The following is a 115,343-nucleotide window of genomic DNA, read 5'->3' on the forward strand; positions in this document are numbered from 1 at the left end:
CGACGGCGTCGCCGTCTCCCCCGCGACGCGCGACACGCACCTGCGGTTCTTTACCGAGGAGGAGGATGACGAACTACTGCCGGATTGACGCAGTGATGAGCTCTGTAATTGCGATCGCTCCGAACGGGAACGCGCCTATTGGCACCCCCCATTCATGATGAGATTGCAGAAGGGACCTATGTCGGCCTCGGTGATTCTCAAATAATCGGTGTCACGCGCCAATCACTCACTTCTTGGCCGCGGCTGCCTCGGGCGAATCGCCGGGGCTGGTGGAAACCACGCGCTGAATGGCGGAGCGGCTGAAGGTGATCTTCGTGTTGCTGGACTCGTCCACCTTCAATGTGACTTCGTCGTCCTTGACGGCCAGCACGGTCCCGAGGATGCCGCCGATGGTAACGACGCGGTCGTTCTTCTTGACGGCGGCCAGCATCGCGGCGCGGGTCTTGCGCTCCTTGCTCTGCGGGCGGATCATCAGGAAGTAAATGACGATGCCCATGACGGCGAGCATCGGCAGCAGTGACTCAAGTCCCTGTGGGGCGGCGGGATTGGGTTGCGTCGTTTGTGCAATGAGCGAAATCAGCGGAATCATTCAGCGTCCTCGTTGTCAACCGTGGTCGTCAGGCCCGCCTCGAACGCGGCGAACGCGGCGAGCAACTCATGAAAAGTGCCGGCGGCGATCGTCTCCCGAATCCGCCGCATGAGGCGTTGATAGTAGGCGATATTGTGCAGTGATACCAGCATCGGGCCGAGCATCTCCCCCGCCAGGAACAGGTGCCGCAGATAGGCCCGGGAGAAATGGCTGCAGGCGTAGCAATCGCAATTCTCCACCAGCGGACGCGGGTCGGTCTTGTACCGGGAATTGCGGATGCGCACGAAACCGGCGTCGCAAAAGGCGAATGCATTACGGCCGTTGCGCGTCGGCAGAACGCAGTCGAACATGTCCACGCCGGTATTCACCGCGCGCAAAATGTCGATCGGCCGGCCGACACCCATCAGATAGCGAGGGCGGTCGTCGGGCATGCGATGGGTGAATTCGTTCAGAAAGGCGGCCATCTCCTCCGGCGCCTCTCCGACGGACAGGCCGCCGATCGCGTACCCGGGAAAGTCGAGCTTCACGATCTCGTCGAGACAGCGGCAGCGCAGGTCGAGATCGAGCCCGCCCTGGACAATGCCGAATAGCGCCTGGTCGTCGCGTCGCTTCGCATCGCGGCAGTCGCGCGCCCAGCGAATCGTCCGATCGACCGCCTGACGAAGCAGATCCGGCGAAGCGGGCAGCGGCGGACACTGATCGAAGGCCATGATGATGTCGGCGCCGAGCTTTTCCTGAATCTCGACGGCCTCCGACGGCGAAAGGCGCAGTACCGCGCCGTCGATGTGCGACTTGAATGTCACCCCGTCGTCATCAATGCTGTTGAGCGTGGCCAGGCTGAAGACCTGGAAGCCGCCGCTGTCGGTGAGGATCGGCCGGTCCCAGGACATGAATCGGTGCAGCCCGCCCATCTCGGCGACAATGTCGGCGCCGGGACGCAGGGCGAGGTGATAGGTGTTGGCGAGAATAATGCTCGCGCCGGCGGCGACGAGCTGGTCCGGCGTGACGCCTTTGACGCTGGCCTTCGTCCCGACCGGCATGAAGGCGGGCGTCTGAATCTCACCATGCGGGGTGTGGAGCACCGCGCATCGGGCGCGCCCTGCGACAGCCCGGATTTGAAAGGAGAATCGAGACATCGAGGTTTTTTCCGGTCGGGGACGGGGCCGCGGGATAGTGCCATAATGATGGCACTACCGCATGGAAATTCCGCCCCGGGCTTCGCTTCGGACATATCTTTGTGCAGCCGTCGCGGCTTGACAAGACCGCCCGGAAAGTCATATAGTAACCGGTCTCGGTTCGCACGCGCGAATAGTTATTTCGGGGGCCGATGCGCTGGTCCGGAAACTGAGCCGGAGCTCTAACTCAACAGGTGCAGGGATGCAACCGGGCACTGGAGGGAATGGCGTGGCGAAGGGTCGAGAAGATTCGAACGGTCACGATAGACCGTCGAAGAAAATAAACGGCGCGGATTCAAACGGCTCGCGGCAGCCCAAGGTGAATGGTCGAAGGGCGACGATCGCCCTCGGAGGCGCGATTCCCCGTAACGGGGACAACGCGAAGCCAACCACACCGATGCCGATGACTCATCTTTCGGATGCCGAGCTTGAGCACTTCCGCGGGCAGTTGGTCCAGAAGCGCGCCGAGTTGATCGGCTCGGTCAAGACCATGGAAAGCGAAGCTCTGCGCAAGACGCGCTCCGAAGGCAGCGGCGATCTGTCCATGATGCCGATCCACATGGCTGACATCGGCACCGACAACTACGAGCAGGAGTTCACCCTCGGCCTCGTCGCCAACGAGCGAGACATGCTCCGGGATATCGACGACGCATTGGCCAGAATCGAAAACAAGACCTTCGGCATCTGCGAAGCCACCCACAAGCCGATCGGCAAGGCTCGTCTCAAGATCAGGCCCTGGGCTCGATTCTGTCTGGAATACAAGCGTTCGCAGGAACAGCAGCGACGCAGGTAGGGCGGGACGAAAGAACCTACGGAACCTCATGATGACGGCCACGTCAGAACCCGCCCCCCCGACCATTGCTGCATCCGGTGCGACCATTCAGTGGGCCATCACCCACGCCCCCAGCCATCTGCGCCTCTGGACCGTCGCGGTCCTCGGCCTGACCGCCGACCTGTGGACCAAGGCCTGGGCCTTTCGCGAACTCGGCGCACACGAGTCGCGCGTGATCATCCCCAACCTCGCCAGTTACAAGCTCTCGCTCAATCCCGGTGCCCTCTTTGGCATCGGCGCCGGCCTGGCGCCGGTCTTCGTCGGCGCATCGGTCCTGGCCCTCATGTTTGTGCTCTACCTCTTCGCGAACTCATCCACCAAGCGATGGTCCATGCACATCGCCCTCGGGCTGGTGCTCGCCGGCGCCCTGGGCAACCTGTACGACCGGGCCACGCAGGCCGCCTATGTCGCCCACTATCCCGACGGGTCGAGGGTCATCGGCACGCTGGTCGATGAGGGCGAGAATACGATCCGCATCGGCGACTTCCCCAACGGCGTCAATGCCCGACAGTTCCCCAAACCGCCGCCCACCTCCAAGTCGGGCCTTCAACCGGTGGTCCGCGACTTCGTGAAGATCGAGGCTAAGATCGGAAAGCTGGAACTGTGGCCGTGGATCTTCAACATCGCCGACGCCCTGCTGGTCTTCGGCGTGGCGATCCTGCTGCTCAACTTCTGGTTCGACCGTGATCATCAGCCATCGCCGCCCGCGAATCCGACGCAGCCCGTCGGCGGATAGCGATCGCCGGTACACCTCAACCCACACGCGGGATCCGTCATGCATTCCGCCGATCGTCATTCAGCCGCCGCGGCATCGCCGGACCATCGCACACGAGAACCCGCGCTCGTCTGGTGCTGGCGAATCCCGCTCAAGCTGGCGATCTTCGCCGTCGTCACGTTCTTCGTTCTGTTTCCCAGTCCGTCGCAACTGGCGCGGCACATCTCCCACCTTCGAGACATGCAGCAAATGATCGCGCCGGACGCCCCTCAGCTCGCGGGCCTTGAAGCGTTGGTGCGCGAACGATTGACGATCACCGCCCCCGCCGATGCCGACTCGCCGCCGGTCGTTCAAAGGGCTGTTGAGCGCGTCGTGCTTGAGAAGGTCGAATACGCCTGGGACTGGGACCAGTGGGGCTCGGCCGACTACATGCCGACGGTCGCGGAAATGTTCGAGCTCGCCGCCGCCGACGACGGGCAGCTCCGCGAAGACTGCGACGGTCGGGCCGTCATGGCGGCCTCGCTGATGAAGCGGCTGGGCTACGAGCCGACCCTGGTGACAGACCTGCGGCACGTCTGGGTGACCACGCCGCAGGGCGCATGGATGGGGCCCGGCGGCGAGACAACGATGGCCTCCGGCGAAGAGGGCAACGAAATCGCCTGGGGCACGCTGCTCTCCAACATCCCCACGTCGCTCTCCTTCGGCGTGGCGGTGTTCCCATTCGTTCGCGAGTTCATCATCCTCGTGACGGCCTATCTGCTGCTCATCCACCGCCGAATGTCCCGCCCCGCCGCCGCGATCGGTCTCGTCCTGCTCCTGCAGGGCCTCCTCTTCATGCGCCTCGGCTTCTTCGCCCCGACAGCAGTCACGCGCGAGGCCTCGTCCTGGCCCGCCTGGGTGGGACTAATGCACATCCTCGCTGGCTTCGCGGTGCTCATTCGGGCTTCGCGTCGGGCTCGAATAGGGATTTCTACAGTGCCCGTCTCCGCATGCTGAATTGAACCGTAGCACATCAACTCGGTACAATTGAGTAGGGAGTAGCGGCGTGAATCAGAAAATGATTGCTATTGCCGTGCCGATCTGCACGATGATCTTGCCGACTTCGGCAGCGCTCGGCAGCTTTACGGTGGATCGATGGGATTTGGCCACACGGATTCACGATAGCAATGACACCGTTCAAGATGGCTCTGTCACGGTCTCGAACCCTTTTAGTCAGCAATATGACGTCGCGCTCGGCGCCTCGCAGGCCCATTCCTATTTCGATTTTTCATGGACGCCTGATACCGCCTCCTTTCTGATCACCGCGTCGCACATCGCATTCGACGGCAACGGCGGGACCCGATCGATTTCTTCCGGCAACATATACCTCACGCCATCCGTTGATCTGTTTCTGACCGCCACCGGCACCTACGATTACGACCTGCCCGCCTGGGCCATGCAGGTGGCACATGGTCTGGACATTTTCGTCGATTCAAGCCATCCCTATTCCTGGGGCGACTTCGAAAACACATTTCTACAAGGCCCGATCTCCGGGGCATTTCACTTGTCCGAACAGGGCATACTTCCCGCCGGCAGTTCAGTAACGATCAGTTACGCGATGCACGTCGACGGCTTCGGAAACTCGGGCCTGCTCGCCGAAGGCCACGGGAATATTCTCATCACGCTCCAGCCCGTGCCGGAACCGATGACGCTTACGATGCTCGCCCTCGGCGCGGTATCGCTATCCAGACGAGTTCGCCGTCATTCGTCGTCGGCCGTGTAGTTCATTCCAGCCGGGGTGGAAGAATGCTCAATTCCCCGCAAGTTTGCGCAGCGGTTGGCCCGTGATGCGAAAAACCGTCCACTCATCCATCGGCACCGCCCCCAGCTTGCGGTAGAAGCCGATGGCTGGTTCGTTCCAGTCCAGCACCGCCCATTCCAGTCGGCCGCAATGTCGCTCGACGGCGATCTGCGCCAGCCGGCTAAGCATGGCCCTGCCGAATCCCTTCCCGCGATGCTCGGGCTTGACGTAGAGGTCTTCGAGATAGAGGCCGTGGCGGCCGAGAAACGTCGAGAAGTTGTGGAAGAAGACGGCGAAGGTGACGGCCGCCCCATCCAGTTCTCCGATGAGCACCTCGGCCACGCGGCGATCGCCAAAGAGCGACGCCTTCAGTGACTCCTCCGAGGCGACGACCTCGTTCGACATCTTTTCGTAATCCGCCAGTTCACGAATCAGCCCCAAAATGACAGGCACGTCGTCTGCGTCGGCGGGGCGAATGGTCAGATTCGGTGCATCGCGGCGGTCGGTCATCGTTTCACCCGAAGTCGAATCGACTTCCAAAAAAAATGCGATCTACTCCGATTGCAGCCGGGGCCCGACGATCTGCCGGGCAGTTCGCCGCTCTTCGTATTGCCGGCGCAGGGTCGCGTCCTTAATGTCGATCCGGGCCTGCATCAAGAGACGCTCGCCAAGCGCCTCCATCTTCTGCGCGACCAGTCGCGCGTGCAGATGTCGCTCCAATAGCGGGCGCAATTCTTCAAACGACTGTTCATCCGGCGGAATACGGCGCACAAGCTGGAGGATGTGATAGCGCCCCTCCGCCTCGACCGGGTTCGACACCTCGCCCGGCTGAAGCTGCGACGCCAGCGTGGCGAACTCCGGCGGCACGGTCGGATCGTCCTTAACAGCAAACGGCGGAAGCAGGCCGCCCTTCTCGCGGGAGATCACGTTCTCGCTGAAGTCGCGCACCAGCTTCTCAAAGTCCTCCCCGGCATCGAGCCGCTTCTTGATGCGCGGCCAGATGCGCGGCGCGGCGATCTGAATGTGACGGACCTCGACGCGCTCGCCGTGCTTGATGCGAAACTCCTCCCGAAGCGCCTCCTCCGTGATGGTCACCTCCCGCTCGGCCAGCCGCCGCAGATGCGCCTGGCGCTCGATGGCGATCTCCAGTTCCCTTCGCGTGATGCCGCGCGAGGTGATCCACTCGTCGATAAGCTGCTCCCGGCGGGCCGGCGTGAGCTTGTCGGGGTCCCTGCCGTTGAAGCGATCGGCCTGAAGCGTGTGTTCGTATTCATTCTCGATGTCGGCATTGCTCACATCGAGCCCCTGCCGCCTGGTCTCCTGCCGGGCCACCTCCGCGAGGACCAGTTGCTGCAATTGAGAAAGCCCGCGCGTTTCGATGAGCAGATTGACGAGGTCCTGCCGCTCAATCGGCGAGCCGTTGACCAATGCAATGGGTCGGCTGCTGACAGTCTTGGGGGTGGCCGGCGCAGGTTCCGTTCGGGCCGGCGGCGGCTCGGCGGTCGCCTTCGTCGGCGGGTCCTTCGCCATGGAGAGTTGATCGCGCACGCTCGGCGCGGCATCGCCGCCACGCTCGCAACCGAAGGGTAGCGCGAGTCCAAGGCAGCTGATCGCAAGCATCCATTTCAAAACAGTCGGTGTCATGTGTTCCTTACGTCCGACGGATGCGGCATTTTGCGCCGTCATGCCGGGTTGAACGGGTCCCTGTCCTTTCGACTGATGACAATCGCCGCACCGGGCATTCGCTGCCGAAGCTTCTGCGAAAGAGGCATCAGAACCGGCCGCTCGCTGGCCCAGTGACCCAGCGCAATAGCCGCCGCGCCGCTTCGTGCGTAGGCCAGTGCATCGTGATGACGAATCTCGCCGGTGATGACCACGTCGCCCTTGCCGCAGGGACGGCCGGGAATCTCAAACGGCAACGACCCGGCCGAGCCGGCGCAGATGAGAGCATGGCGCAAAGACTCCGACGAACTTCCGATCACGACCACATTAGCGGCGCGGCACTTCCTCTTGAGTACCCGTGCAAGCGACCGCAGGGTCACAGGCTTCGCAAAGGCCCCGATCCTGCCCTGCCCGACGCACGGATTCGGCGGAGTCTCCAACGGATAAAGATCAAAGGCAGGCTCATCGTAGGGGTGAACCTCTCGCAGCGCGGCGACGACCTGCGACAGCCTCTCCGCGGGCAGCACTACTTCCAGACGAATTTCCTCGACGGTCTCAAGTCGACCCTTTTTCCCCTCGGTCGGCTTCGTGGACTCCGTGCCGAAAAACGTACCGCGACCGCTGAGTCGGTAGCTACACTTTTGATAATCGCCAATGACGCCTGCGCCGGCGGCAAAGAGTCCCTCGGCAACGCGGTCGACATGTCGCTCGGGAACAAACGTGACCAGCTTGAACTGTCGCGAGGGCGATCGCGCCGACTCAAAGGGCCTCACATCGCGCAGGTGGCAAAGCGACGCCAGCGTCTCATTCGTCCCGCCGGGGGCGCAGTCCAGCGCCGTGTGCGGTGAATAAACGGCAATGCGATGAGACAGCGCTTCAGCGGCAAGGCCGGGAGCCGTCCGACGATCGAGGAGCATCCTCGCGCTCGGCTTAAAAATCACCGGATGATACGCAACAACGACGTCGAACCTGCCGGCGATCGCCTCATCGAGCACGCCCGGCGTCAGGTCGATCGTGAGCAGCACCTTGCGCGCCGGCCAGTTCGGACTGCCGACGAGCAGGCCGACATTGTCCCAGTCGGCGGCGGCCCAGGTCGGGGCGATCGTCTCCATCGCCGCCGCGAGTCCGGCAACGGTCGGCTCTCCGCGAGCCGGCTTTGTTGATGTGCTTTTGCGCGTCTTCATCTCTTTCGCATCCGGGCACTTTGTTCTGCCGGATGCACAAACAGACTAACGGAATTCGGCCCAAACGCCACGGTCCGTCAACGACTAAAAGTGCGCATGTCGTTCAAGAGCTGAACCAGGTGGGTCCTGTTGAAGTCCTCAAAGCCCTTCATTTCCGGAGGCGGCTTGTCATCGCGCGTCGTGATGGTCTCTTCGGCGAAGCCGTAGGCCTTGAATGGAAGCACGATCTTGTAAGCCTCGTTGATGAGGGCAATGTGGTGCCAGTCGCAAATGACGGTGTACGTCCGTTCCGTGTCGCCGAGAATGTCGTGGCCCAAAGAATAGTCCGCCGGAGGATTTTTCACGCCCAACAGCGGCAGCATCGTTGCCGGAATATCGAGATGACTGGTCAGACGCGTAATCTCTCGATGCCCCTGACCGGGAATCGACAGAACCATCGGCGGCCGCGTCTGGCCGTCGGTGAATCCCCAGTTGTGTCCCCAGCGGCCGTTCTCCATGAATTCCTCACCATGATCACCGGTGACCATGACGATGGTCGAGTCCATGAGGTCGTGCTCTTTGAGGTAATCCAACACCCGGGCAATCTGCGAATCGACATGGTTGCAGGCATTGATGTAGCGGTTTTTGATCGGCGTAATGTCCTTGTGCAGGTCCATCGTGGCGTAGTTGAGGTCTTCCAGGTATGGCCGGCGAATGACGGCGGTACTGGGAAAGTGATAAGGCGCGTGGGTAGACTCGAAGAACATGAACGTCATGAAGGGCGTCGAGACGTCGCGCTGATCAATGAACTTGAGGAGACTGTCGATGTTCTCGATATCGCGCCGCCAGGGCAGTGCCGTGCCGGCCTCGTGAAGCTTGTCCGCGGGCACATTGACGAACATTGTGCGATCGAACTCGGGATAGGTAAAGCTTGCGCTGGTGAACATGTCCATCTGGTAGCCCATGTCATGGACGACATCCATCATCACCGGCGAGCGCTGCTCGTCAAAAATCGGAAACCAGAAGCTGCCGTAGAGTCCGTAGAACATGCTGAACATGCCCATGCGCGTGCCGTTGCCGCCGCTGTAGTGCTGACTGCATGAAACCGCCGACTGCGCCAGCTTCCAGGTGGCGGGCATGATCTCGGGATCCAGCATGTCCGCCCGAAGCGATTCCGCGACCAGCCAGACGATGTTCGGCGGGTGCGGCAGCGTCACGCGCTCGATGGGGTGTCGTGGGTAACAGACGCGCGAGGAGCTGTTGTCGAAATCAAACTCCGACCGCCTCACGACCTCGAAGCCCAGCGATTGAGCCAGCTTGGTCAATGTGGTCGGCATGTAGAACGGAAGTATGCCCGAAGAAGCGAGCACCGGGCGGTAGCCGCGCAGGCTGCATACGCCGTAAGTCGTGCGTTCAAACATGCCGGCGCCGAAGGCAAGACAGAATGCAACCACGACGCGACGACGCGTCACCAGCCGGCCCAGCCACAACTGAATTCGAGGCACGCCGACCACGACTGCCAGGAGCAGCGCCTGAACGGCGAAAAGAAAAATGATGATCAATGCGATCGTTCGGTTGGTCGAGTCGCTTCCGCCCAGCGAGGCCAACCCGCCGCGCGTGAACACGAGATTCCAGACGAACCCATTCAGATGAAACCCATACATGTCGAAAATGATGCGATCGGTGTAGATGAGCACCTGAACCAACGATGTCCCGAATATCGCAATCGTGCAGATGATCCATCGCCGGGCCCGCGGGCCGACGCGGCGCGACAGCGAAAACCGGGACATGAAAAAGTCGAGAAGCAGCAGCGGAATGAAGACAGGGGCGAGGTAAATCAGACAGTAAGTCAGAAACGCCGCCGCGGTGAACGCGACGGTCAGCGCGCCGCCGCCCCCCTGAAGATATTGCAGGAGCCCCGCGGCATTGATCAACACCGCCGCGTAGGACACCAGAAAGTATCTGCCCAACAGGTTCGAATTGGGAAATCCAACGCCCCTCCTTATCGTGCTTTGCGCGGCATCCATCGCTATCGCGGGCATCATTCGCATTCTCCGGCTGAAAACATCGAACAGATCCCGTCGGAATAAACGCCCGAAATCAAGCGGGGCGTTCAATCCATGCCTGCGCCTAGAATGTGACGCGCTCGAATTCCTTTAATGGATAACCGCTCCGTGGAACGCTCAGGCGCCCGTCGCTTACCTTCACCTTCAGTCGCGGAAGCATATCACCGGTCGCTCCCGGCCCCGTGTAACGAAGTTGCAACTTGCCGCGAACGATCTCCCATGCGTAGGGATCGAGGATCGGCTTTCCCTGTCCCGGCGGAAGGGTGATGTCGTACTCCAGCGTCCCGTCGGAGCGGAATTCGATTTCTTCCGTGGCGACGCCCTCCTTACGTTGATGGAGCGATGCGTTGCTCACATCCAGCGCCCGCCAGCGACCCACGAGCGCTGCCGCAAGCTCCTCGTCACTCATCTTCTTTCGTGTGAGAACGACGAGCAATATCACGCCCACGGTGACCGCGGCAACACCGATGAAAAGCGAGAGCTTCCGTCTTTTCGCGGTGGGCGACGTTGTTTCAGCAGGAAGAATCGGGGAAGGGTCTGTTTCTGTCATGACAAGCTTGGGCCGTTCTTTCGTCGAGCGGATTGTACAACAGCGGGCCGGGCGAACAATTAACCAAATGATTACAAATCTGTCATTCTCTTGAGCCGCCGGGTCAATTCGCGCCGCCGCGATACGCGGCTTCCCCGTGTCCAAAAGTCAATTGAGCGGATCGAAGAGGCGAAAATCGCCGTGCCGGCCCCTAACCGGTCGTCATGAAGTCAGCCGCGCCGCTAGTCGGCGACGGCGCACTCGCGAGCCACAAGTTCGCGATACAGGCCGCCGATTCTCTTGGATATCTCCCCCACCGCGCCGTCGCCGACCATGTGCTTCTCAATCGACGTGACCGGCATGACTTCCAGCACCGTCCCGGTCAGAAAGACTTCATGGGCCTCCATGAGCATGTTGATATCGATTGGAGTTTCCTCAACCTGAATGTCATTGGCATGGCACACCTCGATGATCGACGCCCGGACAACGCCCGGCAGGACCGGCGTGTCGACCGGCGGTGTCAACACCTTGTCGCCCATGACGACGAAGACATTGCAGATCGACCCCTCGGCCAGCCTGTTCTCCGTGGTGAACCACAGCGCTTCCTGGCATTGCCGATCGGCGGCATCCTTCATCGCCAATAGCCGCGGCAGGTAGGCCAGCGTCTTGTGACCGGCGAGCGGATCGTGGCGGTTCTGCTTGTAGGGGCTGATGCACACCCGCATCCCGCGCGCATAGAGCTGTTCGGGATACGACTGCACCGGCGACGCAGTCACCAGCACGGTGGGCGGCGCGCGATGCTCGGGATTCTGCCCCGGTCGCGGAATGTCGCCCGGCGTCATGACCAGCCTCAGCCGAGCATCCTTGAGTTCGTTCGCCGTCAGGACATCCGCAATACCCCGCCGCAGATCGTCGGTCGCCGAAGGCACCGCGGCCTCCATCGCCGCGGGCATCTGAATCTCCAGCGTGGACGCGGAGTGCATGAGCCGCAGCAGATGAGCGTCGAGACGCATCACCTTGCCGCCGTAGGCGCGCATGGTTTCAAACAGACCGGCCGCATGGGTGAAGCCGGCGTCGAAGACCGACACCCGAGCCTCGGAGGCCGGCACGATTTTGCCATTGAGAAAAACGAAATCAGGCATTGTGTTCCCGTGCGGTATTGAAGAGCAGAAGGAGGCAAAAATCAAAAAACGCTCGCGGGCTCGCCACCCTGCGATGAATGTGCAGTCGCCTTACACATGAATGACGGTGCTGGGTTCATCATCGACCGCCGGCTCCGAATCGGCGCCCAGGGCCTTGAGCATCCCGGCGGCCTTCGCGGCCAGCTCGCGAAACTCGTCCTCGGGATCAGAGTCGGAAACGATGCCGCTGCCGACATGAAATCGGGCGCGCCCGCCGGCGACCGTCATCGTGCGAATCGCCAGATTGAGCTGCATATTGCCGTCCAGGCCGATGTAGCCGATTGCCCCGCAATAGGCCCCGCGAGGATGTGGCTCCATCTCGCTGATGATCTGCATCGCCCGGACCTTCGGCGCGCCGGTCACCGAGCCCCCGGGAAACGCCGCCCGAAGAAGATCGATCGCGTCCATGTCGGCGCGGAGCGTGCCGGTGATGCTCGCCGTCCGATGGAGAACGGTGGGGTGCACTTCAATGCAGCCCTCCTCCAGGACACGCACGCTCCCGTAGTCGCAAACACGCCCGAGATCATTCCTCTCCAGATCGATGATCATGTTGAGCTCGGCGCGATCCTTCTGGCTCACGGCCAGTTCAGCCGCCGCCGCATCGTCTTCGGCCTCCGTCCGGCCGCGCGGACGTGTCCCCTTGATCGGCCGCGTCGTGACACGCCGGCCGAGCAGACTGAGAAACAACTCCGGCGAAGATGAAATCACCGCCGACGGATACGGGCCGTTGGGCGTCTCAGGAACCTGAATATACGCGGCGTAGATCGCCGGATTCACATCGCAGAGGCTCTGGTAAACGTCGATGGGATCAGCGGCAATCTGAGCTTCAAACATGCGGGCGAGATTGACCTGAAAGACATCTCCATCGCGGATGTAGTCCAGGGCCCTTTGCACCTTGCCAAGATAGCTCTCCCGCGAATAGGCCCACGTCCCACCGGACCGCACGCGCATCGCAGCGGACGAAGCCTCGGAGTTCGCCGAGACCACGACGCGCAATACTTCGCCCATGCGCTCTTTCGCGCTCGGGCGCTTCTCAACGGCCAACTCCGGCGGAAGCTCGACCGCCGCCGCAAACCACTGATCGCGAAGCCGATCGTGAATCAGCGCGGCATCAAACAGGCACCACTTCCATTCCGGCAGCGGTCCGGTCTCGCCGCTCGCTCGCGCCGCCGTCGGCTCGGCATAACGACCCGCCTCGTATGCGAGGTATCCGATCCACCCACCGATAAACGGCAGCTCCGAACCGGACTCCAAATTCGCCCACGGACCGGAGACGGTCCGCAATTGATCGAATGGGTCGCTTTGCCCACCGGGCTGCCCGACCATCACGCGAGCGGGAGACCATGCGTAGATCGAGTACCGGCCGAAGGTCTTGCTATGGGCGACGGACTCGAGCATCACCGCATGCGGCAAACGACCGACAACACGGCGCAGCGCCGCCAGGTTACCGGGCTGCGGGATGGGCTGGATCAACGATTGGATGGCGGCGTCGCGGCGGCCGTTTGGCATAAGCCGAGTAGTATAGCGGGATTATCGGCGGATCAGCCACGACTTATCCGATATATGCCTACGCGCCGAATCGGACTCGGTCGGCACCACGGACGATGCCCGGTTTCGCCTTGAGAGAGCCGGTTCTGGTTGTATAATCTGATGAAGGGTGCAATCCGGGGGCGGCAAGTACAAAGGTACGACCCATGAAGGCCATGCCACGCGAGGACAGTGCAGTTGCGGTGTCGCGCCAGTCGCCACAGACAGCGCTTTGGATCATCGCCATCCTGCTTTCGATCATTGCCACCGCGCTGATCGTCCGCAGCCCCGGACCGTTCGCGGCCCAGCCGGCCTTCGGCGACGCCCCAATGGTCGGCGCCCGCGGCATCTTCGCCTTCACCGGTCAACTGGATAAGAACAGCTACGGCCTGTTCATGATGGACGTCGATGCCCGAACAGTGTGGTGCTACCAGTACCTGCCGGCCACGCGAAAGATGAAGCTCGTCGCGGCAAGGTCGTTTGACTATGACCGCTACCTGAAGGACTACAATAACGACGTCCCGACGTACCAGGAAGTCATCGGCCTCGTCAATGACGAGCGCCGCATTGCAGAGCGCAATGAACGTGGGGGAACCGCCGATTCCGAAGACGCCCTGAGCATCAGCGTGCCGGGCATGCCGTCGTCGGGTGGAGCGGCAAGCGGTAAGAAGGACTCGAAATAGGGATCGGAGCATTCCGCCCGCCGAATGAACGGCTCGGCTTGTCGGCCACACACGGCCGACGACTGAGGTCCGGCATTTGACTGGATCGCGCCGAACGGCGTGGCAAGTCGAATTCGGCGGGTTGTAACGGGTGGGTTATCCAAGCCGGCGCCAAGCCTGGGAATTAAACATCATGGCCAACGAATTCTACACATTCGAGGAAGCCTGCAAACATCTGGATAAGACCGAGGCCGAAGTTCGGTCCCTCGTCGCCGAAGGTCGCCTGCACGAGCTGCGCGACGGCGGCAAGGTCTTCTTCCGTCAGGACGAAGTCAATCAGATCGGCGCCAAGGAAGGCAGCAGCATCGTCGATCTCGATGCCGCCGAAGCCATGGACGCCGGCGGCGAAGACGTCGCATCATTTGCCGACGCGCTCTCTAGCCTGAAGGATGAGTCCTCCAGCATGGGCATTCTCGATCAAACCCCGCAGCCGGCGCCGGAAGAATTGGCGCTGGACGGCGCCGAACCCGCGGCCGAAGAGGCCGAGGCCGATTCTTCGCTCGGTACTTCGAACTTTCGGCTGGTGGACGACGAGGCGGATGCTTCGCCTGTCGTCGAATTGACCGCCGACAGTTTCCCGGAACATCTTCCCGCCGCGGAGAAGCCGCAGGCCCTGGAGGCAGACGAACTCACCAGCGAAATCGACCTCTTCCCGTCCGGTGAAGATTCCTCCGCGGGCATGTCGCCGCTCGGCGGCATCTCGCCCGACATTGAGCTCTCGCCCTCCATGGAAGGAGAGGCGGTGGACATCGAAGTGCCCGATCTGGGTCTCTCCGGATCGAGCATCATCAGCCTGGAACCGACCGCCGAGGAAGAAGCAGCCCCCGTCAAGAAAGAGCCGCCCGCCGCCCCTGCCGGAACCGGCAAGACCGGAATCAGCGTCTTCGATGATGACGAACTCCAGATCGACGCCGACCCTATGGGTGAGACCCGAATCTCCGGCGGCATCGATGAACTGGAAACCGTCGGCAGCGGAAGCGGCCTGCTGGACATCACTCAGGAAAGCGACGACACCAGCCTGGGCGCCGCGCTCCTCGACGTCATCAGCCCAACCGAAGCGGCCGATACTGAAACGGAAGATGCCATCGACGGCGAACCGGAAATCATTTCCGCCGAGGCCGAAGAGACGGTCGAGGACAGCGAGGGAATTGTCGCCGTCGATGATGCGGAGCCTGAGTTTGCCGGAGCCGCCATGGCGGGATCGGCCGTCGCCGTCGCAGCACCCAGAGCCGCGGCCCGCGTCGGCGAGATGGTCGGCGCCGTGCCGATGAACATCACCCTGATCCTCGGGCTGATCTGCATGTCACTGATCGGCCTGGCTGCCGCGAGCCAGATTCAGGGTGTGTGGCCGTCGTTCCTCAATCCGATCGCCAGTGACGTCATTCACTACAGCGTCTTCGGTGGGCTCGGCGCCGCCGTTCTCGGTGTCGGCATCTGGGGAATTCTCGCCGGACGCAAGTAAGCATTCCATCCATCGAAATCGTGGACGGCGTCAGGGGCGGTGCCACTCGCTGCATCCGCCGCACAGCGGCATCTCGGCGATCTTCTGCGACCGTACGCATTCGAGTCTTGACGAATGCCACGCATCCGACAGGCTCATTTCCGGCAGCCTCCCCGTGGTCTGCAACCCGCGATAATCCTGATCGCACGTCGTTACGCTTCCATCAGCGAGGATCATCATGCGGCTCAAAGTCTGCCGGCAGATGCCGCGCGCCGGCGGCGTCGTCCGCGTCACCGCCCTCGCCGTCCGCTGACCAGCGTAGTCGCTGTGACCGATGATGAGCGACATTCCCAGTCGCCGCTGCCACTTGTCGAAGAACTCCTCCATCTCGTGCACGTTCTCGATGCACTTGGTAAACGACGGCACCACCAGCGGCCGTGCCCGATTCGCCCGGATGCGCCGCTCCAGCCATCGCTCCAGTCGGGCCATAACCTCAGTAAACTTGTCCGCGCCGTGCATGACCTGATACGTTTGCTGCGTGGTCGCATCGAGCGGCAGCTCAATCACATCGACCGGCGTCTCGAACAGCGCATCCTCCGCATCGGCGCTCTCGACGCGCGCGTAGGTTCTCACCGCCAGCGCCGCCGCCCTCGGCCGCAGCATCCGGCAAACCTCCGAAAAGCTCGGATGTACGAGAGGATCACCAAAACCGGCCAACACAACGCGAACGTCATCGCGGTCGCCGATTGCATCGACGATTGCCCGGATGACGTCGAGCTTGATGGGACCGCGCCGGCCGACGGCATCGCCGCTCGGGCGCGCGATCGAATCGCCCGGTAACGACGCATCGGTTGTCAGCTCGATTTCTATTTCCGCGGGAAATGGCAAAACCTCGGAAGCCGCCTGTTCGCAGAGGTACCGGCCGATCCGCTCGGCGCTCCACTCTTCCGCGCCGGCGGCGATAAGCGCGCCGACGCGCTCAACCCCCCGCGAAGTGTCGCATAGCAGCCTTCCGCCTGCCTCGATCACCGCGGCCGGCGCGCGATAGCACGCGTCCTTGCCCGTCAAATCGGCAACCGGTCGATCGGGATTGTACGCCAACAGCAATCCGACCGGCTCATTCGCCAGCGCAATCTCTGCAATCAGACTGCGTCCGAGGATGATTGGTGCGAGGCCCGGCGGCGCTTGCGCAAAAGTCAGGTTCATCTCGTGCCCAAGTTTCTCGTAGTGCTCGATCATCGCGTCGATCAACTGGGCATCCACCAGCGCCGCCGCACCGGGAACGCAAACCACCGCATCGGCCTCGTGTTTCTGGGCCAGCGCCGCCAGCACGGGCAGGTTTATGTCCTCATCAAAAACCGAGAGTGAGCCGACCCCGCCTCGCCACCCATCGACGCCCCACCATCGCCCCGCACGCACCAATTCCTGAAAAGGGCCCGCCTGCAACTGAGCCGTCTCAAGCTGAACACCTAATCCTTCAACAAGCGCCTGAACGCCCCGCGCGTCCTCCGGCGATGCCACGACGAACACCTCATCAATTCGGCGCGCTGCCTTCACCCGCGACAAACATCGCCGAAGCACCGGCACGCCCGCGATCGGCTCGGCGAGTCGGCTTCGCGTGCCCAATGGCGACTGACGAAGATCAGCGATCACCGCCGCGATGAACTTCATGTCGCCCCTCCGATCGCCTCGTCAAACCTCACGACGGACTCCCGAAGAATCCGCTCAAGCAGCGCACAGCCGGATATCAGGTTGTCCATGAACTGCATGTCGCGCGACAACTGCCGCTCGCCCCGATCGCGCATCGCCTGCGTCAACGCCGCCAGCTTGTGATCCGCGGCGATCTTCTGCAACTCGCCGAGCTGAGAAACCTCCCGAACCATCTGAAAGATCAGCTCGTGCCGCTGAACCAGCGTCCGCAGCTCGTCCACGCGCACCAGCCGCGCATTAAAGGCCGCCGGATCGCCCAGCAGTCCCTTCATCTCCAGCAGCAACCCGCGCGTCTCTTCGCAAAGCTCCTTAAACCTCGCCAACTCATCCAGACGTTTCCGCAGCGCCTCCCGCGCCGGCCCTGACTGACCCGCGTCGCGCCAGCGGCTCGCCGCCACGGCAAATCGACCCGGGTCGATCGCCTCGCGGCAGAACTGCTCGGCGGCCTCCCGAAGCGCCATGACCGCCGCGCCGCGCTTCTGCGCTCCGCCCTCCGTGGCGTCGATAATCCTGGCACTCGATTTCGCGAAGTCGCGCTCGAACTGCTCCAGATACGTAAACATCTGCTCGTCGGTGTAGATCTCGCGCCCCTCGATGTCCTTCACCCGCCTCAGGATGGACCGTTGCCGCGCGATCCGCTCCCACTCCTTCATCTCCAGCGTGCCGAAGCGACCCAGCTCCGGCGTCCACGACCGGTGCATCGTGACGCCCGGCGCGTAATAGACGTGCCCGGTGAAACCGAGGTCCTGTCCGATGAAGATGATCGGATCGCAGCCCAGCCACTGCGCGAGGTAATACGCCAGGTGCATGACCGTGGAGCCCGGCTCCATCGGCGTTCGCCGCGCGATATCCGTGCCGATGCATCGATGGGCAAAGTGGTTTTGCAGCAGAATGACTTTCCCCTGCGCCCGGCCCTCGCCCTGGCTCGCAAATGCGTCAATCGCCTGCCACGCCGCCTTTGGCTCGGCCACCAATACGACGTCCTCGGAAATTTCAAGATTCTGAAAAAACTGCTTGGACATCTCGTTGAAGTCCAGCGAGGTCACGAAGTGCGGCCTGATGCCCCGCTCGAGCAGCGGCCGAAGCGTCGTCTGCGCCGCGATGATGACCGCCTTGTCGCGCAAATCGGCGAGTTGATCGATGTTGCGCGCCAGCGAGGGACCCGCCGCGACCAAAATCGCCGGACATCCCGCGAATCGGTTGCGCAGCAAGTCCGGCGGCGGCGTGGAAACATAGGTCGGCAGGTTGTTGGCGATGTTTCGACACGTAATCTCAGCGTTGCGCACAAGCGTCACGAGCGACATCTTGGCGAATGCCGCAAAGTCGAGAATCGCCTGTCGGGCAGCCGTGTGAAAATCGGAATGGTGATCGCGCGAGGCCGGCGGAACCGCGAAGAGCGTACCGAGCATGAGCAGCACGGAGTATTGCGTCAGCCGATCGTGAAGCGTTGACTTGGCCAGAGTCGTCAGAAAGATAACGCGCCCCGACGAAATAGCTGACGAAAGGTCGGTGAACTCTAGCGCCGTCTTAAGCGTGACGAGGTCCGGCTCGCTGACCACAACGAGCGCCTCATCGCCGAACGTCGCCCGCAGCGCGAGCACGTGATACCCCAGCCCCAGCCCGCAAAGCAACAGACACGCGGCCTCCGTTTTCTCCAGATTGCCGCAGAAATCGGCGGCCTCCTTCACCGGGTCATAACGGCTGTGAAGGAAAATCGTCCGGCCGTCCTGCGTCGTCACGCTGGCCGTCAGTGCGCCGGATCGGGACGCCGTAACCGCAAGTCTTGCGTCGGGATCGATGTCGTCGATTTGCTGCGCCAGTCGCGGATCGTGCCGCCACAGCGCCGCCATGTTGGCGAGAAATGTGCGATTGATGTCCATATCAGTCGTCACCCGCGGGATTGTACTCGGAATCCCGGTCGGCAGTTGTATGCCGACGCCGGCCCGGCTTCGAGCGACGCCGCTACGCCGGACTCGGCCGATCGCGGACCAGACGCGCTCCGCCACATCGCGGCTTGGCCGCACTCAAAAAAATCTCTGCCCGGCGAAGACTACCTTGTGCTACACGGACGTCCACCGCTCCACGACCTCGCGCAACACATGCCGAATCGTCATCCTCAACCCTGAAATCGACCCTGGTACTTCCGGCGAAAATGCGGCCTCCGGCAATCCTCGCGCGGGCAACAACCAGGCCTTATCTGCGGGCGGTAAAAGCTTGATACACGACTTCTCGAGTCTTAACTCACGACATCCTAGGGCCGATATCGAAACTGTATCGTTAGGGTAAATGCCCACGATAGGCGGGGTCACAACGGTGAAGACGGGGCTTTCTCATTTTGTTTCTCTTGCGAAAGGCCCGCGCCCATGGCGGAGTGAGAAGCAGTTAGGACTCAGCATCACGCACCATTCGTCAAGCAAAATACTTGGCGCAAAAAATGTGGAACGAAGTGCTCGGGCGCCGGCGCCCATTCGTATCCATTGGGGCAGCTCCCTCCTCGTCATGGCACTCATCACCTCCGTCGCCCAAGCCGCGCCGGGCGTCAGCATCACCCAGTCCGGCGGCACCACGTCGGTCAACGAAACCGGACCGATATCCGACTCCTACACGATCGTCCTCGATGAACTCCCGACGGCCGATGTGGAAATCGTGGTAGACCCTGATGCTCAAACAAGCGTCGGCGCCAGCGCCGGATCGCCGATTTTGCTGACCTTCACAACCGGCAATTGGAACGTCGAGCAGACCGTGACAGTCACGGCGGTCGATGACGCCGTCGTTGAAGGACCGCACACGTCCACGATCGTGCATACCGCGTCCAGCGCCGACGGCAACTACAACGGAATCGCCATCCCCAACGTCGTGGCCAATGTGACCGACAACGACACCGCCGGCGTGGTTATCACCCAGACCGGCATGACGACCGACGTCAACGAAAACGGCCCCACCTCGGACAGCTATGACATCACCCTGTCATCACGCCCGTCGTCCAGCGTCACCATTACCGTCACTGCGGACAGCCAGGTCGATCTGGGATTCGGGCCCGGCGTCAATCAGGTCATTGTCATCAGTCCCGGCACCTGGAGTTTCGCCCGCCAGGTGATCGTGACCGCCGTAGACGACGCCGACCCGGAAGGACCGCACACTTCCATTCTCACGCATACTGCGTCCAGCTCCGACACAAACTACAACGGCATCGCAATCGCAAACGTCACCGTCAACATCACCGACAACGATGCCGCAGGCGTCAGTATTACCCAATCCGGCGGGTCCACGGACGTCAGCGAGCAGGGCGCCACGTCCGACACCTATACGATCGTCCTCGACAAGCAGCCTACGGCCTCGGTCACGATCACCGTGGACCCTGATAATAACACAGACGTTGGCGCCGGAACGGGAACGCCAGTGGACCTGGTCTTTACGACGCTCAACTGGAACGTCTCCCGGCAGGTCACCGTCACCGCCGTGGACGACATGGCCTCAGAAGGTCCGCACATCTCCACCATCACCCACACGGCGGTCAGTGCCGACGCCACCTACAACGGCATCGCCATCGCCAGCGTCCTGGTCAACGTGACCGACAACGATGCCGTCGGTGTGACCATCACGCAAAGCGGCGGAACAACGGCCGTCAGCGAACTCGGCGCAACCTCCGACACCTATACCATCGTCCTGGCCGCACAACCCTCCGCCGACGTCGTCATCACGGTGGACCCCGACCTACAAACCGACTTGGGCGCCGGCGCAGGGACGGCAATCGTCCTCACCTTCACCAGCGCTAATTGGAGTACCCCGCAGACCGTCACCGTCACCGCCGTCGACGACGCCATCGCGGAAGGACCGCACGCATCGACGATTACGCACGCGGCGTCCAGCGCCGACAGCAACTACAACGGCATTGCCATCTCCAATGTCGTCGCCAGTGTCACCGACAACGACACAGCGGGCGTAAGCATCACCCAAAGCGGCGGTGCCACAAACGTAAATGAAACAGGTCCGACGTCCGACTCCTACAACGTCGAACTCGACTCCATGCCGGTCGCCAATGTGACCGTCACCGTCGATCCCGACGCCCAGACCGATCTCGGATCGGGCCCCGGCGTGGCCGTCATGTTGACGTTTACCAACATGACCTGGAACACACCCCAGACCATCACCGTGACCGCCGTCGACGACGCCATCGCCGAGGGGGCCCACACCTCGACGATCACCCACGCCGCGGCAAGCGCCGACTCGAGCTACAACGGCATCGCCATCGTCAACGTCGTCGCCAACGTCACCGACAACGACACGGCAGGCGTCATCATCACCGAATCCGGCGGCTCGACCGACATCAACGAGACCGGGCCCACGTCGGACACCTACACCATCGTGCTCAATTCTGAGCCGACCGCGAACGTCACCATCACCATCGACCCCGACACGCAGACCGACCTGGGAAGCGGCGCCGGCACCGCCGTCAACCGAACGTTTACGAACATGAACTGGAGCACGCCCCAGACCATCACCGTGACGGCTGTCGACGACGCCGTCGCCGAAGATGCGCATACGTCAACCATCACTCACTCCGCCGCGAGCAGTGATTCAGTCTATAACGGTATCACCATCTCCAACGTCGTTGCCAATGTCACCGACAATGACACTGCCGCGGTCAACATCGTCCAAAGCGGCGGCACAACCGATGTCAGCGAGACCGGGCCCACCTCCGACACTTATACCATCGCGCTCAATTCCCAGCCGACAGCGAGCGTTACGATCACGGTCGATCCGGATAATCAGACCAACCTCGGCTCCGGAACGGGCGTCGCAATCAATCTAACATTTACGACAGCCAACTGGAATACAGCGCAGACGGTTACGGTCACGGCCGTTAACGATACGATCGCCGAAGGACCTCATACATCCACCATCACCCACGCCGCCGCCAGCAGCGACGCGAAATACAACGGCATCGCCATCGGCAACCTCGTCGCCAGCGTGACGGACAACGACACTGCAAGCGTCACGATCGTGCAGAGCGGCGGATCAACCAATGTGAACGAGACCGGGCCGACCTCGGACACCTATACCATCGTGCTGACTTCACAGCCCACCGCGAGCGTCACGATCACCATCGATCCCGACCCTCAGACGACCGTGGGCGCCGGCGCCGGCGTTGCCATCACTCGTACGTTTACGACCGTGAACTGGGCCACGACGCAGACCATCACCGTGACCGCCGTCAACGACCTGGTGGCCGAGGGCGCGCACACATCGACCATCGTGCATACCGCGGCAAGCAGCGACACCATGTACAACGGCATCGCCATCACCAATGTCGTGGCCAACGTCACCGACAATGACACCGCAGGCGTCACAGTCACCCAGTCCGGCGGCTCAACCAACGTCAACGAAATGGGGCCGACCTCGGACACCTACACCATCGTCCTGACCTCGCAGCCCACCGCGACCGTCACCATCACCGTTGATCCTGACATTCAAACGGATGTCGGCGCAGGCGCAGGCGTCCCCGTCGACCTCACGTTCACCACCGGCAACTGGAACACGGCGCAAACCGTCACCGTCACCGCCGTCGACGACCTCGCACAGGAAGGACCTCACACCTCCACCATCACCCATACCGCCGCCAGCGCAGACGCCTTCTACAACGCAATCGCCATCGCAAGCGTCACCGCCAACGTCACCGACAATGACATACCCGGCGTCACCATTACTCAGTCAGGCGGCTCCACCGCGGTTAGTGAGACCGGCCCGACCTCGGACACCTACACCATCAACCTCGAATCTCTGCCGACGGCCAATGTCACCATCACCGTCACGCCCAACGCGCAACTAAGTGTCGGAGCCGGCGCCGGCGTGGCGATCAACCTCGTTTTCACCACGGGCAACTGGGCGACGCCCCAGACCGTAACCGCAACCGCGATCGACGACGCCGTCGCAGAGGGCGCCCACACCGGCACAATCACTCACACCGCATCCAGCAGCGACACCGACTACAACGGTTTCGCGATTGCGAATGTCGTCGCCAACATCACCGACAACGACACCGCCAATGTCATCGTTACGCAAAGCGGGGGCAGCACCAGCGTCAACGAATTCGGCCCCACGTCGGACACCTACACCATCGTCCTCCAGTCTCAACCCACCGCCGATGTCACCATCACTGTGGACCCCGACACTCAGACCGACATCGGTGCAGGCGCCGGCACATCCATCGATCTCGTCTTTACGTCGGCGAATTGGAACTCTGCCAGAACCGTCACGGTGACCGCCGTCGATGACGGCGTCCAGGAAGGGCCTCATACTTCCACAATCACCCACACGGCCGCAAGCTCGGACACCAACTACAACGGTTTCGTCATTTCCAATGTGGTCGTCAACGTGACGGATGACGACCTCCCCGGAGTCACCGTCAGTCAAAGCGGCGGCACGACCAACATCGCCGAAACCGGCCCGACATCGGACACCTACACACTGACACTCGATTCCCAGCCCTCCGCCGATGTGGTCATCACGGTCCAGCCCGATGCACAAAGCGACCTGGGCAGCGGCGCGGGCGTCGCCATCATGCTGACGTTTACCGCGGCAAACTGGAACATGCCGCAGACAGTCACGGTCACGGCGGTCGAAGACGCAGTCGCCGAGGGCGCCCACACCTCAACGATCACCCATACTGCGGCCAGCGCCGACGGAAGCTACGACGGAATCAGTATCTCAAACGTGGTGGCCAACATCACCGACAACGACACTGTCGGCGCGACCGTCGTCCAAAGCGGCGGCTCCACCGCAATCAGCGAGACAGGGCCGACCTCGGACACCTACACGATTGTCCTGAACTCCCGACCGACCGCCGTCGTCAACGTCACGGTCACGCCTGATAGTCAATCGGATCTCGGCGCCGGCGCTGCGACCGCCGTCGTCCTCATGTTTGACACCTCCGACTGGAGCACGCCCCAGACGGTCACCGTCACGGCCGTGGACGACTTCGTCGCCGAAGGGCCGCACACGTCGACCATCTCGCACACCTTCGCCAGCAGCGACACAGGCTACAACGGCCTCAGCATCGCCAATGTCGTCGCCAACGTCACCGACAACGACACTGTCGGCATCGTCATCACCCAGAGCGGCGGCTCAACGGCCGTCAGCGAAACCGGCCCCACCTCGGACTCCTACACCGTCGTCCTCAACTCGCAACCGACCGCAAACGTAACGGTGACGGTCGATCCCGATGCACAAACCAACGTCGGCGCCGGTTCGGGTGCACCGATTGCCCTTTCGTTCACAACTGCAAACTGGAGCACGCCCCAGACCGTGATCGTCACGGCCGTCGATGATGCCGTGGCCGAGGGAACCCACAACTCGACCATCACCCACATCGCCGCCAGCGCCGACAGCGGCTACAACGGCCTGACCGGCGCAAATGTCATTGCCTCGATCACCGACAACGATACGGCGGGCGTGAATGTCCAAATCTCCGGCGGCACCACCGTCATCAGCGAAACCGGCCCGACCTCCGACACCTACACCCTCGTCCTCAACTCGCAACCCACCGCCGATGTGACCATCACCGTGACGCCCGACAGTCAGTCCAGCGTCGGCGCTGGCGCCGGTGTCGCAGTCAATCGAGTCTTCAATGCCGGCAACTGGAACGTGGCTCAGACCGTGGTCATCACCGCGATCGACGACGCCGCGCCCGAAGGCCCCCACACGTCCGTGATCACCCACTCGGCGGCCAGCGCCGACGGCAACTACAACGGAATTGCCATTTTAAATGTCACCGCCGATGTGCAGGACAACGATCTCGACGGCACAACGATCGACCAGACAGCCGGCTCGACCGCCGTCAGCGAAACCGGGCCGACCTCAGACTCCTACACGATCGTCCTCGACTCCGGCCCCACCGCCGACGTCACCATCACAATCGATACAGACACTCAACTGGACCTCGGCGCCGGACCAGGCGTGCCGATTAACATCACGTTCACAACGATGAACTGGAGCGCCCCGCGCACGGTCGTCGTGACCGCCGTCGATGATGCGCTGCCGGAAGGACCTCACACCTCCAACATCACCCATACCGCCGCCAGCGGCGATCCCGACTACAACGGATCCTCCATCCCCGACATCGTCGTCAGCATCACGGACAATGACATTTCCGGCGTAACGATCGTCCAGACCGGCGGCGGCACGGCCGTCAGCGAAGCAGGCCCAAGTTCCGATACATATACTCTCGTCCTCGACTCCCAACCGACGGCCACCGTCAACGTCACCGTCACGCCCGACAACCAGAGCACCGTGGGCGCGGGGCCCGGCACGGCGATCATGCTCGTGTTCTCAACCGCAAACTGGAGTACGCCGCAAACCGTTACCGTCACGGCCGTCGACGATGCCGTCGCCGAAGGCCTGCACTCGACGACCATCGCCCACTCCGTCGCCAGCGCGGACGCCGACTACAACGGCATGACCGTCTCGAGCCTCGTCGCCATCGTCACGGATAACGACACCGTCGGACTCTCCATCACACAAACCGGTGGCTCAACCGATGTCCATGAAGAAGGGGCGACGTCGGACTCATACACCATCGCGCTCACCTCTCAGCCCACGGCCGATGTAACGGTGACAATCACCCCGGACCTGCAAACCAGCATCGGCTCGGGCGCAGGAGTTGCGCGGGGAATCACCTTTAATGCCGCCAACTGGAATGTCCCCCAGGAAGTGACTGTCACCGCAATCAACGACACCGTCGCAGAAGGGCCACACGTCTCAATTATCGGTCATGCCATCGCCAGCCTGGATTCAGCTTACAACTCCCTGCAGGTCCAATATCTCCTCGTGCACATCGTCGATGACGATATACATGATGAGAAAGCAGGTGGCGGCGGCGACGGCGAGGACGATGTTTACACGGAAATCACGACGGTCACCCTCCGGCGCATGACCCCATGCGGAGTCCTGAGTACAGCGCCGACCCTCTTCGGTTTCATGTCGCTCTGCTTCCTGCGATCCGCTTCCGCTCGACGTCGAAGACGCGCGCCGGTCGCGAATCATCAAGTCGGCGCCTGACCGTCGCCCAGTGCGGCGCAGTGATGTCCGCACTCTTCAACGGTGGCGAATCGATCACGGAGTGACACCATGCGTAAGCCTTCCAATAAATGGATCCAAGTCGTCTGCGTCGTTGCGCTCCTCTCGCCCACCGCCGGATGTGAATCAATCACCTCGATCCTGAGTTCCATCTCGCCGCCCCCCATCGTCGGTGTCTCGCTCGGCGTCGGTTCGCTGATCGGCTTCCTCATCGCCGACAACGCCCCCATCGAAGCCAGCGTTCAAAAAACCTGCTACCTCAACGGAGAGACAATCGACTGCTCCGAAGTGCCAAAGTAACGCCCCAGGCCGCTCCCACGGGCGCCCCACCCATCTGCCCGGCCCCACCAAGAACCGCCTAAAAAATAATCAGTATTCCCTGGCGTCGCTCGCCCCTCCCTTTCGCTTCTTTGTTGCGGACGACCAACTCGTCCAGCAAAGAAGACTTCCAGAATCACTGTGGCATTCCTCCAATTCTGCGACCCCGTTATCGACCTCGTTAACCTCGTCGAGTTCCTCGTCTTCGCCCTCCCCGTCAACGGCCTCGCAGCCATGATGCCCCTCATGCCGGCCGCCTGCGCCTGCGCCCGGTCGCGCCCACGAAGAAATCCGCGCGCACGATGAGCAAGTGTAGTTAGCGAGGAGACCACCCCCTCATGCACCGCGCAGGTTCAATCTCATCGCTGAACCCACCCAGCACCTCGCGCCCCGCGCCGCAGTTGCATTCTCCCTGTCCCGTACGCGCCTACAGCCTCCCCAATTTCGACGTTTCGACTTTTCGACGTTTCTGCCCAAAAACCACCCAAATCGCGAGCCGCCCCAACCCAAGCCCGCCACAGCACTTGCCACCATCCCCCAAAACTTTTTTCGCCTATTGTCACTTTCGAACTTGCAGCACTTACGCGCGATCAACGAAGCGGCTTGCCGTTTGGCGACGGCCCACGAGCGGCCCCTGCATCGCCCTGTGTTACCACTCTTGCAGCAATCTCTCAGCCCCTCATCACCCCAGGCCGCAGGCCGCAGGTCCCCCAAATTTCGACGTTTCGATTTTTGGACGTTTCCACCGAGAAAACCACCCAAATCGCGCATCACCCCAACACATGCCCGCCGCAGGACTTGCAAACGAAAAAATTCGCGTGTGTCACCATATGTCACCTACGATTTTGCTCGACTTACGCGCAGGCAGCGCCACTGCCTCCACCCTCAACACCTCGGCCCCTCGGTCCCTCGGCCCCATCTCGCACTTTATGTCACCTTCGGCTTTGCGCGACCTTCGAACACGATCAGTGCCCGCGCTGGTGCAGAATCACTCATATCCCGGCCTCCCGATAATTGCCCGGCCGGTGTCGCCGACAAAAGGCCGGCTCCTCATAGCCCGAATATTTCATCAGGTCGGCGTTGAATAGGAATAGAAAAAGCCTCGAAGCCCTGTAGACTGGGGTTTCGTAAGAACATTCCGGTCCATAGGCAGGGAGGCTTTTTCGTGACAGACTGTAACAGCAAACCGATGTTCTTTTCCAGTCTCGGCCGCAAGAAAATCGTGGCCGATTTCACAGGCGGAACGCTCACCTCAGACGCCGGGGGTCTGCTGCTTCGGGAGGTCGAGCGGCGTCTGGGCCTGGTCGATCAACTGGCCGGGGTCATCAACGACCCGCGTGATCCGGCCCGAATTCAACATGACCAGCGGGTCATGCTGGCCCAGCGCATCTTTGCCATTGCGATGGGCTACGAAGATCTCAACGACCATCAAGCCCTGCGGAGCGATCCCGTGCTGGCGGTCCTGACCGGGCGGCCGCCGAGCGCGGATGAGCCGCTGGCCAGCAGTCCGACCTTGTGCCGGCTGGAGAACCGCGTCACGCGCGGCGACCTGGCACGAATGTCGCGTGTGCTGGTGGAGCAGTTCATCGCGTCCTATGAATCGCCGCCGGAGGAATTGATCCTCGACTTCGACGCGACCGACGATCCGATCCACGGCAACCAGGAAGGCCGCTTCTTCCACGGCTATTACGACCACCACTGCTTCCTACCGCTGTATGTGTTCTGCGGCTCGCGGCTGCTGGTCTCCTACCTGCGGCCCAGCAACATCGACGGGGCCCATCACGCCTGGCCCATCCTGAAGCTGCTGGTGCAGCGCTTGCGACAGGCGTGGCCCGGGGTGCGGATCATCGTCCGCGGGGATTCCGGCTTCTGCCGCCGGCGAATGATGAAATGGTGCGACCGGCACGGCGTCAAGTACGTGCTGGGCCTGGCCCGCAACACCGTCCTGGAGAAAGCGGCCGAGTCCTTCATGCAGGCGGCCGAGGCCCAGTTCGCCACCACGCAGCAGAAGGTGCGGAACTTCCACGAGATCGAGTACGCGGCGCAGACCTGGGATCGCCCGCGCCGCGTGATCGTCAAGGCCGAGCGGCTGGTTCAGGGGCCCAACGTTCGATTCGTGGTGACCAACCTGACCGACCGCACGCCGAACGATATCTACGACGGTCTGTACACGGCCCGCGGCGACATGGAGAACCGCATCAAGGAGCAGCAGCTCGGGCTCTTCGCCGATCGCACCAGTTGCCACGCCTTCCTGGCCAATCAGTTCCGGCTGCTGTTGTCCTCGGCGGCCTACGTCCTGGTGGAAACGCTGCGCCGCACGGCCCTGGCCGGCACCGAACTGGCCGAGGCCCAGGTGAACACCATTCGCCTGAAACTCCTCAAGGTCGCCGCGCGGGTGGTCGTCTCCGTGCGCCGCGTCGTACTGCGACTGTCGAGCAGCTGCCCCCTGCAGGACCTGTGGCGATCCCTGGTTCCACGACTCCGCCTGATCCCGCCCGCCCCATCATGACCCGAAAAACAACCTGATCACCGCTTGGGGGTAAGGGGGCCCTGCGCGCTCCAACCTCCACCTTCATCCCTCCGCTCACGCACAAAGCCGAAAAACTCCGTCCATCACCATTCGAAGATCACTGATGAAATATGCGGGATAGCTGGATTTTTCCGCCTCCATGTCCGATACCAATCCAGGGGCCGGAGCCGGGCCCCCCTCACGAACTTGGGCCGCCTGCAATCACGACGACCCGGCTTCGATGTTCACGACGCGAAATGCACCTGCGCCGTGCATCGACAAGATCAAATCAATCAGCAAGCGTCTTTCGGGGTCGGCGCTCGCCCCGGCTTGGGCCGGAAGGAGACCGTCAATGAAGACGATTCTGGTTGCAGAAGACAATGCGATATGTCGGGAGCCGATCGCCGCCACATTGCGCCTGAACCACTACCAGACTCTGGAGGCCTCGAATGGCGCCGAAGCGCTTCGACTCGTCCTGGAAAATCAGCCGGACTTGATACTGCTCGATCTGTCGATGCCGGTCATGGATGGCCTCACATTCCTCGGAAAACTGCGCGAAGCCGACGTGACTCCAAAGACCCCCGTGATCGTATTGACCGCAACGACCGATCGGGATGCCGTCTTGCAGGCAGCCCAGATGGGAGTTTCCAGCTTTCTGCTCAAGTCCAATTTCTCAAACGCGGAGCTGATCGCCCGGGTACATTCGATCCTGGGCGCGACTGAGCCGGATGCCATCGAGCAGGCATCGGCGTCGCAGGTACCCTCCAAGTCGAAAGCTGCCTCTGCCACAAAGACTGCCCAGCCTCGCGCGGACGCGACCAGCGCCCCGGCCGCGGCCACGACCCGCGGCCTGACGAAAGCTCAGGTCCTTGCCCGACTCAATCAGGAGATCGACCTGCGCTCCATCAAACCCATTCTCGAATACGTCATCGCGCTCACCCGAAGCGGTACCAGCACGCTTGACGATATTGCGGCAGCCATCAGGCAGGATCAGGCCCTGTCCCTGAAAGTCCTTCGCGTGGCCAACTCGAGCTTCTATCAACGGGGCAAAGTCGCCAAGAACCTGGTGGAAGCAACCCAGCGAATCGGCTTGACGGCCGTTCGAAACGCGGTCATTGCCATTCTTTCAATCGAGCACTTTGATCAGGCGACCGGGGCCGGCCTCATCCCGCAGCGGTTTTGGGAGCATTCACTCGCGACCGGAATGCTGGCCGAGATGATCGGCGAAGAGACCAGCCAGGCCAACGCCGATCAATTGTTCCTGGCCGGTCTGCTTCATGATGTGGGCCGAATGGTGCTGGGCACCATTTTTCAAAATGAGTATTCCGCGGTGATCGCAAAATCCCGGGACACGGGAATGGACCTGGAAGCCGTGGAGATGGAGACCTTCGAGGTCAGCCACGCCGATGCCACCCGCGCCCTGCTGAAGCACTGGAGTATTTCGCCGTCGATCATCGAAGCCGCATCCCTTCACGGAGCGCCGATTGAGCAGCATCGCAATTCGAAGGATGACGCCAAAGGCCTCATGGCCGTGGCGCTGGCTAACCGGATGGCCCATGCCCTCATCGCGGGCGGCAGCGGCAATACGCAACTGCTTCCCTACCATGAATTCGCGTCGGAGTTGGGCCTCGACCATGTCGCCATCGAAAGACTCGCAGCCGCCGCCCTTTCGAAGTTGACGGACATCCAGCTCTTTTACGCCGCGCAGTCCAGCGAGAACTTCGGCGACTCGCTGGGCAGCGAGTTGGCAAGCTGCGCCAAGACCGCGCCTCGCGTCGTCGTCCTGGGATCAGACGCCCCGGGCGACCCGTACTCACTGTTCTTCAATCAGCTCGGTTGGCTCAAGCCTGAACAACCCACCGTGGCCATCGTCCTGGCTCGAACCCAGCTCGATCTGAAACGTTATGTCACGGCGCTGAAAAAGCTGGACTCAACTGACCGCGGAGTTATTCCGCTGGTCGTTGCGACGTTTGGACAGGACCTGGAGATTCCCCCGGAAATCTCGAGCAATCGCCCCACCGAGACCATCTCGCTGCCCTGCGATTACTCTCATCTCGTGGACACGGTCACCCGATGCAGCGCGGCGGCCTTGGAGGAACTTGCCGCGCCAATCTAGCCCGGATATTTCATCAGGTCGGCGTTGAATAGGAAAAGAAAAAGCCTCGAAGCCTTGTAGACTGGGGTTTCGTAAGAACATTCCGGTCCATAGGCAGGGAGGCTTTTTTGGTGACAGACTGTAACAGCAAACCGATGTTCTTTTCCAGTCTCGGCCGCAAGAAAATCGTGGCCGATTTCACAGGCGGAACGCTCACCTCAGACGCCGGGGGTCTGTTGCTTCGGGAAGTCGAGCGGCTGGTTCAGGGGCCCAACGTTCGATTCGTGGTGACCAACCTGACCGACCGCACGCCGAACGATATCTACGACGGCCTGTACACGGCCCGCGGCGACATGACGACACGGCAACGTGAAAACCACGTGCGTCTTGGCAGCCGCCATCGGACCCATCCTATCGCCAACAATTCTGGAAATCGATCAGCGGATCGTTGGGCACAGGCTTGACATCGCGGCGATAATTAACTACTCTGAAGCGAACTAGGAAGATCGAGGGTTCCAATTTTCCTATTCAAAACGGGCCTTGATTCTATCAAAGCGGGCTACCAAAGATCGGTTAGGCATCTCGTTGGCTTAGGCGGTAGCTTGCTATTCAAGGCTTGGGCATGAGGAGGCAAAGTGTGCATCCTTCCAGTCTGAGGCGCGCGTCCCGTCGGCGGTTTCTCCTGCTTCTCTTCGCTACATTTGCCATGTCTACCAATTGCGTCGGTCCTCCACCCCCGGAGGTGGACATTCAATCTCGCAATCAGGATGTGTGGGGACTGCGACCCGGCGATATCGAGAAATGCGCCCAATCCATGGCGCGCGATCTCATCACCGAGCCCCTGCTGAATCGCAATGACCCGCCGGCGAGGATCGGCATTGCAGGCATAGAAAATCAAACAAATGAACCCTTCATCGGTGACAGCGCCGACATGATCGCCACGCGCATCCAGACGATTCTGTTTCGCGCCCTCCGCGGTGAGCAGCGCACGGCCGGCGGTTCGGCAAAGTTCATCTCCATGCGAGAGGAAGTTACCCGGGAGATCTTTATCCAGCGCCGCGACAAGCGAAACGGCGAGCGAAGCCACACCGGGCTGAAAGACCAGCACGGCGTCGATTTCATTCTGACCGGCGCCTATCACTCCGTTGACAAGGCGACCGCGGGAAAACGGCTGGTAGACATGATCATGACATTCTCACTGGTGGATGCCGAAACCGAGGAGATTGTCTGGACTCACGATTGCTCGGTGCGAACGGTCACAGGAGGCTAACCCGTTGGTTACTTCGGCTCACAATCGCGAACTGGTCCTCTGTGCGCTTCTGGTTATTGCCGCCGCTCAATGTGCCGGCTGCAAAGCCAATGACGACATGGGAAGCGTCGAGGCGATGAAGGGCAGCCTGTTTGGTGATGCCGAAGTGGCCCGCGTGGCAGACCTGATGGCTCGGGATCTGGTTCGCGATCCGCTTTTCTACCAGTCGGACGCGCCGCCTCGCATCGCCCTTGTCCGCGTCGAGAACGACACCACTCAATACATGTTCGGCGATGCCAGGGAAGCATACCTCCTGAAGCTACGGACATACCTGAAGCGCGCACTCAAAGACCGGATCATCCTGGTGGAGCCCGATCTGGAAAAAAAATTGCGCATCGAGTTGACCGATTGGCAGCCCGAGGACGCCGCCACATCATCCGTGGCTCGAGGGCACAGGGGCAAGCACGGGGTCGACTTGTTTCTGACGGCGCGTTTCATGTCCAACGACAAAGTCGTCGCTGTGGCGGAAAAAGATGGCGCCATCAACAACCGGCGCATTGTCGTGCTTGAGATGAGCTTCAATCTCATAGACGCAGAGACCGCGGAGCTGGCATGGGCGCACAGCATCTCGTCGGCCGCGGCCTATTCAACGCGGGACTTTCAGAACTAGGAAGCCATGCCAATGGGAACCCTTCGAGACATGCTTCGGGCCACTTACTTCCGCGGGAAATTCGCGATTCCAATTCTCCTGTTAGCGGGATGCGCTGCTCCCCCGCACGGCTACACATGGGGAACTGCGCAGTACGAGGTCGCCGCCGACGCCCTTCGAACACCCGCCCAGTTGGAAATGGCAAAGCCTCTTGACCAGCGGGCCAAGGATGCCGGTGTAACGGTGCTGGACTATGCGGCCGCATGCCTTGCGAGCGGCAACTATGAAGACGCGCAGCAGGCGTTCTACCAGGGAATCCTTATAACAAACGACCTGACCCTCCGTGAGTCAGACGGCGATGCAAGCCTGATCTGGGACGAAGCGACCAAGGTCTGGCAGGGCGAAGCCTACGAGCGGGCGATGGCGGAGTTCCTCCACGGAATATGCCTGATGCGCCTCGGAGATTATGACAATGCCCGTGTGGCGTTTGATCGGGCGCTGGTCTGCGATCGCTTCAGCAAGGGGGCCCTTTACGAGCGGGAGGGGTCCACGACGTTGACCGGCTTCTCCCTGAGTAATGGCGTGATCGCGCGGGGCGGCAGCGTATTCCAGCGCGACTTTCTTGCGGCATACGTTCTTCGAACGCTCTGTTATGTCCACCTCCGCAAGATGGAGCGCGCCCGACTGAGCTGGCAGGAAACGACTGATCTGTATCGCGAGTTATTGGGGACCGCGCGGGAAAACTCGAGCATATTGACCCCGATCTTCTGGACTCAGAATAGCGGTCGCTACGAGTATCCAAATGTATTCATCCCTCCGTTCCGCCTGGGCTCGGCGACGGACGGATCGTCGGCCAGTGATTCGGACATCCTCTTCTCCAAGAGCATCGATGAACTGGCCCAGGCAAACTGCCTCATCATCGCCGCTGCCGGAAGTCGGCCCAAAAAAGTAAAGGTCGGGCCGGCCGTGCAGGACGCGAACTTCATTCACGACGATTATCTGCGCCCCGCAGAGTCCATTCAGGCCCTCGACATGATGATCGACGGAAACGTCGTCGGGCGAATGACACAGTGCCTCAATCTCTACGGGCAATCCGCCGGTCGCGGACCCTCTGCCAAAGATTTATCTCAGGAACGAAAGGGAAAAGTCGAGGACTTCGGACGGGCCCTGGAGAATAGCGGCAACAATTACGTCAAGATCATCGGCATGATTGTTCGAGCGGCGAATCAGGAGGAGGCCGACACGCGCCAGTGGACGCTGGTTCCCAACGCGATCCATCTTTGGATCGGCCGGCTCGATTCAGGAAAGCACCGGCTCTCACTGCTGCCGTGCGGGTTTAATCGTCCCTCCATCGAGCCTGCCTGGATTGAGCGCGCGTACAGTAATCTGTTGCAAAGTTATCAAGGTGCATATCTGCAGGAATTGGAAGCCGCTTCAAATGGTTACTGTGCTCCTCTGGCCCTTCGACAGGCCTTGGCACAGGACATCGAGATCGGCTCCGAAGGGCTATCGACGTTTTTTATCGCTGAGAGTTACAACAAGTTCATTCAAGCTGCTCAGCCGCCTGCGCCAAAGTCGTACGTTCTGCTTCCGCGACGCCAACCGGGGAAATCATGATGAAATTCGGCTGCCAAAGGGTCTCGCTCACGGGGATCACCATTCTCACGATGTTTCTCCTGATTACCGGCTGCGCTCAGGAAAATACGATTTACGTCGACGACTACCGAGAGCTTCGCCCATACACCACAACGCTCCTGTCAAACACTCAACCCGCGCCTGACGACCAGGCGCGCACGGACGATACGGCGGACGATGGCTCAACCGATCATGCGTCGGCAGGGGGTGCATAGACCATGTGCATCAAGCTCCCCTTCGCACAACAATACCGGCCGACGCATACAAACTATTGGCCCGGCGTTCTTCTGTGGATGCCAATGCTGCTGGTCATCGGCTGCGCCCCTGTCGAACAAAAGGTCGGCGATTCGGCGAGCACGCGAATTCACGATCCATTCCTGCGCAAACACGTCAAAACGACCGTCAGGAAGGGCCAACTGAATCCGCAGCTCGGCCTTTATGAAATCGACGCGACCATTGAGGCGGACAGCCTGGATGCTGACCGCGCGAACTCATACCGTGTGTTCATTCGCGCCGTCTATTATCAGGGCCAGGAAACTCAGCCCGTGGACTCCTCTCAATGGACGGAGTTGCTCCTGCAGCCCGGTAACCCAGCCGCGTTCTCGTCAGCGAGCCTGACCGGCGCGGATCGTTGCTTGTTGGAAGTCGCATACCCGGAGGAGGTGGGCCTGAAATGAGAACGCCATCGACGAGTATTTCTTCCGCCCGGACATATGCTTTGCGATGTCTCGCGGCGCTTTCCACACTGACAGCGATGATCGCCGGCTGTTACCCTCAGGCTCATTCGCCTCAGGTCGGGTCCACCCGGACTGAGGACGAGTCCCAGGTTGTCTACAACCATTCATGGCTCAAGTCCGCCGTCCTGCTTCGAGACATGCAGGTCGAGCACATCGACGGAAACCGACTAAAGATCGTCGCTCAGCTTCACTCGCAGGAGCCGCACGTCTCTCGTCGTGTCAACGTCCGAACCGAGTTCTACTCTCCTTCCATGGCAGACGGCGGCACCGTCGTCGATGCCACAGAGTGGCAGGAGTTGGTGCTCGAGCCCAGAAAACGCGTGCAATACGCCGTCAACAGCCTCAAGGCGGCCGACGATTTTCGGATTTACGTCTATTACGACGAGGACCTTGGTAAACGGTGATTCCCCCTGGGGAACTTCGCCTTGACCGTGGAGCGGCCAATGATCCTGCCCACACTTAGATTGTCTTGTCTCGCACTTCCGGCATCGCTCTTGATGCTGGTTGGCTGCGGGCCTGACCATCCCGAGACTGTCACCGGCATTTCGAGACAGGCCGCGTCATCCGATCAAGGCGCCACCGGCGATTCGCACTACCAAATGGAACCCCGAAGAGCTGCAAAGCCCAACGACGAGGACAATCCCTGTCGCGTGGTGATCGAAGAGGCCCGTTACGACTTCGGAAGGGTTTACGAAATCGCAAGGCGTCCTCGTCTGGCAATCCTCGCGAATGTGCTGAGTACGAATCTCGGTGGTCGCGATGATGATCAGTCTCGCGCATCGACGTCCGTGAGCTTCTCCGATCCGGAGGCGGTCCAGGTTGACCGCGCCACCGTCGAAAACGAGTGCATCGCCTTCTTTGACTCCACGACCCACCGGATGAAGCTTGTTGATGTCGCCGTTGCGCGAACGAGCATGGCGTCGGCCAGGAATGAAGCCGGTGTGCTCGAGGGATTTCGACGCATCGATCTGTGCGACATTGGGATCATGATCGAAGTCCGCGCAGCAAGGGTCGAGCCGACCAATGCCAGCCCAGGTAATCCCGAGCGATACTCCATTGCATGCACGGGCCGCGCGGTCAATGTCCGTGATGGGCGCGTCCTGGCGACCGCGTCGGTCGAGCGCAGAATCGCCGGCAGCGAACAAGCCCTCGACAACGGCCTCCGTAAGGTTGCGCTATGTCTGGCTGCGGAACTATCGACCCAAATCGGCGACAAACTGACGAGGCCCGCACCATGAATTCAATAACCGGGCATCCACTAAAGGGCAGGAACTCCGGGACGACCGCCTTTGTCGGGCTCACCATCCATTTGGCGTTGGTTCTGGGTTCCGGCTGCGCCAAGCCGATAGCGACCGAGTATTACTCTCGAACCCCCGACACGCCAATCGAGTGGCGGCTTGAAAAGCCCACAGGACAGGTCATCGTGGGATTGGCAATCGACTCGCCCAGCCTGGTTGCCTACGGCGAATCGTCCGCCGCCCCCAGAACCATCAACCAGGCGGTCGAAGTCGCGCGCATGGAAGCATGCGACGCCCTTCTGACGCAGCAAGCCGGGGCATTCTTGACCTACGCCTCCACGGCAAACGCCTTCGGCAGGATCGCTTTCGTGACGCCGGCCAATGTACAGGGAATAGACTGCCAACTTGAGCTCATGCTCTCATTTGAGCATGCCGGCGATTCCCAGGTGCATTACTGCCTGGGCCGATTGATCGCGAACATTTACGACGGCGCTCACGCCCAACTGATCGGTCGCGTCGTCAAGTTTCACGAGGCCATGTATACCACTTCCAAGAACAATCCGAACACGACCCATGACGGCATCCAGGTACAGAATGTCTTGCGCGACAAGCTCTTCGATGAGCTGATCGACGAATTCAAGTCCGCCTGTGATAGTGACGCATCCGAGCAAGAAAGCTCTGCGAGCTCTTAGCAGAATCGACGAACGAGTCCAACGTGTACGATCAACACATCGGACTCTCGAATCTGTAAAGAACCTCCTCTACTCTAAATCGTCGCCTCCTCATCCCCTTCTCTCCGTGATCCAGCCCCGAATCCTGACTCAGATGCGAGGGGAAAGGGCACGGGTCTCGAAACGCTTCCATCGCTCGCATGTCGTCGCTAAGTTCGGCGCCGTGCGATGAACAATGCGGCGAGTGAGGCCAATGACGCCAGGGCCGTCGGGGCGGTGGTCGAGCCGCACTGGGCCGCCGGCTCCTTCAGGGGGAGCGTGATCTTAAGCTCCTCTAGCTCTCGCCCGGAGTCCTGAAAATTAACACGGCAATCGCCATTGACGTCGCCGGTCGGCCGGCCCTCGGCGTCCACCGCGAGCCCCGATCTGTTATTCGGGCAGACGTCGCAGTCGTCGGGGATGCCGTCCAGATCGGTATCGGTTTCGTCGGCGTCGGGCGTGCCATCGCTGTCGCAGTCCGGCGGGAGGATGCCGGCGGTTGCCGTCCAGAAGCCGCCGATCACCGCGTAGCTCCCGCCCGACATCATCGCGCCGGGCCCGGCATCGTGCTGGCCGACGGCGCCGGACAGCGTGTACGAACCGCCGGTGCTCTGCCCGCCCCCGCCGTCGAGCGTGTGCCACGAGAGATCGTACGGCTGAGCGTGTGCGGTGGGCGTCGTCGCAGGCAGCAACCCGACGACGAAGATCCAACCGAGTGACAATCCGAGACGTTGATGTGTTTTCATGCGAATCATGGGTCATCGCTCCTTACTTTGCGGCCTTGCCGAGCATGGATTCGAGCCGGTCGAGCCGGGCCTTCAGTGCCGCATTCTCGGCATGCAGTGAGGCGATCTGGTCATCCTTCTCGCTTTTGACCTGCTTGATGGCCGAGACGATCAGCGGCGTGAGTCGGCCGTAATCGACGGCGAGATAGCCTTCCTCGTCCTGTCGCACGACTTCCGGGGCGACCTTTCGGACGTCCTGGGCGATGAGGCCCACCTGGCGATCTTTGCTGAAATGGCGCTCAGGGAATTCGTCGCGCTTCCAGTCGTAGTGCACCGGCTGGAGCTTCTCGACAACGGTCAATGCGTCGGCGACGGGTTCGATGTTGGTCTTGAAGCGCTCGTCCGAGCAGCTCAGCGTTCCGCACGCGGCGAAGACGCTGCCCGTCGCCCGGATGTTGCCGACGACGTCGAGGGCCTCGGTCGGGGCAATGGTGCCGATGCCGACGTTGCCGGCGGGATCGACCATCATACGCACGATGCCGGCGGTGTTGTCGCGGATCAGCAGGGCTCCGGCCCCTTCGCCGTTGGATGAGCCGGTGGAAATCAGCCCGAACTCACGGCCCCCGGCGTCGGTGTTGAGCAGGTTGACCCAGATTCCGAGCGGATTGGCGTCTTCGAATCGCACCTGGCTAAAGGTGGGGCCGCCGACGGTATGAAGTCGTGCCGTGGGTGCGGTAACACCGATGCCCATGTTGCCGTCGACATAGCAGCGCCCCGAGAAATATCCCGCGTGGCCTTCGGGGCTGGCAGAATGTCCAAAGACGCCGATGCCCGGGCCGGTCGCGCTGAGGGCATACCCCCCGACACCCACTCCATTGGGGGCATGGGTGTTTCCCTGGACGCCGACTGGATTGCCCTCAGTGGAGGTCGTGCCAAGGACCGCGGTTCCCCTGGGGTTCGCGGTTTGGCTCCAGATTCCCCAGCTTTGGGTATTCGGAGTGGAGAACGTGTCATTGATGAAAAGCGGCGCCTGAGAGGATGCGGAGTCAATATGCAGGGGATAACTCGGCGAGCTTGTGCCGATCCCGACGCGATCACTGAAGAGCGCATTCCCGCCGTGCACGTCGAGCCGGCCTGCGGGGGTGGCCGTTCCGATGCCGACGTTGCCATCTCCGCGCCAGGTCATGACGTTGGGATTCCAGAGGGACCACATGCGCAGCGCATTCCCAGCGGCGCCGCCGCCCGCGAAATCCGCGCGAAGATCGAAGATCTCCTGGTTGGTTTCTCCGATTCCGAGGATGCCTACGTCGTCGACGGCACCGAGGTTCTCGATCGATAAGGCGGACTCGGGCGTCGTTGTGCCAATGCCGACCTTGCCGGCGGAGTCAACCATCATGCGCACTTTGCCGGCGGTGTTGTCGCGGAACATTCAGAAACGGAGTGCGATCTCCCGAATACGGTTGCGCGGTGTAACACCGCGCAATTTCGCGTCTCAGGCCGCACGACCGAACGCCGGTAGTTCTCCCGAACGATCAAGATCACCGATATTTACGTTCAAAGCGGGCGACCGGACTCGAACCGGCAACGTCCAGCTTGGAAGGCTGGTGCTCTACCATTGAGCTACACCCGCGAAGTTCGCCGCTCATTCTAGCGGCAGGTCGCGATGTGTTGCAAATACTCGCATCACCATTGGCTTTTCTTGCACGCCGCCAAAGCCGCGAGAAAGCGGCGCCGACAAGCAGAATCGCGATGGCATACACGCCCCTGCGACGTCATTCAATCTTAATGGACCGCGGGGCTCTCTTCCGAGTCTGCGCCAAGAATGCCTAAGCGCTCTGCTTGCGGATGATCATATCAAAGTTGCGAACCATCCCGCGCAAGACGATCCAGCCGACTCCGCTGTAAATCGCGGCGGCCGCCAGCGCGGCGACGAAGGCAATCACCCGGCACTGCCGCATCACTTCAACAGAGATTTTCGTCCCCGTATCCGCCAGCGCATTGACCGGATCGATAATGATGTACAGCCCGGTAAACGGCGTAAGCGGCCAGATCGCCGCCGCAAGCGCCTCGTTGTCGCTGCTCCGCACGGCGAATGGGCAACTCGTGGCGATCGCAATGAGCAGGATGACGATCGACATGCTCGAAAAAACCGCGGCAAGCGTCTTCTTGCTCTTGATCGATGCCTGCAAACCCAGCATGCAACAAAGCGCTGTCACGGATACGAGCAGGATCGGCAAAGTCAGGAGAGATTCCCAGTTCACCACCGGCCCCTGCTTCGAAATCAGTCCGGCAAGGTAAAAGAGAGCGACCGATACAAACGGCACAATGAGAATCGGTCCGGCGGCATAAACCAGGCCGATGATCTTGCCGGTGATGATGTGGCGACTGGTCAGCGGCGTGGCCAGGACAAGCTCCAGCGTGTTCGATTCCTTCTCGCGCGTCATGCTCGTCGCCGCGGTCGCCGTAGCGATGAACAGTGCCACAGCCAATTCGATCGCCGTCGCGCCAAAAAGCCACGCGCGAGCCTCGACTGGATCGAGCCCGCCGGAGAGATAGATAATCACCAGGGTCACGGCGATGACGATTCCGACGCCCAGCGTCGCATAGCGCGCGATGAATCCGCCGCCGGCCGCCGCGCCGGTAACCGACTCGCGCCAACTGATCGGGTTCGACCAGACGTGCCGCGGCCTTCGCGTCTGTTCGTCGCGGTTCTCGGAGAGATGCAGCGTCCCCGTCAGCCGCGAGAGCCACGTAATCTCCCCCTCCTTCGCACCGCGCCGAACAAAGAACAGGCTCAGCGACACGAGGAACAGAGACGCGATGAACGTCATGCACACATACGAGTACTGCGGATACGCCAGGAGCTTATTGATCGGAAATCCGTAATGCGCCACCGACGCCGCCGACGGCGCCGGCGTCTGCCCCAGCACGACCGCAAGCGAAAGAAACGGATGAAACGCCGCAAGCCAGCTCATTTTCGCCCCGGTCGACGGAGCGGGCTGAGCCTCCGGCGGAATCAAAGCCGTCGCCGCCCCAATGTAATACACGATGATGAGATAGAGCGCGATCGCGAGATAGAAAGTAAAGATCGTCCGGCCGGTCCCGATCTTGATCACGCTGATCGTGATGGCCATCGATCCCGTGAGCAAGGCCGTCGCGCCGGCGATGGAGATCGAAAGGGCAATCTCCTCACCCGTCACGCCGCCATAAACCATCATGATGCAAAAGAGGGGAATGCCCGCGAGAAGCAGCATGAAGACGAAATAGAGACGCGACAACAGCGACCCGAGAACGATCTGGCCGTTGGTCAGCGGAGTGGACAGGAGAATGTTGAACGTCTGCGAGTCCTTCTCCTGAGTGATCGCCGCCGCGGTGAAGATCGGCGCGATGATACACACCATGGCAAGCTGCACCAGCGAGACGACATTAAAGACCTTCGTGGCGTTCTTGGCGAGATCGGAGAGCGACGTCTCGCCGGACTGCAACACAAGTACGCCGATGGCGACGATGGCCGCAAGAATGGTCAGGTAGGCCGTACGAATCCAGAGATGACGAAGTCGCCGCCCTCCGGCGTATACCACGCGCACCACGATCGGATTGGCCGGGGCCAACCGCCAGAACCAGGTACCCAGATCACGCAATACGGCCTGCATAAGAAGACTGATTCTCCGATCGCAGCTTGAATCAAATCCCGGCGGGGGCAGCTACAGCGGCGGCTCCTTCATGCCCCGGTCGACCAGCATCTGCCGAACCGTGCTCTTCGCGGTGGCGCGCTGCTTGGAGTCAGGCAGGCCGTCAATGCGCTTCTTCAGTTCTTCGTCGAGATCGAGCAGCGGCTTTTGCAGCCGATCGAGGTCGGCCTCCAGCGCGAACAGCGATGGCCCGCGCGACTGAATATCGGCGCGCCGAATCAAATCCCGCGCAATGAGATTGTCCTTGATCTTGCGCCGCCAGTCGTCGGTCTTGATGATCAAGGCGCGGTCTCTGCAGTCCTTGAGGATGGCCTTGGCCGCCGCAATCTGCTTCTCGTCGAATTGATAATACTCGCCCGCCTGAGTGACGTAGTTCTCCCATTCATCATCCGTGCGAAGTCGAAACTCGATCCATCGCTCGGCGTCAATACGAGCCCGACGATGCGCCTCCGGCTCGCTAGGGTCCACCGGCGTCGGCTGGGCCTTGGAAGGGTCTTTGTCAGCCGGATCCCAGAAAGGATTGGCATTGTCACCGATCTTGCCCTCCTCCCACCGCGCCATCCGCGACTCGAAAACGGTAATGCCCGCGGCGGCGGCCGTCAGATCGCCGGTCAGCTTAAGGCGCTGCGCCATCGTCATTTCCTTGCCGATGTCAGCGCCCATCTGCGTGATGAGGTCCTTGAACTCGGGAATCATGGGTTTGACCATGCGCGAGAACTCCTTCGCCGCTTCCTGAGTGAATCGGTCGTCGTTCTCGATCATGCTCGCCATCATGTATTCCATGACCTCCTGGCCGTTTTTTTCGTTCCTATGAGCAAACCGGAGAATCCGCTGCTTCATCGCCTCGGACACGGCATCAACCTGCTGATCGCTGAGTCCGTATCGGTTGGTCATGCCCACGGCGAATCGCTTGCTCATTGCCTCCGCGATCTTCGGCGTCAGCCGAAGCCCCCGCTCGGTCGGGCGCATGTATTCCGAAGGATCCGGCTCGGCCGCGGCGGGCGGGACAGGTTCATCAACCGGCGGCTCCTGCGAGTAGCCAACCCCGGAAACCGTAAGCAACACGCCCAACAAAAGCAGGAAGAGTCGTCGTAATGAAATTGGATGGGTAAATGTCATTGCACGATGCCTTTCGTGAAGCGCATGAAGGCGGTTTCGAGATTGACCTGTTCTTCCCTGATTTCACGAATCGGTATTTTCGCGACGAGCAGAGCGTGGGCGATGAACGAGAAGTCGTGCGTGTCCTCCTTGAGCGAGACGAGCAGTCGCCCGTCATCTGTCTCGACCAGTTGGACCAGCTTTAGTTTTCCGAGAATGGCGGCGGCCTTGTCCTGACCTTCGCCGACGCGAATCTCAAGCTTGGTGCCCCCCCTCGTTCGGCGCACGATCTCCTCAATCGGCCCGTGAAACAGCAGCTCCCCGCGCTCAATAATGCCGATGGTCGTGCAAAGCTCGGCAAGCTCGTGAAGAATGTGCGAGCTAATGACGATCGTCTTCCCCATGCGCCGCAGCTCTTTAAGCAGCTCGCGCATCTCAATGCGCGCACGCGGGTCCAGGCCGCTCGCCGGCTCATCGAGAAACAGCACCTTCGGGTCGTGCAGCAAAACTCGCGCCACCGAAAGCCGCTGCTTCATGCCGCGAGACAAACTGTCAACCAGCGCCTCGCGCTTGTAAGACAGATCGGTCAGCTCCAGCACGTCGCCAACGACCCGCGTCCGCTGATCGCCGTTGATGTTGTACGCGGCCGCGAAGAACTCAAGATACTCCTGCACCACCATGTCTTCATAAGCGCCGAAGAAGTCCGGCACATAGCCGATCATCGGGCGAATCAGACGTGACTCGTACCCGACGGTGTGACCGCAGACCCGGGCCTCCCCCCACGTCGGCTGAAGCAGCGTGGACAGGATGCGAATGGTCGTCGTCTTGCCGGCCCCATTCGGACCGATGTAGCCAAAGCACTCGCCCTCCTGAATCGTCAGATGCAGGCCGCTCAGCGCCACAAGTTTGCCGTAACGCTTCGTCAGGTTGATGGTCTGAATGATCACAAAGGCTCGCCTCGCACCCGGGGAATTCGCTCGACCGGTATCACAATCCGATAGATTGTATTCGACTGGCTCGGCGCCAGCCCCCTCTGGTCCACCATCAGCCGCGCCGGCCCGGGGGCCTCGCTGCGACCGATCAAAAGTGCCGTCAATCGGGTGAGTCGTTTCGTGCAATCGAGCCGTCGGCCGTGGCCGCGCCGCAAATTCACCGGGCGACTCGGATCCTCCCGCAGCAGGTCGAAAAACGAAAGCAGCAGGACCGACGTATACTCATCCGACCCGGTGAGCTGTGTCGCGCTCGGCTGAAGTCCGCCGCCGCCCAGCGGCATAAAGCTCCGCATCTCCCCGGCCCAGTCGCCGATCTTGTCCGACAGTCGCGGCATCGTCTTAAGCGGCTGAGTCTTGTCGCGCGGATCGGACAACAACCGTTGCCGCAATTGCGCATCCGACAATTCCGCCTCCACGCCCTCCTCGGCCAAATCCCCCACCAGAAAATAATTCGCCAATACCGTCACCCCCTCGCCCGCCGTCTCCTCATCCGTCAGGAACAGGTAACAATCCTTCAGCGGCACACCCAGACCGTTCCGCAGAAAACTGCCCGGCGCGAACTCATACCGAAGACTGCTCTCCTTCTGGTCCGGTCGGCGAAGAACAATGCGCCCTTCAAACCGACCCGGCAGCGGCCCGTCCCAGTCACCCTGAATCTCCTTGAGTGTCGCCCGCACAGGTACCCCCGCAAGCCGCTCGCCCGCCAGCAAACACTCGTAACTCGATGCCGAAGCAAACTGCGAATCGGGTCGTTCGAGCGTGTCCGCAGAACCCGGCACAGCCCGCAACGGGCCGAACTGCTTCGGCAAACCCGGCGCCTGCTCTCCCACCGGCAGCGTGATATCCAACCGCGTATGGTTCGGAGTCTTAATGCCGAAAAGACATCCCGCGTGGGCCTCATCCTGGCCGGCAAATCCGTCAACGACGGATGTCTGCCAAAGACTCTTCGTCACGCCGCGCAACATGCCGACCATGCCGGTCCCCAGCAAACTGCCGGCGATACTGACGATTCCGAATGCCGTCCAGCCATGATGCAGCCACGCGCGCTTCTTGAGATACCAATAGCTGCCGACCGTCGCGACAAACGTATAAGCTGCCGCGAAAAGCAGCGCGAAAATCAAAAACTTGGTGCCCACCCCCTCAAACGCAATCGAACTTCGCAGCACCTGAAACAAATCGGTCGTTCCCTGCCCCGTCCACCCTTTGGGCTCTTCCTTGAATACCGGCGGCAGCGAAAGCAAGCGCCGCGCCAACACCCGTTCGCACGCGACCTCGATAAACGGGTCCTTCTCCTCACCCGCCTCGACCCCTTCGCCGGCGCTGACCGCGCTTGAAATCTTCTTCGGCGCCGGCAAAAGCTGATTCAACGACGCCCCAAGAAATGTCAATACCCCGCGCCCGATCTGTCGCCGAAAACAAATCTGAGGGTTCGGGCAGTTCGCCGGAAGCGCGATCGCCCCCTCGCGCGGCGTCATCAGGCAACGTTGAAAAGGATTCTTCGCATAGTAGCGATCCAGCCGGCCGGAATAATTCGCCTGGCTGACGATGTCCGTAAACTCCTGAGCCTCGGTCCGCTCTTCCACCCCCCGAAGTGTCACCGGCAAGGCATCGGCCAGCGGTGAACCCGCAAGACTGCGCCAGTTCTTGCCCGCCGTGATGAGCAACCGCCCGCCGCCGGCCACCCAATCGATGAGGGCGTCGATCTGCTGATCGTTAAGCTCGGAAGGGTCCGCCTCATCCCACGTGATGGCATCGACCGCATCGAGCCCCTGCGCGCGCTGCGGCAACTCGCGCGGCGCCATCGATCGCACGCGCCGACGATTCACCTGCTGCTCCTGCCGACGACGATTCACATCGAGCAGCGCCACATGCGGAAGCCGGCCCGACGACGCAATATCCACGATCAACAGCTCATCAGGGGAAATGTCGCTCGCCGAAGGGCTCTCGATCTTCGCGACGCGCTCACCCTTCTCATCGATGATCTCCAGTTGATCGCCCGCCTCGTCGTGAAGCGTCACGTGCACCGACCCGCCGATGCCCAGATCGTACGGAACAAAATAGACCTGATAGGGTCGCCAGTCGCCGTTCGGCTCAAGAGCGACCGACAATCTGGAAATGACGATGTCCCCGTCGCGGTCGCGCTGCTCCAGCCGAAGCTCGCCGCCGAATGGACCCGCCGCAAGCGACCGAAGCTCGACCTCGACAAAACTCCACGTGCCGCTCCGCAGGATCGGGTCGCCCCCGGCGAAAAGTCCGATTCGCGTGATCCGCCCCTCCACCGGGGCGCTGTCCTGCGCAATCACCGGCACGGGAACCAGTGCGGCGAGACAGGCTGCGAGAAAGATCGCGGGGAGTCGATTCATGGTTGGCAAAGCTGTCAATAGAGAATACGCAATCGGAACCCCCCGGCCGCAGGGAAACGATGTTTGCAGGCCGATACGCACGCGAGGCCGCCACATCCCAGGCCTACGGTTTCTCATTGCATTGGCAAACCATCTCGCCGCAGCCGGGACAGCCGTTCGTATACTTCTTCATGGCCTTCTCGAGGTCTACGCCCTCGACATTCGCCAGGGTCGCCAGCCAGGCAAGCACGTCCGCGAATTCCGCCTCCTTCTCGTCGAACGTGCCCTCTCGTATGGCGGCCGCAAGTTCACCGACCTCCTCCATCAACCAGAGAAACGTTCCCTCGGACCCCCGCTTGCGGTCCTTTGCCGAATACATCTCCTCAATCAGGTGTTGCAGAGCCCGAAGTTCCATGCGGCACGATTCTCCTCGTCAATGGATTGCCCGATGCAGAAAAGAATTGTACCGGCCACCCGCCAATACGTCGAAATCCACGGCCGAGTGCACGCCACCGCCGGGCGGGCTTTGTCGCCAGACAGGTCGCCAAATGGCAACCATATCGAGCATTGGGCCACTCCCCCGGGTCCGCCCAACTATTCGTAGCCTCGCAGATAATGGGTAAACTGACCCGGGACGGGCTCATGAACTCGCAACCCAATCGATAAGCGTCGTCGAAGCAATTGAAACTGGAGGCGGTTCGGCTAACGAGCGGGAGGACATCCCATTGGACGGAAAACCTTTGGATGACGCATTTGAACTTCGCGTGAGTGGACTTGAATCCCAAGTCAGGCGTACTCGCCTTTGGCTATTCTTCCTTTCAGGCATGGTGGTGATCTTGATTCTCTGGACAGGATCAAATCGCTCGGGGCCCACGGTAAGTCCACATCAGCTAGTCATACAGGATACCGTCGGTCGGAACCTGCTGGATATCGCGACATATTCAGACGACTCCTACGGAATGAGTCTACGAAGGCCAAATGGGGGCACACTAGCTGCACTGTTTGCAATCAATGATATGCCGGAATTCGGCTTTTATGATAACAGGGATAAGTCGCGACTTAGGATGCACCTTAGAGACTCAGAGAATTCCCCAGAAATCCTCCTGCTCGACTCCTCGCAAATCGTCCGAGCAACTTTGTCGCTTCGATCAGACCAGACTCCCGTGCTGAGCTTCTTCGACACAAAGCAAAAAAATCGATTGGCTTTCGGGCTAGGGAAGAGTGGGTGGCCCGACGTGAGTGTGTTCGACGAGTCAGAGCGCTGTCGATTTGCTGTCTACGCGACCGAAGAAGGCCTCCCTGCCGTCGTCATACTCTCCAATGATGGAAAGGAGAAGCAATCGTTCGTTTGGTCTGTTGAGAATGGTTACGCTAACTTCAGATTGGCCGAATGATCCCGTGACGGAGGGATTCCCCGCCGGTTAAGGCGTGCTCTGGCTAGGAGACCAAATGGGACTGGTCAGTCCCATTACCTGAAACCTCCAATTCGGAACGCAAGCGACAAATTGGGTCCACACTCCTGCAAATGCAAGACCGTGTCTATGCATGTACCCCTTTTCGTTCCAGTGGCGCGAACGCGGAGCAAGTGTGCATGAATGGAGACGGCTACGGCAATGTCCAACGAACAAGCAATAGTGAATCGTAAAGAAATCGAACCGGCCCACCGGCCCCGGGGCCTCGTGTCTCAGAGCCGAATCAGCAAAAACCACCCAATTTGCGAACCGCCCCAACACACGCCCGCCGCGCGACTTGCAAGCGACCGCCCAAACTTTTTTCGCCTATTGTCACCTTCAATCGTGCAGGACTTACGCGCGAGCAACGAAGCGGCTTGCCGTTTGGCGACGGACCACCAGCAGGCCACCTCACCGCCGCGTGTCATCGCGATTGCATTCACCGTCGACGTCTTGCCCCCTCTGTGTCACTTTCCCCAACCGTTTTTCAAAGGCTTACAAACGAACTTTCCCGAGACTTTTCGTGCCTGTTCGGGCATGGACCGGTCTTGTTTCACCTTGCGCGTTTTCACGCAAAACCACCCAAAACGCGCAACGCCCCAACACATGCCCGCCACAAGCGTTGGCACGATTTCCCCGAGCGCTGTGTCACTATATGTCACCTTCGATTTTGCAGGACTTGCGCGCAGTCTTCACGCGGCGGAGTATTCGGAGACGCTCACACATTATCCTTCTTCTCCGCCCCCTTCTCCGACTTCAACCGATACTTCCGCGCCTTCTCCAAATCCCCCAGCGCCTCATACGCCCGCGCCAGCCCCGCATACCCCGCCCCCTTCTCCGGCCAGATCTCGCACACAACCTGGTACTCCCGAACCGCCGCCTCCGCACGCCCCGCACCAAGAAGCGCCTCACCAAGCCCCAGATGGATCTCCCCGTCATACGGGTCCACCTCCAGCGCCCGCCGATACCACGTCGCCGCCTTCTCCGACAGCGCCCGCGCCTCCCCGGCCGCCTCGCCGGCCCGCTCCATGTATATCTCCGCCACCTGCCGCGCCACCGCCGGCTCGTCCTCGCTCAGCAGGAACAACCGCTCCAACTGCCCAAGTGCCGAGTCCGTGGCACCCAGGTGCAGGTATATCCCCGCCAGCCGCCGGTACGAGTCCGGGTCGTCGGGAAACCGCTCCTGGTACTTCAGGAGCCACCCCGTCGCCTCCTTCCACTGCGACCACGCCTGCTCCACGAACCCCAGATACTTCATCGCCACCCCGCACCCCGGCTCCACCCGAATCAGCGTCCGAAGATACGGATCGACCTCATTCACGAATTCATTGCGCCGCCCCTCATCCTTCTCCGCCAACATCCGGCCCACCAGCACCCGGCACAACACCTCCAGCGCCCGCGCCGACTCCCGATGCGCCTCCAACCCACGCCGCGCCGACGCCTCCGCCTGCTCGTACTCCCCATCAAAAAGCTGCGCCTCGGCATACTCCCCCCACAGCGCCGCCTCAACACGACGCTTCGTCCCCTCGTCCATCTCCGCGCCGCGCCGCTCCTCGCCGCCTTCCTCTCTGCGCTCACCGCCCTCGCGCAACATTTCAAGCTCGCCGCGAATCACTTCCTTCTCCCGCAGCGGCCCCACCGAAAAACCCCACGACCCCACCTGCAATTTCGCCCACTGTGCGAACTCCGCATCGAACGCCGTCGTCTCGATGCCCAATACCTCCCGAAACGCCTCCGCCTGGTTCCGCCCCGCCCGAAACGCCTTCAAAAAACCACCGATCGCCCGCTTCCCGTGCCGCTCCACGATGTACTCAAACATCCACTCGCTCTGCATGTACGCCAACTGCCGATCGTCCGGCCGCCGAGGCCGCATGAACCCCCAATCAATCGACTTCAGCGTAAACAACCCCCCGCCCGCGCTCACCTCGTCGCGCTGCCCCATCCGCACCGCCCGGCACAACAACTCCTTGGTGCCCCACGACCGCGGCGCCGTCTCCTCAAATACCGCCAGCCCCTCCGTCATCCAGTGCGGGATCCGATTCTCCGTCGCCGCCAGCGTCACCGTATGGGTGAACTCGTGCCGAAGAACCGTCGCCCAGTTGAACCGCCCGAACGGCGCCATCCCCCGCGGCGCCACCATCGCGATCACCCGACCGCTGCACGCCCCCACCGTCGCAATGAAAGGCCGCCCCGTCACCCGCACCGAGAACCCCATATGATCGGGAAACAACTCGATGATCGTCTTCTTCCCCAACGGCCACGCCCCCTCAGCGTCAGCGCCGCGGTTCGACTCATCCTTTCCGTCCGTGATGTGCGGCGAGACCCCGAAGTCCCCGCAGATCTCCTCGTGAATCCCCTCCAGATACTCACTCACATACGGCGCGATCACGCCGTCCGCCGCCGCCCGGTCGCCGCGCTGCTTGTCGAACTTGATGATGAAATGATCCGTCTCAAGCTGGTCAAACCGGTCGATGACGTCGAGCAGCTCCAGAACGTTGTGCGTGTGGCTGTCAAAGCTGTCGAGTGCAAATGATGCCTCAAGCGTCCGTCGGGCAAGCGCTTCCTCGCCCGTATCCATGTATACCTGCCCCAGCGACGTGCGCGGGCTCGCCCACCATGGTGCGAACTCGATCGCCTTCTTGAAATGCGCCTCCGCCTCGCCATACTGCCGCCCCGCGGCCAGCCAGGTGCCCAGCGCGTTGTGCAACACGCCCGCCCGCTCGTTGAGCTTCTCGACGGCCGCGATCACCGCCTTGGCCCCACCCTCGTTGCCAAGGCGCGTCAGGGCCGCCGCCTTCACACCGAGTGCATCGATGCTGTTGGGATTCGTTGCGAGGGCATGATCGGCCGCGACGATGGCGTCCTCATACTTGCGCTCGGTCATTCTGCAGTCAGCCTCAAGCACTCGGGCAACGACCGACGACGGATTCACCTTGAGGGCGCGGGCAACGCACTTGTCGACTTCCTCGAAGTTCCACTCCTCAAGAGCGATTCGGCCGAGCCCGACGTGGACGGCGGCCACGTTCGAATTGAGCTTGAGAATGGCCTCAAAATCCTGCTTGGCCTCGCCGAGATTGTGCTTGGCCAAGAGCAGCTCCGCCGAAGCCAGCCTGGCCGGCCAATAGTCCGCATCGACAAACTCCATCGCCTCCTGAAAAACTTCCGTAAGCACGTGCCGCGTTCGACGAACAATGTCCCGGTGACGCGTAAGCGTGCTGAAGCGCAGAAACCCCAGCCCCAGATATGTCAGTTCGTCGGCGCGCTCCGGAAGAGCCTCGCCGGCCATCCGATCGTTGAAGTAGCGGTATGCATCGATGGCCTGATCGATGCGCCCGATGGTTTCCAGCACGCGCCCAAGCTGGTATCGGGCACGCAGGTTGTCCTCGTCGGCGGCAATCGCCTTCTCATTGTGGCTGATCGCCGCGTCGTAGTCTCCCACTTCTTCCTTCAGTGCCGCGACGGTTGCATTCCACGCGGCGGACTTTCCACCGATCTCCTCAAGCCCAAGGAGGCGAGTCAATCCGGCCTGATAGTCGCCGATTTGAATGTCTATTTCAGCGCGGCCGCATGCTGCGCGAAGGTGAAGCCGCGGATTGCCGCTAAGCGCCTCATACATGGCGATCGCGGCGGGATACTCCCCTGCCAAAGCGAGTTTGCGCGCGGCGCGAAGGGAATTAACGGGACGCGTCGTCGGCCGGCCGGCCGGCGAATCTTCGTCCGGGCCGAAAGTGGAATTGCGATCCTGAGCGACCGACGCCAACGCCCCAATCAGGATGAAAGCGATCGCAGCGACCCACGCTCGGACATGCGGACGATTCATCTCAGGAAATTGCGTCACTCAACCCTCCGGAAATGCGCGGTGTTGAACGCGACTGTATTCGTCCAGAAGTGCGTACTGCATGAAGTTCACAAACAACTGAACGCCGATCGCGGCGAAGGCAGCGAGCATGTGGGCGGCCGGAGGGACATAAATTCCGATGGCCGCGCCCAACGCAATGACGATCAGGATAGAGGCGATGCCCACCATGCCGATGCGGAGAGCCCGGGACTTCATCTTCATCACAACTTCATGAAACCCGGCGTCGAGCCCCGCCAAAAGCGCCGCCTGACGGATGATCTTCTCCTGCACCACAAAATACATATACGTCACGATGTGGACAAAACACGTATACATGGCCGTCAATACGCCGAGCAGAAAGTGCCGCTCAAAGCCCGCCTCGCCGGCAACGATCAGCCCCAACACAGCCGTGAGGGACATCAGCAACAGGTTGCTCAGCGCCAAAATGAGGAAACTCTGCTTCATGGGTCTGTCGATCTTATCTGACGTTGAGCTCCGCGACGACTGGTGCCCTGGTGAAAAAGGCACCACAGCCCCCCTGAAGGGGGATCGTGGAGCGCATTATCAGAGTAACGAGGCGGAGAATTGCTCGGCCCGACGGAACTTGGATATAATGATCCACGGGACGTCCAGGGGCGATTCGCGGAGGGGAAAATGCGTCGTAAGGCATACGGTTGGCTGTCGCTCATTGCGATCGTGGTGGGATGCAATGTATTCCCGCAGTTCATTCCCGGCCCGCCGGCGGATGGGACCGTCGTCGTGGGCGGTATTTCCAACACCAACCCATACTTCGGTCGATTCCGCCTGGCCAACGCGCCGGACGTGGACATGGGTCTCTTCATGCTCGCGAGCTGTGGCTGCGGCGATTGGCGCGTCCTGTTCAAGCCGGACGACGGCAGTCCGCAGACTCAGTTTCCCGTTCAGTTTTATTCAACCGGCGAATATGTGCCGACCGGCAGCGTGGTGGTGCAGGGGACGGAGGATTACAACTCGATATTCGCGGAAGTGGACCAGGACGGCGGCCTCTGCGATGGCAAAGCAGAACTCGCCCTGGCGCAATACCTGATGAGCGCCGATCGCCAAAGCGCTCACGACCAGGCGGTCGATGCGTGCGGACTCTGTCATATCGGGGAAGACTCAATCTACCCGCTGCCGCCTACACACCCGCAGAAATACAAGACAAATCCGCGTGTCTGCTTTGAGTGTCACACCGTCGACGGACAATAGCCGCCGGGTTCAATGCGTTGCGGCCTGGGGTGGGCGGCGAGCGTTTGACCCATCGTTGTCGGATCGAGCCCGGGTCCGTGCCGGTTGAATCCATGAAGTGAGAATGGTCAGAAAATCGTTGCGGTCGATCGGCTTGGTGATGTAGTCGCAGAAGCCGGCCTCTCGACATTGGCGCCGAAGGTCCGGCGTATCGTGGGCGGTCAGCGCGATCACCGGCACACGACGCCCGGCGGCGCGCATTTCACGCACGGCGTCGATGCCGCACATGACAGGCATTTCCAGATCGAGTATCACAAGGTCAAATGGCACTGGGAAATTCTTGCCGCGCGAAGATGATGCGAGTGAATCCGGCTCTTCGGGCGAGCAAACAAGCCCCACGGCCTCGCGTCCGTTTTCGGCGAGGGTGACGATGCCGCCGGCTCGATGGATGAGCAGGGCAAAGAGCTTGCGATTCTCCGCGGCGTCATCCGCAAGCAGGATGCGACAACCGCTGGGCAGATCGACTCGCATCGGTTCGACGGCTTGTGCAGTAGGCGTTTGTCCGGCATGAGTCGCAACCGCAGCATCCACGGCGGCTGAATCTAAACCATCGTCGGAGTCGTCCACGGCCCATTCCTCGAGGTGACGAGAATCCAGCATCCTCACGCGGTCGAGCGGGCCTGCCGGAATGCGGATTGAAAACGTCGTCCCCACACCGGGCCTGGATTCGACGAGTAACTCCCCTTCAAGCAGAGATGCCAGCTTCTTGCTGATGACGAGCCCCAGCCCGACGCCGCCAGCTTTGAGAGACTCATTGCCGCCGACCGGCTGAAAGGGAACGAAGAGGCCGGCGAGTTGATCAGGTGTCAGGCCCGGTCCGGAGTCGATGACCTGGAATTCCAGAAGCGGCGTCGGAGTCGCATGAACTACCCGGGCGACAATGCGGACGAAACCGGTGTGGGTGAACTTAATGGCGTTGGAGACGAGATTGAGCAGAATCTGTCGAAGGCGGACGGCATCGGTATTCACGGCCTCTGGGATGGGGCCTTCGCAGGCGACGGTGAGCTCAAGGTTGTTCGCGAGGGCTCTGGCGGACACGATCTGCCTGACCTCCATCATGACTCGATGGGGAGAACAAGGAGTGATGTCGATTGGAATCCGGCCGCGAACGAGGCGTGCCATATCGAGGGTGTCGTTAATGAGACCGAGGATGTGCCGGGAGCAGGTCCGGATGTTTGTGAGGGCGGTTTCGCGCGCTGCGGAGTCCGATGATGTCGCGGGAATGGCAGTAAGTGAAGTCGTGTCGTGAAGGAGTTCGGCATGGCCGATGAGGGCGGAGAGGGGATTTCGAATCTCATGGGCCCAGGACGCCAATGCCTCCAGTGCCATATGAGACGATTCCGGCGTCGCAGCAACCTGATTCTCCGAGGAAGATGAGGCGTCATCGCGGCCCCGGGATGCCCAACGAAGGATGACTGCTGATACAAAAAGCCCCAGTCCAAACCAGCCCAGAAAGCCGTCGAAGACATCGAATGCGTTTCGATAAGTGATATAGGCTCGGAATGACCCAACCGCCATCAGTGCGCAGCCGATGCAAGATAGGCCGGCGGTCGCTGCCCTGATACGAGAAAGCTGGCGGATGGCGCGCCGCGATGATTGCGGAGCGAAATGGGACATGCATAAAACCCCGGCGGGAGCGGAATAAGCCTCGGGGTATTCATCGACAAGCCATGTCTGAATCTTGAGGTGTGTCGATAGATGGACTGACGACGGAGTCAGGTACGGGCGAGTCCGAGTTGTACGGCGAACCGTACCAACTGGGCGAGCGAATCGGCCCGAAGTTTTGTCATGACTCGGGCCCTATGAACTTCAACGGTTTTCTGGCTGAGTCCCAGTTCGGCTGCGACCGCTTTATTGGACATGCCCTCGACAACCATGGCCATGACCGTGCGCTCACGCGGCGAAAGGAGCTCGAATCGCTCGTGGATTCGCGCATCCATCTCGGCGGACTTCCTGCTCTGGGCGTCCTTCTCGAGCGCGCGATAAATCTCATCGATGAGGAGTTGGTCGCTGAAGGGCTTCTCAATGAAGTCCATGGCGCCCGCCTTCATCGCTCGGACTGCCATGGGAACGTCACCGTGTCCAGTGATGACGATGATAGGTGTGGTGACGCCACGAGCGTTGAGGCGCTCCTGTAACTCAAGTCCGCTGATGCCCGGCATTCGGACGTCGAGCAGAATACAGCCGGCGCGCTGCAAGGCGTCAGAACTGAGCATTTCGTCGGCCGAGGCAAACAAGAGCGCAGAGAGGCCGACCGACTCAATCAGCCATTTAAGGGAATCGCGCACGGCATTGTCGTCGTCGACGACAATCACCGTTTTGCTGCTGAGCTGCTGTGTCATCTGACTCCCCGCGCTGGGCGGAATGCCACTATTACCCCTCTCGAAGAATAACGGAAATCTCCTGGATGGAATCATCGCAAATAGGCGCTTTTTAGTAAAACAAGACAAATGCTCAGACGGACGCGGGCTACAGGAAAACCCCTACTACTAGAGCGGATTGCGCGTTCCTCTAGCGCCATAGTGCACTAGGGGTTAGGCTCATTGCCAAAGGAGTACTTTGGCATGGAAGCCTATTCGATGGATTTGCGCAGGCGGGTGCTGGCAGCGTGCGATGCCGGGCACGGGACTACTCCGGTTGCAAAGTCGTTCGATGTGTCGCCAGCCTGGGTTCGACGACTCAAGCAGCGGCGTCGCGAGTTGGGGACGATCGCGCCGCTTCCGCATCGCACGGGACCGATCCCCCGACTAAATGAATCTCGGAAAGAGCGACTCCGCAAGCTGGTGGAGGCGCAACCTGATGCGACGTTGGCGGAACTCCGCGACCGGCTGGGCCTGAAGATCACCCTGGGACATCTCTGCCGCTCGCTCCGCAAGATGAAGCTGTCGCTAAAAAAAAGTCGCTCTTCGCGGATGAGCAGAACCGCCCGGATGTGAGAATTCAGCGTGAACACTGGCGTCGGCAATTAGGAGGCCTCGATCCCGATCGCCTTGTATTCATTGACGAAAGTTCAGCGAAGACCAATCTGACGCGCCTGCGCGGCCGAGCGCTGCGCGGTCAGCGGGTCAAAGCCCACGCCCCTTATGGACGATGGCAAACCACGACCATGCTCTGCGGATTGCGCCTTCGCGGCGCCATTGCCCCGATGATCTTGTCCGGTGCCATCGACAGCGCCTCATTCACCGAATACGTCCGCCAGGTTCTGGCTCCGGCCCTGCAGCCCGGCGACATTGTGGTCATGGACAATCTGGCATCTCATCAGGCCGTCGGTGCACACGAAGCCATCGCTGCCGTCGGCGCGCACGTGGCATTCCTGCCCCCGTACTCGCCCGACTTCAACCCGATCGAGATGATGTGGTCAAAGGCCAAACAGATTCTGCGCACCGCGGCCGCCAGAAACTTTGAGGAACTATGCACCGGAATGGCAAAGGCCATCGCCGCGATCAGCCCCTCAGATGCATTGGGCTACTTCACGCACTGCGGAGTCGCTACAGAAAAGCGCAAAACGCTCTAATTGAATAGCCAGGCGCGCGAAAGATCAATTGCTGTGCGAATTGCACAAGACCGGGCACGTGGCTGCGGGGTCTCCTTTGCAAATGGGTGGCAGGGCACACGTGCCGGAAAGATCGATTCGTCATGCAGTGCTCCGAGCGACTATGAAGTTGAGACTGCAGGTGCCGGCATTTCACAGAGATAAAAAGCCGAATCTACTGAGCAGTCTGAGGAAGCCGCGCCGGCTTTCCGATGGGAAGTTGAAACTCAAATGCAGTGCGGCCGTCCGGGCACGACCTAAACTGAAGGCGGCCGCCATGCGCCTCGACGATGCCCCGGGAAATGGAAAGACCCAGACCTACGCCTCGATCCTTTGTCGTGGAGAAGGGCTTGAAGAGATCAGCCGCCGCCTGCGGGCTGACGCCCGGCCCGTTGTCGATGACGCTTAGTTCGACTTTGTCATCGACATGCCCTGTCGAGATGATAATTCGGCCCTTTCCAACCGGGGTCTTTTCCAGCGCATCGCATGCATTCTTAATAAGGTTGATGATCACCTGCTCTATTTGAATAGAATCCACGATCACAGGCGGAAGATCGGCGGCGAGACTGCAGACACAGTCGATTGCATTCTGGTTGATTTCGTGTTCCACGAGCCTGAGGGCATTCTTCACGATGGTGTTCAGGTCAGCAGTCGTGCGGTTGGCCTCGCTCTTCCTGGCAAATGCTCGAACCCGCCGGATGATCTGAGCAGCGCGCTCGCTTTGCTCGGCGACGAGTGACATCGCTTCGGCAATCTCGGGGCCGGGGCTGGACGAGTCCCGAAGGCGGCGCAAGGCGGCACTCGTGTAGTTCGAAATCGCCGCAAGCGGTTGATTCAACTCGTGAGCGAGGCCCGAGGCGAGTTCGTCCAGCGTGACGCGGCGGAGAATGTGTGCTAATTCGGCCTGGTGGCGTAATTTCTCCTGCTCCGCCTGCTTTCGACCGCTGATGTCTCGAATGGCGGAAACGCGTACCAGGCGGCCGAGATAAGGCACCCATTTTCCACGAAGTTCGATGGGAAAGGTCTCGCCGCTGCGTCGAAGACCGATACTTTCCTGCACTTCATCGCCGCCGCCGGCGATGGACACTCTTCGTTCGTCACGCGATTCCTGAAGGGATTGTGGCGCGACGAGTTCTTTGCGGGTCAATCCGATGATCTCTGATAGCTCGTACCCGAACATCTCCGCCAGGGCGGGATTGGCCGCGAGTATTCTGCCGTCTTCGTGAATCGCGATTCCCTCGAACGCGGCATTCGAGAGCTCCTGAAACCGCTCTTCGCTCTCCTTGAGCTCTGCCGTGCGCTCCAGCACGCGCCGTTCGAGCTGCTCATTGGCGTCCTTCAACGACTGTGCGACACGACGCTGATGAGTCGTCTCCACTGACATGCCCGCAAGATAGAGCCGGCTGGATGCGTCTCGAATGACGAACTTGTAGCTCGTCCAATGCTGGATTTCACCGTCGAACTCGGTGACTTCCTCGACGATGGCCAGCGTGTCGCTTGCGAGCACGGCGAGGTCGTTCTTGCGGAACTGGGCCGCCGTCACGGGGGGCCAAAGTTCGGCGTCGGACTTTCCTTTCCAATCGGTGACCTTGAGGCGAAACCTCTCCTCCATGGCCGGATTCGCATAGACCAAGCGCCCATCGAGGTCTTTGACGTATGCGATGATCGGGCAATTGTCCATGAAGGCATGGAATCTGGCTTCACTCTCCCGGAGGGAGGAAATGGCGTCGACGATTTTGGCGCGCGCCTTCGACTCCTGGATGGCAACGGAGAAATGAGTCGTGATGCCGATGAGGGTCGCCAATTCGTCCTCTGTCCACTCGCGGGGAACCGGCGAGCAGAATCCCAGGATCCCCACGAGTCCGTCGACGCATCGGATCGGCACGTCCAGAACGGCTCGCGTGATGTTCAGGTCGAAGATGGCGCAGGCGTCGGTTTCTGGTGGCTCATGCTTGAGGTCGGAGAGATTGACCGGTTGACCTGCACGAAGAGCCGCCAGATAGCGAGGCGCCCGTCGCAGGTCGGCGACAATGCCGCTGATGGAGGCCCAATCCCGCGGCTGCCGCGAAATTACGACCTCAAGTCGGCCCGAAGGATCAACGGTTGAGTAGGAGACTCGAATTCCCGGAAATACCTGGGCCACCTTGTCAACGGTTTGACGAATGATGTCTTCAACCGGAAGACTCGATGTGATGTTTGCGGCGATGTCATTGAGCAGGGACAGCCGGGCCTCCTCCTGCTTCATGCGCGTGACATCCGTATAGACACCGAGGATGCCTCGCACTTCGCCCTGCTCATCGAACAACGGCGCCTTGCTGACGAGCACGGAACCGATGGCGCCGGAGGCAAAGTGCTTAAGCTGCAATTTATTCAGAATCGGCTGACGCTTTTCGATGACCGCCCGATCGCTTTCGCGGTAATCACGGATCAAATCCGCGTCTGTGTGAATGTCGTAGTCCGTCTTCCCGACAACTTCAGCGGGAGATTGAAAACCAACGTCCCGTGCGTACTGCAGGTTGCCTCCCTGGTACACGGAATTGCGGTCTTTCCAGAAGACCGCGTGTGGAACGTGGTTAATGATTTCATTGAGCAGGGCTCTCTGTTCTCCAAGATCGCGCTCCACTCTCCGGCGACGGATCACGTTGAACAGCAGTGCGGAGATGATTGCCGCCTCGAGCAGGCAACAAGCAGCGGCCGCGACGATGTACCAGCCATATTGCTCAAAAACGGATGGAACACGACGTTTGATGATTGCGCCCGACGGCAATCGGGATTCCCTGATGCCCCATCGCTGCATCGCGCTCCAGTTCACCAATGCGACGTTGGGGCTTTCTTGAATCATTGGAATGCTACTGACAGGTTCGCCTTTCAGGACACGAACAGCCAGATGTGCCGCGGCCCGGCCCTGGGCCTCTCCGGAGACAACGACGCCGCCGAGCACTCCGTGCTCAAGATAGGTGTCGAACAAGGCGTAGATCGGAATCGGGGAGGTTTCGCAGAGATGTTCCAGCTGCGTCTGATCCGCTCCTGGAACGCGGTTCGCGAGATGGTAATTCGCAAGGAGAAGGACAGCCGTCTCATCTCCCAGTCCGTAGAGTCGTTGCACGATTTCAGCTGACGTGCCCCCCAGTTGCCATTGAAATTCGATGCGATCGGCAAACTGATCCACTACCGCCCGAGCGCGAGATTCCAAGAACTTGGAATGTTGCGTGTGATCCGTCAGGAAGATGACGCGGCGCAGGTCCGGCTGAAGTTGCAGGGCCAACTTCAATGTTCCGGAAACATCAACCGACTCTACAACGCCGGTGGCGCGAAGGGGATCAACCCGGCGAAGTACGTCCGCGCTGGAGGCAGCGGAAAAAACGATGGGGACACCTGGGAAAGCGGCGGCGCCATAGACCAGTGCGAACTTCAAGGCGGGTGAATCAGTGGTGATGATCAGATCAACGCTTCTGTTCTCATAGCGTTCCTGGTACCAGGCGGTGAGAGATATGAAGAAACGCTCGTCGCTGTCCTGGAGGACATCGAGATATTCGTAATAGAATTGGACGCGAAAGGCGCCGGAGCCGTAGATTGCCCGCCGAATTGCCTCAACCTGCACCTGAGTGTAGCGCGTATCTGAGCGATAGGAATTCAAGATCAGGATGCCGCGGGGCCTTGAGGCCACCGTCGCATCGCTCGATGAAGGCGTGTCGATCGACACCTGCTCATTGGAATTTTGCGTGGCAGGTATGACTGACGGCGGCTGTAAGGCGGCGCGTCCCTGCCCAACAGCCAGACAAGTTAGTGCCACGCAGGCGCAAAGGGTCTCTATGGTAACTCGCTGGGCCAGTAATCGGACGAGAGCCTTGTTCATAATAGACCGGTGCGGCAATTATCCATGAATCGCGGAAACTGGGAAACGTCGGCCTGTCGAAATAGGGGCACCTCGGGCATCGGACGCGATACGTCAATCGCCGAGGAGGGAGGGAAGGGTCAACGTTACTCGTGGCGAAGAGCGTCGATGGGATGAAGGATCGCGGCCTTGAAGGCGGGAATGATGCCGAAAAGGACGCCGGTGCCGGCGGAAAAGCTCAGTCCGAGGGCGACGGCCCAGGCGGGGACGGGGATGTCCACCATGGCGGGATGCTGCGAAGCAATGCGACAGATGGCGAATCCCAAAGCAATGCCGATCCCGCCACCGACCGTGCTGAGGACGACGGCTTCGGTGAGAAACTGGAAGAGGATGTCGCGTCGACGGCCGCCGACGCTCTTGCGGAGTCCGATCTCGCGCGTGCGCTCGGTGACGCTGACCAGCATGATATTCATGACGCCGATGCCGCCGACGATGAGGGAGATTCCGACAATGCCCGCCAGGACACTGGTGGCGATGATCTTGACGCGATCAAAGTCGCGCAGGAATTCGTCCTGGCGGAGGATGCGAAAGTCGTTGGGCGTGCCGGGCTCCAGGCCGTGACTCTCGCGAAGGACGCGGGAGATTTGCAGGCTGCACTCTTCGATATCCTTCTCGTCGGTGGCTTCGACGATGAAGGGCATGAAATACTGGGACATCGGCGAGAGCTTGAGGGCTGTTGTGTAAGGGATGAGAATCAGGTCGTCCTGATTCTCGCCCATCATGTTTCCCTTTTCCTCGAGGATTCCAAGCACGCGGAATCGGGTGGCGTTGATATAGACGAAGTCGCCGACGATCTGGTCGGAGGCTTCGAGCAGACTTTGCACATTACGGCCAAGAACGCATACGTAGGAACCGTTGTCCACCTCAAGCGGACTGAAGAAGCGACCCTTGTCCACAAAATACTTTCGGATGGGCTGGAACTGCTCGGTGGCGCCCTGGATCTCGGCGCCTTCGATTTTCTCGCGGCCGAACTCAATCGTGGCGGCAGCGAAGACGAGGGGACTGATGCGGCGGACCTTGTCGCACCGGGCTGCGACAGCGCGGACATCGGAGATGTCCATGGTGATGCGGCCGATCATGAAACCGTGGTCGTCACCGGTCCAGGGGAAGACGAACATCATGTTGGTGCCGAAACCGCGGAGCATGTCGGTGACGTAGTTGCCGAAGCCTTGGACAAAGGAAACGACGGTGATGGTGGAGGTGACGGCGATGATGATGCCGAGGGTGGTAAGCAGGGAACGGGCCTTGTTGGCCCAGACCTGAACCAAGGCGGTGAGGACGTTCTGCCAGTGCCGGGCCGCAAGGGCGGAAAGATAGTCGACGGCAGCGAGCGGCGAAGGGAAGCGGGGGGATGATGGCCGCGCGGATTCGTCGGTCAGCGATGCCGTAGGATGGGATGTCGGGGCCAGATCGGCCATGGTGCCGCGCTCCCGTCTACTCGTGCCGCAGGGCGTCAATGGGGTGAAGAATCGCCGCCTTGAACGCCGGGATGATTCCAAAAACGACGCCTGCCCCGGCCGAGAAGCCCAGCGCCAGGGCAACGGACCAGATCGGCACGTTGATATCCACCATCTGTGGATGCAGGGCGGCAATGTGCGTGACTCCGTAGCCAAGTGCCACACCGATGGCCCCGCCTGTGGTGCTGAGAACGACGGCCTCGGTTAGGAATTGGAGCATGATGTCGCGCCTTCGGCCGCCGACACTCTTTCGCAGGCCGATTTCCCGCGTACGCTCGCTGACCGAAACAAACATGACGTTCATGATTCCGATGCCGCCGACGAGAAGGGAAATGCTCACGATGCCGGCCAGGACGCCGGCAGCGGTGGCGCGGACCTTGTGGAACTCGCGAAGCATTCTGTCCTGGCGCTGGATACCAAAGTCGTCAGGCTGCCCGATCTCCAGGCTGTGACGCTGCCTCAGGACCCGTCGAAGCTGCGCCTCGGCATCGTCGATTTTCTCCTCACCGTTCGCCTCCGCGAGGAATCGCATCGATTCGCGCATCTGGGGGAACATTTGCATCATGAGTGTGTAGGGGATCATGACCGTCTGGTCCTGATCGTCGCCCATGAAGCTGCCCTTCTCTTCGAGAATGCCGATGACACGCAGGCGACGGTCGGCGATCTGAATCGTGTCGCCCAGTACGGACTCGTCGCACTCCAGAAGCTTTAGAACACTGCGTCCGACGACCACCACCGGCGCGGCCATTTCCACGTCCAGGGGTCCGAAGAACCGGCCCTTGTCCACGTAATAGTTGCGGATGACCTGATACTCCTCGGTCACGCCGCGCGTCGGGATGTTCTCGATGGCGCCCTTGCGATAGGCGACCTGGGTTTCCGTGAACAGAAACGGCGTGATGCGGGCAACGTCAGGACACTCGGTGCGGACGGCCTCGATGTCACGCTCGGTCATGGTCACGCGGCCGACGCCTGTAACTTCCTGCTCCCAACTGATGTCCGGCCAGACCACCATGTACTGGGTGCCATAGCCACGGAGCATTCCGGTCATGTAGCGGCCGAATCCCTCGACAAATGAAACGACGGTGATGATGGCGGTGACGGCGATGATGATGCCGAGCGTCGTAAGGATGGAACGGCCCTTATTCGCCCATATCTGAATGAAGGCGGTGAGGATGTTCTGCGCCGAGCGGCTGAGTCCGGCCAAGAACAGTTGGGCCATCCGCCGGAGCTGCCCTTGTTGGCCCGCGATCATGACGTCGCTCCCGCAGTTTCGAATTCCAGGGGAGTCGCGACGGAGGCCCTGCCTGAGGGCACGTCAGAGGCGATCATTCCGTCTCGCAGGGTGATAATACGATGACACTGTTGGGCAATGTCAGGCTCGTGCGTGACGATGATGATCGTCTGTCCAGCGGCGTGGAGATCCTCAAAGATGGACATGATCTCGTTACCGGTGGCCGAGTCGAGATTACCGGTGGGCTCATCGGCGAGGATGATGTCGGGCTCCTGCGCCAGGGCGCGGGCAATGGCGACGCGCTGCTTCTGCCCGCCGGAGAGCTGGTTGGGCCGGTGCGTTGCCCGATCGGCGAGGCCAACGCGCTCAAGAGCAGCCATGGCGCGTTGTCGGCGCCGTGGCACCATGGCGTACATCAGCGGAAGCTGGACGTTTTTGAGCGCTGTTGTGCGTGGCAGCAACTCGAAGTTCTGAAAAACGAAGCCGATCTGGCGGCCGCGAATCTTCGCGAGGCCGGACTGGGAGAGCTTTGAAACATCGGTTCCGTTGAGTTCGTAACTGCCGCGCGTGGGAATATCGAGGCAGCCCAGGATGTTCATGAGCGTGCTCTTGCCCGAGCCGCTGGGGCCCATGATGGCCACGAACTCGTTGGAGAAAATATCGAGGGTGACTCCGCGCAGGGCGTGGACCAATTCGGTGCCGACGCGATAGATCTTCTCGAGATCGCGCAGGGCGATGAGACTTTTTGAATGTGATGGGTCCATTTGGTTATCCACGCCCCGTCACGATCCGCTCGCTGATGAAAGCGAGCCGTTTGCGGACGGGTCAGCCGGGTCGCTCGCCGCGCCGGCGACCTTCGGCTCCTGCGATTGTTCATCCGCTTTCTGTTCCTGTTTCTTGCGCGCTTCGGCAAGCTTTGCCTTTTCGTCGTCGGGCATGGTCACCTTGCGCCCGTCCTTCAACTGATCCAGGCTGCGATAAGGTCCGGCGATCACGGTGTCGTTCATGCCGATGCCGTCTTCAATCTGAACGAGTCGTGTATCCGCGATGCCCGGCTGGATCAGGCGAACGCGTGCGACCTCGTCTTCGATGACATAAGCGACCTTGATGTACTGGGCGGCCTTGGCACGCTCGGACAGGTCCAGGTTCTCCTGCCGCTTGTCGAACTCGGTAACCACAGCCTCGGGCAGCTCCTTTCGCATCCGATGCACCACGGCCTCGACGGGAATCGTGATGGCGTCGCTTTGCTGCGCGACCTCGATTTCAACATTTGCAGTCATGCCCGGGAGAATGCGACGATCACCGTCCATCACCTCCAGAAGAGTCTCAAACGTGACGACGTCGCGGCCCAATTCCTTGGTGCTCTTCGAGGCGACGCGAATGACCTTGGCGGGGATCGCCGACTGTTGATCCGACTGGAGATAGATACGGGCCTTCTGGCCGGACTTGACCAACGGAATATCGACTTCATCGACGCGGGCACGCACCTGCATGCTCGACATGTCGCTGATGGTCATAATGACGGTGCCGGGGTTGTTCATGGTGCCGGTGACGACGACCTCGCCGATCTTGGCGTCCAGCTTGGATACAACACCGTCGATGGGCGACTCAATGACCGTTCGTTTGAGATCCTCTTTGACCCGGCGCAGATATGCCTGCGCCTCGATGATTTCCTGCTTTCGCATTTCGAGGACTGCATTGGCCTTCTTGAGGGCCGTGACGTAGTCGAGTCGCTCCTTGTCGCTGGTGGCGTCCACTTCGGACAGTCGAACCTGACGGCGATAGTCGCGCTCGGCGCGTTCCACGTCGGCCTCGGCATCCACGACCGCCGCCTCAAGCCGACGCACACGCGCCTCGCCGGACTCGACCTCCGCGACCAAATTGTCGTCATCCAAGCGGCAAAGCAGATCGCCGCGCTGAACCTTGGAACCCTCGACGACCGGCATTTCCTCAATCTTGGCGACGATTTCGGAGCTGATCTCGACCTCAAGCGTCGCCTCGGTCTCACCGGGTGCTTGTACGAGTCGGATGATCTCCTGCCGGGCCGGAAGGATCGCATTGACGGTGAGCGCCACTTCATCCGCGATGTTAAGAATGGGTTTCTGATCGGCCCCGCGACGTAGACTCCCGAGGGCGAATACGCCTCCGACGACCACAAGGAGGATGACAATACTGACGATTCTTCGCATGCGAGGCACCTTCGAAGCGACTATCGCCGCCACGTTACGAGTTCATTGCGTATTCAAGGCCGACGTGGCCGACCGACGCGACGACCCCAAGGAGGGCGCAGCAGACAATCGCCGTGCGACGGCCCAACTGCTGGGTGACGATCAGGCCGAAGGCCACCAGCACCCAGAACCAGATACGAAAAGGATCGATCGCCGCAAGATACGGGGCCTCCCCGGGCTTCGCGAGAATGGCGAGCGTCGTGTCCACATGGGTCGTGCGGTAGGCGAACATCATCGCCAGTCGCAAGAAAAAACCGATCAGCTCGACGAAGCCGGCATAGACACAGATGGTCAGCAGCGTGTGGTATTCGGGCTTGCGTCCGGTAAGTGCGACGGCGGCGTAAAGCAACGATGAAATCAGCAGGAAGGAAGTGAGCATGTAAAGCGGCTTGAGCACGACGGCACCGAGCCGCCGAAGCAGCTTCATGAACTCACCCTGCTTGCGAACGTCGGCCATGACTTCGCGCAGCTGCACCCGATCGACAAGATTTCCCTGAGTCTTTTCCACGACGGCAAGCTGCTCTTCGGTTTGCTGATCCACCCGGCGATCGATCAGGCCGGTCTGGACCTCGACGACTCCAACCAGCGTCACGAGGCAAAGGAGCACAAGAAGTGTCCAGCCGTATTGGCCGACATCCTCGACTCGGCTGAAGACGGCCCGGGGGTTGGTGATAATCCACGGCGCGTGACGCAGACCCAGAGCGGCGGCTTGTCCGGCATGGGCCGGGGGGCCTGATTCAACAGATTGGATGTCGCTCGCCGCCATTGTCACCCTGCTCGACAGATGTGCCGTCGGAACCCACTCTCCCAGGCTATTCAAACGGAATACGTCCCCATCGGATTCGCCCTGCGGCCGATTTTATTGCATGATTGCCGATTTGTCTGTCCGCATGGCCGCTTTTGGCGGCGTCAAGCCGTATTGAAGCCATTTGGACGCGGTATCAGTCGCACCTTAGACTTAACCAAGCCGATGAACAGGGGACCCCTTACTTTGGCCCGTCGCCGTTACAGCCTGCGTATCTTCACTCCATTATGCAATGCGCGAGCCGAATCCTCGAAGACGGCAGCCTGCGTTCTCGTCGCGATTCTAGCGGTAACACAGACCGGTTCAGCTCAGACCGAGGGGATTGAGCCGCATACTCTGGCGGATATTCGCCCGGATCAGCAGGTCATCCACGAATTGGGCGCTTATCAGTCCACGATCTCGGATTTGAGAAATCCAACCGATGTGGCGTTCGATTCTCAGGGTCGCATCTACATCGCCGACGAACAGAGCCATCAAATCAGGATATATGGCTCGGACTCCCAGCGAGTCGCCGCGTGGGGGCGTCGCGGAACGGCACCGGGTGAACTGAATCGACCCGGTGGCCTAGCCATTTCGCGCGACGGGGAGATTTTTGTGGCTGACAGCGGCAATCACCGCGTGCAGGTTTTTGATGCAGATGGGGCCTTCATCCGGTCGTGGGGCGGATACGGGCGCGGCAAGGGTCAGTTTAATAATCCGACGCGCGTGGCGGTCAACGATGGGCGCGTCTATGTCGTCGATGAGGGCAACCATCGCGTTGAGGTTTTCGATCGCGAGGCCATCCATCAATTCACGATCGGTCGCTATGGCAAGAGCGATGGCGAGTTTCGCCGACCGACCGGCGTGGCCGTCGATCCCTTAGGAAACGTTTACGTCGCCGACGGCGACAATGCCCGGGTGCAGCGGTTCGATGCAAGCGGGAAGTTCATCAAGGCCTGGAGCCAGTGGGGGCCCTACCCCGGCTTCATCATGAATCCCTCGGGAATCCAGGTTCAATCCGGTCGCGTGTACGTCGCCGACGGTGACAACCATCGGGTACACGTCTTCGACGTGGACGGTGGATATCTCTATAGGTTCGGCGTGCATGCAGTCCGGCCGCGCGAGGGCAATGGTCGACTGCACTATCCCAACGCTGTGGCTATTGCTCCGAACGGAGTTCGGGCCGTAGTTTGCGAGGGGTTTGAGAATCGATGCCAGCTATTCGGCATCGTCACGCCGGAAACACCGAAGGACCCGCTGGCGAATTCAGGGCTCGATCTGACGCTGGTCTCGCACTATGGACAGCGCTGCGACGTGGACGGTCGGCTCATGGCCATCACCGAGCCTGAGAGCCACTCAGTCCTGGTGTACGACCTCTCTGCCAAAGAGCCGATCTGGATCACACAGATTGGAACATACGGCGGGCGCAACGGGGAATTTGTGCGGCCTACGGACGTGAAGCTGGATACCAGTCGATCATTGCTTTACGTCTGCGACGCGGGCAATCGGCGTATTCAGACCTTTCGACTCTCTCCCCCGCCGGCGGACGCGATCCGCTTTGACCCGTTGATGGCGAAGTTCGCCTCATCGATTGATCTTTGCCAGCGAGCTCGTGCCGGCGCAGATTCGCGCGAACATGTGGATGTCGCTGACATCGAGCCGACCGCCATCGAACGCGACGAAAACGGGAACACCTATATTCTTGACGCGACTCATCGAAGGCTATTGAAATTCGATGCCGAGTGGAACTTATCAGGATTCTGGGGCCAATTCGGGCGCGTGGGCGGAGGATGGGGCAGACCGACTGACCTGGTCTATCATCGTGCGACAAAGACTCTGCGCGTCGTTGATGCGGATCGACGATGTATCTTTTTGTATCATGTCGACGGTTCCGCGGCGGGAACGCTACGGCCGAGGTCCGATCTGGGCGTCGTTGAGCCGTTCGGGATGTGTGTCGACGATGACGGCAGCGTGTACGTCACGGATATGGGCGCCGATCGTATTCTGAAGTACGACAACGAAGGTCAGTTCCTAAGACACTGGGGAAGCCCAGGGCTGGGTGCCGGCGAGCTGTATCGACCCACATCAATTCAGCTCGACCACAACGGGCGGCTGATTGTCATTGACTTTGGCAACCACCGTGGCGCTTATTTTTCCACTGACGGGGAGTTTATTGATGTCTTCGGTTCTCGATTCTTTACCGCGCCGGCCCGGCAACAACGCAAGACTAACTGATCAGCCTGCGCCAAATGCGGGCATGCCCGTTGCCGTTGGAACATTTCACTTACCGACTCGCCGGATCTGCTGCTCGTTTGTTTGGGCATCGATCTTCGCCCTGCCGTTGTTCGCTATCTTGACATCCTGTGCGGGCGGCTCGGCATCGGGCGTCCGTAATCAATCAAGCGGCACAATCACTCCGCAGACATCCGGAAACTCGCCCATCACCAGCAATGCCGGCGGTTATGAAGTTGTCTTCACTCTTGTGCCGCCGAAGGTCCCGCTCAATGAGCCGTTTGAGATACGAGCGTGCGTGACCGCCAAAGCCGGATCCCCGACTGATGCTGAGAACCTGGTGATTTCCGTGGATGCCGCCATGCCGCAGCATCAACACGGCATGAACACCAAGCCTCGCATCGAGCAGACCGGCGACGGCTGTATTCACGCCGAAGGCATGCTCTTTCACATGGTCGGCCGATGGGAACTTTACTTTGACATCACTCGCAACGGCATTACCGAACGTGCGCAGACTGAAATCATGCTCGAATGACAACCCCGACTCGACACATATCATTGCGAACCAGACTGCTCGTCGCAACGGTTCTGATGGGCGGAGTGGTGCCGTCCCCTGGGAGCATCTCAAGCGCCTTTGCAGACAGCCCTGTCGCGATCACGTTTGAAAAACTCGAGCGCGACCGCATCTTTCAGCATTCGCCGCTTTTGCCTCCGCCGATCGACGCAACGAATCGATTTCAAATGGACGACCGGGCGGCACGGCTGGGCCAGCGGTTATTTTTCGATCCACGGCTGAGCCGAAACGGAAAAACATCCTGCGCTACCTGTCACGATCCCGCCAAGTCGTTTGCGGATGGAAGGACGCTCTCAGAAGGAGTAGCTACTGGCGATCGACACACACCCGCTCTCTGGAATGTCACTCATCATCGCTGGCTCTTCTGGGATGGTCGGGCCGACACACTTTGGGGACAAGTCGCCGGTCCGCTGGAGAACTCGATCGAAATGGACGGCGATCGTGTGTCGATTGCCCGACTAATTGTGCAGGATGACACGCTGCGCGAGGCGTACGCTGAGGTGTTTGGCAAGCTACCGAACATCTCCGATACGGGCAGGTTTCCCGAAGCCGCGCGACCCCTGCCACACTCGCCGCAGGATTCGCGGCATCGCGCCTGGCAGTCGATGCGCGAAGATGATCGCGAGAGCGTCAGTCGAGTGCTGGCAAATGTCGGGAAGGCAATTGCCGCGTACGAAACCCGGCTGATCAGTCGTGACTCACCGTTCGACAAGTTCGTCGTCCAACTCAAACGAAATGAGCCGCTTGACGCGATCTCCGCATCCGCCCAGCGCGGCCTCAAGCTTTTCGTCGGCCGAGCGGACTGTCGGCAGTGCCACGTCGGGCCCATGTTTACCGATGGTGAGTTTCACAATATCCGCGTGCCTCCGCTCGGCGGGGGAGAGCCGATCGACGCCGGGCGGTTTCGCGGTATTGAATTGCTGCGCGCGAGCCCATTCAATGCCGCCGGCCGATTCAGCGACGCTCGCGACGGTACTGCGGCGAAGCGTCTAGAGTTTCTTGCCAAGCCGGCGGACTCGTGGGGCGCTTTCAAGACGCCGAGTCTGCGAAATGTCGCGCGCACACCTCCGTACATGCACCAGGGGCAGTTCGCGTCGCTTCGCGACGTGCTCAACTACTATTCGACATTGGAAGGTGCAGTGGTCATGGGGCACCACCCGGAGACGGTGCTCAAGCCGCTGTTTCTTGACGCCCAAGAGATTGATGATTTGATTGCATTTCTGGATAGCCTGACGGACGAGGCGATCGAACCGTCACTTCTACGGGCACCTGATGCTCCGTGAAAATCGGTCAGTCTCTTGTGTGCCCTTGCTTGATGCCGTTACATCGGCACCATGCGAAGCCCGAAGTTTCTCATTTCATAAATGACGGTGCCGTCCACGGTCAGGAATCCATCAGCAACCAAGAGCGGCTGGTCGCCCTCTTCGCGACGAGTAATTGTTGCCTGCACCTCGACACGCTCGTTGGTCGGAATGATCTGCCCGCGATAGAACCACTCGTGGGTCATGCCGACGGCGATCGGTTCGAAGCGATGTGTCGCCGCCAGGTGGGGCCAGCGGTCGAGGGCGAAGGCCTTCATCAATTGCAGCATGGACTCCAGACCGAGGGAGCCGGGCCATACCGGGTCCTGATAGAAGTGGGCCTTGAAGAACCAGGCCGATGGATCCACTTTGGCCGAGCCCTGCACGAAGCCCAGGGCGTGCGGTCCGCCGTCGGGAATCAAGACATCCACCCGATCCAACATGCGAAATGCCTGCGCAGGCATGGCTGCCCCGGCGGATTGCCCATCAAACGCGATTAAGCCCGCTTCATCGGGCGTCATCGGAGCGACCTTCGGCAAGTCGAAGGATTTTGCCGTGGTACGCTCCGTATCTGTCGGCATGTACATTCGTTGGCCCGCGTCGCGGATGCCGACCTGTCGCGCCAGAGCCTCCCTGGAAAAGAAGCCGAACGAGGTCGTGCCGTCGTAGATAACGAGATCGCCGCGCAGCACCCGCATGTCGAAGTGTTCGATGATCATGCCGCCCGCCCGCGAGACGTTGGTCATTCGCACTTGGATGCGCAGCGTGCCGGCGTCCGCGAATACCTCGTCGTGCAACGTTGCCTCGCCGCCAAGATTGCGGAAAGACAGATCATCCTCGCTGGTCAGCGCCGATCCTGCGTAGGCGGCAAGAAAACCGCAGGGCTGAAGGGCTATCTCCAGCAGCACGGCGAAAGGCATTGACACTTGGCGGTTTGCCGCGAAGTACCAGGCATCGGGCGGCACGTCGTATTCCGCCTCGATCCAGCCATCGGCCTTGAGGACGAAGGGCGGTGGCTCCACGGATGTGACGCGATCGAGAAATTGATAGGGTGGCCCCGGCAGACGGGCGATGCGGCGACTGTCGCCGTCGAAGATGCGATACGGTTCGCCAAAACAATCCGATGGCTTGCCAACCGCAAAGGCGAGAATCTGTTCGCCAGAAAAGATGGGCTCACGACGAGTCGCAGACACGGACATCGAAACTTCGGACTTGCCGCGCCACAACGACTCGATGCGCTCCCGAGTGAGGCCGGTCAGTTGTAGCGACATGTTGGTCATTTGCACGATGGGTACGCCGTCGGCGTACATCAGGGCGTCGGCCAGCACGTAAGGCTCCGGTCGATATCCCACCTCCTTGATTTCGACACGGTAGGATGCCTTCTTCGTCGCCGGCGTGACAGGACCGCGGCACCTCAGGGCGCTGGCGATCCCGGGAATCGGCTCGTAGATCAAATCGTCCTGATCGGCGATCCATCCCATGCGAAGCAGGAAGACCCGCAGCGTGTGAACCGTGCATTCGTACATCAGCGTGCCGGGCATGACCATGTCGTCCACGAAGTGACAGGTCAGATACCAGTCATCGGGATGCACATCGGCTTCGGCGTAAATCATGCCGAGTCCGTACCGCCCGCCGTTGGCGTTTAGCTCCAGCACCCGGTCGATGAGCTTCATCGGTCCGCCCGGCAGCCGCGGAGGATTGGCCAGCGCCAGGTCGGCAAACTGTTGCCCGAAGCAGTCTGCAAGTTCGCCCCGTCTCAGTGCTGCAATCCTGTCATCGCCAAACGATTCTGTCCCCGGCGTATCAACCCCAACGGGCCAGGCAAATCCATCCGGCAATGTGCGCGGCGACGGCCTTGTTTCCTCGGGCCGCAGCACAAGGCCATGTGACTGGCGTATCTCTTCCGTTGTGAAAAAACCGGCGCAGCCCTTCCGCATGGTCAGAACCGGCTCGCCGTCAATCGTGCCGTCAAACTCGAAGAAAAACATGTACGTCTCGCCCTGACGCACGAATCGGTCAATGCGAATGTCGTAATGAATGGTCTCGCCCGGCCGGGGCAGGTCGCGATGAAACGTGACCGTGGCATCCAGAAGCCGATAAGAGCGAACGCCTTTGGCAACGAAGTCAATTCCGAGATAGCCCGAAAGAAACAAGTCGGCCTGTCCGGCCTCAACGGTAATACAGATCGGGCAGCGGTCTGAGTCCAGGTACCACGCGCCGGGAAGCACGTCATGCTCGGTGACAACCCGGCCGGGCCCAAGTACGCCTTTGGTCCCATTGACCGACATGATTCGATCGACCAGCATCAAGGGCTCATCAGGCAGTCGAACGCGTGTGCGATAGCCGTCGATGATTTCAAATTTCGGGCCAAGCACATTGGCCACCTTTCCACGGGCAAACTCCAAACACAATTCGCGGGAGTAGGCCGGCGCGGCGGCACGACGAAGAGAGACTGGCGGAACCGACTGGCGAGGCGATATCGGCATCTCGTTGTCGTTGACGATTTCCGAAAGTACTGCTGCGCCGTCGACCTTACCGACTGCGCTTTCCAACAACTCGGCCTGCATCGTAAGTACTGATGCCAATTCCCTGGATGCGCTTTCGCTGAATCGCAGATATGCATCATGCGCCGCCGTTGTTCGCGCCGCGGTCGCAAGCACAGCATCTCTCAGCATGACGAATTCATCCCCTCCACCGGGCACCGATGGCATGAACACATCCGCCGATTCATCAATGCCTTCGCCTGCAGAATCTTCCCGTGACGGCCGCGCGGGCAATGTCTCCCCTAAAGCCATCGAACGCTGCGGAGTCGGCAAAGGCGGGGGTAATTGCTCAAGCCGCGTTGATATCTCGATCACGGCATGCCCCGGGAGCCGCGACGAAGCCGCATCGTCAAGGGCGTCTCGATACAATCCCGCCAGATTCACCGGCACGCGCTGGGCGATTAATCCGGCGAGCAGTGCCATCAGCGAATGGAGTTCCTCATCCGCTCTACCTGAGGCCGATGCCGCAAAATACGATCTTCCTTCGAGGATCCGGTCGATCATGCGCGTACACGACGCCTGCGGGCCGACCTCGACAAACAGTCGCACACCATCGGCATACGCCTGTCGGATGACCGCCGGAAAATCAAAACCATGGATCGCCTGGGCCGTGATGGATTCAGCCGCGGTCTCCTTAGAGACGTTGTAGGCCTTTCCGGCGGCAGCGCTATAGAAGCGAATGCCATCGGGCGGACTCGTTGGGAGAAGATGAAGCTGGCGATACGCCTGCTCAACTTCATTCACAGCCTCGAAGTGCACCGTCGGAACGCCATCGATCGTAATGGCGCGACTGCCGGCACGCCGTGCCGCCTCATGAACATCGCGTCGCAATCCGCCGACCACGCATTCTGTCGGTGTATTCACGATCAACAGTCGGGCGTGATGAAGGCCGACCAGCGCCTGTCGCACAACTTCGACAGGTTTCGCAACGACCGCGGCGCACCACTCCGAAGCTGCATCAGGCGGCAATCTCCATGCGCTGTAGATCGCGTTGCGTGGCCCGGCAAGCTGCGACTTGAAGAGCGGCGAATCGCTCATCCGGCGAAACATTTCATCGCGATCGGGCCACGCCCGAAGCGCGAAGAGGCCGACCGACTCGCCGAGGCTGTAGCCGATCGTTGCACGGGGGCGCAGACCGGCTAATTGAAGAATATCGCTGGCCAGGACGCCGAAGGAAACCTGTCCGAATATGAGCCGCTCGACATCGTGAGCGACCGCGTGCATTGCCTCCTGCCGCCAGCCATTGGGCCAATCGCAGCGCCAGGGCATCAGTTGTTGCGGCGAGAAGTGGCCGGCAAGCCGATCCGATTGAGCATCCAGCGCATCGACCACCTGCGGGAAGTGCAGTGCGAGCTCACGCCCCATGCCGAGGTAGTGATTGCCGGAACCGGGGAAAACGAATGCAAGGTCACCCTTGCCGCCGAGTGGATCCGGGAAAAAGAAAACGCCATCCTGACCGCGAATGGCCTCGGTCGGCTTATCACGTAGCGACTTTTGGGCAGAGTCGATTGACCGTACGAGCGAAACTGAACTGTCGGCGACGATCGCGACGGCGAGGCGTTTCGAGGTATCGGCAGAGTGTTCACGTAACCACCTTGCGGCAAGGCTGCCGAGGCCATCACTGGCCGTCTCGGCAAATCCGCGAAGCTCGGTGAGACCTCGAACAAGCTGGGCGACGTCACTCGCCTCGACGGCGAAGGTGGCCGTCGGCATGTCAAGCACGGGCGCGCGAGAGCGGGTGGATAATGGCTCCTGCTCCTCAAGGATCACGCAAGCGCTGTTGCCGTCGCTCGTCGTCGCGCTGACCAACGCTCGCCGGGGCCCATCGACTCGATCGCGTAACCAATACTGCGGCTCGACCGGGAAATGGAATGAGTCCGACTGATTGTGCAATGGCGATAGGCTCGCCCGCGTTCCCGGTAATGTCGCGTGATGGAGGCATAGTGCGGCTCGAATAAGCGATGCCATGCCAGTGGCAGCCCCACAATGACCGACGCATAGAGTGGACGAGCTAAGCGCGACGAGTTGAGGGACTTCGGAGAAGGCCGCCTGAATGTCCGGCGAAGTCTCGCTACTTCCCGCGAACTCAACAAGGCCGACGGAGGCGGCTTTGACATCGGCATCCTCGCAGGCTCGAAGCAGCGCGGCCGACCCCTTGACAGCATCTCCCGAGGCATGACCGAGACCGCGGATTACGGCGTAGATTCTATCTTCATCACGCAGGGCATCGGACAATCGCTTGACGACCAGCGCAGCCGCGCCATCCCCAACATGCTGATCGCCATTGCCGGCCGACGTCATTGCAGCACGGCTGTCGGTCGCCAGGTCGATTGCGCCGACAACGACGGCGTCCATCTCCCGCGCCCGCAGAGCCCGAACGGCGACTTCAAGTCCCTTGAGTCCGGATGTCTCCTCGCAGGAAACCGCGAAGCTCGGTCCGCCCAGTTGAAACTCACAAGCAATGCGACTGGCGATGATCCCGCCCAGGGCCCCGAGCGTGCGAGTAGCGTTGAGTGCTGGACAAATAGCATCCTGCATTGCCGTGACCCAGTCAGCCTCCTGTTGCGGGGAAAGCTCGATGCCGAGCCTTCGCGCCCATCGGCGGGCTTGTGACGGCAGCCACCATCGCAGGTGGAAGTTTGTCGTGTTGAAGTCGAGGGACATGCCGATCAGCACACCCACATTCGGACGGCGCTCGCGTAGAGGCATGCCCGCGTCCATCATCGCCTCGGCGACGACATCCAACATGAGAAGCTGTTGAGGAAGAATCTCCGGCAGTTCCATCGGCGGGATGCGAAATCGCCCCGAAACGACCTTCAACTGATCAATTTCGGTTCGCTGGAGCGCACCGCCGAACGCGACCCGCCGGAACTCGGCAAGCGAAGCGGCATCGCCGAAGTGCGCGCCCATGCCGACGATCGCAATTGGTTCAGTCGGGTCCTCTGTTGTCGGGGCGATGATGATCGTTGACGGTAAGCGGCTCCTCTCAGGCTCCACACTCGCCAGGTACTCCTCAACCAGGACATGGGCATTGATACCGCCGAACCCGAAGGCGCTGATCGCGGCGCGGCGCGGTGTCTGCCTGTCGCGAGGCGCCCATGGCTCCGGGGCGACCTGCACTCTAAACGGGCTGCCCTTCAGAGGAATCGCTCCACCATGGTCTCGATAATTCGCCGACGGCGGCAGCGTCTCATGCCGCATGGCGAGCAGTACCTTGATCAAACCTGCTGCGCCTGCGCCCGTGAGGAGATGGCCGATCATCGACTTGACCGATCCGATCGCGCACTGGCCGGACCTGGCGCTAATCTCCTCCCAAAGCGTCCTCATGCTCTGAATCTCAACCGCGTCGCCGGTAGGAGTGCCCGTACCATGACACTCGATGAGATCGACGCTGTCCGGCGTCCAACCCGCTGCCTCATAGGCTTGGCGCATGGCCCGAAGCTGCCCCTCGCTGTCCGGAGCAAGAAGGCTTCCGCCGATGTCGTTCGATAGACCGATGCCGCGAATGACCCCGTGGATCTCGTCGCCGGCGGCAACCGCGTCATCGAGGCGCTTCAGAACAATGACCCCCGCGCCCTCGCCGACAACGAGTCCATCGCAGGAGGCATCGAACGGAGCGCATCGGCCGCTTGGGGAGAGTGCGCGTAGCTGAGTGAACCCCATCTGCGTATAAAGACACTCCGGACGCGAAACACCACCGGCGAGCATGGCGTCGGCTCGCCCGCTTCGTAGCTCATCACACGCGAGCTTCACAGCGTATAAAGAAGATGCGCACGCGGCATCAAGCGTGTACGTCCCGCCGCCCAACCCCAGGGCCTGTGCCAGCAGAGCAGCCGGCAATCCAACAACGCGTCCGTTCATCTGGTGCGTGACCGTCGACTTTTCCCGCTCTCTTGCCGAAACAATGCCCGCATGCTCAAAGAGCCGTCGCTCAAAGTCCGCACCCAATGTTTCTCGCGTAATGGCCGATGATGCGTCGGTCGGCAGCGCAATGGCCGCGAGGATCACACCTATGCGATCGTGATCGACTCCGTCCATCCGGGCATGGCGGTAGGCGTCACGCCCAGCATGGAGGACAAAGTGATAGAGCGGATCAAGCTGCGAGAGCAAATGCCTGTCGATTTCCAGACCGGCAGGATCGAGCCGGAAATCCTCAACAAAGCACCCGCGGACAGAAAGGACTTTGTCCGCCGATGGCGCATCGGCGATTGCGCGATGCGGTTCAATGATCCACCGACCAGGCGGAACCTCGCGCGTCATGTCGCGGGCCTGCGCAATGTTGTTCCAAAAGGCGCGCAGGTCAGCCGCGCCGGGGAAGACGCCGCCCATGCCGACGATGGCGATCGGACAATCACGTTTCATGCGGCGACCTTCAGGTGGCGGCGGACAATCGGGAAGGCGGACGGAAGGCATCCCAAAGGAGCGGATCTACCGTGCATTCGTAACCGCTGATTTCAGCGACGAGCGCGCCGGCCGCACTGACGAATGCAATGTCAGAAGTCATCTTCGCCCGCGAGGACTCGCGAACCTGGAGAATGCACGTTACCCCATCCATCGGCAGCGAAGGGCAATACAACCGAAGGCGTCCGAAGTGAGTCGGCAGCGACGGCGCGCCCAGCTCTTCGCAGCACCATAGGATCGCCAATTGAAACGCGGCATCGAGAATCAAAGGATCGGCGATCCATGCGCCGCGCAACGGCTCGGACATCCAATCGCGCGGAGCGCCTGCGGACACGACTCGACCGACGATGCCTCGGCTGCTGAGCCCGCGAATCTCACGAATGCCGCGCAGGTGCGGCCCGTGGAAGAGATTTTCCTCATATGCAGAATCGACATTACGCGGATAGGCGCGGTCGATGACGGCGTGTTCCTCGGGCGCGGCAGGAGCAGACAACCTTTGAGCCGCCAGGAGTATTTTTGAATGGGCGTGTATGGCCGGCAGACCATCGTTGCGGACAGATCGCAATTCGGCATCGACAATGAAGGCGTCGCCATCTCGACGAGAGCGAGATACCGCAAGCATCACACCCAGCGTACCCTCACGGTCAAGAGCCGCGGCCTTGAGGACTCTCAAGTCGTCGATACCACGCACAACGAGGCCCGGATTTGCATGCAGCGCCGCATGGGCCATCCACTCGACCATCATCGCAACAGGCAATACCGGCCGGCCGGCCAGCAAGTGCGATCGGAGAAACGGAAACCGCTCTGCATCGAGATCGAGTTGAAATGCAATCGAAAGGTCCCCGGTCGGAGCGGCCGGCGCGGCGACGGGCTCAACATGGATGCTTTTTCGTCGACTCAGCGGTGCGCCGACGACGACCTCGACATTGCCCGACTCGACGAGCGTCTCGGTCACCATCGCTTCCGCGCCGGCGGCAAGCGGAATCAATTCGACGCCCTGCCGAACAAACTCGCGACGCAATGCCGGCGTCACCATGCCACCGTCCCACGGGCCCCAGTTGATCGATGTCACACGGCATCGAGACAGCTCACGACTCATTCGCCGTGCAATCTTGTTCAGAGATTCGTTCGACATGGCATAGTCGCTCTGGCCGACGTTGCCGTATCGGGCACTTACCGAAGAGAAAAGGACGACCTGCCGCAATTCGTCGAGATCGAGCTCGGCGAGCAGATTTCGAAGGCCGACGATCTTGGTGTCAAAGACTTTCGCAAACTGTTCGGCGGTTTTGTCCTTGATGAGCCGATCTTCCAGCGTCCCGGCGGCGTAAATCAGGCCGCGGACAGGGCCGTGCTGCGCAATAATGCGCTGCGTTACCTCGCGAAGCGCCTCGGCATCTCGCACATCCACCGCCTCGTAAGCGACGCTTGCGCCGGCCTCGGCGATGCGATCAATGTTCTTGCGAATCTCTCGAGCGGCCATTCGCGCACTGAACTCAGCCTGCAATTCGGCGGGCGTCGGTCGCTGGCCTGCGAATGCGTGCTTCAGAATCGCCTGCTTAATGTCGGACTCGCTGGTCAGCGGAGCAAGCCAGGACGGCTCCTCCTCGGGTACGGGCGAACGACCGAGCAGAATCAGCCTCGGCGCACACTGGCGGGCCAGGGCAATCACCGCCTCGGCCGTCACGCCTCGAGCGCCGCCGGTCACGACGACAACATCATCGGCGCAGAGGGCAGGCTGTCCGATCTTCGCGGATTCCTGCTGGACCTCGAATTCCAGCCGTCGCCCGGACCCCAGGCCAACTTCCGTCGGACCGTCGGCGGCCAACTCACGCAGTATCGCCGAAGCAGCCGCGGGCAGGTCAGTCCAATCAGGCGAGACATCAATCGCGCGACAGCACACGTTCGGCCACTCCAGCGCTGCGGTTTTGGTCAGGCCGGCGAGCCCACCGATCACAGGATCGAAGTCGCTCCCGACAAGACCCATCGCGCCGTCAAGACGAGTAATGGTGGCGAATACGGCGCGTCCCGTTTTCGCTGCGCCGGTGAGATCGGCGCTGACAAGCCTGGCGGCCATCAAGGCCTCACGCAGGAAAACGTCGGACGATTCTCGGCCCGCCATCGCACCGGACGTGGCAATCGGCGAAACAATAATCAATCCGACAATGCCGGTGCGCTTCGTGCGCCCTGATATTTCAGTGAGATTGACCAATCGCGCGGCGATGCCGGCGGAAATACATTCATCGATGATCGCGGCGGATAACCCCTCGCCGTCGTCGGTGACCCAGATTTCACCGTCCGAGGCGATATTCAGCGGGCGATCCTGCGGCGGCTGCGTCTCGACGGCGATCAGAACACCCCGCTTAAGCAATGCCAAATTCTGTGGCTCTGCTTTGATTTCCCGTGGTGCGACCGACACGCTCGAAGCCTGCTCACGCGATGGTGCGATCGCGGGCGCCGCTGGTGACTGCGAAAGGTAATAATCGACAACCTGCCGGAGCGTTCTCAGGCTGCCCATGAACTCCGGCTTCACCGGCGGCAGGTCAGGCGTCTGCGCCTCAACGCCGGCAAGAATCTCGACGCGCTTGATCGAGTCGATACCGAGATCCGCTTCCATGTCCATGTCGAGATTGAGCATGTCGGGAGGATATCCCGTGCGCTCGGCAACAACGCTCAGGAGTGTTTGACCGAATGCATCGGCGTTCTGAGTGGATGTCGCGGCCGCGGGTCCGGCACTCGGCGCAATCGGCTGCTTCGGCGATTCTGTCGGTTGAGGCGAGGGCGTCAGCGGTATATCCGCCGCGCCGCCGGCCATGAAGTCAACAATATGACCGAGCGTACGCAAACTGCCCATATGTTCGGGCTTGATGGTGGGAAGGCCCGGCAACCGTTCCTCAATGGCCGAGATGATCTCCACTCGCTTAATGGAATCGATGCCTAAGTCGGCCTCGATGTCCATTTCCAGGGTGATCATCTCCGATGGATACCCGGTCTTTTCGCACACGATCTCTTGAACAATCGGTTCTATGCGAGATCGCGCGTCACCCTGAACACTAGCGGGCGCCTTGGCCGCGGGCACGGACTCAACGGAAGAGATTGGTTGAGCCTTCGGCTTGGGAGACTCGACGATCGGCGCGGCCTGAGTTTGGCGAACAGGCGGCATCTGATGGGCCGGCGGTGCTGCGACCGCGATTGGCTTTTCGGCCTCCACGGGCGGCAGCGACGGCGACTGCTGGTAAACAGGTTGAGAACGATTCAACGAGTTCGATATAAGTCGATGCTGACTTTCGAGAAGCTGCTGAAAGGCCCGATGGGCTTGCTCCTGAGTCGCGAGAAACTTCTCGTGAGCTGCGGCGGTCTGCTGTTGCAGGGACTGCATCGAGCGAAGCCCCTCCTGCATGACGCGCAGCGCATCAGTAAGGACCGGAGATACCGACGGGACACTCGCAGACTGATCTATCTCGGACCGACTCGGGCCTGGCGATGCGGGGGGCATATCGGAGGTTTCTGACATTTTCGCACTCTTTGAAGCTTGTTCAATCCTGGCCGGCCGAACAGGAACGGAAGCCGGCGGAGATCGTTTGGTCGTTTCGCTTTTTTCCGGCAACTCTGTCGCCGGCTTCGGCGAACGGTAGTTCGCGCCGACGAGCGGCACCATCATCTTCTGCTTGCGAGGCTCCCTGGCGGCCGCCTCCCATTGAGTTAAGTCAACTTCATGTCCGGCCGCGGCAAGTTGCGCGACCAATCGTCCGAGGTCGGAGATTCCGCATTTTCGCCCCGCACTGGCATCCATGCTGATCGCGGCGTGCTGCCTGTCTTTTAAGATCGAACCGACAAGGCCGGTGAGGATTGGCTTGGGCCCCACCTCCAGGAATGTCCGAACGCCGGAATCATACAGCGACTCGATTTGGCCGACAAAATTGACGGGAGAAAGCAATTGGCCCGCCAGAAGTGACTTTGCCTCTTCTGGGTCGCCCGGATACGGCGCGGCGGACGAGCCGGCAATCACCGGAATTTGCGGACCGGCGAATGCAGAGGCTTCGATTGCACTTCCCATTGATTCAGCCGCATCCGCCATCAACGGGCTGTGGAACGCGCCGGATACTTGCAACTTGGTGCTGGCGAATCCAAGCGCCTTGCATGCTTCGGCAGCGCGATCAATTGCCTCGTGCGAACCCGAAAGGACGCACTGGCTCGGGGAGTTGAGATTGGCAAGCACCACATCGAGGCGGCTTTCGGCGATGAGATGGTCAAGATCGGCCGGCGAAGCCTTCACAGCAAGCATAGCGCCGCGATCTTCTCCGTCACCCGCCATCAGCCGACCGCGAAGCCGAGAAAGGCCCATCAGCGTCCGTTCGTCGTAAGCGCCGGCGACGGCAAGCGCGACAAGTTCACCGTAGCTATGGCCGCAAACGGTGTCGGGACGAACACCGAAGCGACCGAGGACTTTCGACATGCCCCACTCAATCGCTGCGAGTGCGGGCTGAGCGATGTCAGTTCGGCGAAGTCGATCTTCCTGTGCCTGGCGAGCCTCTTCAGTAAAAGCCGAGGTTGGATAGATGGCGTCAGAAACAGAGTGAACGGGACCGTCAAATCCCTGATCGGTCTCTGTGAGGGCCGCGCGTAACTCTGGAAAAGCGCACGCCATTCTTCGGGCCATGCCGACGTATTGGCTGCCCTGGCCGGGGAAAAGAAACGCCAGCTTTCCTTCGGCGGGCGTTGCTGAATAATAAATGTTGGGTAGCGTCCAGCGGTCGGCGCCCGTTGCCAGACGATCGGTTGCCTTTCCCAGGATAACAGACAAATCGTCGCCGTGTTCAACGATGATGAGCAAACGGTGAGTATCTTCGCGACAGAAATCGCGGCGAGATTCACATGCCATCCAAGCCAGGTGCGTGCGATCGAATTCCGGCTCGACGACAGTCTTACTCCACACGGCGAGTTGACTCACCAACGAATCGCGTGAATCAGCGGACAGCGCGATGATCTCCACGGAGCCGTCCCACGCAGGAACCTCCTGCGCTACGCCATGTTCTTCGAGGACCACATGAAAATTGCTGCCACCGAAGCCGAATGAACTGACCCCGGCGCGACGCGGCGTGCTGTGGTCGGTCAACCACGGTCGAAGTTCGGTATTCAAATAGAACGGACTGTCGCCAATTCCCATTTTGGGATTCGGCTCGCTGATCTTCAGGGTCGGCGGGAAACTTGCGTGATAGATCGCAAGGGCCGCTTTGACCATTCCGGCCGCGCCGGCGGCGGCCTTGGTGTGGCCAATTTGTGACTTCACAGAACCCAATGCGCACCATGCACCGTCACCGCGCGCTTCTCTAAAAACCGTGCGCAAGGCATCGAACTCAGTGGCATCGCCGACGGTGGTGCCGGTTCCGTGTGCCTCAAGCAGTGAAACGCTTTGCGGCGAGATTCCGGCAAGCTCATAAGCGTTACGAAGGCAGCGCGCCTGTCCCGCCGCGTGCGGTGCATAAATGCTCTGCGAACGGCCGTCGCTCGAAGTGCCCATGCCTCGAATCACGGCATAGACGCGGTCGCCGTCTCGCTCGGCATCGGCGAGGCGCTTGAGAACAACCATGCCGATGCCTTCGCCGAGAACCGTGCCGTCCGCGTTGGCGCTGAATGGCCGCGCATCGCCCGTTGGCGACAGGGCGGGCGTCTTCGAGAAGCACATATGCATGAAGATGTCGTTGAGCGTATCCGCTCCACCGGACAGGATCATGTCGGCCCGGCCAGTGGCGAGCTCCATCATGGCGAGATGCACCGCGCCGAGCGAGCTCGCGCACGCCGCATCAATGACGCAGTTCGTGCCTCGCAGGTTCAACCGGTTGGCAATTCGGCCCGCGACGACATTGCCGAGTAGTCCGGGAAACGAATTTTCCTGCCAGGAGACATAGCCTTCCGAAATACGGCGGATGACTTCCTCGGCGGTCTTCGGGTCCACGCCGGCTTCGGCAAGCGACTTTCGCCACAGGGGATGACCGAGCCGCGCGCCGAGGGAAATGACCAGCTCTTGCGTGCCGGTGATGCCAAGAATGACGCCAGCACGCTCACGGTCAAACTCGCGTGAATCGTCGTATCCAGCGTCGGCGAGGGCCATCTTGGCCACATGCAGCGCGAGTAGTTGAGTCGTGTCCGTTGCTTCAAGAATACTCGGTGGGATGCCGAATTCGGTGGGGTCAAACTGTACCGGCGAAAGATAGCCGCCGCGAGAGCAATAAGTATGATCCGGCCGCTTAGGGTCGGCGTCGAAATAGTCCGCTGGCGACCAGTGCGTCGGCGGTACTTCGGTAATACCATCCTCACCTCGGGCAAGGGTTCGCCAGAACTCTTTAAGATTCGCCGCGCCGGGAAAAACACATCCCATGCCCACGATGGCAATGGGACACTGCCCCGGACCCGCGCCTTGTCCTTTGGTACTCAATCTCAGGCCTTTTTGGTTGATCAACTTGGATCCGCCGCGGCGGAGTGGATGTCTATATCAGTTTTAAAATCGCGTCGCGCTCAATCGGCCGGAAGCCGGTCGCCTCGGGAGCCAATTCAACGCCCTGACCGCGGAGCCAGTTTACTCGAAACTGGACAGCTGCGCCGAGCAGGATGTTCATGGCTACCGTAACCACGCTTCGGTTCTCCGGCTTGGCTAGAAAAGTGCCCCGAGTCCATTCATTGAAGGCCCCCATCGCCGGGCCGCACCATATCTGGTAATCCGCCTTGCGGGACGCCTCGCCCTTGTTGGCCCAGTCCGACGAGCGACCGAGATACGACCTGAAAACCAGCGCCATCTTGTGCTTCGGCTCGCGCTGGGCGCGGGCGATCTGACTCGGGTCACGCTCCTCGAAGAAGCGGCGAGTCTCGTCCCATGCCTGTTCAAGCGAGCAGCGGAAGAAGTCTCGTTCCAGCGGGGACCGTTGCGAAGGCGGCAATGCCTCCAGGCTGTCGAATTCGCGGTAGAGGTCATACAGCTTGCGAGCGCGGACAGCGAAGAGCGTGCCCCACTTCAGTACCTGTACTTTCACTCCCATCTCGAACATGTCCGCGGCGGGGGCCATGGCGATGTCGGCCGGACCCGCCTGTGCAAGCATCTCCCGGACGGTCTGTGAAGTACCGGCCTCAAGACACCCCTGATTGACTGAACCGGTCATCACGTAGGCCGCCCCCATTGAGAAGGCCGCAACGGCGGACGCAGGCGTGGAAATACCGCCTGCCGCGCCGACACGCAGCGGCTCGGCGTACTGATACTTCGCCTGCACTTCATCTCGCAGGGCAATCATCGATGGCAAAAGCGAAATGGCCGGACGATTGTCGGTGTGCCCGCCGGAGTCCGCCTCGACGGTAAGGTCCGGGGCGACAGGCACATGTTCGGCGAGCTTGGCCTGCGCCTCGGTGATGAATCCGGACTGCACGAGCTGTGCAAGCAGGTTCGCGGGCGGCGGCATCATGAACTTTCGGGCAACTTCGGCGCGCGAGACTTTGGCGATCACCGTGTTAGGGCAAACAACGCGCCCATCCGGTCGTTGATGAATGCCCGCGAGGCGATATCGAATCAGCGGAAGCGTCAAATCGAGATAGGCCGAAGCATCGACAAGCTTGACGCCGCGGCGCAGGTAAAGATCGACGACGCCGGATTCCAAGTCCGGCTCGTTCGGACTATGGATGAGATTGATGCCAAATGGCGAACTGCCGAGATTGCGATGGAGTCGATCAATCGCCTGCTCAACGCGGGCAATCGGCAGACCGGCCGAGCCGAAGAATCCAAGCATGCCGGCGCGGCTCATCGCCTCGACGACTTCCTCTGAACCGATGCCGTTGGCCATGGCGCCGGCCAGGTACGCGTACTTAAGTCCGTATGCATTTCGAAACGCCGCGTCACCAAGTTGTGAAGGATGAAGGGCCGGCGCAAACGCGACCAACGGATGGCAGGGCTCGACATGCAGCGAACCCTCTCCGATGAGGCTCCGTCCGCCGACGCCGACCGCCTGACCTCCGCGGTGACGAACAATGTGCAACGGCTCCGACACTTTCAAAAGTGCCGCATGGATGGCATCTGATCCCGCCTGGGGTCCCCTTTCACCGGGCAGCCACCAGCCGATTTGTCCAGCCGTGCCACCATCAACAACGCCTGTCGGATCCGCCTCGTCGCCGGAATGAATCGATCTCGCGCCGCCGTCGAGGGGCAGCCGCCGTGCCGCCTTCACGCCCAGATCGAGCAGCAGGTTGCACCCCGCGAAGAAGGTGCCGACCGCCAGCTTGGCCGTCGTCTTCGCGCCGGCCGCTGCCGCGTCAATGGCCGACCGACCGCCATCGAGGGCGGAACTGGCCAACGAGCCAACCGTGTGTCTGGGCTCACCGTGTTCGCTCATACTTACGCCCCCGTCGGCCTCAGCACGGAGAGCGCGACATCGCTCGCCCCGCGATCCGCAATCGCCTGCTTCAGCGAAACCGGTATCTGGAAGACGGTACTCTCCTCCGCCGTCGTGCAATACTCAATTTCCTTTGCCCCTTGTTCGAGGAGCTTGCCAACCACGGCCTGTACGACTCCCTCAGGAGTACTGGCTCCCGCCGTCACACCGACGACGTCGACACCTTCCAGCCATTGCAACTGAATCTCACCGACTCCGTCGATCAGGAATCCACGTACGCCGCGCGCCTGAGCGACTTCAACAAGCCTTGCCGCGTTGCTCGAATTGCGCGATCCGACGACCAAGAGCAGCTTCATGCCGCGACGGGCCATCTCCTTGACGGCGTCCTGCCTGTTTTGCGTCGCATAACAGATGTCATCCGTCGGCGGCAATTCGAGACTTGGAAATCGCCGGCGCAGCGCCGCAAGCACTCCGGCGGTATCGTCAACTCCCAACGTGGTCTGCGTCAGCACCATGAGCTTCTTGCCGGCCGGAAGCGTGACCGTCTGCGCCTGGGACTCATTCTCCACCAGCGTAATATGTTCGGCCGACTGACCTAGCGTGCCGATGACTTCGTCGTGACCCTTGTGGCCGATGAGAATAATGTGATAGCCCTGCTTGACGAATCGATGCACTTCGAGATGCACCTTCGTCACCAGCGGGCATGTCGCGTCGATGACCTGCAACTGCCGCCGCTTCGATTCTTCGAACACCGTGGGGGAAACACCGTGAGCGCTGAGAATCGTCACCGCCCCGGTCGGCACCTCACCCACTTCCTGTACGAAGACCGCGCCTTTGGATCGAAGGTCCGAAACGACGTGGCTGTTGTGAACGATTTCTCGGCGCACATAGACCGGCGGGCCGAAGACTTCGAGCGCCAAGTCGACGATCTTTACCGCTCGATCAACGCCGGCACAGAATCCCCTGGGATTGGCAAGTAGAACTTTCATCAATCGTCCGCCCTGTCGTCGCTTTTTCTTCGCGGCAGAGGTCCCGGATCATATCACACCCTGACCTTCTCCGCCTTACTTGGGGACCGAGCCCAAAGCAGGATTCTTGCGTTGGAGGCAGCCTGTTTACCGCGATTCTGAGTTACTGGACCGAATTGACCGTGCGATGATTGGAAATCTCCCTGCCTTCTCGACTACGATGGATCGTTCCGAGTCGTTAGGCAAATTATCTGGAGGGGAGCCCATTGAATCCAATACCTCGTCTTTCAGTCCCGTTCCTGCTCCAAACAGCGATCGTGACGACATCGCTATTCTTATTCCTTCCCGGACCCGCTTCCGCGGGCCCCAGCTTCATGGGGTTGGGCGACATTCCCGGCGGCCTCAATTCGAATTTTGCCAATGCCATCTCCGCTGATGGTTCAACTGTTGTGGGCGCGGCATTGACGACCGAAGGCTTCAGCGCTTTTCGTTGGACCTCGGCAACGGGCATGGTGAATCTCGGAGATTTGCCGGACGGCGCCCACGAAGGCACCGCGACGGCCGTCTCCGCCGATGGCTCGGTCGTCGTCGGCACGGGCGCATCTCTCGAAGGCCGCGAGGCCTTTCGATGGACTCAAAGTGAAGGACTCGTCGGTCTCGGCGATTTTCCCGGATTCGATTTCGACAGCATGGCCAACGGTGTGTCCGCTGACGGGTCGGTCATCGTCGGCGCCGCGACAGGCTTTTTTCTGCCCACGGCCTTTCGATGGACCGCCGGCATGGGGCTTGTCGATCTTGGCGATCTACCCGGCAATTCCCCATTTTCCGCAGCTCAGGCCGTTTCAGACGACGGCTCAATTGTGGTCGGGCAGAGCATCTCCAACCTCGGCAATGAAGCATTTGTTTGGACACAGTTAGATGGAATGCTGCCGCTGGGCGATCTTGCCGGCGGTCCGCATTTTAGCGCGGCCGTCGATCTGTCCGCCAACGGCGCAGTCATCGTCGGTTTCGGCATGACGGACCAGGGAGAAGAAGCATTCCGCTGGACCCAGGGCACCGGCCTTGTCGGCCTGGGCGACTTGCCCGGCGGCGCGATGCAGAGTTCCGCCAGGGCCGTTTCCGCGGACGGCTCCGTCGTGGTCGGAACTTCAAAATCCGCACTGGGCGATGAAGCATTTCTTTGGACGCAGGGCGGGGGAATGCGAAGCCTTATGGAGATCCTGGTAAGTAACTTGAACCTCGACTTGGCGGGATGGACGCTCAGCGAGGCGCTCGACATCTCGGCCGATGGGACCACGATCGTCGGGCGCGGCGTCAACCCCTCGGGGAATACCGAAGCGTGGATCGCGGTCATTCCCGAACCGGCGACGGGCATTCTCTTGCTGATCGGCTTCGCGACCATGATCCGTCGGCAGTGAGAACAGCTTTGCGCCGGCGATAAAAGCGGCTTTACGGTTCAGAGTTGAGCAGCCCCAGAATCTTTTCCCGCATCGCATTCAGGGCCTTACCTCTGTGACTGATTCTGTTCTTGTGTTCCGCGGGCAGTTCGGCGGCGGTCATTTGCAAATCGGGGATCAGGAAATACGGGTCGTAGCCGAAGCCGCCGGCGCCGCGCGGCTCGTCGATGATCAAGCCTTCAAACACACCGTGGGCCGACGCGAGGACGCGCACATTGCCGTGGGCCGTTGCGAGGATGCCGTCGACGCTGGTGGGCGAGCTCTTTGGGCTTGCCAGCACCATGACGCAGTGGTAGCGGGCTGTTCGGCGCTCGAGGGGAAGTCCGCTCATTGCGGCGACGAGTTTGGCGTTGTTGGCGGCGTCGCGTTGGGGCCGGGGGAGGTGGGCGGCGGTGCGATCGAAGTAGGCAGAGTGAACTCCCGGCTCACCGCCTAGTGCATCCACTTCCAACCCCGAGTCGTCGGCGAGGGCCCACAGGCCGGTGAGGCGGGCGTAGTAGGTTGCTTTGAGGGTGGCGTTTTCGAGAAAGGTGGCGCCGGTCTCTTCGGGTTCGGGGATGGGGCTGGGCAGGTCGGAGAGGGAAGCCCATTGCAGGGACGCGGTGAGAGAGGTGAGGGGAGACAGGGGAGCAGGTGAGCGGGCGGCGTCGGCGAGGACGGCTTGAATCTCGCGGACTTTGGCGGGGTTGTTGGTGGCGATGAGGATCTTCATGGGCGGTGAGGTTAACGGCGGAGAGCGGGGAGGGAAAAGGGAAAGGTGAGCAGTTGAGCAGGGGAGCAGGTGAGGGGACAGGGGAGCACATCGCTGCGGCGATGAGAGAGGTGAGAGGAGAGCAGGGGAGCAGGTGAGGGGACAGGGGCAGAGAGGAGAGAGGGGAGAGGAGAGCACATCGCTGCGGCGATGAGAGAGGAGAAAGGGGACAGGAGAGCAGGTGAGGGGACGGGGGAAAGGGGACAGGAGAGCAGGGGAGCAGGTGAGAGAAAACGGACCTCGGCGGGGACCTCAGTGGGGGTGCGGCGAGGATGCGGCGATGAAAACGGACGTTGGTGGGGGTTGGGCGTGTAAAAAGGGACGTCTGCGGGAGGAAGCTCGCCGGGTATGCGCTTGCAATAGGGGGCGGGGCGGCGTAAATTCTAGTAGGACTGCGCGATAAAGACCTGAGCCGGCACCCAGACGTGCCAGCCGCATGCACCCCACCAGTGCTCAGGTTCGGGTAAGACGAGGGAATGCCCGAAGAGAAGTATCCAGCCAGGCGAAGCGAGCCTCGATATAGAGTACAGAGCCGCCGGACTCCGCACGCCGATTGGGATGTGCGGGTGGGCATATGTGACGAGGAGAAGAGTCATGATTCGACGAGCACTGATGTGTGGCGTGCTGGTCCTGACGATGGTTGTTGGGATGGGGCAGGTTCGCGCTGATGAGCCGGTTGAGAGTGCGCGTGAGCGGCTGAGCCGGGCGATCGGGCTTTGCGAGGCGGGTGAGTACGAGGCGAGTCATGAGATTCTGATTGGGATTGATGAGGATGAGATTGAGGATGAGGGGGGGCAGTTGCAACTGCAGCGATACCTCTCCAAGACCGAGCAGGCCTTGGCCGGCATCGAAGAGGCGAAGAAAGATTTCGCCGCCGCCGAGGCAGCCGAGAAGGCGAACGACAAAAACCAAGCCGTCCAGCTCTACACTCGTGTAACGGAAAACAAGTACGCTTCGAAGGATGCCAAGGACACGGCATCGAAGAAGCTGGATGAATTCTCCAAAAAGTCTTCGAAGGACGCAGCACCGCCTCCGGCCGATGGCAAGATCGAGAAGATGACGGAGGCCGCCTCGTCCGCACCTCAGAATCAAACGGCGTCATGGGCCCCCGCGACAACGCCGCCCGCCAAAAAAGGCGGCTCTTCAATCGTCGAGGAACTGGCCATCGAGCACGAGCTGCTGTGGCAGCAGGCGGTACAGACTTATAAAGAGGCGGCCCGCAAGCTCCGGGTTTCAGTGCTCAAGGAAGATTTCGCCGAGGCCAAGCGCCAGCTTGATTTCGCCCGGGAAACCATCGAACTGAACCGACGTTACGCTTCGCCGGCTGCTCGCTACGAAGAATTGCGCGATCAGGCGGTCGAGCTGGAGCGATTTCTTCAGGATGAGCAGCGCAATTACGACGAACGCGTCATCCGCGAGAAGCAGCTTGAGATTCAGCAGCGCGAAGCGGACCGCGGGGAGCGGATTCGCAACACCAAGCTCAAGCAGGTTGATGCGCTCATGAGCCAGGCGGAGGAACTCGTCGGCGAACAGCGCCTGAATGAAGCGATTCAGGTTCTCGATCAAATTCTGGCCATCGACCCGCAAAACGAGCAGGCCGCATGGAAGCATGAAACCTTGAGCGACCTTGCTCAGGTCCGACGCATCAAAGCCACCTCTCGCACCAAGGATCGCGAAGTTCAGGACCTCGTTGCCGAGAACGTGGAATCGGCCATCCCCTGGCACAACGACATTAACTATCCGAAAAACTGGCCGGAAATCGTCGCCAAGCGGCCCTCCAACGAAGAGGCGAGCGAACCCGAACAGAATCGACAGGTTCGCAAGAAGCTTGGCACCGTGGCGCCGGAATTGAAATTCGACGCCCAGCCGTTTGAAGAAGTCATCGAACAGCTTCGCGCCCTGACCGGCCTCAACATTATTCCAAACTGGCCGGCCCTTGAGGCCGTCGCGATTGAGAAGGACAGCGAGGTCAGCCTGCGCGTCCAGAATGTCTCATTTGAAAAAGCCCTTCAGCTCATGCTCGACGCTCTTGGCGCCGGCGAGACGGAACTCGCCTATGAAATCGACGAAGGCGTGATCCGTGTCTCCACCAAGGAAGACCTCAGCCGGCGAACCCTGACTCGCGTCTATAACGTCCAGGACCTCATCATCACCGTCCCGACTTTCCGTGGACGAGCGATCAACCTGGACCAGATCGGCCAGAACTCCAGTCAGCAGGGTGGCCTCGGTGGAGGTCGATTCCTCCAGGGTGGCGGCCAGGGCGGTGGAGGCGGTGGTGGTGGTGGTGGCGGCGGCCAGGGTCTGTTCGGCGGCGGCGGAGGTGGCGGCCAGGGTGACGATGAAGAAGAAATCGATACCGATCCTCTTCAGCCGATCATTCAACTGATTCAGCAGACGATCGACCCGGAAAGCTGGCGAGAGGCGGGCGGAAACGTCGGCGCCGTCCAGCAGCTCAATCAGCAGATCATCGTCACCCAGACCTCGACCGCGCATCAGGAGCTGCGCGATCTCTTACGTCAGCTTCGCCAGTCGCGTGCGCTGCAGATCGCCGTCGAAGCCAGATACATCACGATTTCGCGCAACTGGTTGGAACAAATCGGCGTCGACCTCGACGTCATCCTAAATAACGGTAACGCCGGGTTCGACAGAACCACGATTCTCAATCCGGCAACCGGTAATCCGGTTCTCGTTCCAAGAGAATTCACCAGACTGGGATTCACGCCCGGTGCGCCTGGAGGCATCGGCATTACGCAACCAACGCAGCCGTTCGGCCATGTATTTGGTCAACCGGGTCTCGTTCCCGGGACGGGCAGCGTCGGCCCGGCGTCAGGAAGTCTTACGCCGATTCCGATCGTCAATAACACGCTCGATCTGGCCTCGCCGCAAAACACCAATATCGCCGGGTCGCTTGGCGGCTTGGCCAACACCTCGCCGGCGTTCCAGATTTTCGGCAGTTTTCTTGACAATATCCAGGTTGACTTCCTCCTTCGAGCAACGCAGATCGACCGTCGATCGAGCGACCTCGATGCTCCTCGACTCGTGCTCTTCAACGGGCAGCGGGCGACCTTTGAGTCGTTTATTGAGCAGGACTACATCGCCGCTTTGACGCCCGTCATCGGTGATAACGCCGGAGCCTTCCTGCCGCAGGTAGCCACGGCTCTCACCGGCCGGTCGCTCGACGTGCAAGCGACAGTCTCCGCTGATCGGCGCTACGTCACCATGACGGTGCGAACCTTCACCCGCGTCACCGGCGACTTCCGCACCGTGTTCTTCGGCGGTTCGCAGACGGTCGGATCGGGCTTCATCGAACTCGCGACGCAGACAACTCAGCAGATCCGCACGACGGTCAGTGTTCCTGACGGCGGCACTTTGCTCATCGGTGGCCTTAAACTCTCGGCTGAGCGCGACGTCGACGCCGGTGTTCCCGTGCTTTCGAGAATCCCGATTCTCAAGCGAGCCTTCTCGAATACGTCAAACGTTAAGGACGATCAAGTACTTCTCATCCTCATCAAGCCGACCATCATCATTCAGGAAGAGGCTGAGGCCGAAGCGTTTCCGACGCTTTCGTCCTCCGCGCCCTGATCGTCTGCGACAGCGGATTGTTCGACATTCAAGTATGATTGACCTTCAAGGGCCGATCGCTCCATGGGCAGGGCGTTCGGCCCTTGTTATTTGCCGATATATGCGCAATCGTGAGCGTGTGCTCATGTAACAATCGCCCCATCAAAGACCGGTTTCGTGCAGAGTTTGACCGACACCGCCGCAAATCCTGACCTCCACTCAAGCACCCGGCGCGACGCAACGGGCCTGGCGGCATTGATCGCTTCGGCGCTGTTCGTGTGCGCGATTTCATGGTTTCAGCTCGGCAGCATCGACCTGGGCTATCACCTCGCCTACGGGCGGCACTTCCTGGACACCGGCAAGATCGTCGAAGTGGACCCTTTCATTTATCCCGAGGTGGCCAGGCCGTTCGTGAACGCAAACTGGGGCTCACAGGTACTCATCGCCCTTACCGAACGCACGGCCGGTGCCGCCGGGCTCATCGCGCTTCGGTCATTGTTGCTTTTGATTGTATTTGGATGCATTGCCCAGGTTGTGCGCCTCAGAACGAACGGACCGCACTGGATCGCATGGGCCTGGATGCTCGCCGCCATCGCTGGCTACGAACGGTTCACATTGCGACCGGAGTTATTCAGCTACGCTCTGATGATGGTGCAGCTTGTGATTTTATCGAGAGGACTTCGCGGCCGTCAGGACTGGATCAAGCTCGGACTGCTGCAGGTGCTTTGGGTCAATCTGCATAGTTACTTTCTCGTCGGTGTCATTCTCTCGGGCGCCTATCTTTGCGGCTCGATGTTTCGCGTTCTGTGGAATAAGAGCGACAAAGATCATCAAGATGCTCGCAGTGCCCTTAAATATCTGGCGGTGGCGATGAGCATTCAGATGGCCGCGTGTTTTATCAACCCCTGGCTGCACCGCGGCGCGCTCTTTCCGATTCAGACACTGAGCTATCTCAAGAACGAAAGCGTCATGGCGGGCGGCGAGGGCTGGACCGGCGAGAGCGCATGGTCCGCCATTTCCGAATTCAAGTCGCCGTTTGCTTTCCTCGATCAGCCGATCAACATCCGAACCATTCAGGCGTACTTAGGCCTTCTCGCGGTCGCGGGCCTGGCCGTAGCCGCACTATTGGCCCAGCGGCAGACCGGCCCGGCGCTGGCGGTGCTTCTGCTCTTTGCCATGTCCACGCAGATGCGGCGAAACATCTGCCAATTCGCACTTGTCGCCTCGCCGCTGGCGATGCTCGCATTCAGCCGCTTCAAGCCCTGGTCGACTGAGGCGATGATCGCGGCCCGTCGCGTTCGCTTCGTCGCGATTCTCATCACAATCGGCGCGGCGGCATGGTGGACATTTGGCATTGTTGAGGGGCGGTTCTATTACCGGGAGCGCCGTATCAATCGCGTATTTGGCGCCGGCTACAACAAGCGCGTGTTCGCCATCGGCGCGGCACAATGGGTTGCCGATCACGCCGATCAGCTCAAGCCCAACCTCTATGTCAATTACTTCGCTTCGAGCAACACGCTGCCGTGGCTGCCGCCGAAGTTTAAGGTCTTCGTCGATACCAATACCTTTGCCTATCGCGAATCATCGCTCGCCGACGCCTACAAACTCGGGATGGGCCAGCTCGATCATGCCGCATTCTTCAGCGATCACGACGTTAACATCGTTCTGTTGCACTGCGGATCGGACACGCAATTGCTCGTGCGGCGACTTGTCGACGACTACACCAACTGGGCCCTCGTTCACTTTGACCGGCACGCGGTCATCTTCGTCCGCCGCATCCTGGATCACGTTCCCATTATTCGGGCGTCTCCCGTCGCAATGAATGACCTCGACCCAGCGCAGTGGATCGCCGACACCACCGGCAGTCCCTCGCAGCGCGCACTCGATCTGGGGATTGCCGCCGGTGTGCCGCTGTCACTCGGATGGCACTCCAAAGCCCTTGCCCTCGCCGAGGAAGCCGCCCGACTTGCCCCGGACTATCACGAGGCCTGGCAGTTTCAAGGCGTCTGCCACGGAAACTTGGGCAACGAGGCAGCCAGAGCGGGACGACTTGAAGACGCCGAGCGCGCATACAACCGTGCCCTGGAGTGCTTTGGAGAAGCCCTGATGCTCACCCGCGAGGGGACAGCAAACTACGACCAGGCCATGGCCTACTCGCGACTCACTATCGAGAAGCTGAAGGAACTCGCCGGGATGAGAAACCCCCAGGACCCTCCGCAAATGCCCTCCTAAGCCCACTCCCTGCCAGTTGCACACTCTCATTACAATCAGTATTGACAACAACTTACGGCAAAAGCGGGTGGCCCTGCCGAGACCACTTTCAGGCCCCAATGCGGTAACCGCAAACGGCTTTCGTATTTCAAACCAGAGTCGATAGTTGACTTTACATGATATGCGACGCATACTATGTGATACATAGTATCGGAGCCATGAATCATGCAAATAGAACGAGAACTCCTCAAAGGCGTCCTTCCCATGGCGGTTATGCGCCTGCTCAAGCGGCGGAGCATGTACGGCTACGAGTTGGTGACCGAAGTCACGCAGCGCAGCGACGGGGTGCTAACCCTGGGACAAAGCACTCTGTACCCCCTGCTCTACAACCTCGAGGCCCAGGGCCTGGTCGAGAGCGAGTGGCAGGCCTCGCAAGGCGCGCGCGACCGTAAGTACTACAAACTCACCGACAAGGGCCTTCAGCGGCTCGAGCGCGACCTGTCCCAGTGGGAAGCGCTCGTCCGCGGCATGGGCCAACTGGTAGTCGGGACGTCCGAGGGAAGAGTGTCCGTGGTCCTGCCATGAGCGATACGGCCCCATTCATGCAAAGTGACGCCTTTGAGTCACTGCCTGATGCGCTTTGTGAAGTCATCCGCAGCGTCGTCCGGAAGACGCGCCTGTGGCCATCTGAGAAGCGCGACGTGCAGGCGGAACTCGAGTCTCACTTTCGCGAGGGACTGATCGAGCTCATCGGGCAGGGCATGAGTGTGGATGAATCCGTCGAGGTCTTGCGCGACGGCTTTGGTGATCCTGAACTGACGGCGAAACTCATTCGCCGCGGAAAGAAAAGAGGTAGATCGATGTTCTGGAAAATAATCGTGGGTACGGCGCTCACCGGGCTCGGCGGCGTCGGCACGGGAGCGGCCTATGTGGGTTATCTCTGGCTGGCCGAGCCGAATCCCACAGTCAATTACGTTGCGAAAATCAACGAACCGATCATTCAGATTCCCGAAAGCGATCGAAGCTGGCCCGTCCTGCGCGATGCGATCCTTCAAATGACATCTTCACCGGGAATCGAAAAGATTCGCGGCACCATGCCGCTGCCGGGCGAGGCAACGTGGCCGGAAGCAATGACATGGGTGTCACAAAATCAGAACTTGCTACCCGTGTTTATACGTGCAGCTCAGATGCCGGCATATGGATTCGTCTATGACAATGCTTCCACGGCGGAGTTTCTGGCCGCGCGAGCCGCGGCGCGGGGCGAACCGGCTTCACAAGCCGTTATAAAAGACGACCCCCTTGCACCGCCGACGCTCTCCCTGCTTCTTCCTCATCTGTCGGATTATCGCGATGCAGGTCGGCTCCTTCTTCTGGCCGCGAGAAATGAGCTTTATCACGGTGACTTCGTTGAATGCTGGACGGCGCTGGATTCGGTGCATCGACTCGGGGCACAGTTGCTCACCGGACAGACCCTCATCGAGCAGCTTGTCGGGCGGGCGATGATGGGCATGGCAGCTCAGGAGATGCGCCGTGTGCTTTACGACCTGCGAGACACCATCACGCCGGAGCAACTGGCAACGGTCGGCGAAAGCTGGTTCATGACCATGCCGCTTGACTCGATGAAGCCCAACTACGAAGGTGAAAAGCTCTTCTTCAGCGATGTTGTGCAGTACATCTTTACCGATGACGGAAATGGGAATGGACGCCTGATCCCCAGCCAGTTCGAGAAGATTGAATGGCTCGGCCGCGACCCTTCAACTTCAAAGGAAGACAGCTTCCATCGCGAGGGGCGGTACCTTCACATTGCTGCCGTCCACGCAGATCGTGCCACAACGATCGAAAAGTACACCGAGCTATGGAATAAAATGCACGAACGGATTCAACTTCCGCTGCACGACCCGCGCCGAGAGGATGCCGGCAGAGTTCTTGACGCGGCCCTTGAGAATGAGCCGCTGGGCCGATTCGCCGTCATCAGCACGCTCCTGCCGAATTTCTCCAACGCCGACGCATCCCTGCGCGAAAGTGTCATTGAGACGAAGGCCCTCCGAACCATTGTCGCCCTGCTGAGATTTCGTCTCGACCATGCGGCATTTCCCGCGAAGCTCGGCGATTTGGTCCCGACCTATATCGCAGAGGTCCCGATGGACGCCTACAGCGGATCGGAACTTCGGTACGATTCCGCCGCCCCCTATGGCCCTCGCCTGTACAGCGTCGGACGCAACATGAAGGATGACAACGGCGTGTCGAAAACACCCCTCGGACAATCCGACGCGGACCGTACGACGCTCGACCTGGTCTTTTGGCCGGAAGATCACCTGAAATAATCCGTCGATGACCCCTCCCGGCCAAGTAAACGCGCCCGTGACATCGACTCTCGATGTCACGGGCGTCTTTATGTCTGAACAGAATTTCCCGGGGGATGCTTTGAAGATTATCGCGACTCAGGAGACCGCAATGCTGCGTCTTCGCCCTGTCGCGGAATCTTCACCAGAAATGACCAGTTCGGCATCTTGACCTGCTTGCCGTTCTCGTCCGTTGCGATTCGCTGAACGATATGGCCGTTCTCCAGGTTGTACTTGAGTTCCTCTTTACCGCGAAGTGCTTTAACGGCCGGACTGTAACCGGTGCGACCATCTCCCGTATCAACCAGGGCGTCCTCGCCGAACGTGCCGACGCATATCGAAGTCTCAGCCTTGTCAGGATCGTGATAGTAATAGGCTTCGTGGCCGCGATCGCGAAGATCCTTAACCCACTCAACCGCCGCGGCTTTGTAGTCATGCAATGAAGGCGTCGGATATGTAACGCCGACATGCAAAGTGTAGAACCCTCGTGCGTTTCTCAGGTCCCACTCCGTCGGGCCGACGTCGGGGCGCGGCTGTGGGATAGGCCGAGCCGAGAAGAACGGGTATTGGTCCCCGATCGCAAGCTTGCGAATGAAATCCAAGTCCGTTTTTACTTCGCTGGAGATGTCAACAATGACATCGCCCTGGGCGTAGCGTTCGCCGTCAACTTTTGCCTCAACATACTTTAATTCATAGCTTCCGTAGAAAACGCGGCTGCGATCCTTGTCGTGCTGAACAGTGACCAAGTCCGGCCGAAGACCCGATACGCGCTTCAGGGAACTTGCCAGGGCATCAGCGGTTTCAGCGTGGCGCTCTCCTCGGTACTCATTGCACTCAATGGTCCATGTCTCCACGTCGCCGGCCCTATGCCCACCGCCGATTCCGACTAGCGATCCCTTCTGCCAGAAGTCATCCCACTTCTGCTTTTCCTGCTCACCGCAGCCGATAATCGACAACGAAAAGGCGATGACAATCGACCATTTGTACTTCAACATCCCAGATCTCTTCCGCATCATTCGTCTTAAGCTATTTGCCACGGGCCCCCAGTGAATGAGACTGTATCGACTTCAATTGACGGATTCCCTTCTCCGCCAGGGCCAGCATTTTGTTCATCTGAAGTCGGCCAAACGGCTTTCCTTCCGCGGTGCCCTGTACCTCGATGAATCGGCCGCTTCCCGTCTGCACGACGTTGAAATCCACCTCCGCATCCCTGTCTTCAACGTAATTCAAGTCGAGCAGGATTCGGCCCTCGACGATGCCGACGCTGACGGCCGCAACCGAATCAACGATTGGATTAACCGCCAACACCTTGTCCTTTCTCAAACGCCGCACGGCATCGACCAATGCAAGATATGCCCCCGTAATGCTTGCCGTTCGCGTGCCCCCGTCCGCCTGAATCACGTCGCAGTCAATCCAGATCGTCCGCGGCCCCAGCTTCGCCATGTCCACAATCGCCCGCATCGATCGCCCGATGAGTCGCTGAATTTCCTGTGTTCGACCGTCTACCTTTGTTCGATTGCGCGGACGACGGCTGTCTGTGCTGGCGGGAAGCATGTCGTACTCCGCTGTCACCCAACCCAGCCCGGCCGCCTCTCGCCACTTCGGCACGGATTCCTCAATCGACGCGGTACACAGCACATGAGTATCACCGGCCTTGATCAACACCGACCCAGCCGCGCTCTTGGTAAAGCCTCGGTGGACCGTAACTTTACGCAGCACATCGGGCATGCGACCGTCGGCCCGGGATTTCTTCGATATCGACTTGGACATGGCTGCGTACGTTACCCGGCCGCGCCGAGCTTTGCCAGCCGCGCTTCTGCTTCCGTGCCGGTCGTGATCACTGAAAGTCGACGGTCCGTCTCTCCTTCAATCTCAATCGCGATCCAAATCGTGTGCGAAGGCATCGCTGCTGCAACTCGATCGGCCCACTCGACGATCACCACGCCCCCGTCCGTCATCTCCTCAAAGCCCAACGCATCAAACTCCGTCGGGCTGCCAAGGCGATAGGCATCGATGTGACTAACTGGATGGCGGCCCGCGTACTCATTGATCAACACAAACGTCGGGCTGCTCACCAGGCGCGCGTCCGACACACCCAGTCCCAGCGCCAAGCCCTTGGTCAATTGTGTCTTTCCTGCCCCAAGCCCGCCCGCCAAGGCAACGACATCGCCGGGCGCCAGCATTTCGCCGATCGCTCGACCGATCTCAATGGTCTCATCCGGGCTGCCGGAAACGATTTCTAACGTCGTAGTCATGATTGATCCGTAAAATGCTGCCAACCACGCGGCTCGATCGGCGTCCTCGATCCATCGGCGTTCAAGAAACTGACGCCGCAACCGGACTCCGCCGACCCGATCATTCGAAATCCGGCATTCGCGCCGGCCTCTGCATGATCTGCGGATTCCGACCATGCGGACCAGGCTGCCGGGTCAACCGCGCATAGCAGCTCAAAATCTTCGCCGTCGTTTAGAACATGGTCGAGCACCGTCCGCCCATCTTTGTTCGCCAACTCAATAGCGGCCTCCGACGCCAGACTCTCAACAACCTGCGGCAGACATACAATGCCGCACCGCGAGGCATCCGCCAGTCGATGGGCATCCATGGAGAAACCGTCCGAAAGGTCCATCATGGCGTGGAGCGCCGGACCCAGCTTCTCCGCGAGAAGTCTTGCCTCCCGAACTCGCGGCTCAAAATCAAGATGGTGCCCCATGATGCTCCCGCCGAGCTTTCCGCTCACGACCAACAAATCCCCGGGCAACATGCCGGATCGTCGCACCGGCTCAATACGCGAAGCCGTTGCAGAGCCTTGAGCCCCCCATGGCTCCGCGATCACAGTCACGTCGATCACCAGCGGCTTGTCCCAACTATTCGTGTCCCCGCCGATCAGCGTCACCTCGAACTGCCGCGCGAGCCGATCGATCCCTTCGTGAAGCTCCCTGGCCTGCGTCATCGTCCAGGCATTAGGAAGGGCCACGCTCACCATCGCCCATCTCGGTCGAACCGCCATGGCCGCGCAATCTGACAAGCTTACGGCCAACGCCTTTCGCCCGATTCGATCCGGCGAATGGACCGAGGCGTCGAAATCCACGCCGTCCATGAGCATGTCACTGGTGACGAGAATCCCCCCCGGTCCCCCGCGAACCATCGCCATGTCGTCGCCGATCCCAATGGGCACTTCCGTCCCGCCGGCGGAACATTTTGACCGAATCCAGGCGATCAGTTCATCTTCAGACTTCTTGGGAGGCTTCACGCCGGAAATTGTAATCTCCCCGCCAGTCCCTTGCCTGCAAACTCGATCGATCGTAGATAGAATGAACAGGATAGCCGGGGCGTGCGAAGCGGATAAACAGGGGAACCTGATCGGTCGGCTCGCCGGTATGCAACCGGCCCACGGAGGCAGCCATGGACAAGATGAGTGTCATCGTCGTCGCGGCAGGCAGCGGAGAACGCTTCGGAGGCGGCGAGAATAAGATTTTCGCCAAGATCGGCGATCAACCCGTCTTCCTCATGGCGCTTCAACTCTTCGTCAATCGCGAGGATGTGTGCCAGACCATCCTCGTCGTTTCTCCCTCCGACATCGACCAGATGAAGTCCAAGTTCGGCCCCAATATCGGCTTCATGGGCGTCAAGCTCGTTGAGGGTGGCAAGGAACGATATGAATCGGTCGCCAAGGGTCTTGCCGTTGTCTCGGATGAGGCCAAGTTGGTCTGCGTTCACGATGCCGTTCGGGTTTGCGTCGCGGCAGACTGGATCGATCAGATTTATCATGCCGCCCTTAAGCACGGCGCGGCCATCCCCGCCTGCCCAGTTACTTCGACGCTCAAACGCGTAAGTCCAGAGGGAGTCATTACTGAAACCGTCGCCCGCGATGGCCTCTTTATGGCCCAGACCCCGCAGGTTTTCCGTCGCGACATCCTTCAGGAGTCGTACGATGCGTTGGCAGCAGGAAAGCTGCAACTGCCCGATGCCGTGCCGCTTACGGACGATGCCCAGTTGGTGGCCGCCGCGGGCCACCCGGTCTATGTCCTCGACGGCGACCCACGAAACATCAAAATCACAACCAAGGGCGACCTGACGCTGGCGGCTCAGCTATCGAAATCCCTGCCCCAAAAGCCCGCCACCCGGCGCGGTATTTTTGAGGAGGCGCAGTGGTAAGAAGCAGCGGCGCCGACGCTTGATCATCTCCTGCCGAACTTGACCAATACACCGGAAATCGTTGAAATACGGGCCGGTTTCAGGACGAAACGCCCTCTGGACGGACCGCGCGGCCGAGCCGCGACATGAGCCCAAGGATAGCTCCCATGAAAACTACGAAGATCTCACACACTGGCTTCGTCTGCTCACTCGTGGCCCTGGTCGGCATGCTCGCCGGCTGTGAAGGCTGGAACCGAAAGCACGATTACTCTGTGGCGGATGTCAAACCGCCCGCCGAGGACGCCGAACCAACGCGCGGCGTAACTGGCCAAACAGCGAACTTCGCCGACATGGTCGAGGACATGATGGCCACTCGCCAGGAGTTCCTCGCCCAGGTCAAGTCGCTTCAGTCGGCCTATCTCGCCGCCGGCGACAGCGTCAAGGCAAACTGGTGCCGACGCCTTTCGTGGCAGCTCGATGAAGTGCTCAACTATCCGTTTCTCTCTGCAGCGCCGGCCGAGCACCGCGTGGACGTCTCTCCCGTGGAATCAATTCAGGAAGCAGACCGCCTCTATGACGAGGCACTGGGGATCTACAAGCAAGTCGCCCTCGTTCCGCTCGCAGGCGCTTTAGAGGCCAACAAAGAAAAAGCTCGAAACGCCCTGGTCATGTTCAAGCGCATCCTGAAGGAATACCCTCGCTCTGACAAAGTCGACGACGCCGCCTTCTATTGCGGGGAGATTTACAAAGAGTACCTCCGCGAGGAAGACCCGGACGATGAACTGTCTGTTCGGTACTACCAGTGGGCCGCCGCCCTCGACGCCGATACGCCGCATCCCGCGAGGTTTCAGTGTGCCGTCGTCTACGACTTTCGCCGCCATGATCGGGCAAAGGCGATCGAAATGTATCACCAGGTCATGGAGTTGAACGAGGCAAACAACCAGTCGAATGCTCGCTTCTCCGCCACGCGCATCGAACAGCTTACCGACGAAGAATACAGCCACCTCAAGCCCGAGGACCGCCCCAAGCCCAAAGCCGTCGCCGGTGAACCACGCTCGGGTGACAACCCGGATGACACGTCAGGCGGCGTTAAGCGCACGAGCAATCGGGAAAGCCCGCTAGAGCCGACCCCGACTCCCTGACCGCTTTTCCTAGAATACAGATTCCCACTTGGTCGCATTGACCTGCAAGGCAGGATGCGACACAAGCAGGTGCCACACCACGGCTTGAAGCGCCTCGGTGTGCGGCGTCACGCGCTGCTCGCTCACCGTCGGCACGATCACGCACGAGTCCGCGACCTTCGCCGTATATCCCCCGTCGCGGCCGACCACGCCGAAGACTCTCGCTCCAACCTGTTTGGCATACTCAAGCGCTCGAACGAGATTGACGCTGATCTGCTTTTCCTGGTGCCCTCCACCGACCGAAAACACAAACAACCCGTCCCGGTCGCACAGCCGGCTCCCCTTAAGCCACGCAGCGAATGATTCATCCCAGCCTTCGTCGTTGATCCTTGCGGTAAGCTCCGACACGTTGTCCGTCGGGGCATAGCTCTCAAAACCCGCCAGCTTGCGAAAGTCATTGACCGCGTGGCTCGCGTGACCCGCCCCGCCGCCTACACCGAGGAAAAAGAGTCGCCCGCGAAGCTCGCGCAGCGAGGCCAGCTTCTGCGCCATGACCTCAATCTGCGCCGCGTCCAGTTGCTTGATGATGTTCCCGGCCTCTTCGAGATAGGTTGCCGCGAAGGACATAATAAAGATTTCCTTGTGCTATCGTTCCCTGGCGGGCTCGCCGCCATTCTCCATGACCGTAAACAGTACAGGCGCCGATTCGCCGTGCGCATTGCGCAGGCGAATTGTATGCGCTCCGACCTTCGCCAGAAACCTCGCCGGCACATTCGCCGACATCCAGCGATCGTCGCCCAGAAACGCGGGAATCGACACCCCGTCGAAGAGAACCTCGGTACCCGAAATCGCCCGCTCACATTCGATCGAGATCGCCGACGATCCATCCGGCTGGACATTGAAAGACACCCCTGAAGGAGTCGATGCGGGGCTAACACTTTTCAAGATAGGCGGGTCAACCGGAGCAATATCCGGCCTCGCCTTCTCTGCAAACGTCCGCCGCTGGGCGGGGCCGATCACCCGGTACCCGGGAAGGATAATCTCCTCGATGGTCGCCTGCTGCATTTCCATGAACGGTACGCGCTGCCGGTGAATCGTGACCGTCAGTGACGACAGCGTCACCGGCAACCATCTCGCATCGATAACGGCAAACCGATCGAGACGATCGCCCGTCCAAAGGCATCGCGATTTCCCGGCTGCGTCGACGCCGTCAATTCTCATTTCGACAATTCGTGAGTTCGATTTGTCCGTCGGCGGCAGGACAACCTGCATCCACGAGAGGTCCGCTGGTTGAACCAACTCGAATCGCAGCCAGTGGTCGCCCGGCGATATTGCCGACTTCCACGCAGTCGCGCCGTCGGGCGACGCATCGTGATCGAAAACATTGGCCGGTTCTACGGCGTCGTTATCGACGCTATCTGCCGTAACCGATTGCACGGGAAGCGGGACTCCGTCCATCGCCTTGAGGACCGAGCCCAACTCCAAGACGCGAACGTCCGCCATCAGCGGGCTGCCGCGAAAATCGTTGTAGGCAAACGCCTTCAGCTCGGCCCACATCGTGTCCGTCGTATAAAGCGAGGGCAAACAGAAGACCGGATCGATCTGCTGTACATAGGCCTGAAAACTCGGATGGTCCCGATCAAAACTCCACGGGTAGTAGGAGATGATCCACGTCTCAGGCGGCAACTGCCGCAGCTCGTCCATCGACAAAATCGCGGGAGAACTCGGAAACCAGGCAATCGGCAGCCACGCGACTGGACGTTCGCCCTTGTTGCTCTCCACCCAGTCGAGCGTCTTGCCAAGGCTCAGATGTGCCGCGAAGACCTGTCGCGCCTGCGCAAACGGGATCCAACCGACCACGATCACACCGGCTGCGACAATCGCAAGGCGGATGTTGGTTCGACGCACGACGGTTCGGGCGATCCCCACGATGGCCATCGCGGCAAAGAGAAACAAAAAGGGCTGCAGGACCGAACTCTGTCGGAAGAACGCCATACTCTTCGTGAGCGTGGTCACATACAGCAGGCACAGCGGAAGGCCCCCGACAAAGGCAAACCGTGTCGCCGGGCGATCCGCCATCGCCGCCTGCGCATAGCCCAGGCTGACGAACCAACCGGCAACACAGGCAAGTATGAGCGGAATGCCGAATTGACTGACAAAAGACTCTCCCCACTGGCCGAGACTGCCCAGCGTGCCCCAGTGAGCCGCGTGTAGTTTGCGTAGTTCAATGAGCGTCGCGAAGGGCCCTTTTTCCCATGGAATCCCGACTGCGTAGTGGCTCATCAGTTCGAGCACGATTTGCAACCACACGGACCCGACGACGAACACAACGACCTTGCCCCAGAACGCGCCAAGCCGCCACTCGCGCCACAACCTGAATACCCAGTACAAGAAGCAGACCGGCCCCACAAGATAAAAGGCGGTGTAGTGAACATTCTGCGCCAGCCAAAGAAACGAACCAGCCAAGAATAGACGCGTTGCACCGGAAAATCGCCTTGAGCCGTGGTTCATCTCATCGCGCATCAACAACCAGAACGCGACCATCGCAAAGGGCAGGCCGAGGATTCTCGACTCCGGCTGAGGCGTCCACAGAACAAAGGTTGGAGACGTAGCCAATAGGAGAAGCGAAATCAGTGCCGCCGTCCGATGGCGAATCAGCGCCGCCGCGAACCACGCCCAGGCCAGCAGGATCAGCCCATGCAGTATCGTCGTCCAAAGTAAAAAAAATCGAAACGCGCCGGTCTGCTCACCAAAGGTCGGCAGCGGATAAGAGCGAAGGCTAATCCCCAGCTTGAGCGGCAGATAGGAGACAAGGTAGAAGTACGGTTGCAGCGCGTTATAGTAACTGAACGCCCCCTTCCAATCCCGAACCGTATCCATGCCCTTGATGAACAAAACACGATCATCCATCACCCAGCCGTACACATATCGGAAGTTTATGAGCCAGACCGATAGGTAGGCGAAACACACGGCAGCCACGGCGAACCAGTATTGACGGGCCGACACATTGTCTGACGATGAGATTGACGTGATGCTCGCTTGCCTTTCGGTCGGCCAGGATCGAGCCGATGGCGGGTCCATTGACTGATGCTGGGACTGCGCTGTTGGCATTCGTCGGATTCTCTACGGCCGGACGACGAATTCAAGCGATTCGGACCGTCCACAAGGATTCTCAAGCCAGATTGAATAGGAACCGGGGCCAAGAACTTGATTCGGCGGCAGATTTGCGGTGACCCAATGGTCGTTTCCAAAGGCCGTCTTCAGAGAATGGCCGGCAAACAACACACGCGTTCCGCGGACGACATCGGCACAGTCAATTGACAGGGCATACGTTCCATCCGGTTGTACGTTGAACGTCTGGCCAGCCTTCATTTCACTCGGGTGAATCGCCATGAGGCGAGGAACCATGGCCCGCAACGAAAGCAAGCCGGACTCTCGGAAGTCGTCTTTCAACCGTACCACAACCTCGCCAGGCCCCTCAAATCTTCGGCAATCCCCGACTCCTTCGAGTTGGTCGGGGTATTCAGTCCGGCGCGTCGAGACGTCTTCGCCGTTTAGCTGCATTACAACATGTGCCCCGTGGCCTGAGACAGTGGCAAGTACGCCGGCGTGACCCCAGCACACGTCGATCAGATTGAGCGGCGCGAATGCGCGCCGGGGCCGCGGCCTGACCAGTTGGTACCCGGGAAAGACGATCTCCTCGATTTCAGCAATGGGAGTGGACGTCCACTCATCGACGGTCTGACTGCGAATGACGAATCTCATTTGTTGGACCGGCCGTTTCTTCCACGATGCCTCGACGATCGACAGGTAGCCCAGTTTGTCGCCTTGCCAGACAGATTCCTGACGTCCCGTGCCGTCGTCAACGAAAATCTCAAGCGCATCAATCTTCGAAGTGATCGCATTGGCATCCATCGATGGGCAAATGATCTGCACCCGATCAAGACGCGGGAGTGACGTGAATCGGATTTCAAGGTAGTGACTTCCCGGCGAGGACGCGGATTTCCATGATGTATGTCCGTCGGGCGAGCCTCCATCGTCGAATACGTTTACAGCCTCATGTTCAATCGATGCTTCTGAGTCCGCCTCAAGCGAGGCGATTTCGAGTGGCTGCCGGTCGACGACAACGTAATCGGAAATGCCCAATACGCACGCTTTGTTCATAAGCGAGTCGTTGCGCCAGTCGTTATTCGGCCAATACGGAGAGACCTCGGCATACACCGCATCCGTGCTCCAGAGCGTCGGGAACGACGCCTCCGGAATTAGTTCCCTCAATCGCGCGGCGCTCGCCGGTCGGCCCCAGACAAAGCCCGCAGGAAAGTAGGTGACCAGAACTGAATCCGGGGGCGTATCTCGAAAGTCGGGTGGATTGAAGAGGCCGTAAGTGCCGCCGTACCATGCGACCGAGAGCCACTTCACCTGTTGAGTCGCACGATGCGCATGAGCGAACTGCAATGCTCTGCCCAGGCCCAGGTGTCCTTTATAAACTGAGGCCGCTTGTCGGGCTTCATGGCCGCCCACGGCGAGGAAAAGCGCGACCGCCAATGCCGATTGGAACAATCGTTTCCTGGATGCACGGTTCACGATTGCCATAATCGCCGTTGATGCGGACAGGTATAGAAACGGCTGCAAGACGGTTGTCATTCGGAAGAACGGCATCTTTCCCGAAACGAGCAGCAGAACGACCGCCAGCGGGATTGCCAAAGCGACGGTCCGCTGTGCCGGGCTGATTGACCCGCGGATGATCTGCACGGTTTGGATAGTCCAACCCGCAAGGATGAGAATAAGGAGCAGCGGCCCCATTTGGCTCAAGGCGGACCGCAGCCAGAGTTCGAGATTGTGTTGCAATGAAAACCTGGATGTGTGCTGCGATCCGGAACGAACGGCGAACATCGCAGGTCCCTTGTCCCAGGGAAGTCCCGCCGCGAAATGACTAACGAGTTCGACACCGACAATGGGAATCACAAAGGCGAGGACGAACAAAGCGAATTCACCAATCACCGCGCGGCGACGATGTGTCTCAGTCAACGCGCCCAGCCAATGACAAATCGCAAGAGGCCCCAATAGATATGCGGAGGTGTAATGAATTGACAGGGCGATGGAGCAAAGAAGACCGGCGCAGAACTGACGCCGCCCATTTCCGCGGGTACCTGGAGCGCTCGACATCATCAGCCATATCCCCGGAAGCCCCGCCAGCAGACCGAAATACCGCGAGTCGGGCTGAGGCGTCCAAAGGAACAGCGAAGGAGACGCAATCAGCAGGGCAAGGGAACCCAAGGCCACGGTGCGATTGCGACAGATCTTGCAGGCGAAGGATGTCCAGAGCAGCAGAAGAAGTGCGTGGAGGAAAACGGAATAGAGCAGCAGGAAGCGAAAGTGGCCGGTCCGGTCTCCGAATAACGGAATGGCGAATGAATCAAGCTCTATTGGCAAGGCGGCCGGCAGCAGCGAAATCAGATAGAAGTAGAAGTGAAGTGCATTGCGGTCATCCGCCCTAAAGGGGGCAAGCAAGTCCGCGGCAGTCTTGCACGCCTTCTCATAGACCAGGCGATCATCCATCATCCAGCCGTAAACGTATCGAAAGTTGATGAGCCAGATGAACAGGTAAGCCGCGATCAGCGAGACCGCCAGAACCCAATAGGCGCGCCGCGAAATGTCATTACTAGTTTCGCTCACGGCTCGCTTGCGCCACTGATCGAGAAACTCAACTCGTTGGACTCAGACCGGCCATATCGTAATAACACGCGATACTCGCCCGAACGCGCCAACATCACTGGCGGCACAACCGCGGTCAACATCGATTCCCCGCCATACGAAGTCGCTAGCGGTTTGCCGTCGAAGACAATCACCGTTCCCGCCAGGGCATTTTCACACTCAATACCGATTGCCGATCCACCGTCAGACTGCAGATTGAATCCGACGCCCTCCTGTGTTTGCGCCGGATGCAGCCGAATCAGCCGTAGTGGCTTGTCCCTCGGCTGAACTCGCTCCGCGGCTCGCCGCTCTCTCTCCTCTGCTGTCCCCACGACCCACTCAAGCCTTCCGGACTCACCCGTCCAGCTCGAAAGGTAAGCGGAGTGTACGCCCGGCGAACTGACCAGCTCCATGGGCACAAGCGCCGTAAGATAGGTCTCGCTCGCTCGCGCCGTCACCAGCCGTCGATCGCCCAACACAAGCACCGTATCCGGCGCGGCATGCTCGGCCCGAATGGCAATGGCCGACTCACCACCCGCCTGCACGTTACAGCCCACGCCGACCAAAACAAAATCCGGCTCCAGGGCCACAAGCCTCGGCGGCGGCGCCTTGTCGGCGGGATCATATCCGGCCATGCCGTTGTCGATATCGATCACGACATTTCGGTCATCCACTTCGCCTTCCAGCGTCGCCGCGGACTCGTACCCGACGAATCGCACAACGAGCCCCGGCTGGCGCAACAACTCCGGCACCATCGGCCCGATGCCGCCCGCCGCCAGCGCCCACCGCCAATGCTCGGGATTGGCGGTCAGAAACGTCATCGACTCCAGCGGATGATCCCGAAACACCTTAATGACCGGCCGCTCAATCTGCCGCGTTCCTCGCGCAGCAAACTGCCAATGATAATTTGAATTCTGATTGCTCAAATTCCCGTTGAGCATGATCAAGACCAGCGCAGGCGCCCAAAGGAATCGCACCAGCCAACCCGCGCGATCGAGGCTGATCGCCAGAAGCACTGCCGCGCCCGCCAGCGGTTCATACATGTAATACATCTGCAGGTTTCTAGTCAGGAGCGTCGGGCCGAAGTACGCCGCGATCCACATGCCCCCGATCAGCAGCCGCCATTTCGCCCGACGACCCGAGACCAGCGTAGCCCCCAAGAGCAGAAGAAAAGCCGCGTATTGCCCACACTCAAGATGCCTGATGGTCCTCGCCTGGTTAGGTCCCTGGTGTGCGAACCATGCGCTCAGGCCTCGTGCACCACTCATCGCGAAGTCCGTCCGAAATGTGTCAACTGACAGATTAGCAATCGCGGAAAGGAAAACGGTCGTCTTATGCAGCGTCTGATCCACGAGCAGCTTGGGCGAATAGACGGCGCTTGAAGACGGCATCGTCGTCACGATGATTAACCGCATCATCAGGTATCCACCGATCAAGAGAACAAGTGGAATCAGTCGTATCACCCACCGCCGACCCTGGTTGCGCCATTGTCCCGACGGAACTACATGACAGAATACGATGGCGCCGACGACAGAGATGATGACCAGTCCATAATCCTTGGTGAAGATTGCCAGCCCTGTGAATAAGAGTGCGGCAAGATAATCCCTTCGAGCCTGCGATTCGCCGTATCTCAACCAGCACAAGAATCCCATGAGTATCAGCATCAGGCTGACGATGGAGTCATTGCAGTTGATGTAGCCGATGTTTGTCATGTGAATCTTAGACAAGGCAAAGAGCGCCACACCTGCCGATCTGGCGTAGCGCGACGAGGTCAGTCGACACAACACCCGATGAAGCAGAAGCACGACAACCACCGAGCCAATGAAATTACGCCCGTGATGGACCCATGGATCCAGCGGAAGTATGAACATCCAAAAGAGATTGACGGCACAAAATACGGGGCGGAAAAAGATATTATCCGTTGCACTCCACACGCCGCCCCAGAAGCTGTCGCCCGCCGCCCGATACTGACCGAAGTAAATGAAGTCCTCGCCCAGAAAATAGCTGTCAAACGCGGGCCGCGTCATCCACAACATGATCGCCCCGCAGACGAGCGTGACGACGGCCGATTCAATCCAGCTTCCCGGTATTTTGCCGGAAACCGGTCCCGCGCCTGAGTCGCGCGCTGGCTCGGCCGACGAGGCGCCGCGCGATTCGGACGCCGTCGCTTTCCACGACCGACTCGACGGATCGGCTTTCGAATTCAGAACAAGAATCCTCGTTTGGCGACTCTCAGTCGGCGATTTTTTCTTGTGCCCTGACGATGGGCTGATCTTCCGGGGGTGCACGGTAGAGGTCAAGCGGATTGCGTCTCCGCCGGGGCATCGCTACGCTCCGAATTGCGCCGATCTCATTCGTGCCGACCCATGCAGGCGATGGGCGCAACGGGTCATCGAGGGCGCCAGTGTTTCAAGAGGTCTCATGAATCCAACGGCCAAAAAATGGACACTCCGCCTCATCAAGCTCTCCGTTTGTGCGGGCGCGCTATGGTACCTCTCCGGCAAGGTAACGTTTCGCGACTACGCAAGGCTCGCGGAATCCCCGAAGCTCAAACAACGCATCATTTCCGAGACCGGCGACTCGCTCGTCATTCTCAACGCCGCCACCGATCAGCCTCGGACAATCTCCGCCCATGCACTCGCCGTTCAGGATTCGCTGAAGCCCGGCCAGCGTCCGATTGAGCGAGGCCTTTTCTACATCATCCGCTCCGCAAACTGGTCGTGGACCGGCTGGGCCATCGCCACCATGGCCCCGATCCCGTGCATCCTCGCATGGCGACTCCGGTACCTCCTCGCCATGCAGCAGATTGTCCTCAATTTTCGCGACGCCGTTCTGCTCACCTATGCGGGCAACTTCTTCAATTTCGCCATGCCCGGCACGACCGGCGGCGATGTCTACAAGGCCTATCACGTGGCCAAGCGAACCACCAGGCGCGTCGAGGCCGTCACCATCATCATTCTCGATCGTGCCATCGGCATGATCAGCTTTCTGATTCTCTCCGTGGGCGCGCTGCTTATTGCCCGAAAAGAGGAATTGCTCGGCGAGTACGGAATATGGGTCACTTACCTGATGCTCGCGTTCTTCCTCGGATGCCTGCTGTTCTTCTCGCGCCGCGTCCGCGATTTGTTGCGATTCGAGAAATTGCTTGCCAGGCTGCCCTTCGGCGACAAGATTCGCCGCATCGACGAGACCGCCTACCAGTTCCGTCATCACCCCGTTCGGGCAATGAACGCTCTCGTCGCCACGTTTGCTAGTCACTTCCTCGGCGTAACCGTGATTTATTTTCTCGCCCGCGGGTTTGGTATTCACCCGAAGGCCGACGAGTCGATTCGCGATTTCTACCTCGCGTGCCTGCTCTCCACCGTGGTCGGTCAGTTGTTCTCCGCCGTACCCATCAGCGTGCAGGGCTTCGGCCTGATGGAGGCCGTTTTCTATCGCGTACTCGTCGTCGGAGGATGGGCGACGGCCTCGCAGATGCTCGCCCTCACGCTGTCGTTCCGAATCGTACAGATTTTCTGGGCCTTGCCCGGCCTCGTCGTTCCCTGGCTCGGCTTCGAAGCGCCGCCAACCGAGGGACCCACTCCAGGCACGACCGGTCCAAACCTTCCCTTGCCAGAGGCCTAATCGAAGCCCCCCGTCGTCGGAATCACTTCCACTCCAGAGCCCGCCGGTGCCGCCGTGTCGGGATTCAGCAAGCAAAGAAGTGCATTCGCTTCCGCCAGCCCGAATGGATCGCTCGAGCCCGACCACTTCGTCGGCGCTGCGAGCAAACCCCTTGCCTCGTCGCTCCACACCTTCGCGGGAACGTAGGCCGGCCGCGAATCGCGATGCGCCTTGATCTCCTCCGCCAGCGTCACGCGCACCGTCCTCGGAGGCAGTGGCTCAAAACCTTGCAGGCCGCGAATCGCCATCCGCACGAACAACCACGCGCACACGAATGCGCTCACCGGATTGCCCGGCAGGCCGAACACCTGCTGGCCGTCCGGCCCGACGCCGTACGCCATCGGCTTGCCCGGCCGCATGGACACCCCGTGAAACCGCCACTTTACACCGAGAGACTCGAACGCCTGCGGCACCAAATCATGCGTGCCCATCGACATCCCGCCCACAGTCAGCACGATCGGGCACTCCATCGCATTTCGAAGCGTGGCAATGAGCGCCTCCAACTCGTCCGGCGCGGAACTCGGCGGCCGCGGAGATGCCCCAAACTCCCGCATCATGGCCGAAAGCATCGGCCCGTTACTGTCGTAGATTTGTCCGAATCGACGCGTTTCCCCGGCCCTCACCAGTTCATCGCCCGTCGACACGAGCGCAACTTGAACCTGATTTGCGACTTCGAGCGTCGCCGCGCCGGCCGTCGCGGCCGCGGCGATTTGCGCCGCCCCAATTCGCAGGGGCGGCGTCAGGACTACGTCACCCCTGCGACGATCGCTGCCCTGACGCGAGGCATTCTTCCCCTGCGCAACTGCAACACGCAGAACCACACTATCTGCGTCGACTTCGCAATCTTCAATGCGAACGACGGCATCCGCCCCCGACGGAATCGCAGCGCCAGTGTTAATCTGCATGGCCTCGCCGCAACCGATCGTCGTGTTCGTCGTCCGCCCAGCGACTATAAGACCGCAAATCTTCAGCCTCGACCCGGCAGCGGCGCAGTCCGCCGACCGCACCGCAAATCCGTCCATCATTGACTTGTCAAAAGCGGGGTAGTCGTCGTCGGTGATGACCGGACAAGCCAGAACACGACCGATACACTCCCCGATCGGAACCGTCTCGATCCCCACCTTCGGCGTGCCGTGGAATCCGCCCATGGCGCTCTCAAGAACCCCATTGCGAACGACCTCCCAGGCCTCGCCCATCGCCAGCAGCCGATGGGGGCGCTTACCCCACGATGGCGAAGTTGTTGACACGATAGTGATTCATCCTGCCGCGCAGAATCGTCAACGCGCGTTCATCGAAACGGTATCCTTCTTTTTTCCACCCTGCTTGGAATCGTCATCGCCTGCTTTCGGAATGACGACCAGCCGGATCGCGCGATCATCCGTCATATACTTGGCCGCGACTTCCTTCAGTTGTTTGGCTGTGAATGTATTAAACACCTCGGGAAGCTGCTTCATCTCCTCAAGCGAATGCTTGCGATAGACCATCTCCCTGATCTGGGTAAACCAGAACTCCGGCTCCTTCATCCTGGTATCCAGGTCGATGATCACCTGCTTCTTTGCAGTCTCAACTTCTTCATCCGTCGGTCCATCCGCGGCAAATGCTCGCATCATCTCCAGGACCGTGTCCGCAAGCTTTTCCGCATTCTTCGGGTCAGTCGGCGCCGCGCCAAAGATCATCCCCAATCCGGGAATCGTCCGCGCCGGCTGGCTCTGACAGCCGATGCCATAGACCAACTGCTCTTCCTCGCGAATCCGCTTGGTAAATCGATCCGTGAGAATTCTCGTCGCCACGGTTAGCGCTCGGCGATCCATCGTGTCGCGCTCCTCGCAGCCGACGAAACCCGCCAGCACGATCGCCTTCGGCGTCACCGAATCGAACTCTACCTTTTTCTCATAGGGCCCATCGCCGCGATTGAGCTTCCTGAAACCATCCATCGCGGCGAAGTCGCTGGACCGCTCCGGCAAGGCGCCCACATAGGCGCACGCCAGTTCCATCGCCTTGTCCAGCTTGATATCACCAACGATTGTCATCTCGATCGCCGCCTTGTCGGTGATATGCCGCAGCCAGGCCATGCCCGCGTCAGGCGCGAGCTTCTCGATCTGCTCCGGCGTCAGGTCCACCAGTCGAGGATCGGACGCGAGCACGGTTTGCTCCATCGCAGTCACCAGCTGGCCCCCGGGTGTCTTTTTCGTCACCTCCAACTGCTGGATTCGCTGTTGCTTCCAATTGTCAAACGCCGCCTGTTCGATCTTTCCATCAGTCAGCAGCGCGTAAGCCAACTCTAATCCAAAGCCCAGATCGGCCGGCGAGCCGCTGAGCGAAACCGTGAGCGCATCGGTGTCAATGCTCCCGCCAAGCCGAATCTTCCGGCCGGTCATCAGGTCGCGCATTTGTGTCGAGTCGAGTCGCGACGTCGCGGGGTGGTTAAATGCGATCTCCGCCACCTCACTCACCCCATGATTTTCAGCCGTCTCCTCGATCTTCCCGCCCGGCATCACCAGGCTGACCAGCACCTTATCCTTCTCATAGTCCATGAACCGGTGATGTACGACGACGCCGTTGGAGAGGGTCGCGGTCGTAAACTTCAGCTCATCATCTGTTTCCGATGATACGACCTTCCCGGCCTTGGGCTTGGCCGCGAGGAGCGGCTGAGCCTTCGTCGCCTTCGTGGGTGCGGTTGTCTTCTTCGCCCATGCCTCCGAGGCAACCGCAAGGACATCGCTCTTCGAAGGAATCTCCAGGCCGTCCTTCTTCTCCGGCATCGCCAGCGTGTAGGCATAGTCAGCCGACTTGAAATTTGTCACGAATACCTTGTGGATCTCGTCGACCGTCACGTCGCCAAGAATCTTCTTCTTGAGCTCCAACTCCTGCTCGGCGGAAAGGATGGGCTCCATCTGGCCGATCGCCCGGCTGATGCGATTGATCAACATCGAAGCATCCAGCGTCGATTCTCGCTCGACAGCGCGCTCCGCGTTTGAGAGAAACTCCTCTTTCGCCAACTTCAATTCAGCGTCAGTGAATCCGTGCTCGATCGCTCGATTCGTCTCCGTCACCACCTGCGCTAGCATCTTCTGCCAGTCCTCCGGCTGTCCGAATGCAATCGCCGTCGGAAGAATCGCCTCGTGGAACATATCTCTGACAAATAGCCCGGACCCCCGGAACGACGCCTCGCCGCGATCCACCATCTCCCGCAGCCGCCGACCGACGATCCACGTGCCGATGTTTTCAACCTCATTGAATCGATAGTCCTTGACAGTCTTGATCGGCGCCCGCGCCGGCTGGATGGCCGCCATCATCACCTGACACATCACCTGCTCGGGGTCCGTCAGCACGAAGGCCCGCGCCTCCTTGGCCGGCTTGATCCCCGCGCCAGGCGGATCGCGCCGCGCTGCCCGCGCCTTGAACGTACCAAAGTACTTCTTCGCGGTCTTCACCATCTCATCGGCCTTGATATCTCCGATCACGATCAGCGTCATGTTCTCCGGCCGATACCAGGTGTTCCAGTAGTCGACGAACTCTTCGCGAGGAAACTCGGCGATCTGCTCTTCATCGCCGATCACGTCGTGCACCGCGACGCGCGACCCCGCGAACACGCTCTTCATCCACTCCTTTTGAATGCGCTCCATCGCGCTCTTCGACGCTCTCGACTCCTCGAGAATGACCTTTCGCTCGTTGTCGATCTCCTCATCAAGGAGCAGAATCCCGTCGGCGAAGTCACTGAAAATCGTCATCGCCTTTTCGACCGTCTCAGGCTTCGCATCCGGCATGAACAGCTTATAAACCGTCTCCTCGTGATTGGTATGCGCGTTCGAGTCCGCCCCGAAACGCATTCCCAGCTTGTTCATGTATGGAATCAGCTCGCCCGGCTTGAAGTGCTTCGAACCATTGAACGCCATGTGCTCCAGAAAGTGCGCCAGCCCGTTCTGCGACTCCGTTTCATTCAGAGCGCCCGTGTCGACATGCAGGAAGAACGCCGCGCGATCCGGCGGATTCTTATGCTCCCGGATGATGTACGAAAACCCATTGTCGAACTTCCCATAGACATTGTTCGGGTCGCGCGGCAGATCGTCGCCCGCCCGCAGTGTCCCCGCGCCCACCAACAACCAAAGCGAAGCAATGACGAATCTTAATCTCATTAATGGACGCATCGAATGCCCTTTCCAAGGAAGGAAAATACGCTGTC

77 protein-coding genes and 1 tRNA gene (1 of these 78 only partly in view) are annotated in these 115,343 nt (G+C 60.5%); 34 read left to right on the top strand and 44 right to left on the bottom strand.

Translation table 11 applies throughout. From position 1 onward, the window contains the following. On the top strand, nucleotides 1-88 hold the final stretch of the coding sequence (locus HS101_07045; GenBank protein MBE7506030.1) for a prepilin-type N-terminal cleavage/methylation domain-containing protein. It extends 680 nt beyond the left edge of the window; only the last 88 of its 768 coding nucleotides appear in the window; its start codon lies off the left edge, out of view; its stop codon occupies nucleotides 86-88. Between the two features lie 138 nt (nucleotides 89-226). Here HS101_07045 and yajC read toward each other — a convergent pair whose 3' ends face one another. Together yajC and tgt are read right to left on the bottom strand one after the other, a co-directional pair. Continuing rightward, nucleotides 227-589 (bottom strand): preprotein translocase subunit YajC, encoded by a 363-nt coding sequence (gene yajC / locus HS101_07050; GenBank protein MBE7506031.1) that lies wholly within the window; start codon nucleotides 587-589, stop codon nucleotides 227-229. Beyond that, the gene (gene tgt, locus HS101_07055; protein ID MBE7506032.1) at nucleotides 586-1,725 is read right to left on the bottom strand and encodes a tRNA guanosine(34) transglycosylase Tgt; all 1,140 of its coding nucleotides are present in this window, start codon (nucleotides 1,723-1,725) and stop codon (nucleotides 586-588) included. The genes yajC and tgt overlap by 4 nt, the downstream gene beginning before the upstream one ends. A 268-nt stretch (nucleotides 1,726-1,993) precedes the next feature. Between tgt and HS101_07060 the strand changes: the two genes are divergently transcribed. From HS101_07060 to HS101_07075, 4 genes are read left to right on the top strand one after another with little or no spacing between them, the layout of a single operon-like run. After that, entirely contained in the window at nucleotides 1,994-2,557 is a 564-nt protein-coding gene (locus HS101_07060) for a TraR/DksA C4-type zinc finger protein (protein ID MBE7506033.1), read from the top strand. A gap of 31 nt (nucleotides 2,558-2,588) precedes the next feature. Next, nucleotides 2,589-3,332: a signal peptidase II gene (locus HS101_07065; GenBank protein MBE7506034.1), complete on the top strand. Its 744-nt coding sequence runs from the start codon at nucleotides 2,589-2,591 to the stop codon at nucleotides 3,330-3,332. A gap of 39 nt (nucleotides 3,333-3,371) precedes the next feature. Further along, the gene (locus HS101_07070; protein MBE7506035.1) at nucleotides 3,372-4,307 is read left to right on the top strand and encodes a hypothetical protein; all 936 of its coding nucleotides are present in this window, start codon (nucleotides 3,372-3,374) and stop codon (nucleotides 4,305-4,307) included. Between the two features lie 49 nt (nucleotides 4,308-4,356). After that, nucleotides 4,357-5,073 carry a hypothetical protein gene (locus HS101_07075; GenBank protein MBE7506036.1) on the top strand — a complete coding sequence of 239 codons (717 nt, stop codon included), beginning with the start codon at nucleotides 4,357-4,359 and terminating at the stop codon, nucleotides 5,071-5,073. 27 nt (nucleotides 5,074-5,100) lie between these two features. On the opposite strand, the gene HS101_07080 is transcribed toward HS101_07075, so the two are convergent. From HS101_07080 to pabB, 7 genes are all read right to left on the bottom strand, one after another. Further along, nucleotides 5,101-5,601 carry a GNAT family N-acetyltransferase gene (locus HS101_07080; protein MBE7506037.1) on the bottom strand — a complete coding sequence of 167 codons (501 nt, stop codon included), beginning with the start codon at nucleotides 5,599-5,601 and terminating at the stop codon, nucleotides 5,101-5,103. A gap of 42 nt (nucleotides 5,602-5,643) precedes the next feature. Next, nucleotides 5,644-6,735: a peptidylprolyl isomerase gene (locus HS101_07085; protein MBE7506038.1), complete on the bottom strand. Its 1,092-nt coding sequence runs from the start codon at nucleotides 6,733-6,735 to the stop codon at nucleotides 5,644-5,646. A 38-nt stretch (nucleotides 6,736-6,773) separates the two neighbouring features. Continuing rightward, nucleotides 6,774-7,937, bottom strand: a complete 1,164-nt coding sequence (locus HS101_07090; GenBank protein MBE7506039.1) for a Nif3-like dinuclear metal center hexameric protein — start codon at nucleotides 7,935-7,937, stop codon at nucleotides 6,774-6,776. A gap of 77 nt (nucleotides 7,938-8,014) precedes the next feature. Continuing rightward, nucleotides 8,015-9,961, bottom strand: a complete 1,947-nt coding sequence (locus tag HS101_07095; GenBank protein MBE7506040.1) for a sulfatase-like hydrolase/transferase — start codon at nucleotides 9,959-9,961, stop codon at nucleotides 8,015-8,017. A gap of 85 nt (nucleotides 9,962-10,046) precedes the next feature. Next, a complete protein-coding gene (locus HS101_07100; GenBank protein MBE7506041.1) occupies nucleotides 10,047-10,532 on the bottom strand; it encodes a hypothetical protein in 486 nt (161 codons plus the stop codon). Between the two features lie 221 nt (nucleotides 10,533-10,753). Then, on the bottom strand, nucleotides 10,754-11,653 hold the full coding sequence (locus HS101_07105; GenBank protein MBE7506042.1) for an aminotransferase class IV: 900 nt from the start codon (nucleotides 11,651-11,653) through the stop codon (nucleotides 10,754-10,756). Between the two features lie 90 nt (nucleotides 11,654-11,743). Continuing rightward, a complete protein-coding gene (gene pabB, locus HS101_07110) occupies nucleotides 11,744-13,201 on the bottom strand; it encodes an aminodeoxychorismate synthase component I (GenBank protein ID MBE7506043.1) in 1,458 nt (485 codons plus the stop codon). 185 nt (nucleotides 13,202-13,386) lie between these two features. Here pabB and HS101_07115 point away from each other — a divergent pair, with 185 nt between their 5' ends. Both HS101_07115 and HS101_07120 read left to right on the top strand, forming a co-directional pair. Further along, nucleotides 13,387-13,902 (top strand): hypothetical protein, encoded by a 516-nt coding sequence (locus HS101_07115; GenBank protein MBE7506044.1) that lies wholly within the window; start codon nucleotides 13,387-13,389, stop codon nucleotides 13,900-13,902. A gap of 172 nt (nucleotides 13,903-14,074) precedes the next feature. Beyond that, nucleotides 14,075-15,403: a helix-turn-helix domain-containing protein gene (locus HS101_07120; protein ID MBE7506045.1), complete on the top strand. Its 1,329-nt coding sequence runs from the start codon at nucleotides 14,075-14,077 to the stop codon at nucleotides 15,401-15,403. A gap of 30 nt (nucleotides 15,404-15,433) precedes the next feature. Here HS101_07120 and HS101_07125 read toward each other — a convergent pair whose 3' ends face one another. Next, complete coding sequence (locus tag HS101_07125) at nucleotides 15,434-17,053, bottom strand: SPASM domain-containing protein (GenBank protein ID MBE7506046.1); 1,620 nt, start codon at nucleotides 17,051-17,053, stop codon at nucleotides 15,434-15,436. Continuing rightward, a complete protein-coding gene (locus HS101_07130) occupies nucleotides 17,050-19,116 on the bottom strand; it encodes a motility associated factor glycosyltransferase family protein (protein MBE7506047.1) in 2,067 nt (688 codons plus the stop codon). The genes HS101_07125 and HS101_07130 overlap by 4 nt, the downstream gene beginning before the upstream one ends. A gap of 475 nt (nucleotides 19,117-19,591) precedes the next feature. Between HS101_07130 and HS101_07135 the strand changes: the two genes are divergently transcribed. From HS101_07135 to HS101_07195, 13 genes are all read left to right on the top strand, one after another. Continuing rightward, nucleotides 19,592-26,149, top strand: coding sequence for a hypothetical protein (locus HS101_07135; GenBank protein MBE7506048.1), 6,558 nt, complete (start codon nucleotides 19,592-19,594; stop codon nucleotides 26,147-26,149). A gap of 69 nt (nucleotides 26,150-26,218) precedes the next feature. Then, nucleotides 26,219-26,467 carry a hypothetical protein gene (locus HS101_07140; protein ID MBE7506049.1) on the top strand — a complete coding sequence of 83 codons (249 nt, stop codon included), beginning with the start codon at nucleotides 26,219-26,221 and terminating at the stop codon, nucleotides 26,465-26,467. Nucleotides 26,468-27,674: 1,207 nt separating this feature from the next. Beyond that, entirely contained in the window at nucleotides 27,675-28,994 is a 1,320-nt protein-coding gene (locus HS101_07145; GenBank protein MBE7506050.1) for an IS1380 family transposase, read from the top strand. Between the two features lie 352 nt (nucleotides 28,995-29,346). Continuing rightward, entirely contained in the window at nucleotides 29,347-31,110 is a 1,764-nt protein-coding gene (locus HS101_07150; protein ID MBE7506051.1) for a response regulator, read from the top strand. Nucleotides 31,111-31,244: 134 nt separating this feature from the next. Then, complete coding sequence (locus tag HS101_07155) at nucleotides 31,245-31,553, top strand: transposase (protein MBE7506052.1); 309 nt, start codon at nucleotides 31,245-31,247, stop codon at nucleotides 31,551-31,553. A 173-nt stretch (nucleotides 31,554-31,726) separates the two neighbouring features. Then, nucleotides 31,727-32,359, top strand: a complete 633-nt coding sequence (locus tag HS101_07160) for a hypothetical protein (protein ID MBE7506053.1) — start codon at nucleotides 31,727-31,729, stop codon at nucleotides 32,357-32,359. 4 nt (nucleotides 32,360-32,363) lie between these two features. Further along, complete coding sequence (locus HS101_07165; protein MBE7506054.1) at nucleotides 32,364-33,008, top strand: hypothetical protein; 645 nt, start codon at nucleotides 32,364-32,366, stop codon at nucleotides 33,006-33,008. 12 nt (nucleotides 33,009-33,020) lie between these two features. Then, on the top strand, nucleotides 33,021-34,604 hold the full coding sequence (locus HS101_07170; GenBank protein ID MBE7506055.1) for a hypothetical protein: 1,584 nt from the start codon (nucleotides 33,021-33,023) through the stop codon (nucleotides 34,602-34,604). Beyond that, nucleotides 34,604-34,837, top strand: a complete 234-nt coding sequence (locus tag HS101_07175) for a hypothetical protein (protein MBE7506056.1) — start codon at nucleotides 34,604-34,606, stop codon at nucleotides 34,835-34,837. Before HS101_07170 ends, HS101_07175 begins: the two co-directional genes overlap by 1 nt. A gap of 3 nt (nucleotides 34,838-34,840) precedes the next feature. Further along, nucleotides 34,841-35,299: a hypothetical protein gene (locus HS101_07180; GenBank protein ID MBE7506057.1), complete on the top strand. Its 459-nt coding sequence runs from the start codon at nucleotides 34,841-34,843 to the stop codon at nucleotides 35,297-35,299. Further along, a complete protein-coding gene (locus HS101_07185) occupies nucleotides 35,296-35,763 on the top strand; it encodes a hypothetical protein (protein MBE7506058.1) in 468 nt (155 codons plus the stop codon). The genes HS101_07180 and HS101_07185 overlap by 4 nt, the downstream gene beginning before the upstream one ends. A gap of 39 nt (nucleotides 35,764-35,802) precedes the next feature. Next, entirely contained in the window at nucleotides 35,803-36,597 is a 795-nt protein-coding gene (locus tag HS101_07190; protein MBE7506059.1) for a hypothetical protein, read from the top strand. Next, nucleotides 36,594-37,289, top strand: coding sequence for a hypothetical protein (locus tag HS101_07195; GenBank protein MBE7506060.1), 696 nt, complete (start codon nucleotides 36,594-36,596; stop codon nucleotides 37,287-37,289). Before HS101_07190 ends, HS101_07195 begins: the two co-directional genes overlap by 4 nt. Nucleotides 37,290-37,477: 188 nt before the next feature. Here HS101_07195 and HS101_07200 read toward each other — a convergent pair whose 3' ends face one another. From HS101_07200 to HS101_07245, 10 genes are all read right to left on the bottom strand, one after another. Beyond that, on the bottom strand, nucleotides 37,478-38,062 hold the full coding sequence (locus HS101_07200) for a thrombospondin type 3 repeat-containing protein (protein MBE7506061.1): 585 nt from the start codon (nucleotides 38,060-38,062) through the stop codon (nucleotides 37,478-37,480). Between the two features lie 13 nt (nucleotides 38,063-38,075). Then, on the bottom strand, nucleotides 38,076-39,461 hold the full coding sequence (locus HS101_07205; GenBank protein MBE7506062.1) for a tail fiber domain-containing protein: 1,386 nt from the start codon (nucleotides 39,459-39,461) through the stop codon (nucleotides 38,076-38,078). A gap of 129 nt (nucleotides 39,462-39,590) precedes the next feature. Next, nucleotides 39,591-39,662 (bottom strand) — tRNA-Gly (locus HS101_07210). A 196-nt stretch (nucleotides 39,663-39,858) separates the two neighbouring features. Continuing rightward, entirely contained in the window at nucleotides 39,859-41,685 is a 1,827-nt protein-coding gene (locus tag HS101_07215; GenBank protein MBE7506063.1) for an ABC transporter permease subunit, read from the bottom strand. Between the two features lie 51 nt (nucleotides 41,686-41,736). Beyond that, entirely contained in the window at nucleotides 41,737-42,843 is a 1,107-nt protein-coding gene (locus HS101_07220) for a hypothetical protein (GenBank protein ID MBE7506064.1), read from the bottom strand. Next, entirely contained in the window at nucleotides 42,840-43,766 is a 927-nt protein-coding gene (locus tag HS101_07225; protein ID MBE7506065.1) for an ABC transporter ATP-binding protein, read from the bottom strand. The genes HS101_07220 and HS101_07225 overlap by 4 nt, the downstream gene beginning before the upstream one ends. Beyond that, nucleotides 43,766-46,177, bottom strand: coding sequence for a hypothetical protein (locus HS101_07230; protein ID MBE7506066.1), 2,412 nt, complete (start codon nucleotides 46,175-46,177; stop codon nucleotides 43,766-43,768). The genes HS101_07225 and HS101_07230 overlap by 1 nt, the downstream gene beginning before the upstream one ends. A 103-nt stretch (nucleotides 46,178-46,280) precedes the next feature. Beyond that, complete coding sequence (locus HS101_07235; protein ID MBE7506067.1) at nucleotides 46,281-46,571, bottom strand: nucleotide pyrophosphohydrolase; 291 nt, start codon at nucleotides 46,569-46,571, stop codon at nucleotides 46,281-46,283. Nucleotides 46,572-48,325: 1,754 nt separating this feature from the next. Further along, nucleotides 48,326-51,445: a tetratricopeptide repeat protein gene (locus HS101_07240; protein MBE7506068.1), complete on the bottom strand. Its 3,120-nt coding sequence runs from the start codon at nucleotides 51,443-51,445 to the stop codon at nucleotides 48,326-48,328. Then, nucleotides 51,446-51,910, bottom strand: coding sequence for a hypothetical protein (locus HS101_07245; GenBank protein ID MBE7506069.1), 465 nt, complete (start codon nucleotides 51,908-51,910; stop codon nucleotides 51,446-51,448). A gap of 189 nt (nucleotides 51,911-52,099) precedes the next feature. On the opposite strand from HS101_07245, the gene HS101_07250 reads away from it, so the two are divergent. After that, nucleotides 52,100-52,672, top strand: coding sequence for a hypothetical protein (locus HS101_07250; GenBank protein MBE7506070.1), 573 nt, complete (start codon nucleotides 52,100-52,102; stop codon nucleotides 52,670-52,672). Nucleotides 52,673-52,681: 9 nt separating this feature from the next. Here HS101_07250 and HS101_07255 read toward each other — a convergent pair whose 3' ends face one another. Both HS101_07255 and HS101_07260 read right to left on the bottom strand, forming a co-directional pair. Beyond that, nucleotides 52,682-54,229: a response regulator gene (locus tag HS101_07255; protein MBE7506071.1), complete on the bottom strand. Its 1,548-nt coding sequence runs from the start codon at nucleotides 54,227-54,229 to the stop codon at nucleotides 52,682-52,684. Between the two features lie 197 nt (nucleotides 54,230-54,426). After that, nucleotides 54,427-55,053 (bottom strand): response regulator transcription factor, encoded by a 627-nt coding sequence (locus tag HS101_07260; protein MBE7506072.1) that lies wholly within the window; start codon nucleotides 55,051-55,053, stop codon nucleotides 54,427-54,429. 222 nt (nucleotides 55,054-55,275) lie between these two features. Here HS101_07260 and HS101_07265 point away from each other — a divergent pair, with 222 nt between their 5' ends. Both HS101_07265 and HS101_07270 read left to right on the top strand, forming a co-directional pair. Then, nucleotides 55,276-55,647, top strand: coding sequence for a transposase (locus tag HS101_07265; protein MBE7506073.1), 372 nt, complete (start codon nucleotides 55,276-55,278; stop codon nucleotides 55,645-55,647). Next, nucleotides 55,644-56,225: an IS630 family transposase gene (locus HS101_07270; GenBank protein ID MBE7506074.1), complete on the top strand. Its 582-nt coding sequence runs from the start codon at nucleotides 55,644-55,646 to the stop codon at nucleotides 56,223-56,225. Before HS101_07265 ends, HS101_07270 begins: the two co-directional genes overlap by 4 nt. Before the next feature lie 193 nt (nucleotides 56,226-56,418). Here the strand turns inward: HS101_07270 and HS101_07275 are convergent, their stop codons facing one another. The 6 genes from HS101_07275 to HS101_07300 all read right to left on the bottom strand — a co-directional run bounded on the left by HS101_07275 (nucleotide 56,419) and on the right by HS101_07300 (nucleotide 65,820). Beyond that, a complete protein-coding gene (locus HS101_07275; protein ID MBE7506075.1) occupies nucleotides 56,419-59,880 on the bottom strand; it encodes a PAS domain-containing protein in 3,462 nt (1,153 codons plus the stop codon). A 344-nt stretch (nucleotides 59,881-60,224) separates the two neighbouring features. Further along, nucleotides 60,225-61,556 carry an ABC transporter permease gene (locus HS101_07280; protein MBE7506076.1) on the bottom strand — a complete coding sequence of 444 codons (1,332 nt, stop codon included), beginning with the start codon at nucleotides 61,554-61,556 and terminating at the stop codon, nucleotides 60,225-60,227. A gap of 16 nt (nucleotides 61,557-61,572) precedes the next feature. Continuing rightward, nucleotides 61,573-62,814, bottom strand: a complete 1,242-nt coding sequence (locus HS101_07285) for an ABC transporter permease (GenBank protein ID MBE7506077.1) — start codon at nucleotides 62,812-62,814, stop codon at nucleotides 61,573-61,575. Between the two features lie 29 nt (nucleotides 62,815-62,843). Then, nucleotides 62,844-63,590: an ABC transporter ATP-binding protein gene (locus HS101_07290; protein ID MBE7506078.1), complete on the bottom strand. Its 747-nt coding sequence runs from the start codon at nucleotides 63,588-63,590 to the stop codon at nucleotides 62,844-62,846. 18 nt (nucleotides 63,591-63,608) lie between these two features. Further along, complete coding sequence (locus tag HS101_07295) at nucleotides 63,609-65,015, bottom strand: efflux RND transporter periplasmic adaptor subunit (protein ID MBE7506079.1); 1,407 nt, start codon at nucleotides 65,013-65,015, stop codon at nucleotides 63,609-63,611. Nucleotides 65,016-65,049: 34 nt separating this feature from the next. After that, nucleotides 65,050-65,820 carry a YIP1 family protein gene (locus tag HS101_07300; protein ID MBE7506080.1) on the bottom strand — a complete coding sequence of 257 codons (771 nt, stop codon included), beginning with the start codon at nucleotides 65,818-65,820 and terminating at the stop codon, nucleotides 65,050-65,052. 225 nt (nucleotides 65,821-66,045) lie between these two features. Here HS101_07300 and HS101_07305 point away from each other — a divergent pair, with 225 nt between their 5' ends. From HS101_07305 to HS101_07315, 3 genes are read left to right on the top strand one after another with little or no spacing between them, the layout of a single operon-like run. Beyond that, entirely contained in the window at nucleotides 66,046-68,073 is a 2,028-nt protein-coding gene (locus HS101_07305) for a hypothetical protein (GenBank protein MBE7506081.1), read from the top strand. Between the two features lie 22 nt (nucleotides 68,074-68,095). Continuing rightward, entirely contained in the window at nucleotides 68,096-68,605 is a 510-nt protein-coding gene (locus HS101_07310) for a FixH family protein (protein ID MBE7506082.1), read from the top strand. Nucleotides 68,606-68,628: 23 nt separating this feature from the next. Beyond that, nucleotides 68,629-69,927, top strand: a complete 1,299-nt coding sequence (locus HS101_07315; GenBank protein MBE7506083.1) for a cytochrome-c peroxidase — start codon at nucleotides 68,629-68,631, stop codon at nucleotides 69,925-69,927. Nucleotides 69,928-69,965: 38 nt separating this feature from the next. Here HS101_07315 and HS101_07320 read toward each other — a convergent pair whose 3' ends face one another. From HS101_07320 to ispH, 4 genes are read right to left on the bottom strand one after another with little or no spacing between them, the layout of a single operon-like run. Next, nucleotides 69,966-76,850, bottom strand: coding sequence for a type I polyketide synthase (locus HS101_07320; GenBank protein ID MBE7506084.1), 6,885 nt, complete (start codon nucleotides 76,848-76,850; stop codon nucleotides 69,966-69,968). A 10-nt stretch (nucleotides 76,851-76,860) separates the two neighbouring features. Then, a complete protein-coding gene (locus HS101_07325; protein MBE7506085.1) occupies nucleotides 76,861-83,322 on the bottom strand; it encodes an SDR family NAD(P)-dependent oxidoreductase in 6,462 nt (2,153 codons plus the stop codon). Nucleotides 83,323-83,374: 52 nt separating this feature from the next. Further along, nucleotides 83,375-85,258, bottom strand: a complete 1,884-nt coding sequence (locus tag HS101_07330; GenBank protein ID MBE7506086.1) for a PfaD family polyunsaturated fatty acid/polyketide biosynthesis protein — start codon at nucleotides 85,256-85,258, stop codon at nucleotides 83,375-83,377. A 2-nt stretch (nucleotides 85,259-85,260) separates the two neighbouring features. After that, a complete protein-coding gene (gene ispH / locus HS101_07335; protein ID MBE7506087.1) occupies nucleotides 85,261-86,247 on the bottom strand; it encodes a 4-hydroxy-3-methylbut-2-enyl diphosphate reductase in 987 nt (328 codons plus the stop codon). 296 nt (nucleotides 86,248-86,543) lie between these two features. Between ispH and HS101_07340 the strand changes: the two genes are divergently transcribed. Continuing rightward, nucleotides 86,544-87,644, top strand: a complete 1,101-nt coding sequence (locus HS101_07340) for a PEP-CTERM sorting domain-containing protein (protein ID MBE7506088.1) — start codon at nucleotides 86,544-86,546, stop codon at nucleotides 87,642-87,644. 31 nt (nucleotides 87,645-87,675) lie between these two features. On the opposite strand, the gene HS101_07345 is transcribed toward HS101_07340, so the two are convergent. Continuing rightward, nucleotides 87,676-88,395: a non-canonical purine NTP pyrophosphatase gene (locus HS101_07345; GenBank protein ID MBE7506089.1), complete on the bottom strand. Its 720-nt coding sequence runs from the start codon at nucleotides 88,393-88,395 to the stop codon at nucleotides 87,676-87,678. A gap of 633 nt (nucleotides 88,396-89,028) precedes the next feature. On the opposite strand from HS101_07345, the gene HS101_07350 reads away from it, so the two are divergent. From HS101_07350 to HS101_07365, 4 genes are all read left to right on the top strand, one after another. Continuing rightward, on the top strand, nucleotides 89,029-92,016 hold the full coding sequence (locus HS101_07350) for a hypothetical protein (GenBank protein ID MBE7506090.1): 2,988 nt from the start codon (nucleotides 89,029-89,031) through the stop codon (nucleotides 92,014-92,016). A 156-nt stretch (nucleotides 92,017-92,172) separates the two neighbouring features. Continuing rightward, nucleotides 92,173-94,227: a hypothetical protein gene (locus tag HS101_07355; protein ID MBE7506091.1), complete on the top strand. Its 2,055-nt coding sequence runs from the start codon at nucleotides 92,173-92,175 to the stop codon at nucleotides 94,225-94,227. A 204-nt stretch (nucleotides 94,228-94,431) separates the two neighbouring features. Beyond that, nucleotides 94,432-94,791: a helix-turn-helix transcriptional regulator gene (locus HS101_07360; protein ID MBE7506092.1), complete on the top strand. Its 360-nt coding sequence runs from the start codon at nucleotides 94,432-94,434 to the stop codon at nucleotides 94,789-94,791. After that, a complete protein-coding gene (locus HS101_07365) occupies nucleotides 94,788-96,530 on the top strand; it encodes a hypothetical protein (GenBank protein MBE7506093.1) in 1,743 nt (580 codons plus the stop codon). The genes HS101_07360 and HS101_07365 overlap by 4 nt, the downstream gene beginning before the upstream one ends. 107 nt (nucleotides 96,531-96,637) lie before the next feature. On the opposite strand, the gene HS101_07370 is transcribed toward HS101_07365, so the two are convergent. The 4 genes from HS101_07370 to thiL are packed head-to-tail and all read right to left on the bottom strand — an operon-like array spanning nucleotide 96,638 to nucleotide 99,798. Continuing rightward, the gene (locus HS101_07370; protein MBE7506094.1) at nucleotides 96,638-97,543 is read right to left on the bottom strand and encodes a hypothetical protein; all 906 of its coding nucleotides are present in this window, start codon (nucleotides 97,541-97,543) and stop codon (nucleotides 96,638-96,640) included. 31 nt (nucleotides 97,544-97,574) lie between these two features. After that, nucleotides 97,575-98,318 (bottom strand): ribonuclease PH, encoded by a 744-nt coding sequence (rph, locus tag HS101_07375; protein ID MBE7506095.1) that lies wholly within the window; start codon nucleotides 98,316-98,318, stop codon nucleotides 97,575-97,577. Nucleotides 98,319-98,329: 11 nt separating this feature from the next. Continuing rightward, complete coding sequence (tsaE, locus tag HS101_07380; GenBank protein ID MBE7506096.1) at nucleotides 98,330-98,803, bottom strand: tRNA (adenosine(37)-N6)-threonylcarbamoyltransferase complex ATPase subunit type 1 TsaE; 474 nt, start codon at nucleotides 98,801-98,803, stop codon at nucleotides 98,330-98,332. Beyond that, entirely contained in the window at nucleotides 98,800-99,798 is a 999-nt protein-coding gene (gene thiL, locus HS101_07385) for a thiamine-phosphate kinase (GenBank protein ID MBE7506097.1), read from the bottom strand. The genes tsaE and thiL overlap by 4 nt, the downstream gene beginning before the upstream one ends. 152 nt (nucleotides 99,799-99,950) lie before the next feature. Between thiL and ispD the strand changes: the two genes are divergently transcribed. Both ispD and HS101_07395 read left to right on the top strand, forming a co-directional pair. Next, nucleotides 99,951-100,703 carry a 2-C-methyl-D-erythritol 4-phosphate cytidylyltransferase gene (gene ispD, locus HS101_07390; GenBank protein ID MBE7506098.1) on the top strand — a complete coding sequence of 251 codons (753 nt, stop codon included), beginning with the start codon at nucleotides 99,951-99,953 and terminating at the stop codon, nucleotides 100,701-100,703. Nucleotides 100,704-100,849: 146 nt separating this feature from the next. Then, nucleotides 100,850-101,824, top strand: a complete 975-nt coding sequence (locus tag HS101_07395; protein MBE7506099.1) for a hypothetical protein — start codon at nucleotides 100,850-100,852, stop codon at nucleotides 101,822-101,824. A 9-nt stretch (nucleotides 101,825-101,833) separates the two neighbouring features. On the opposite strand, the gene HS101_07400 is transcribed toward HS101_07395, so the two are convergent. The 4 genes from HS101_07400 to HS101_07415 form a co-directional block, all read right to left on the bottom strand. Next, a complete protein-coding gene (locus HS101_07400) occupies nucleotides 101,834-102,430 on the bottom strand; it encodes an SIS domain-containing protein (protein ID MBE7506100.1) in 597 nt (198 codons plus the stop codon). 18 nt (nucleotides 102,431-102,448) lie between these two features. Continuing rightward, complete coding sequence (locus HS101_07405; protein ID MBE7506101.1) at nucleotides 102,449-104,782, bottom strand: hypothetical protein; 2,334 nt, start codon at nucleotides 104,780-104,782, stop codon at nucleotides 102,449-102,451. A gap of 144 nt (nucleotides 104,783-104,926) precedes the next feature. Then, nucleotides 104,927-107,479 carry a hypothetical protein gene (locus HS101_07410; GenBank protein MBE7506102.1) on the bottom strand — a complete coding sequence of 851 codons (2,553 nt, stop codon included), beginning with the start codon at nucleotides 107,477-107,479 and terminating at the stop codon, nucleotides 104,927-104,929. Continuing rightward, on the bottom strand, nucleotides 107,476-109,797 hold the full coding sequence (locus HS101_07415) for a hypothetical protein (GenBank protein MBE7506103.1): 2,322 nt from the start codon (nucleotides 109,795-109,797) through the stop codon (nucleotides 107,476-107,478). Before HS101_07415 ends, HS101_07410 begins: the two co-directional genes overlap by 4 nt. Nucleotides 109,798-109,918: 121 nt before the next feature. Between HS101_07415 and HS101_07420 the strand changes: the two genes are divergently transcribed. Further along, nucleotides 109,919-111,121 carry a flippase-like domain-containing protein gene (locus HS101_07420; GenBank protein ID MBE7506104.1) on the top strand — a complete coding sequence of 401 codons (1,203 nt, stop codon included), beginning with the start codon at nucleotides 109,919-109,921 and terminating at the stop codon, nucleotides 111,119-111,121. Here the strand turns inward: HS101_07420 and HS101_07425 are convergent. Together HS101_07425 and HS101_07430 are read right to left on the bottom strand one after the other, a co-directional pair. Next, nucleotides 111,118-112,407 carry a molybdopterin molybdotransferase MoeA gene (locus HS101_07425; GenBank protein ID MBE7506105.1) on the bottom strand — a complete coding sequence of 430 codons (1,290 nt, stop codon included), beginning with the start codon at nucleotides 112,405-112,407 and terminating at the stop codon, nucleotides 111,118-111,120. The two genes, HS101_07420 and HS101_07425, sit on opposite strands and share 4 nt — an antisense overlap. A 30-nt stretch (nucleotides 112,408-112,437) precedes the next feature. Beyond that, nucleotides 112,438-115,296 (bottom strand): insulinase family protein, encoded by a 2,859-nt coding sequence (locus HS101_07430; GenBank protein ID MBE7506106.1) that lies wholly within the window; start codon nucleotides 115,294-115,296, stop codon nucleotides 112,438-112,440. Nucleotides 115,297-115,343: the final 47 nt, after the last annotated feature.

Source organism: Planctomycetia bacterium, from assembly GCA_015075745.1.
In the GTDB taxonomy this organism is placed as follows: domain Bacteria; phylum Planctomycetota; class Phycisphaerae; order UBA1845; family UTPLA1; genus UTPLA1.

What these genes read in the sequence shown, in the direction of transcription:
- HS101_07360 (MBE7506092.1), top strand. Translation starts at nt 94,432, where the DNA reads ATGCAAATAGAACGAGAACTCCTCAAAGGCGTCCTTCCCATGGCGGTT.
- HS101_07205 (MBE7506062.1), bottom strand. Translation starts at nt 39,461, where the DNA reads ATGTTCCGCGACAACACCGCCGGCAAAGTGCGCATGATGGTTGACTCC.
- HS101_07125 (MBE7506046.1), bottom strand. Translation starts at nt 17,053, where the DNA reads ATGAAGTTCATCGCGGCGGTGATCGCTGATCTTCGTCAGTCGCCATTG.
- HS101_07135 (MBE7506048.1), top strand. Translation starts at nt 19,592, where the DNA reads ATGGCACTCATCACCTCCGTCGCCCAAGCCGCGCCGGGCGTCAGCATC.
- HS101_07300 (MBE7506080.1), bottom strand. Translation starts at nt 65,820, where the DNA reads ATGGCGGCGAGCGACATCCAATCTGTTGAATCAGGCCCCCCGGCCCAT.
- HS101_07235 (MBE7506067.1), bottom strand. Translation starts at nt 46,571, where the DNA reads ATGGAACTTCGGGCTCTGCAACACCTGATTGAGGAGATGTATTCGGCA.
- HS101_07185 (MBE7506058.1), top strand. Translation starts at nt 35,296, where the DNA reads ATGAGAACGCCATCGACGAGTATTTCTTCCGCCCGGACATATGCTTTG.
- HS101_07220 (MBE7506064.1), bottom strand. Translation starts at nt 42,843, where the DNA reads ATGACATTTACCCATCCAATTTCATTACGACGACTCTTCCTGCTTTTG.
- HS101_07320 (MBE7506084.1), bottom strand. Translation starts at nt 76,850, where the DNA reads ATGAAACGTGATTGTCCGATCGCCATCGTCGGCATGGGCGGCGTCTTC.
- HS101_07175 (MBE7506056.1), top strand. Translation starts at nt 34,604, where the DNA reads ATGAAATTCGGCTGCCAAAGGGTCTCGCTCACGGGGATCACCATTCTC.
- yajC (MBE7506031.1), bottom strand. Translation starts at nt 589, where the DNA reads ATGATTCCGCTGATTTCGCTCATTGCACAAACGACGCAACCCAATCCC.
- HS101_07330 (MBE7506086.1), bottom strand. Translation starts at nt 85,258, where the DNA reads ATGAGCGAACACGGTGAGCCCAGACACACGGTTGGCTCGTTGGCCAGT.
- HS101_07400 (MBE7506100.1), bottom strand. Translation starts at nt 102,430, where the DNA reads ATGTCCTTCGCGGCAACCTATCTCGAAGAGGCCGGGAACATCATCAAG.
- HS101_07100 (MBE7506041.1), bottom strand. Translation starts at nt 10,532, where the DNA reads ATGACAGAAACAGACCCTTCCCCGATTCTTCCTGCTGAAACAACGTCG.
- rph (MBE7506095.1), bottom strand. Translation starts at nt 98,318, where the DNA reads ATGTCCAAGTCGATATCGAAGAAATCCCGGGCCGACGGTCGCATGCCC.
- HS101_07295 (MBE7506079.1), bottom strand. Translation starts at nt 65,015, where the DNA reads ATGCGAAGAATCGTCAGTATTGTCATCCTCCTTGTGGTCGTCGGAGGC.
- HS101_07070 (MBE7506035.1), top strand. Translation starts at nt 3,372, where the DNA reads ATGCATTCCGCCGATCGTCATTCAGCCGCCGCGGCATCGCCGGACCAT.
- HS101_07255 (MBE7506071.1), bottom strand. Translation starts at nt 54,229, where the DNA reads ATGGCGGTTGGGTCATTCCGAGCCTATATCACTTATCGAAACGCATTC.
- HS101_07155 (MBE7506052.1), top strand. Translation starts at nt 31,245, where the DNA reads ATGTTCTTTTCCAGTCTCGGCCGCAAGAAAATCGTGGCCGATTTCACA.
- HS101_07145 (MBE7506050.1), top strand. Translation starts at nt 27,675, where the DNA reads ATGTTCTTTTCCAGTCTCGGCCGCAAGAAAATCGTGGCCGATTTCACA.
- HS101_07250 (MBE7506070.1), top strand. Translation starts at nt 52,100, where the DNA reads ATGCGTCGTAAGGCATACGGTTGGCTGTCGCTCATTGCGATCGTGGTG.
- HS101_07150 (MBE7506051.1), top strand. Translation starts at nt 29,347, where the DNA reads ATGAAGACGATTCTGGTTGCAGAAGACAATGCGATATGTCGGGAGCCG.
- HS101_07370 (MBE7506094.1), bottom strand. Translation starts at nt 97,543, where the DNA reads ATGTTGAAGTACAAATGGTCGATTGTCATCGCCTTTTCGTTGTCGATT.
- HS101_07215 (MBE7506063.1), bottom strand. Translation starts at nt 41,685, where the DNA reads ATGCAGGCCGTATTGCGTGATCTGGGTACCTGGTTCTGGCGGTTGGCC.
- HS101_07115 (MBE7506044.1), top strand. Translation starts at nt 13,387, where the DNA reads ATGAAGGCCATGCCACGCGAGGACAGTGCAGTTGCGGTGTCGCGCCAG.
- tgt (MBE7506032.1), bottom strand. Translation starts at nt 1,725, where the DNA reads ATGTCTCGATTCTCCTTTCAAATCCGGGCTGTCGCAGGGCGCGCCCGA.
- HS101_07090 (MBE7506039.1), bottom strand. Translation starts at nt 7,937, where the DNA reads ATGAAGACGCGCAAAAGCACATCAACAAAGCCGGCTCGCGGAGAGCCG.
- HS101_07280 (MBE7506076.1), bottom strand. Translation starts at nt 61,556, where the DNA reads ATGGCCGATCTGGCCCCGACATCCCATCCTACGGCATCGCTGACCGAC.
- HS101_07230 (MBE7506066.1), bottom strand. Translation starts at nt 46,177, where the DNA reads ATGAATCGACTCCCCGCGATCTTTCTCGCAGCCTGTCTCGCCGCACTG.
- HS101_07200 (MBE7506061.1), bottom strand. Translation starts at nt 38,062, where the DNA reads ATGATTCGCATGAAAACACATCAACGTCTCGGATTGTCACTCGGTTGG.
- HS101_07365 (MBE7506093.1), top strand. Translation starts at nt 94,788, where the DNA reads ATGAGCGATACGGCCCCATTCATGCAAAGTGACGCCTTTGAGTCACTG.
- HS101_07120 (MBE7506045.1), top strand. Translation starts at nt 14,075, where the DNA reads ATGGCCAACGAATTCTACACATTCGAGGAAGCCTGCAAACATCTGGAT.
- HS101_07170 (MBE7506055.1), top strand. Translation starts at nt 33,021, where the DNA reads ATGGGAACCCTTCGAGACATGCTTCGGGCCACTTACTTCCGCGGGAAA.
- tsaE (MBE7506096.1), bottom strand. Translation starts at nt 98,803, where the DNA reads ATGACTACGACGTTAGAAATCGTTTCCGGCAGCCCGGATGAGACCATT.
- HS101_07395 (MBE7506099.1), top strand. Translation starts at nt 100,850, where the DNA reads ATGAAAACTACGAAGATCTCACACACTGGCTTCGTCTGCTCACTCGTG.
- HS101_07105 (MBE7506042.1), bottom strand. Translation starts at nt 11,653, where the DNA reads ATGCCTGATTTCGTTTTTCTCAATGGCAAAATCGTGCCGGCCTCCGAG.
- HS101_07245 (MBE7506069.1), bottom strand. Translation starts at nt 51,910, where the DNA reads ATGAAGCAGAGTTTCCTCATTTTGGCGCTGAGCAACCTGTTGCTGATG.
- HS101_07095 (MBE7506040.1), bottom strand. Translation starts at nt 9,961, where the DNA reads ATGATGCCCGCGATAGCGATGGATGCCGCGCAAAGCACGATAAGGAGG.
- pabB (MBE7506043.1), bottom strand. Translation starts at nt 13,201, where the DNA reads ATGCCAAACGGCCGCCGCGACGCCGCCATCCAATCGTTGATCCAGCCC.
- HS101_07420 (MBE7506104.1), top strand. Translation starts at nt 109,919, where the DNA reads ATGAATCCAACGGCCAAAAAATGGACACTCCGCCTCATCAAGCTCTCC.
- HS101_07260 (MBE7506072.1), bottom strand. Translation starts at nt 55,053, where the DNA reads ATGACACAGCAGCTCAGCAGCAAAACGGTGATTGTCGTCGACGACGAC.
- HS101_07430 (MBE7506106.1), bottom strand. Translation starts at nt 115,296, where the DNA reads ATGAGATTAAGATTCGTCATTGCTTCGCTTTGGTTGTTGGTGGGCGCG.
- HS101_07310 (MBE7506082.1), top strand. Translation starts at nt 68,096, where the DNA reads ATGCCCGTTGCCGTTGGAACATTTCACTTACCGACTCGCCGGATCTGC.
- HS101_07180 (MBE7506057.1), top strand. Translation starts at nt 34,841, where the DNA reads ATGTGCATCAAGCTCCCCTTCGCACAACAATACCGGCCGACGCATACA.
- HS101_07285 (MBE7506077.1), bottom strand. Translation starts at nt 62,814, where the DNA reads ATGGCCCAACTGTTCTTGGCCGGACTCAGCCGCTCGGCGCAGAACATC.
- ispH (MBE7506087.1), bottom strand. Translation starts at nt 86,247, where the DNA reads ATGAAAGTTCTACTTGCCAATCCCAGGGGATTCTGTGCCGGCGTTGAT.
- HS101_07345 (MBE7506089.1), bottom strand. Translation starts at nt 88,395, where the DNA reads ATGAAGATCCTCATCGCCACCAACAACCCCGCCAAAGTCCGCGAGATT.
- HS101_07085 (MBE7506038.1), bottom strand. Translation starts at nt 6,735, where the DNA reads ATGACACCGACTGTTTTGAAATGGATGCTTGCGATCAGCTGCCTTGGA.
- HS101_07065 (MBE7506034.1), top strand. Translation starts at nt 2,589, where the DNA reads ATGACGGCCACGTCAGAACCCGCCCCCCCGACCATTGCTGCATCCGGT.
- HS101_07265 (MBE7506073.1), top strand. Translation starts at nt 55,276, where the DNA reads ATGGAAGCCTATTCGATGGATTTGCGCAGGCGGGTGCTGGCAGCGTGC.
- HS101_07140 (MBE7506049.1), top strand. Translation starts at nt 26,219, where the DNA reads ATGCGTAAGCCTTCCAATAAATGGATCCAAGTCGTCTGCGTCGTTGCG.
- HS101_07350 (MBE7506090.1), top strand. Translation starts at nt 89,029, where the DNA reads ATGATTCGACGAGCACTGATGTGTGGCGTGCTGGTCCTGACGATGGTT.
- HS101_07290 (MBE7506078.1), bottom strand. Translation starts at nt 63,590, where the DNA reads ATGGACCCATCACATTCAAAAAGTCTCATCGCCCTGCGCGATCTCGAG.
- HS101_07080 (MBE7506037.1), bottom strand. Translation starts at nt 5,601, where the DNA reads ATGACCGACCGCCGCGATGCACCGAATCTGACCATTCGCCCCGCCGAC.
- ispD (MBE7506098.1), top strand. Translation starts at nt 99,951, where the DNA reads ATGGACAAGATGAGTGTCATCGTCGTCGCGGCAGGCAGCGGAGAACGC.
- HS101_07195 (MBE7506060.1), top strand. Translation starts at nt 36,594, where the DNA reads ATGAATTCAATAACCGGGCATCCACTAAAGGGCAGGAACTCCGGGACG.
- HS101_07190 (MBE7506059.1), top strand. Translation starts at nt 35,803, where the DNA reads ATGATCCTGCCCACACTTAGATTGTCTTGTCTCGCACTTCCGGCATCG.